We start from the raw sequence: 115,343 nt of genomic DNA, 5'->3' as shown, positions 1-115,343 counted from the left end.
AAACTCACCACAAATCGCTGTTTAGAGTAAATCGCATATTTGTCGCGACATTGGGCAGGCGTAAAGTTAATCGTCAGGACATTAGCCCCTGCATTTAACCCCATTAATTGACCCCCTTTTTGAATTTTTTCTAAAGCACTCACTGTAGGAATTAGACAGGAAGGTAACAAAATTCTATAGAGTGCCATTGTGTTAAGGGTGAGATTGATATCTCCATAGGGCAAATTTTCCAAGGGCGTATCCTGATTAGGAATAAACGGAGATGAGCTAACAAAATCGGGCTGTATTTCCAGTGCTAGTAAGATATCCTCGGCTAAAGAATCTATAGTTTGATTGGGTAAACCGACAATATTACCTGTACCCACTTTAAAGCCGCTTTCCTGTAGAGTGCGAATACATTGTAATCTTCTCAGTAAAGGGGTATGGGCTATATTTTTGTAGAGACTAGGGGAGGAAGTTTCAAACTTAAGAATATAAGAATCTGCCCCCAATTCAGCAAATTTTTGATAGGCTTCTCGCGGTTTTTCTCCTAAGCATAAAAGAACGCTTAAGTTCAATTCTTTTTTCAGCCGGGGAATGACTTCTTCTAAAATGGGATCACAGTGCGGGTCTTGACCCCCTTGAAGAAAAATAATGGGGATATTTGCCTCTTTGATGTGAGTCCCGATGGCAAAAATTTGTTCGACTCCTAAACGATATCTTTCTAACTTTTGGTTAGTGGCCCTCATGGCGCAATAATTACAGTTTTTTTGGCAGTAATTAGAAATTTCTATTACGCCTCGCACCACAACTTGATCGCCATGATATCGCTGTCGAATTTCTCGGGCCTGTCGGAACAATTGCTGTTGCAAAGACCCAGAAGCTTGAAGCAATGTTATCAGTTCGGTTTTAGTAATTTGCCCGTTTTGGATTTGCTCTTGTTGATTAAGAAAATTCATCCGTTTTTCCTGAGTTTGAGGGAGTTATTTTGATTTAATGGGCATCTGAATTAATGGAGTTTACCGTGTTTGTTCACGGTTGACAGTTGACTAAACACTTAGCTTGCAGGTGGTGCTGGCGGCTTAAAGTCAAATTTTTCGCCTTTTAAGCTTTCTAGACTTTTCTTTTGGTCAGGAGTGAGAACCGCTAACACTTCATCGTTGCTTTCTTTGATAATGCCTTCCATTACCTTACGGTTGGTGTCAATCACTTTTTCCTTTTCTTGCTTGTCACTGGGGGGAATTTGCCAGCTAGTCCGCATTTTGCTAATCATCTGAGTTCGAATGGTACCGATCTTTTTCTGCTGTTCATCCGTCAGTTTTAAGTCTTGCGCGTATTGATCGCTGTTGAGAACGCCAAATCCGTAAATTTGTAGGGTAATTTCTTTAAAGCGCTTAACTTGATTTGGGCTTAAAACTTTTCCTATTTCTTGACGGGTTTTATTGATTTCTTCTTGAACGGGTCCGCTAACTTCTTCAAGTTTTTTGCTCTGTTCTGCTGGTGGGAGTCCGTTTAAGTTCACATTGCCGTAAATTTGTTGTAATTTTCCTCTAAAATCTTGGGTAATCTGTTTAATTTTGGTTTCTTGATCTGGGGTGATCTTTAACTCGGTTTTGAGTTGATCACTTTGTAATAATTCTAGAGGATCAGTGTTTTGGCGTTCTGCGCCTGTCATTCCTGCGGTAATGGGATCGACTGTTCCTTCGGATGTGCTAGTAGCAGGTGATGCGGTTCCTGTGTCGGGAGATGTTGCTGTTGTGGGTGCTGGACTGTTGTTATCTGTGGTTGTTTTGTCGCCTCCATTGCAACCCGATAAGAAGATTACGCTGGCAAGCATGATTAGCCAGCAAGCCAATGTGAAAGGGCTTTTTTGATGGGATTTATACATTTGGCTCACCTCATTCTTTCTTAGCAAATTGTATCTATATATTTTCCTTTATACACTTTTTTTATTATAAATCTTTACAGACTTCGGATTTTTCTTTAACTTATTTTAATATTTTGGGAGAACTTTTTATCTATGATAAAATTGCAATAATTTTGCGGAAAGTCATTAAGTTTTAAAAACATCTTTACGTTTTTGCAACCAATAAGTAATCAGCAGGTAAACGGTAATATGCAGCAGGAGAATTCCCCAATTTTTCGCTAAATTATCCCAAGTTACAGCATAAACATCAGAGCGTTCTAGGGGTAACTTATAGCTGCCTCCTACATCGGTGGTTTCGGGATTAGGTGGAATCAGAAAATTGAGGTCAATAATTGTACCATAAGCGCCCACTGACCAACGACCAATCATCAACCAAGACAAAAATTTACTGACTCCTTTCATGCTAAATAATACACCGGCGAAGATAATTTGAGGCAATAATAAAATCGGCAAAGCACTATTAGCTTGGGTAATATTTTTGACACTAGCTGATACCATTAAACCCAGACTAATCGCTGCCATTAAGGTTAAAAATGTTGTGATAAATACTCCCACCGGCCAAGGAACGAGCAGAGTCGGAGACGAGGGAGCTTTAAAACAAATTAAAACCACCAATGTAATCAACACACTTTGCAGGATAGCTAATGCTCCTAAGCTCAAAACTTTAGACCCTAAATAGGCTAATAAGCCTAAATTAACTAGCCGCTCTCTCATATAAATAGCAGCTTCTTTGACGATTTCTTGTAGAGAACTGGCTAATCCAACCCAAATGGCGGCACAAGTAAAAACAAAGAGAACTTTTAAGGCTAAACCCGCCAGAGTCGCATCACTAACGCCTTTAAAAGGTGTTTGTTCTCGAATGGCTAAAGTCATTAAACTAATGCCGATGGGGGCTGTTAATAGGGATAATAATAAATTCACGCGGTCCCGCACCAGTAATTTAACATAGCGTTGAATTAGTACCGATAATTGTCGCCTAAAGGGGGCTTTAACTTGTTGAGGAACTAAATGTTCTTTTTGGGAAGATTGCGCGAGACGATTTTCTATATAGTCTTTGTAATATTCTGATTGATGATATTTTTGCTCGACAGTAGCAACGGCTTCTGGGGTATCTAATTCTATATAAATATCAGCAAAATCTCCACTATCAATCGTAAAAAATTCTAAGGCTTTATCTGGCGTGCCAAAATAACAGAGATTGCCGCCTAAGCCTAAAAATACTAAACGATCACAGAGAGTAATATTATTAGTCGCATGAGTCACTAAGATAACGGTTCTTCCTTCATTGGCTAATCTTCGCAACAATTGCATCATTTTTTTATCCAATCCGGGGTCTAATCCCGATGTGGGTTCATCTAAAAAGAATAATTTCGGATCAGCTAATAATTCTACAGCGATGCTAACCCGTTTTAACTGTCCTCCACTTAAATCTTTAACGAGAGTATCTTTTCGTTGAGACAGTTCCACATCATCGATGGTTTTGGCCAGCAGTTGATTTAAATTCTGGTCTGAAGGAAGTCTTAATTTAGCCGCATAATAAAGCACTTCATAAACCGTTAAATTCGTATGCACGATATCTTGTTGAGGAACATAACCGATTAAGGTTCTATAAATATTAAAATAAAGTCTAATATTATCTCCATTTAAATAAACGGCTCTTTCTATTGGAGTTTGATTATTGTCTTGACTAATGGCTTCTAAACCCAATAAAGTTTTGATTAAAGTAGATTTGCCTGAGCCGCTTCCGCCGACAATAGCCACTAATTGACCCGGTTCTATGACTAATGAAATATTATTTAATAATCTAATCGGTTGTTTTTTTCTATATTTAATTAACAAAATATTTTTAGCATCAATGCGAATTTGATCGCCGGCATCGGCTAAAACTAATTCATCTCTTTGTAATAAAAAAGTATAAGGTCCAATGCGAATACTATCTCCATCTGCAAGGTCAATAGACCCCTTCACCTTTTGATCGTTAACAAATACACCATTCGTGCTATAGTCGGTCAGCGTGTAACGACCGCCGTCTCCCTGATCAATGGTGGCGTGATGACGAGATATGGTGGGTGCATCTAATTCTAAGGTGGCTGTAGGGTCTCGACCGATGACCACAGAACGATTAGCTAAGGGAATAGTCCTAGTTCGTGGAAGAGTTCCCGTGTTGACTTTTTCAGGGTCAATATAAGTAATGGTTACCCATTTTCGTCGATTTTGTCCAATGCTAATCTGGTCCCCATGTTCAAGTTTATAGCCTTCTTTGGGGGGAATCAACCGATTTTTAATAAATAATCCGTTACTACTGGGCTTACTTTCTCCATCTCCATCATAGATATAATAATCTGTGCCTATTTTACGGAAACAAGCTTGGATTCGACTGACCATCGTCCAAGTTTGAGGGAGTGATAACCCGATGGGAGAGGGTTGATGAGGCTCTCTGCCCAAAATATGATAATCTTCACTCAGGTTAAAGGCTCGAATTTCTCCATTTTGATTCAATTCGATGCGAGGTTGATTAGTAACCAGTGTGGCGGGACGAGGATGAGTAGTCATGGGTTATGAGTAGTCGTTGAACATCTCTACCACGAGAGTTTTTTAAGCTAAATTTTCGATGGCTACGGGTTCAAGGGAATCAGCCGGGGTAAAGCCAAAAATGCGGGAATAAAAGTAAAATTCTCCATCTAAAGCGCGTTTGATGTTTTCGGCGCGGCGGAACCCATGTTGTTCTCCTTCAAAGGGAACGTATGCCACCGGTAACCCCTTAGTTTTGATCGCTGCTACCATCATTTCAGCTTGATTAGGGGGAACCACTTTATCTTCTAATCCTTGAAAGAAGATCACAGGACAGTCGAGACGATCCGTAAACATAATAGGTGATCGTTGTTGATAAAGGTCTTTTTCTTGGGGATATTGACCAATTAAGCGGTCTAGATAGCGAGATTCAAATTTATGAGTATCTTTGGCTAACGCTTCTAAATCGCTGACTCCATAATAACTCGCTCCGGCTTGAAAGACATTGCGAAATGTTAAGGCGGCTAAAGTGGTGTAACCGCCGGCACTTCCCCCAGAAATAGCGAGGCGTTTTCCGTCTGCTTTCCCTTGTTGAACTAAATATTTTGCCGCATTAATACAGTCATCCACATCGACAATTCCCCAGTTTTTATCTAAGCGTTGGCGGTATTCTCGGCCAAATCCTGTACTGCCGCCATAATTGACATCTAAGTAAGCAAATCCTCGACTGGTCCAGTATTGCACTCTTAAGCTAAAATTAGCGGTGGCACAGGCGGTCGGCCCTCCATGACTTTTTACCAGTAGAGGGGGTAATTCTCTGTCAGGGGCGATGTAATCTTTATTGGTAGGGGGATAATACCAAGCATAGGCAGTTAATCCGCCTTCGGTGGGGAAAGCGATCACTTCAGGAATAGAAATATATCCTAGGTCGATGTCTAGGTTAGTAGATTGTTTGAGGATGGTGGTTTGTTTGCTGTTTAAGTCTACTTTAATGACTGCGTTGGGTTGGGTGGGGGAACCGCCGATAAAAACTAGGGTGTTTTTGTAGGATTTGAGAGAACCTATTTCTGTGCAGGGGGTGTCGATGGGAGTTAAATTGCCGGTGTTGGGATTTAATTGTGCCAGATACCACCGACCATTTTGAGTGTAGGTACAGTAGATCTCGTCACCGGCAAGGGTATAGGTAGAGATGCCAAATACCCAATGAGGATAAGCAAATTCTGCATTGAGGGGACATAGAGTATCGATGGTTCCGGACTGATGGTAGCGGTAGAGATTCCACCATCCTGTGCGATCACTGGAAAAATATAATTGCCCCTCCTCTGACCATTTGGGTTCACAAATTGATTCATTTTCCCCGCCGGCGATAATTTTCGCTGCTTTGAGGGTACCATCTTCTTGAACAGAGGCGATAGATAATTCAGTTTCATCCCAAGGTAAGTTAGGATGATTCCAACTTAACCAAGCTAATTGTAATCCGTCGGGACTTAGACGAGGTGAGGAGTAAAAGTCACTTCCACTGACTAGAGTTGTTATGTCACCGGTGTTGATATCGATGCTGATAATACTATTTTCGGGTTCTAGGTCCGAGTTAGAGTGATCCTCACAAACGCAGATTAAGCGGCTTCGTTGTGAGTCTACAATTGCATCTGCGTAGCGTCGTTTTGATTCGGCGGTGAGGGGTTGCGGTTCACGGTTGGGGAGTTGTTTATAGAGTCTCCCGTCGACAAAATTGGAAAAATAGACTGTTCCCTCTGCAACGATACAACTACCTCCTCCGTATTCATGCACACGGGTCCGCACATTATAGGGTTGAGGGGTAATATCGCTAGTCGTTCCATCTGAAGCGAGTTTGACTAAGACATTTCTTCCTCCTTCGGTGGGTCTTGCTTCTAACCAGTAAATATCCTCTCCATCGAGGATCACATTACCGAGTCCAATACTTCCAGCAACGATTAAGTCTGAGGTAATGGGAGATTTCCAAGATCCATAAGGGGCGGTTTGGGGGTTAGTCATGATGGTTTTGAGGGGAGTTTGGGAGCGTTTTTTATTTTACTACTTTTTAATGATAATGCGGCTTAATTCTTCTTGATACCCTGATGGTTTTACTCGTAAAATTTGATCTTTGAGAACAATTATTTTGTCTTGAACTTGCTGAGAGCAGTCTGCCAAATTCATTCATTATGCTCCCTCAAATTCTAAATCTAGAAGTTTTTCAAACTCCTCACTAATTTTATTGGAAACTTCGTCAATAATATTAGTATCGATTAACTTGTTTTCTTGATTAATGATGCTTTTCAGTTCACCGTTTTCTAGAGTGTACACGGCAAAATCATTAATATTTAAAACTTCTAATTCAGCAACGACTTTAAAAAGTTTTTGCCGCTTATTTTTTCCATTTAAATTTAAGCTATTTTTTTGAGATTGTAATGTATTACCTGCCTGGATAAATTCAAAAAATTTGATACTATTAGCTTTTCCATTAGGTCAATCAATTCTCATCGCTCTCAATTTCACTATACCGCCGGTAGGGTAATAGCGAAAACCTTCAAGAACAGATTTTACCTCTCAGGGTGTGGCACATTTAAATTTTAGATGATCACGTTAACAAACAAACCCTCAAACCTTTACCTGTTGCAGGAGTGCCTAATCAAAACTTGTAATTCCCTTGCCTGACAGTTAAGGAATTTTTTCGGTTCAGACTGAAAATTTGGGTAACCCGTCCCTAAATAGCTTTCGCCAAAGCAAAATATCCGGTTAATGCTCAGTTTTTCTGGCACAATTGCAGTTTTTTGTCTCTTTGCGCTTGTTGCGCTTGACATAATTCCAGTGTCTTCTGCATTACCTCTCTCGCAAACTCTAGATAGTTCTCTATTTGTTGATGTTGAGTATCCATTGTGCTACTTATCCTTACTGTAATTGGTTCTTGATACAGCTTGTGACAATTTCATCCCCAAAACGGGTGTTTTTACTGATTGAGCTATGGGGAAAGAACGCAAAAGCTATCTCAGTTATAGTCGGTTATCTCCTGCTTGCATAGTGTTGTTTACAAAAAAAAATATCAAACCCAGAAACTCCTGTAGTTTCTAGGTTTGGCGCTTACTAAATACCAGCAATTTATAGGTGAAAGCGCTGGCAATATTTAAATTTTCTTAAGATTTTTAATAGATTAACCTACTCTTAAATCAAACATGAGAGCAATTTCTTTAGACTTTTTTGGGATTTAGTTGGGGAATTAGATTGAGTATTTGTGCTTATTTATATTATTGACCTTCATAGAGGAGAATGGGGCTTTTTGTAACAAAATTTAACAAATTCGCCGAAGTAATTATTTTAAATCCCCCAAGTTCCCGAATCCCAATAAGTCGTTTAAGTCAGTGGATTTAAACGCTTTACATTTTCCCAGAAAACCGAACCTTAGAGAGAACAATCCCTACTGTTTTCTCGAGGGTAAACTCGTAAAAATAAAGATAGAACGAGTATGGATAGGTAGAAATGAACCATATTGTTGAGTCTTTTTATAACTGGTATCGGAGTCAAGTCCGTAATCCTAAGTATCGTTGGGTTATTATTTTAGGCACTTTTCTCTATTTAATAAGTCCCATTGATATTCTGCCTGACTTTATTCCTATCCTGGGATGGATTGACGATGGAGTAGTGCTTACTCTGCTAATGACAGAAATTTCGCGGCTAATCACTGAAAATCGCCAACGTCGGCACGAAATTAATAATCCTGAATCACAACCTCAAGACGCTACTGTAGAAGTTTCCGCTACTTCTGAATAAATTTATCCGAAACATTAAACATAAATTCTCTCAAGCTAAAGCCTGCCTATGCAGGCTTAAATATTTAATATTAACGCGGTTTTTTGTTATCATGAAAAAAATGAACAAAATCCTCTCACCATGAAAAAAAATAATTTTTTTAGACGATTTCAAATTCTTTTTAAGAGAAACGTTAGAAAAGTTACTAATCAAGCCGGCGAAGCCTTAAACCAAGAAATCGAGGGAATTATTGATAAAACCCTTTCTAACCAAGAAATGGAATCTCTTTTAGTGAGAGCCATAGAAAAATTAATTATACGAATGTTTAAAAAATATAGTTTGCTAATTTTTGGGTTTATTATTATTTTATTTGTTATTCAATTAGTGGTTTTAAATTGGAGTATTCAAGCGCTGAAAAGCTGTCCTCTGTCTTATTAAGTATTGACAAAAGAAATAAAATATGGATAAATAGAGCACAGCTAATTAGATAAACTGAAGGAATAACTTGGTGAGGACTAAAAAAAGAGATGGTACAAGCGCCGCCAAAAAAAACCACAGCAGAATTAGCCAATCTAGCCATTGAATTAATCCGTCAAACCGGCTGCGAATATGGAGACATTCGCTTTTGTAGCTACCGTAATCAACGCTACCGCGCCCGCGATCACTCCCTGGCCGACTTAAGAGATGATATTAACTCAGGTTTTGGGGTGCGAGTTCTTTATCAAGGGGCTTGGGGATTTGCGGCTTCACATCGAAAAACCCCCGAAGAAATTAGCCGCATCGTCACTTTAGCCGTAGAAATTGCCAAAGCCAGCCGCCTCACTCAACAACAACCCGTTAAATTAGTTCCGGTTGAAGCCTATCAAGATACTTATATAACTCCCATCGAAATTGATCCTTTTAGCATTCCCATCGAAGAAAAAGCCCAACTGCTATTAACCCTGACTGATGGACTTCTCGCCTATGGTGATCGCGGCGTGAAAAAAGCCGAGGCCTTTCTCAGTTTTACCCAAGAAGAAAAAACCTTCGCCTCCACAGAAGGATCATTGATTACACAAACCATCTATCGCAGTTATGCCGGTTTTGGTTGCACAGCAGTAGCTAATGGAGATGCCCAAACTCGCTATTATGAACGTTATCCCCTCAATTTAGGCTATGAACATATTAATCGGCAAGACCTCTTAAACAATGTAGATCGAGTCGCCCTTGAGGCCATCGAAAAAGTAAACGCCCCTAAAATCCCCTCTACTCAAACAACCCTCATCCTCAAACCAACCAATCTCTGGTTAACCATTCATGAATCTGTTGGGCACCCCACAGAATTAGATCGCGTCTATGGCTATGAGGCTAACTTTGCCGGCACAAGCTTTGCTACTACCGATAAATTAGGAAAACTGCAATATGGGGCCCCTTGGATTAACTTTATCGCGGATCGCACCCAAGCCGCAGGACGAGGAACCGTCGCTTATGATGATGAAGGAGTCAAAGCGCAACAATGGTATGTGATTAAAGAGGGTATTTTAGTAGACTATCTCACCGACCGAGAAACCGCCCATCGATTAGGACGAGAAAGCAGTAACGGAAGCGCTTATGCAGATAGTTGGGGCAGTATTCCTATGGTACGCATTCCCAATTTAGGATTAGAACCGGGGCCTGATGGGGGAAGTCATACTGCCAGCTTAGAGGAGATGATAGCCGATACCGAAGAGGGAATTTTAATTGATGGAATTGGCAGTTATTCTATTGATCAGCAACGGCGTAACTTTCAATTTGGCGGAGATGCCTTTTGGAAAATTGAAAAGGGCAAAATCGTAGGGATGTTAAAAAATGTGACCTATCATTCTATGACCACCGATTTTTGGAATAGTATAGATGCCCTAGGCCCAGCGTCAGAAAGAATCCAATGCGGAACCAATATGTGTGGCAAAGGCGAACCCATGCAAGTGGCCCAAATGACTCATGCTTGTGTACCGGTGCGCGTTAGAAATATTCAAATTGGTTGACCGGGTTAAAGAAAGTCATGAGTCATTGGTCTGTAGCCATTACTAGGAATACACTGTTGACATCCTCGCCGACCTGAAGGGGCGATTCCTCTTTCACAAGCTCAACTGAACCGGTTTAAAGGTGGTGGGCGCTTCAACAGAAATTGCTACCGAGGTAGTCTTACACTTCCTCTTTCTTTTACCTGAAGATGCTTTCACATCGCGATTAAACTAAGCCAGAGGGTCGCCCCCCTGACTCGTCTTCAGAACGGAGCGTGAGACTTTAGTTTCACTCCGCTCCTCAATTACACGGCTCTTATCATGAGTACCCGTCATATCCTGTGCAGTTTTCAGGTCGTGGCAATGTCGATGGAGTAACTGCTTATTTTGTTTTGAGTTTTTACCCCCCTTGAACTTGGGGATAATGTGGTCGGTTTCTATTAAATCTCCATCTCGGAAATGTAATCCACAATATGCACAGCGTCCTCTTTGTTTCTTTAATAGATTTGCTTTTTCTGCTGGCATTTCAGGGTGTTTCCCTAATCGACTACTCCAATAGATCATATCCCCGTCGTAAGGACTTCTTACTCCCTGTACCTTGACGTATTTGACTTTTTCAGTTTCACCGTGTGTATTCAGGGTTAATCCGTCTTTTGTTTTAAACACCCAGTTTCTTGTCTTTTCGGATTGCCAGTATTTTCTGACTATCCAGTGCTTATTTTTTCTTGGGTGTCTGTAATGACTCCACGCTCTAAGTTGTTGATAGGTGATATTATCGCATTTATAAAAGGTGTCTTTACATATTACTGTTTTGTAATAATTAGTCCATCCTTTTATTACCGTATTTAATTGCTTGATTAAGGCACTTTGCGGTTGCGTTTTATGCTTTTGGATTAAATTACCTATCTTATAATTGTGGAGTTTTACTTTTTCTTTGGCGGGTTTGATAAGGGTTTTAAAACCTAGTCTTTTTCCGTTGGTATTTTTTCCGCTATTATGTATTCCCTTGATTGGGTATTGTCGGATATTAAATCCAAGGAAATTGAATCCTAAATTCCCGTTATACTCATAAAGAGTATGGGTAATTTTAGTTTTGCTAGGTTTGAGTTATAGTCCCATTTCTGCTAACCAGTCCCTTATTAGTTCCTGGCATTTTAGAATGACCTCTAGATTTTCATGGATTATTACAAAGTCGTCTGCATATCTAATTAATGATAATGCTTTTCGATTCCTTTGTTTCTTCCCTTTCAAAGTTTCCGCGTATTGCTTAACTTTTATTTCCATTCCGTGCAAGGCTATATTGGCTAATAAAGGGCTAAGAACACCGCCCTGTGGTGTACCTTCGTCGGTTGGAAATAGGGATTTTCCCTCCATTACTCCTGCCTTTAACCAAGCTTTGATTTGTCGTCTTAGCTTTGGGTAAGTTTCTAATTTCGCCAGAAGTCTATCATGATTGATTTTATCAAAGCATTTTGAAATGTCAGCATCTAAGACATATTTTGCCTTATGACTAATTACATTAAATATTGCTTCGATTGCATCATGGGCTGAACGTGCTGGTCGGAAACCATAAGAATTCGGTTCAAACTTTGCCTCCCATTCGGGTTCTAACATTAGTTTTACTACTGCTTGTAAAGCACGTTCATACATTGTTGGAATTCCTAATGGTCGTTTTTCATCTGTTCCAGCTTTTGGAATCCATACTCGACGAGTTGGTTGACTTTTGTGACCCAATTTTAACCCTTCAGCAAGTGCCATTCTTTGTTTAGGAGATAGGGATTTAACTCCGTCAATTCCTGCGGTTTTCTTGCCCGAATTATCTTGAGTAACTCGTCGAACTGCTATTAATTTAGCGTACCAGCTATTTAAGAGTAGCCGTTGTAATTTGTGAACTACTCTGACATTGCCCTGTTGACTGGCTCTATATATTCGTTTTTGGAGTTTAAAGATACATCTTTCGACTTTACGCCAATTGATGTCCTTCCATTCATACATCGGTTTTGTGACCGTGTTCATAACATATTCGCTCCTATTAGCGACTATATATTCCATGTAATCGGGTGTACGTCAGCATATCCTATTTATTACAAACAGGCTTTGGCTTTTTACACCATCTTTCCCTTATAAATCTTGCGTTGGTTACTACTTGGATAAATCGACCTATTTCCAAGAGATTTATAAGGTTTACTTCGTTCCTAATATCCGTTGCTGCTAGCTTTAGGTTCTCTTTCTACGCCGAGTCTATATGGATGTTCCCAGTTCAGAAACGGAAATCTGCTGGCATTTTAGACCTTTAACTTTTGTTTCCAGCCGATAGAACGAGTAGGCTGGGTGACTCTAACGACGTTTCAGGCAAGAGTTCGTATTCCTAACCATGACTAGATGTTAGACAGGATTCACCATCGTTCTTGGTGTTACTGCCTTTTCGCCCCGCTTTAGCCTATAAGTTTACCAGTCTTAAATGACTAGGGGCGATACTGTCACCGTAACATCTACGGGAAAGGACTAGGTATTTAGTGATTCTTTGCAGTTTCAACCATCTTTCTTAGCTTTTGGCTCAGATGGCTACCATCACCTTTACGGATATTAAGTTATCACCTGATGAGGATTTAAGTGCTTGTTCAACCTCATGGTTACTCATCAGATGTCAGTCATCCCTAAGTATTACTGCTTATTTCGACTGAACGAGTCGCACTCCGTTTAAAGTCTCGGATAGTCCACCCGCGACTAAAATGTTTTTAGCTGCATTCACATCCCTGTCATGCCATGTGCCACAGAAAAGACAAAGCCACTCTCTAACATAAAGTTCTTTTTTGCCTCCCTTTTTCCCACAACACGAGCATTTTTGTGATGTTGGCTCCCATCGGTCAATTATCCGTAAATCACGCCCGTATTTTTCCGATTTAGCTGTTAACATATCTCGGAAGGTACACCATCCCAAATCTGATATGGCTCGGGCGAGTTTACGGTTTTTCATTAACCCACTTGTATTTAAATCTTCTAGAGCGATAGTTTGATTTTCACGCACAACTCTAGTGGATAGTTTATGAAGAAAATCTTTTCTAGTGTCAGCTATTTTGGCATGGAGTTTAGCTACTTTTTTACGAGCTACTTCACGCCGTTTACTACCTTTTTTCTTTCTAGAAAATTTCCTTTGTAGCTTCTTGAGCCTCTTTAATCTTTTCTTTAAGGGCTTAGGGGCTTTGACCTTTTCACCATTGCTAAAAGTGGCGAAGTCAATAATACCCAAGTCAATTCCAATAGATTGCTCATTGTCGGGCAACTTTTCAGGATGTATCTCAACTACAAAACTCAAGAAATACCTGTCAGCACTATCTTTAATCAGCGTGACTGATGAGGGGGGAGAAGGCAGGGGTCTAGTCCAAACAATTCGTAGTTTACCTATCTTTGGGAGATAGACATTGTGTTGTCTTACCTTAAACCCGTTATCGGTAAACTTGGCTGACTGTCTCGATTTACGCTTCTTAAATTTAGGAGGCTTTATCTTTTTCCCTTTCCTCTCTCCTTTGCAAGATTTAAAAAAGTTAGAATAAGCTTGTTCTAAATCTTTTAATGATTGCTGCAAGGGGATAGAAGACACTTCCCCTAACCATTCTTTTTCGCTACTCTTCTTAAGTTGAGTTAACCTTTTAGACAGTTCGCCATAGCTGGGTTTTTTCTCTCCTTGCTTATATTTCTCTTGACAAAAACTCAAGGCATCATTCCAGACTACCCGACAACAACCAAACAGTCTAGCGATGGCTATCTGTTGGTCTTTTGTTGGGTAAACGCGAAATTGATACCTGGCTTTCATTGCAATTGTATTATATCCTTATGTAGGAGTATATCACTAATCAAGCCTTATGACAAGAAGAATGAAGAAAATACAGTTCTATATCAATGAGCTAGAATATGAGAAGCTCAAAAACTACGCTCAAAAATTAAATATTACGATGTCGGAGGTTTTGAGAGATTTCATTAAGTCTATAAATTCGCCCTAGAAGGGCGAGGTTTTTACCCGCAATTTTCGATAAAGTGTAGGAAAATGATTCGGTGAGAAATCACTGATGACTACTGACTAATGACTGCTGACTAACCGAAAATGCCTCTGCCACGCCTACTGACTCTAATTATTAGTCTAGGAATCCTTCTGGGACTACTTTTGTGGTTAATTGATTCGATTTACAGACTCTACAGCCAAATAGCCTGGAGTTCCCCTTTATTGGCTCATTTGATGGTTTGGTTGTTGATTGTTGTACTTGGGTGCATTATTTATGGGTTCTTCTATTACTTCAATGTTTTCTCATCCCCAAAACAGTCCAGTAAAAAGGCCCGTTACCGTCGTATAGCCGCTAAACTTCCCCAACAAAAAACCGAGGCCGCCTCAGAAAATCTGAAAGCTGTTAAAAGACAAGTGCAGCAAATTCAGGATAAAGTTTCTCAAAAAGCCTTATTAAGCAGATCGCAAGAAATAGAAGCTAATTTAGCCCGAGGAGAATTGCGAGTAGTGGTATTCGGCACCGGTTCAGCCGGCAAAACTTCTCTGGTTAATGCTTTAATCGGCGAAATGGTGGGTAATGTTGAGGCCACTATGGGAACCACTCAGATAGGCGAAACTTATCGGCTTAAATTAAAAGGGATTTCTCGGGAAATTTTAATTACCGATACTCCAGGAATTTTAGAAGCCGGCATCGCCGGAACACAACGAGAACAATTAGCCAGACAGTTAGCGACTGAGGCAGACCTACTTTTATTTGTAATAGATAATGATTTACGTCAATCTGAATATGAACCCCTGCGAATGTTAGTAGGAATTGGTAAACGATCCCTACTGATTTTTAACAAAACTGATCTGTATTCTGATGAAGATCAAGAAGTCATTTTAAATCAGTTAAAACAACGGGTACAAGACTTTATTAATGCGGCTGATATTGTGGCACTGGCGGCTAACCCTCAACCCGTGCAATTAGAAAATGGAGAACTCATTCAACCTGAACCGGATATTATTCCTTTAATTAAACGGTTAGCGGCTATTTTACGGGCAGAGGGAGAGGATTTAATTGCTGATAATATCTTATTGCAATCGCAACGATTAGGAGAAGAAGCTAGAAAAATTATTGATAGTCAAAGACGAAGACAAGCTGATAAAATTATAGACCGTTATCAATGGATAGGAGCCGGAGTAATTGCCGTTACACCTTTACCGGTTGTGGATATGTTAGCCGCCGCCGCCGTTAACGCCCAAATGGTGATCGAAATTGGTCAGGTTTATAACTGTGAAATTAATAGCGAGAGAGGAAAAGAATTAGCCTTATCTTTAGGCAAAACGTTGGTCAGTTTAGGAGTGGTTAAAGGAGCCGTAGAATTATTAGCAAGAGCCTTACAGTTTCAGGTAGCCACTTATATAGTCGGGAAAGCCATACAAGCAGTAACAGGTGCTTATTTAACCCGTATTGCCGGGAAAAGTTTTGTGGAATATTTCCGCCACGATCAAGACTGGGGAGATGGAGGAATTACCGAAGTTGTGCAGCGACAGTTTCAGTTAAGCCGCAAGGATGAGTTTATCAAAGCCTTTATTTCAGATGCTATTAATAAAGTGGTTAAACCTTTTTCTGATCAATGGCAAGATCCCGAAGAAGAACAAGAAGAAGAAACCGAAGAAGTTTACGTCAGAAGAAATGATGATGATTGGTAAGGGAAAAGATAACTAATAACTAATAACTAACGACTAACTACTAACGACTAATGACTAAAATTGGTGAACTCGGAGAAAAATTAGTTTTAGAATGGTTAAAAGCGCAACAATGGTCTATCCTTCATCATCGCTGGCGTTGTCGTTGGGGAGAAATTGACATCATTGCTCAATGCTTAACTTGTCCAACTTTAGCATTTATAGAGGTTAAAACACGCAGTAGCGGCAATTGGGATGCTGACGGGTTATTAGCAATTAACACGCAAAAACAACTTAAACTTATCCGAAGTGCAGGATTATTTTTAGGTGAATACCCGAATTTAGCTCTTTTACCTTGTCGTTTTGATGTTGCTATAGTGAGTTATAAAAAGAAAAAGTGTGACCTCAATCAACCCATCAAATCAGATATTAGTTTAGGTAAGCCGGTCTTTTGGGAAGGCTATCAATTAACCCTCAGTCAATATCTTGAGGCGGCTTTTGAGTCAGAACTTTAGCGGGATATTTTGTTAAGAATATATCAAACACTAGCAAGAATTTATCATAAATTTATTTTGTAAAAAAATGTTGACAAATGTAAAAATAATTGTTACAAATAGATTTAAGTGGAATCGCTTAAGTTAATTTAACTAATTTAAATCATATAGAGTAATTTAGCTAAAGAAAAACACTGAGTTGATCAGCTATTAAAGAAGGAAAAAGCTATTAATGAAATTTCTCAATCAACCATCGTTTGTTAACATCATTAAACCTGCACTATGGATAGCTGGTGTGGCTTTATCACCTGTACTACTAGCCTGGCAAACTCCTGTACAAGCCGCTTCAATCTCTGTTACAGGGACAGGTACTAACTCAGTTTCTTCCAATTCTTTATCAGCAAAAGCCACCTTTGATGACAGTCTTAACCCAGGAAAGTTAACAATAACCCTGGAAAACTTGAACCCCGTCTCAAAACCGAGTGATGTACTGACAGGGGTTTTTTGGGATCTTACCGGCAATCCTAGCTTATCTTTGTTTTCAGCTACAGCCCCAACGGTCATCAACGGTAATAACACGGCAACCAATGTCAATCTTGCAACCCCCAAGCTATGGGGCTTTTCATCTACTACTGTCTCTACAGGATTGGGTGGCAATGCAAGTCCGCAAGTAACACAGCATTATGGACTAGGAACTGCCGGCTTTGGGATCACTCCAGGGTTTCATCTTTCCGAGGATGGGGGTACTCAGCAATTTAATTACGGCATTATCAAGAGTGTCAATGCTGATGCTAATAACCCAGTGAAAAAAGGAACTTTTGTCAAAGATAGCGTAACCTTCGTTTTATCGAATTTGCCGGCTGACTTTAAACTCAACTCGATTAAAAATGTTCGTTTCCAATATGGAACTGACCTAAGTGAACCGAGTTTATCTAATACTAATGCACCTGCACCCAGCGCGACATCTAGAGAAATTCCTGAACCAAGCACGATAGTAGGTCTAGCCTTGTTTTTAAGTGGATTGATGCTTACCCGTCAACCAAAGTCTCTCTCCTAGAAAAAAAGTAAAATTCTGAGCCTTAGTTTGCTTTGGAGGTTCAGTTTTTTTTATTAGGATAAAAAAGTAGTGGGACAAAGCCCACCGTAATTTTAATCCAAACTTTTAACATCTTGCTCTCGGCGACTTTCGCGTAAAACCGTAGTAGAAACCATCGCCGCCATCAACTCGTCTGGAATCACCGTAAAAGGCAAACGATGAATATCGGACTTAGGATTACAAGCCACCTCAGCCGCATGACGCAACTCAGATAAAGTAATATTTTTTAACCCCAAATCTTCTAAACTTTTTGGTAAACCAATCTGATCATAAAATTTTAATAACTGTTGACGAGCAGAAACAGCCAATTGATTACCCTGTACCATTTCTTCTAGCCGCAATTGTACCAAAATCCCATAAGCCACTTTTTCTCCATGTAAGGCATCATGAGCCGCCGGCAGGTGAGTTAAGCCATTATGGACAGCATGAGCCGCCACAGTACGACAATTTGCTCCTCCCAAACCTCCAATGACTCCAGCTACTAAAACCGTAGCATCTACCACCTCACGCCATTCTTCGCCGCCGGGAGTAGAGAGTGCTTTCTCAGATTTTTGCAAAAGAATATCTCTTAAAATTCTCGCTTGTTGCACCGCAGAAATAATTAAAGTGGCGCTAGAATTCCCACTACTTACTGATGCTTCATACCATTTAGCCAGTGCATCTCCGATTCCGGCTATTAAGGTTCTTTGAGGAGCAGTTTTAATCAAATCATAATCCAAAATCAATAAATCAGGACAGCGAGATAAAGGCACATCATATAAAAAAGCCCCCTGATCTGAATAAACATTAGATAAGGCACTCCAAGCCGCACAAGTTGCCGCAGAAGTGGGAATAGTCACCACAGGCAGTTGACATTGAGCGGCTAATAATTTGCTCATATCTAAGGCTTTACCCCCACCCACCCCAATAATTAAATCAGCTTGATGCTCTTTGACTAAATTCTTAAGAAATTTCCGAGAATTTTCTGAGCAATCAGGGCTATAATTAGCTGTAGAGATACAGAGGTTATGCTGATCAAAAAGCGGTTTTAAACGAGGTTCGACTAAATTTAGGGTGTGATTTCCCCCAACAATCAGAGGACGTTTTCCCAAACGGGTGATCGCTTCCCCAGTCTGCAATAAAATATTTTCCCCTCTTAACACTTGTGTCGGAGCAATCATTAGGGGAGGTAAAATAGTTGCAGTTGAATTTAACAATTGAGGTGTTTTTTGTTTCATGACGGTATTTTTAAATTTTTGGGCAACAGTGAGGCAACTCAAAAACTGAGAAAGGAGTTAACAGTCAACAGAAATGACTAATCATTGAACACTGACAACCCACTAACTGTTAACTGTTAACGATGAACTGTTAACTGTTATTATCTTGAGGTAATTGAGCAAACTTATCAGTAAAAATTGTCACTTGAACTTGCTCATCATCTCGAACTCTTAAGGAACGTTTAACTTCTCCGAGATAGAGGGGAATAGACAGCCCCGGTTCTGGATGGACAAGAGTCCTCAGACGGATAGTCAGCTTACCCTGACCTTCTCGATCGGCTCTACCAAAAGAAAATAAATCATCGGAAGCTTGATATAGAGTCGCTTCCACTTGTGAAGGATTAATTTGATCGGCAACAGAAATCACTGCTTGATTGGCTCCGTTATCATAGACTAAAGCATAACGCACGGAGCCAGGCACTTCGGTACGGGTATATAGTCCTAGTCCGAGAGCAAATAACCCTCCTGTTAGTACCCCCATAAAACCCGTAACGCCCACTAAGCGAAAACGAAATCCCCATTTAAAGATAAACGCAATAATGGTAAAAAGGAGGAAAGCTACAGTCAGATAAGCTGACCACAAAGTATAGGTAGAAAAATCTGTTGGAAACTCCATTTTAGTTGACGTTCGGCCTATTTTATGAAAACTGTTAACCTAACCCATTGTACCTATCCTATTGTAGAAACTTTTCATTCAATTCAGGGTGAAGGAGCTTGGACTGGAGTCAGTGCTTTTTTTATTCGCCTTGGAGGGTGTGATGTTTATTGTCCTTGGTGCGATCAAAAGGAATCTTGGAACCCTAAACGTCATCCCCATCAGTCAGTGGAAAATTTACTCGAGTCAGCTAAAATGGCTAATCCGGCTATAGTGGTGATTACCGGTGGCGAACCTTTAATGCACGATCTAATTCCTCTAACCCGAGAATTACAACTTTTAGGACTACGGGTTCATCTCGAAACCTCTGGGAGCCATCCTTTTAGCGGTAACTTCCACTGGGTCACCTTTTCTCCTAAACCCTATAAGCGACCCCACGAAAGTATCTATGAGCAGGTTAATGAGCTTAAGGTGGTAATTGCCAATGAAGAAGATTTACATTGGGCGCAACGCCAAGCCGCTAAACTGCCCTCAACGGTGGTTAAATATCTTCAACCCGAATGGAATACCCCTAACTCGGGAGCCTTAATTTTTGAATTTGTTTTAAAGCATCCTCAATGGCGTATGAGTTTACAAACTCATAAATTTCTAAATGTTCGTTAATGGTTTGTTACCTTTATTCTAATTATGGCTATTTTACAAAACCCAACTTTTAATTACCCAAGTTCTCTTTATGAACGAGATTTTTATCAATGGTTAATGATCACTATTAAGTTATTACAAGATAGGTCTTTTGAGCAAATTGATCTAGATAATTTAATTAAAGAACTTGAAGGAACTGCCAGAAGAACTCAAAATACCCTTAAAAGTAATCTTCGAGTTCTGTTGATGAATTTACTTCAATATCAATATCAACCCTCTGTGCGTTCTGAAAGCTATCAGTCTATCGTCATTAAACATCGTCTAAGACTACAAGAAATTTTTTCAGATTGTCCTAGTCTAAAATTTTATGTGGCTGAAGTTTTTGATGAGTGTTATGGTCATGGCAGACAATTAGCCGCTAGTCAGACCAATTTACCTCTAGAAATATTTCCTGAAATTTGCCCTTTTACTCAAGAGCAAATCTTAAATATTGATTACTGGCCAGAATAATTAATCATTAACCATGAATCAACCCCTCGCAGTTGTTTTATTATCGGGTGGCTTAGACTCAGCCACTAGCGCCGCGATCGCCCTTGCGGATGGCTATGAGGTGATCGCCCTCTCTTTGTCTTATGGACAACGCCACCAACGAGAACTACAAGCGGCTAAAAAAGTTGTGGCGGCATTGGACATCAAATCTCACTATATTATGGATGTTAATCTGTCTCAATGGGGCGGTTCTTCTCTGACGGATGAGTTGATCGATATGCCTACCGATGGGGTTAAACCTAATCTGATCCCGAATACCTATGTACCGGGTCGCAATACAGTTTTTATTGCTATCGCCCTCTCTCTAGCAGAAGCAAAAGGCGCAGAAGCCATTTATTTAGGTATTAATGCGGTGGACTATTCCGGTTATCCTGACTGTCGTCCTGAATATATTGAGGCTTTTCAAAAATTAGCCAGTTTGTCTTCTAAAGTGGGAGTAGAAGGAAAAGCGATTCAATTAATGGCTCCTTTAGTCAAAGACTCAAAAGCTGATATCGTCCGTCGTGCAATGAGTTTGGAAGTTCCGATTGCCGATACTTGGTCTTGTTATCAAGGGGGAGATGAACCTTGTGGGTTATGTGACTCCTGCCGCATTCGGAACCGCGCTTTAATTGAGGCGGGTTATCCTGAATTGGCAACACCGGTTCTAAAAAGTTAAGAAATATAGCAGGAGTCTCCGACTCAGGAGTTAGAGTCATTGATTGGGGTCTAACTCTTCCAAAATGGTAAACTGTACATGATTAATGGCTAACTCCCCGATAGAAACCTGCTCTTTATTTACGGGAGAACCGTTACTCAATAACCTTTCAAAAGGCACATCTTTGGCCATCTCCGCATGATACCAAGCTAACCCCATAAAAAAGCGCGTCGGATAAGGCCCCCCTTCATTGATATCATCGGGATTAGATTCCATCGGTAACCAGCCAAATCCGGGTATATAAAACTCCATCCAAACATGATTATAATCCGGTTGTAAAGGCAAATTTTTCATTAAAGGATGAGCCGGACATTTATAACGTCCTACTGTACGACAAGCAATTCCATTGAGGCGAGACAAAGCTAATAATACACCTAAATATTCCCCACAAGACCCCACACCTCGTTTTAGGGCTATATCTGGGGAATCAATATGAGGTTTAATGCCATAAGAAAGGCGATCATAAACATAATTTCGGATACTATACATTTTTCGCAATAAGTTTGTTTCTCGTCCGATGGCTTCTTCTGCCGCCCGACGAATAATTTCTGTATCCATTGCTAAATCATCATTATCGATCAGATATCGCGCTTGATATTCCGGCGATAATTCTGGGATATTTTCGCACTCACGCGGCTTGATTTGATATTTAATACTCCAAACTTCTAAAATGGCTTTCCAGCCAAAAACATAGCGAGCATTGTTGGTCAACTGATCAAATTTGAACACAGCTACCCGTTGTCCTTCTTGTACTTCTTCGGTGAAAGGAAGTCCGATGGCTTCGACTTTTCTTACCTTTTGTCGGTCTGTTTCGGCGGGTAAAGCAATGCGCCATTCTACATTGGGTAATAAAAAGGGATCTAACGGTTCTAATTCTTCTACATAAGATACTTCTATTAAATAACCGTTGGAAAGGGCATATTTTTTCTCAGTATCTAACCGGAAATAAAGCGGATGAATGAAGGTGCGGTCACGGTATTGTAGTTCATAATTGGGTTCGGCATTAGGATTATCTCGGATATAAGGTTCCGAATAGGTATAAGCCACATATAAAGTCTCTTTTCCCGTTTTTTGACAACGATGAAAAGCTAAGCCGGTGGGAGACTCAAAGGGTGTTAAGACACTAAAAATCTCTTTCCCCGTTGCTCGATCCAAACAGAAAATTGTTTGTTCTAGGGGATCAGATAACCAGAGTTGTTCTCCCTTAACTGTAATATTTTGCGTGCCGATGCCGGGAGCATATAAACGGGTAATTTCTTTGCCGTTTTCTCGGTTAAAAATATAAATATCTCCACTTTTCTGACAGGTGACATATACAGCCCCTTCCTGTACAGCTACCCCATTGACCGGATAGTTCAGACGAGTAAATAATTGAGCCGGATAAGTCAAGGATATCGTGGTTCCTTGTCGGGAAATCGGACAAAAATAGACATTTTCTCGGGTTGTAAACCAGAGGGTATCATCGGCGATCGCTAACCCTGTAGCCCCAATAAAATCGTCCCAGTTATGAGGATTAATGATGGTAGTATTATTCGTGAAGGGATCTATCTGTAGAAGATAGCCATTTCTCGGATCAACTGCTAGTAATATATCTCCGTCAAACGCAATGCCATAAATTGCACTAGCTGCAATGGGGCGGATCGTTCGTGCTTGAAGTTGGCCTTGATCAACGGGTGTGAGTTCTGTATCAGGAGTCATGGAAAATTATAGATGAATGAATTAAAAATCTATCTGATGATGCCTACAATCTACTAGCCTAGCAAATTTATCATTAAAAGAATGTCAAAACTGAACTTAACAGCTTAAAAATCCTCAAGAGCCGCTTGTCCACTTTTTGCTTGCCCATAGTCTAGCACTCTTTCCCATCCCCAAATCTGAGCAATTTTTAAAGAAAGGGTTTTCCCTGACCTAAATAGAATATACTCATAACCGTCGTCTGTTTCGCTAACATCGGCCACTAATTCATTTCTCTTGTCTTGTCCCCAAACTTCGGCGGCTTTCTCCCACCATAATAAACAAGGACTTTTAAAATTGGGATTATCTAAGTATTCCTGTTGCCAATTTTTCGGAGTCCACCCCTCACTAAGGGCCGTGATCAGACAGGCACTAGGATAGTTCAACTGTTGGTTTTTATGTTGTAGAAAATACCAATACTCGATCACGCTTTGAAGCCTCGCTTCTAGGTCATCATAAGCATACTCTATGGCTTCCTGTACGTCTTCTCGAGAAAAGTCCACACCGATATAAGTCAGTGCTGGTTTATAACAGTGCAAGATTTCTTGAATAGGTGGGTCTAATTCTTTAAAATTCATCAATGATCCTTAATTAAATAGACTTTAAGTGAATAGACTTTAATTTTTATATTCAAACACTGTTTAAGACGAACTCAAATCATTTTTAGGTTTATTCTATATTGATCAGGATTTATTTCCCTAAAAAACCTGAGACAATATCTCTCGCTAATACATTTCTTTTGTCTCAAAAGTCGCCGTTCTACCACTCGGCTTTAAACCCTAAATTTCTGGTAAAATTAAGCTAGATTAACAACTGGACAAATTCTTTTAAGTTGTGACAAAATTTCGTTCTAATTAGCTACAGGTTTATTACTATGTCATCTGATAGCACACCTTTACCCCCTAACCTGGATCGTATTGTACAAAAATTTAAGAGCCGCTCAGACCCCAAAAAACGTTATGAGCAACTCCTCTGGTACGCTAAAAAGTTAGAAGCTATGCCCGAGGAAGGTAAAACACCTGAAAATAAAGTCTCTGGCTGTACCTCCCAAGTTTATATTACCGCCGATCTTAAAGAGGGTAAGGTATGGTATCAAGGGGACTCAGATGCTCAGTTAGTTAAAGGCTTAGTGGCTTTTTTGGTGGAAGGACTCAATGGCTTAACGCCTCAAGAAATTATGGCAGTTACCCCAGATTTTATTGAAGAAACGGGCTTAAAAATGAGTCTCACTCCTTCCCGTGCTAACGGGTTTTACAATATTTTTCAAATGATGAAGAAAAAGGCACTCTTGTTTCAATTAGAAAGCTCTGCTTAATGAGTAAATAGTTAGCAGTTAACAACGATTAATTGACGAATTTTTACGGTTCACTGTTAACTTTTTACTCTTCCCAATCTTCCAAATTGTCATGGTGCTGGTTTCCAGAGATAGCGCGGGTGCAAGACCAATTACTCGGCAGTGCCGAAGGCCATCCCATCCGAATAGCTTCTGGACAAATCGTCATTACTGTTAACTGACAATCAATTAATTGAAAGCCTTCTTTTTCACATTGTTTAAGACTTTGTTTCAAAATTGAATCATTTTTAAATTCAATGGTTTTATTACATTGAATACAAACTAAATGGTGATGATGGTTCGGATAGGGTTGATGAAGTTCATAATGTTTATGACCTTCAGCTAGTTCTAATTCTCGCAGAATTCCCATCCGTGACATTAATTTAACACTACGATAAATAGTCGATAAGCTAATGGCTTCGCCGCGCTGATCTAATAGCTCATGGAGTTCCTCTGCACTAAGATGATTGCCTCTTGGAAGGTTTTGAAAAACGTGCAAAATTTTCTCCCGTTGAGGAGTTAAGCGCCAGCCTCGGGCATTGAGTTCAGCTTTGAGGGAAGTGGCTGTATAAGGAGGCATCTTTAAATTTTCTCTCAAGAAATCCTACTCTCTTGACAATGATAGCGATTATTAGAGACTATTTGCAACAAACTTTTTTTATTGAGAATATTTGTCATCTTAGAGAAAAGGGAACAGTGGAATGGGGATGGCTCAATTAAGATGAGAATGTTAGTGGATTTTTCCACAAAAAAACAGGCTAAAAGCCTGTGTCTTGAGATTATTTGAGGAAGATTGAATCAACGATTAACCCATAAGCGGTTAAGGCTTAATGGTTAAAAATTCATCTCTGCGGCTTGAACTCTTTCTACTTGTTTTTTCTTAATAACTAAGAGAATTTGAGCCAGCATGATAGCGGCTAAGAAAACAAGCAACCAAGTAATACGAGTGGGGCTTTGTAACACCACTTCTGTGTCTTTCTGTCCGAATCCACCCACATTAGGATTATTGGTGAGTGCTTCTCCGGCGGCTACCTGTTGCCCTTGTGAGACAATTAATTCAGGTCCAGCAGGAATAGCCTCTACCGCTTGCCCGTTGTCGCCAGAAATGGTCACTTCATAGCCCCCCTCTTCCAAGGAAACGATGTCGGTGATGGTTCCCGCTACAGAAGCTTTGAAAAGGTTATTATTGCTGGATTGTCCGGTTGGGTAAACTTGGCCCCGTCCTCGGTTAGCCCCTAAGTGAACGGAATATTTACCAAACTCAATATTTTTGTCTTTAGCGGGATCTGGAGAGAGAATGGGGAAAACAATCTCTTCGTATTGATCACCCGGTAGAGGACCAACAATAACAACATTATCTTGGCCTTCTTTATAGGTTTGAAAATATAAATCGCCGACTTTTTCCTGTAATTCTTCAGGAATTCGGTCAGGGGGAGCGATTTTAAAGCCGTCAGGCAACATTAGCACTGCGCCAACGTTTAACCCACCTTTTGAACCATCGCCAAGAACTTGTTGAACACTATGGTCATAGGGGATTTTCACGACGGCTTCAAAAACCGTATCGGGCAATACTGATTGGGGAATTTCTATTTCTGCCGGTTTTTGGGCTAGATGGCAGTTAGCACAGACAATACGCCCAGTAGCTTCTCTAGGCGTTTCTGGAGCGGTTTCTTGTGCCCAAAAGGGATAGGCAGCCGCCGATTGAGGTACGACTAAATCTGTTGTTAAAAACAGGGAAAGAGTAGCGATCGCCAGTAAGAGTGCTTGAAAAATCGTTTGCTTTCCTGTTTGCCAAATTGCTGCGAAATGAGGTGTTCTCATCTAAGTTCGTTAACTCTTTAAAACTCTCTATTCATTAACCCACATTAAGATCAGTAACCAGGAGACAGCCAACACCGAGCCAGAATTGGGAATTTATCAGTCTCTAGCAGGGGATAGCGAAGCGCGAAGTACCGCCGTGTCAACTGTTCACTGTTCTGTTCCGTTCATCATTAAGCCCACCAAGGGTCTTCATTGGTACGAAAATCGGTTTCTGTCCAAGGGGTAAAGACGACTTTATCGTCTTGAGTCACATCCGCATGAACCAACGCCAACGACAGAGGCGCAGGTCCTCGGACCACTTTGCCTTCGGCATTATATTGGGAACCGTGACAAGGACAGATAAATTTTTCTTCGCTGGCATTCCAAGGAACCACACAGCCGAGGTGAGTACAAACCGCGTTGATCCCATAGTCGGCAATGGTTTTTTCTTGGGTTACCACAATATAGGTGGGATCACCTTTGAGTCCTTGGGCCAAAGAGCGCTCGCCTTCTTTATGGGTACTGAGATACTCACTGACAATAATGTCATTACCTAGAGCGTCTTTAGCGGTGAGTCCACCCCCAGCCCCACCACTAGAAGGCGGAATAAAATACTTCACCACAGGATAGAGGGCCCCTGCCGCAATGCCTGTGATGGTACCAAAGGTTAGAAGGTTCATGAATTGGCGACGACCCATATCGGGAACATCAGCCGAGCCGGACATTTGAGCCATAATTACACGTTAATTGTTAACTTTTGTAAATTGTCTGAAAATCCCTGTCTGAGATTTTCTTATTTTTGCTGGCCTCAGAAGGCAAGCATAGTAATATTATCAGCACAATGGTGATGGTCAGTCTTAAAAAAAATTTACGACACCGTTCTAAATTATTACAGAAAGTGACCCCTGATGAGTAAATTCGGTAAGACTATTAGTAACTCTTGTCAATAAAATGGTGCCGGATTGAAGAATATAAGGTCACCCCTCCAGAAGAAAAGCACAGTTAACCGCTAAACTAATTAAGTAGAGTAACTCTAATCGGATAGCAATCAAAATCAAAAAAGAATGCAGGGACTATTCAGGCGGATTTGGCAGTGGATTACAAGCTTCTTTGGGCAACTGTTTGGCTCAAGGTCTATAGGACCTTCTTCTTCTTTGTCTGTAAGGAGAAGAACCGATCAAGGGGAGTCTGCCCCGCCACTGACAGATACCGATTATGAATTTTTGTTCATGCAGCTAATGGAAGGGATCGGTCATGGGTGGCATGAAGGACGAATCGTTAAGTTTTTTAATAATCTGGGGGAACAGGGAAAACAAAAGAAATGGGCCGTCTGGCTAGAACGTTTTGGCGAAAAGGTCTTGTCTTCCTCGGCCCCAAATCAATTATTAGCCGCTCGTATGCTGCGTTTAGGAGAATTAGCGCAGACCATCCCGAAAATACAACTGATCGGGGAAACATCTTATCGCATTGGCAGAGAACTCTATAATAAAAACCAAAAAAATAGCGTCTGGGAATATGATGGCCCAGATACATCTCAAACAGAGATGAAAACTTCTGCCCCTGTGATCTCATTACAACCCCAAATGAGCATAGACGCTTCCGAAGATACTATCCCTAACCCACCACCAGAAGCGTTAACCATAGACGAATTATTAGAACGTTTACAGCATGACTCTAATCTTGCTCAAACCTTGGCTCAACAGTTGGGAATACAGACAAACGACCCTCAAGAAATTGTCAATGTGTTGATCGAGCAATTTCAACAAGTTCAAAATCAGGAATACCCCACTCAAGAACCCTCAAGCGTAGACGAGTGGTTCCAACGAGGAGTACAGCAAGCCGAGATGGCTGACTGGGAAGGGGCGATCGCTTCTTGGGACCAAGCCCTAGCCCTAGACCCGGATTTGGCAGAAGCTTGGCATAATCGGAGTAGTGCTTTGGCTTATTTAGGAAGGTTAGACGAAGCGTTAGAAAGCATCAATAAAGCCCTTGAATTGGATGCCGATGACCCTCAAATCTGGAATTCTCGCGGCAGTGTTTTATTTAGTCTCCAACGTTGGGAAGATTGTCTAGTTTGTTGGGATAAGCTGATCGAATTACAAGAAGATTATTATCAAGGTTGGTATAACCGGGGCTTTACGCTAGAAAATATGGGACGCAATGAAGAAGCCATCGCTTCTTACCATAAAGCGCTAGAAATTGAGCCGAATTTTGAGTTAGCGAAGATTAAGTTACAAGATCTTTTAGGGCAAAATCAGAATGAACAGAATTAATTTTTTAGGGGACGGGCGACAATAATACCGACGGCATGGTTAACATTTTTTATGTATTGCTGTAAATCAGCCGCAATGGTCACTTGGCCGGCAGGAGAAGCATGAATAAAGCCGATTTTTCCATTAGGAAAACGATACACTAAGCCGGTATGAGTGACATCTAAACCACTCAAATTTGTAGCGACTCCGATAATATCTCCGGGTTGGAGTTGGTTATAAATTTGTCGGATTTGAGGTTGAGGAATATAGCGAATTTTTAAACTTTCTAAATTCTTTTCCACTTGGAGAATACATTCATAGTTGGTATGGCTTTTCAGTTGCCGGTAAGCTTGGCGATGGGTACTCATAAAGTTTAGGGTTTTCTTGAGGGGAATTCCGCCTAAAGATGCGGTGATATTTTGAATATTTCCTCGCTTTTGATTGTCTTCTATCCACTCAGAAAAGTAGTGTAAGCGGCTGCAATATCCGTCGAGTTTTCCTTGGCGGTAGCGTGTGTCTTGGATATGATGGGTAAAGGTGGGATAAGTGTAATCTTGTTGGGCAATATTTCGGGAAAGAGCTAGGACTGTTTCCACAAATAATAGACAGTCAAATTGTTTTAGTGATATAAATAAGCTTTCTTCGGGGGTTTGTTCGAGTAAGCCGGCTTTGTATTGTGAACCGAGGAGTTGATGAGCTATTGCTTGCATGATTTGTCCCATCGATTTGTTATTTAGTTGATGGGTTGCTGCATAGTTAATCAGTTGTTGAAAGTCTTTTTGCTGTTCGTTTTGTTGCTGTTGGGTGATGATTGGGGGTTGTTCGGTTGAGGTGGTTTTGGGGGCAATGTTTAGGCTGATGATGAGTGAGAGTGCTAGGAGAAAAGGGGTTTTTATTTCGCGCCAAGCCGCCAAGCGGCAAAGAGAGTGCAAAGAGGGTTTGTTCATGGGGGGATGGGGTTTGAGTTCAAGTTTATATTTTACTGTTTTGGGGCTTTTATTGGTGATTGATTAGCCGCCAAATTAGTTGCAGGAGGAATAAAAATAGGGCGGTTGTGGCAGCTAGTACGAGAAAGATTATTATTATTAATAGGATGATATATAGCCAGTCTGTTGTTTTTCTCGGTTGGGTAAGGTGGAGGTTTTCTTCTAGGAGTTCTAGGTTTTTTGTGTTGGCTTTCCAGGTTACATCAACAAAGTCTCCTAATATGGGTACTGTGCCCACTAAGGTGTCTAAAATTATGTTTAATGCCATTTTGGATAAGGTGGGTTTGGAGGCTCCCATTAAGGCGGCTTGGATGACGATATAAGCGGATAAGGCTGTTCCTAAATAGTCTCCGGCTCCGGGGATTAATCCGATTATGGGATCTATGCCTATACGGTAGGATGTCCCGGGTATGAGAATGGCATTATCTAATAAGTTGCTCAGGTTACGTAGATGAGTTAATTTTTTTGTCAGTTTAGAGATATTTGTATTTTTATCTTGTGGTTTTGTCATGTTTTTTGTTGGGTTTGAGTTATTTTTTTATATAAATATTTTTTAATTTATGTTAATTGTTGTCCTCTCTCTTAAGTATAGTTGAGCTATGATGGATAATGAAGCTCTTTTGATTTTGATTTCGAGGAAATTATGGCAATTGATGTTATTGTTTCAGCACTGATAGCCGGTGCGGCTAAACCGGCGGGAGAAGTAGCTGGCGATCTTTACAAGGCATTAAAAGATTTCATCAAAAAAAAGTTAGAAAGTAAAGGTAAAGCAGATGCGGGTTATTTATTAGACAAATTAGAGAAGAAACCCGAGGCAGTCAAAGAACTTTTGAAAGATGAATTAGTTGAGGCAGAAGTTGATAAAGATGAGGAAATTATCAAAAAAGCACAGGAGTTATTACAGCAGTTAAAACCCCAAGAGACACCAGGAGGTAATATTAATATAGAGGGTGGTGTTAAAGGGGTTGCGGGATACAACATAAGCGGCTCAACTATTAATCAAGGTGATATTAGTTAAATGTTGCCATGAGTAACCCAGGTTCAGAAAATAATGTTAATGTGGGACGGGATGTTACAGGTGTTGGAGCTTATAAAATTCAAGAATCAACCATTCATCAAACTTTTATTTATCAGCAGCCACCAGAAAACATTCATCAACGTCCCCTTATTCTAGGATGTCCCTATTTAGGACTAGAAAAATTCAAACCCGAAGATAAAGATAAATTTTTTGGACGAGATGAATTTATTAAAAAACTCCTGACTCATTTAGAACAGCATAATCTATTGTTATTGTTGGGGCAATCAGGTAGTGGTAAATCTTCCCTAATTCAGGCGGGGGTAATTCCTCAGTTGACGGATAAACCCGGGTTAGAAGGGTTTATTAATTTAACTTTTGTTCCTGATGAAAATCCTTTTGAGTCTCTTTATGGGCGCTTGTTATCCCGTTATCCGCAGTCTCAAGCAAAGTTAGCACGAGAAGAAGCGGCAGAAACATTAATCAAAGTCGTTAATAATTTAAAAAAAGATAGGGGGTGGTTGCTGTTTATCGATCAGTTTGAGGAGTTATTTACCCTTACTCCTGAATTAGTGCGGGATAGATTTGTCAGTAGTTTGGTTCAGTTATTGGGGGAAAAAGGAGAAGATACAACCCTTAAACTAATCATGACGATGCGGTCTGATTTTTATGGCAGACTGAGTAAGTATCCGCTATTGGTTCACTACATTGAAAAGAAGAATATTCTCTTGACGGATATGAGTGACGGAGAGTTGAGGTCAGCTATTGCTGAACCGACGGCACGAAATGGGGTAACGTTTGAGAAAAATTTAGTTGACCAAATTATTGATGATTTTAAACAACAGGCGGGTTGTTTACCTCTGTTGCAATATACCCTTAAGTTGTTGTGGCAACAAGAAAAGATTCAAGAGCAAAATCGAGAGTTAAAATCTAAGACTTATAATGCTATTGATGGGGTAGCAGGCGCTTTACAACAGCAGGCAGATAAAATTTATTCATCAGAACTGACAAAAGAAGAACAAGAAGCGGCAAAACAAATATTTATTGAACTGGTGGATATTGCAGGAAATGAACCCGTAAGTCGCCGCGTGAATTTGTCTAAGTTTCGGGATGGGAAGGAGTTAGAAAGCGCTTTAAATAAGTTGATTGATAATCGCTTGTTGGTGAGTGGGAAAGAACAGGAAACAGTAGAAGTTGCTCACGAAGCGCTGTTAAGAAGTTGGTCTGTGTTACAGGATTTGGTCAAGGAAAAAGAAGATATTATTATCTTGCGGAAGCGCTTGATCGATGATGCTAAACTCTGGTATGAATTACGCAACACCGATAAGGCATCCGATGAACTCTGGAGTGGGTCAAAGTTAGCACGAGTACGGGAGTTTCAACAAGAAGGCGCTTTTAGAGATTTAGGGGTAGAAGTAGATGAGTTTGTGGCGGCGAGTATTGCTGAGAGTGAACGGGTAGTCAGGGAAAAACAAGAGCAAATTGAACGGTTAGATCTTGCTTTAACTGAGTCAAGATTGAGGGAAAAGGCGGCAAGGGTAGAGATTTTGTTGACTTCCCAAACTTTAGCGCCGCTTGTTTTGGCGATTCAAGCCATAGGAGAGAATCTGGATAAAGCACCTCATGAGATTTTTACTCCTGTTCAGAGGAATTTATATTTAGTGATGGAAAGAGTTAAAAAGTCTATTCCCTTTTGCGGACATGAAAGAGGTGTGACTTCAGTAGCCTTTAGTCGTGATGGGGAAATGATTGTCAGTGGGAGTTGGGATAATACAGTGCGGCTGTGGGATAAAAAGGGCAATCCGATAGCTGAACCTTTGAGAGGACATGAAAGCACTGTCGAATCAGTGGCGTTTAGTCGTGATGGGGAAATGATTGTCAGTGGGAGTTGGGATAATACAGTGCGGCTGTGGGATAAAAAGGGCAATCCGATAGCTGAACCTTTGAGAGGACATGAAAGCACTGTCGAATCAGTGGCGTTTAGTCCGGATGGGGAAATGATTGTCAGTGGGAGTGGGGATGATACAGTGCGGCTGTGGGATAAAAAAGGCAGCCCTATTGCTGATCCTTTCAAGGTACATGAAAGTATTGTCAACTCAGTGGCTTTTAGTTCAGATGGGGAAATGATTGTCAGTGGGAGTTGGGATGACACAGTGCGGCTGTGGGATAAACAGGGCAACCTTATAGCTGAACCTTTTCGTGGACATGAAAGTTATGTCACCTCAGTGGCATTTAGTTCAGATGGGGAAATGATTGTCAGTGGGAGTTGGGATAAAACTGTGCGGCTGTGGGATAAACAGGGCAACCTTATAGCTGAACCTTTTCGTGGACATGAAGATTATGTCACCTCAGTGGCTTTTAGTTCAGATGGGGAAATGATTGTCAGTGGGAGTTGGGATAAAACTGTGCGGCTGTGGGATAAACAGGGCAACCTTATAGCTGAACCTTTTATTGGACATGAAAATTGGGTCACCTCAGTGGCTTTTAGTTCAGATGGAGAAATGATTGTCAGTGGGAGTGAAGATGAAACAGTGCGGCTGTGGGATAAACAGGGCAACCCGATAGCTGAACCTTTTCGTGGACATGAAAGTTATGTCACCTCAGTAGCTTTTAGTCCGCTCCCCCAAACCGAAGGGGGGATAATTGTCAGTGGGAGTAGGGATGGAACTGTGCGGCTGTGGGATAAACAGGGCAACCCCTTAGCTGAACCTTTTCGTGGACATAAAAGAATTGTCACCTCAGTAGCTTTTAGTCCAGACGGGGAAATGATTGTCACTGGAAGTCAGGATGATACAGTGCGGTTGTGGGATAAAAAAGGCAACCCTATTGCTGAACCTTTAAGAGGACATGAAAGAGGTGTCACCTCAGTAGCTTTTAGTCCAGACGGGGAAATGATTGTCAGTGCAAGTCAGGATAAAACAGTACGGCTGTGGGATAAAAAAGGCAACCCTATTGCTGAACCTTTTCGTGGACATAAAAGAATTGTCACCTCAGTAGCCTTTAGTCCAGACGGGGAAATGATTACCAGTGGGAGTAAGGATAAAACAGTGTGGCTGTGGGATAAAAAAGGCAACCCCATCGGTGAACCTTTAAGAGGACATGAAAATGGTGTCACCTCAGTGGCCTTTAGTCGTGATGGGGAAATGATTGTCAGTGGGAGTGAGGATAAAACAGTGCGACTATGGGATAAAAAGGGCAACCCTATCGGTGAACCTTTGAGAGGACATGAAAATCCTGTCACCTCAGTGGCCTTTAGTCGTGATGGGGAAATGATTGTCAGTGGGAGTGAGGATAAAACAGTGCGGCTGTGGGATAAACAGGGCAACCCGATAGCTGCTCCTTTTCGTGGACATGAAAATCGGGTCAACTCAGTGGCTTTTAGCCCAGATGGGGAAATTATTGTCAGTGGGAGTGATGATAAAACTGTGCGGCTGTGGCGAGGGAGTTGGCGCAGTTGGCTAGAAGTCTGCTGTCATCAATTACGTTACTATCCTATTTTCAAAAACCCCCAAACCGAAGAAGAAAAACAAGCTTGTGAAACCTGTGATAAATATATCTTTAATCCTCAGATCGGATCTAATGAGTTGTATCAGAAAGCTGTTGAGAAACTTAAAGCCAAAGAATGGAAAACCGGTATTGCTATTTTAACGAGATCCATTCAAATCTATCCTCAAAATTTCAAAGCCTATTATGATAGAGGACTTGCTTTTATTGAACTAAAACAATACTATCGAGCGATTGATGATTTTAACGAAGTTCTTCGCTTTTATCCTAATGCTTATATTTACGACAAACGCGGCGAGTGTTATGGTAAGTTGGGCAATGAGCAACAAGCGGCGGCGGATTTTCAAAAGGCGAGGGAGTTGGGGTATCAAGCGCCCTGAAGATTCTACACCCTCAAGATCCCACACCCTGAAGGGTGGGGCTATACGAACAAAGCCCGCCTGCGCGGGCTAATATTTTAATATTGAAGTATAAGCAGATGAGTTTACATCAGAAAACCATTGCCAAAATTCAGCAATTACCAGAAGCGCTGGTGCAGGAAGTTGATCTATTTGTCGATTTTTTAATTATGCGATCGCTTTCTCAGCCTTCAACATCAACTCATCCAGCAATAAAATCTGAACATCCTTGGTTAAAATTTGCCGGAATGTATGAAAATAATCCTTTATTTGAAGAAGTTTTAAATGAAATAGAAAATTATCGTCAACAACTAGATCAACAAGAGGAAAAATAAAAAACAAATCAGAATTATCTCACACAATTTATTATATAGCCCGCGCAGGCGGGCTTCGTTCGTGTAGCCTCACCCTTCAGGGTGTAGGGCGCTTATAATCTAACTTAATCCAATTACCTAGCCGCCTTCATCGACAAACCAATCCGTTTTAACTTTTCATTCACCTCCATAACCCGCACCTTTACCACCTGTCCCACTTTTACCACCTGATTAGGGTCACTGACAAAATGATCCGCCAATTGGGAAATATGAACCAACCCATCCTGATGTACTCCCACATCCACAAACGCCCCAAAATTCACCACATTCGTAACAATTCCTTCTAACTCCATCCCCTCTTTTAAATCCGAAATCTCCATAATACCCTCTTTAAAAGAAGCATATTGAAACTGTTCTCTAGGGTCCCTTCCCGGTTTTTCTAACTCTTGAATCACATCCTTTAAAGTCGGTATACCAATCGTATCAGTGACAAATTGCTTCAAATCTAAAGACTGTATGCGGGAACTCACCTCAGTAATTTTCTTTAAAGGCACTCCCAAAGAAGCCGCTATCGCTTCCACCACCTTATAACTTTCTGGGTGAACAGCAGTATTATCTAAAGGATTATCCCCTCCCCGAATACGTAAAAAACCCGCCGCTTGTTCAAAGGCTTTCGGCCCGAGTTTAGCCACTTTCAGCAACTCTTTGCGGTTCTTAAACGCCCCATTTTTGTTGCGATATTCGACAATATTATTCGCCACAGAAGGCGTTATCCCCGACACAAAAATCAACAATTGTTTAGAAGCCGTATTTAAATCAACCCCCACATAATTGACACAACTTTCGACGGTTTCCTCTAATTTCTTTTTCAACAACTTTTGCTCTACATCATGCTGATATTGCCCCACGCCTATGGATTTAGGGTCAATTTTTACCAACTCTGCCAGAGGGTCTTGTAATCTTCTTCCTATACTAATGGCTCCCCGTACTGTAACATCTAAATCAGGAAACTCTTCCCTTGCTGTATCCGATGCAGAATAAATAGAAGCGCCTGACTCATTGACAATTACTTTAACCGGTTTTTTGTCTAAACTTTTCAATACTTCAGTAATAAATTGATCCGTTTCTCGGGAGGCTGTACCATTGCCGATAGCGATCAATTCTATCTGATATTTTTCAATTAATTTTTTAACTGTAATAGCCGCTTCAGAACGTCCTCGATCTCCCGTATGAGGAAAGATTGCTTGATAGTCTAAAAATTTGCCGGTTTCTGATAAAATTGCCACCTTACATCCCGTACGAAACCCTGGATCTATTGCCATTGTTGGCTTCATTCCTGCCGGTGGAGAGAGTAACAAGTTTCTTAAATTTGCTTCAAAAGTTTTAATAGACTCTAAATCTGCCCAAGTTTTTCTATCGGATCTCACTTCTCGAATTAAAGAAGATTTAATCAAACGGTTAAAAGCATCCTTGAGCATTTTTTGATAAAACTCTCGCACTTCGGAAATTTTTGTTTTGATTTCCTGTGACTCTAAATAGGATTGAACAAAAGCCTCATCAAAATCCAGATCAACGGCTAAAATTCCTTCGCTTTCTCCGCGAAATAAGGCTAAAATATTATGAGGTGCAATTTTTTTAACGGCGGCTTGAAAGTTTCGATACATTTCATATTTTGTACTGCCTTCTGGGTGTTCATCTTTAATACGAGAAATAAACAGCCCCTCTTTCATCAAATAATCCCGTAAGTAAGCCCGTAGATTCGCTTTTTCGGATACTTCTTCTGCTAAGATATCGGATGCCCCATTTAAAGCCTCTTCTTCTGTTTTAATTCCTTTTTCCTCATTAATATATTTAGCCGCTTCTTCCCTTAAAGAAACAGGTTTAGAGGCAGGATAATTAAGGGATTTAATCAACTCGGCTAAAGGTTCTAACCCTTGTTCTTTAGCAATAGTTGCTCGGGTGCGGCGTTTAGGTTTATAAGGTAAATAGAGGTCTTCTAATTCGTTTTTTTGTAAACAGGATTCAATTTTATTTTTCAGTTCATCAGTCAGTTTATTTTGTGCCGCAATTGCTTCTAAGATAACTTTTTTCCGGTCTTCTAATTCAGTTATATAAGTATAACGTTCCGAGATAGTTCTTAATTGAGTTTCATCGAGTGAGCCGGTTTTTTCCTTGCGATAACGCGCAATAAAAGGAATAGTTGCTCCTTCTGCTAATAATTCAAGAGCATTTGAGACCTGTTGAGGACGTAAAGATAACTCAGTAGCAAGAATTTGAGCAATATTGACCATTGACATTTTTAACGATGAAATTAAAACAAATATTTAACCCTGTTAAGATTTTAAAGGATCAAGCCGCTTTTGTCATTCTTCAAAGTTGATCTAGATTGCCCATCCTAAAATTTTTGTCAGTTATCCACCGCTTATTAAGGGGGGTTGGGGGGGATCATCTTTTAGGAATTATATCTAAATAATTATTTCTTAAGAAAGGTTTACTGTTCAGAAAAGACAAAAAATATTCAATCAAAAGATAGAAGAAACTTTAAAAGATTATTCATTACTCTTGAATTATACTCTAAAAAAAGAGGTGAAAATTATGCCAGGTGGACACGCGAGTCATAAAGGGCATTCTACTAAACCGAATACTAACGCTGAAGGTCAACTTTATTCTGCCGCCGATCCTACCATTGATCCTGAAGAAATTATAGCTGATAAATTTGAATCTGCAAGAGCGCAAGAAGCGCCCAAAAATGAAAAAGCTACACGCCGAGCAGAAAAATAAGCAAAAAATTTCTTCTCCTCTATGAGCAAACGTTAAAACAGTCTTTTTAAAAATCGAGGGCGGGTTACTTGTTATCACCCACCCTGGTTTTTTATATAAATAAAAAAATGTTAAAATTAAATTTTTTGATGATTTTCTAATAAACTATTTTCCTGGGCCTTTTCAAATGTGCTAAAAGATTTGTTATCTAACCCATGAAAACGATAAAACATAACCATTAAAAGAAAACTGCCAAACACCGTGACAAAAAAACCTGTTGATAAAAGATTTTTAACACGTAACCAAAATAAATAGGAGTCGACCTTACGTCCGTTGATATTTTGAGTAGATATACTTAGTTCACCCATAATCTTGTAAAAAAAATTTTGTTCTTAGCTAATCACTATAATAATCTAATGATTGTGTGGATTTTGTGTTGCCGATGTAAATCCAACATTGTCAAATTTACAATCGGGGATGTTAACCTTTATGTACAAGGATATTAAGTTTTACTACAAAATCAAGAGTCGGTTTTACAGAAAAATTTTTAGTTAAGTTAAATGTTTTTTGATTTCGCGCCAAGAAAAAAGGAAAGGGTGAATTTTGTCCACCCTAGAATGTTATAATTTAGGCGATAGTCTCTTGATTGAGTCTTCGAATGGCAACGATAGCCGGACGAGGAGGATCATTGGGTTTTTTAGAGGGCCAATTTGAACCGATGGGTACTGTTCTTTTTTGGGTGAATTCTTGGCCGTTAGTGGTTTGAATGAGAAAGTTTCGAGTTTCAGACTGCATATTTTCACGAATTCCGCCGGCTTCTCCTGGATGTTGAATAGAAATCAATAGGGTTTTTTGGTCCGAAGTGAAAGTCGGCCCTGTCATTTCTGTTTCCATTGGTCCGATGGCAAAAGGATAAGCATTGCCGGCATTTTTGCCGCTTGTAGGTATAAACCAAGCGCTATTATTGCCAAATAACCCGACTAATTCGGTTTGGCTGACGGCTTTACCCTCAATGACTCGCTCAGGGATGGCTTTATTCATGGTTAGGGTGGTCATATCTGTCACCATCCACAAATTGCCTTTGTTATCTAGCTTAAGATTATCAGGGTTAGAAAAACCGAGGCCGCCTTTAGCGGGTTCTCCTCCTGTAGAAAAGAGTTTCCAGCGAAATGTCATGGCGGCTGGATCGTTATTGTCTTCTTTTAGACTCATGATCCAACCAAATTCATAGGCGGTTTCTCCATTGGGGCCCTTAAAAATCTGTGGATCGGGACCGCCGCTACTGTCAGGTGTACCCGAGGTGTAGGTCATATAAAGTGTGCCATCTGGACTCATTTCAGTGTCTTCTGGCCGCGCGGTACAAGTCACACCGGCAGCATTAGCGGCATAATGAGCATCAATTAAGATAGCACCCTGTTTTTCGCTGGGGTTCCCTGGGTAAAGATCGCTGAGGGTTTTAAATTGTTGTTTATAGCTGGTAATATCCTCATCGCGGCTTATTTTTATGATGCCGCCTTCTGTGCGCTTGGGGTTCGGTAGGCCCACAATTCCCTGACCCTCTTTTCCTTGGACTTGAGAGGGTAAAACGGGATCTACAGGGGTATCAGGACGTAATGCTATCCAGCGCCCGGTTCCATCGGGGTTAAATTTTGCTCCGTATAGCATCCCATCTTCCATTAAACGGGAATTGCTTTTGTCTTTGGGGTCTTTGATGTTAGCTTTGGAGACGAACTTATATAAGTGTCCTCCTCGGCGATCACATCCTGAATAAACAGCTAAAGGTTTATCGGCCACTGTATGAAAGGCCACTGCTTCGTGACGATAGCGCCCTAACCAAGTGTGTTTGGTTCCGTAGTCATTGGGGTTAGCAGGGTCTATTTCTACCATCCAACCGTATTTATTGCCGGCTAAACCAAATACATTAGCCCAACCGGTGATATTAACTTCATTTTTGCCGCCAGTTTTGCTGACAATTATTTTAAAAGGAGTTTGAGAGGGTTTTAAAGATGAACCATCGGCCATTACTGCTTCAGGAACTTGGTCTTGAAAGTTTTCTTCAGCACTAAAGACTGTTCCCCAAGGTGTGGTTCCTCCTGCACAGTTTTGAAAAGTCCCGATAATTTTTTCGCCGAGTTGATCATCATAACCTTGCTTATTGGTTTTAGTGAAAACTGCCACAGCAGGACCGGTTGCTTTTAAGTAGCGTCCGTCTTTGAGTCCGGATATGCCGGTAATACGTCTATCGGTTTTAGCATAAGTTCTTTCCCATTGACCGTTGGAATTACGGCGAATAGAAATAACCCCTATTCCTAAATCAATGAGTGCTTGCTCACAAGTGGCTTTTACTTGTGTTTTTAAAGGGTCATTTTCGGGTAATTCAAAGGCTTGGATTTCTTCTTCATAACCTGTAGGGATTTCTTTGATTTCGAGAGGTAAAGATTGCCCGATTACCTTAGAGAAAGTTTGTAACCAGGTGTTGCTACTAATATATTCAAAATTAACGGTTAATAACCCCTCGTTGGGCGCTGTTTCCAGCAAGGAAAGGTAATCATTATTGTAGCCAAAGCGAGAATCTCCCACTGGATCGCCCCAAGCGGCAATGACATCATAGGTAAAACCCGAAGGCAGTACCAAATCATCTACCACTTCATAAGTGCTGTAGGCGGATTTTTGCTCATCTGCTGTTAGATTATCAATATCGAGGGGGATAGGAAGTTGAATGGAAAAAAGGTTGGGGTTTGATAGTTCTTTTGCTAGAGTATTGGGAATAGTAGCGGCTATGCTTTTTTCAGTTGCAGGAAATTTGGCCAAGGGATTTAGTGTAACTGTTCCGGCACTGATGCCTAAAAAAGCTAAGAATTCTCGACGTTTGATAGTCATAGATGAGTCTTGAGGTTAAAAAGATTTGTCCAGAATTTAATCTAGAGGATTTTACCAAATTATGATTTTAGAGCCTTCTGTTTATAAGGAGGTTAAGATACAGTAGGATTAAAGTAGCACAGCATTTTTAAGATTAATACCAGAAAAATCCCATCAACAGCACTGTCTAGTTAACTCAATCTCAAGTTCTCGGTGAAAATGAACAATTCTTAAAAAGCCGCTCTTTTTTAGGTATTATAAAACTCCAACAGGACAACGAACAATTCAAATTATGCCGCAACTGGTTCAAGAATCTGTGCAGCATATTAATCAGTTAATGCTCCCTAAAATTTAGTCACTGGAATGAGTTGACTCTTATATTTGATCATTCCCTCTTTTAAACTGAGTACATTCAGGTTTGTTATAAACCATTTCTCGTGCCCAATGTTCACAATTATAGGTGAACTTACTCCATACTCGTTTATCGAGTTTTCTTGATTCTTTTATCCGTTGCTCAACTTGGCTATAGGGAATTTCTGTGGGTAAATGTTCTTTGACTATCCAGTCAGGTGAATAAAATGTCTCATGCACATAGCCAAATCCTTTTTCTGCCAGACTATTTTGAGCTTTTACTGTAGCACCTGTAAAAAAATGAGCAACTCTGTAGCCTTTGGGACTTGAAATTAAAACCCCATAATGATCATACTCTTGATCTTTCTCATCTTTGCATCTGACGGCAACAAGATCTCCTATTTTAACTACCTCATCGTTTTTATCTGTAATATCAGGAATTTTATCAAGTAATGTATAACAATTAGAAAGCTCTATTAGTTGAATCTCGGTAGCTTTAAAAATACTTTCTGTCCATTTCGGATTACATTCATCCCTTAATTTAAGGATTTCATCAAACTTGTTTTTTGCCCATGCGAGATGATTAACAAGAGTTTTAAGAGAATGAGAATGTTGCTCAGTATCAAGTTTATTAAACTTGTCATCAATTTCTATTTCTAAGCAATCTGCCGCACGCCGACAAATGTCAATAATTTCAGCGTCTTTACTATGCCTCACTATTTGGCTTAATTGATGGCGAATCGTTCCGTTACCTAGATGATTGTGAAGTTCTGCAAATAAATATAAAATTTTTGCAGGGCTTGGATTTTTTGGCTTTTTCATAATTATTAATAAAGATTAAAATGATTTATATTTTTTAGATTTAATTCTTTCTTTTTGCTCTTTTTCCATTTCTTCAATTACATCTTCTGAAACACTAGGAGCCAAATTACTAATCTTTTGAGAACTGATAAATGTCACTTTAGAAAATTCTGACTTTGGAGTAGACATAAGTGTTTTCTACTATTAATTGATGATCGATTAAGCTCAACAATTCTATAATATTGCTTTAATAGTCAACAGTTTGTGATCTCGATATGATAACGAAGTGATTTAGATCACAAGTAAGGGTAAGTAAACTTCGGAAATGATAGGCAAGGTCGATAATAATTACTCGCTCCAGCAATATATTACTTTTTCTTAACCTATAATTAAATCAAGAAAATATCTTTGATGGCAATCTCAACATCAGGAAAAGCTAAAGGAGATATTTTCGCCTCTGATAATAATTCTCTTGTCTCTTGATAATCACCTGACTGGGGAAAACGATAAACAATTAATTTTCTCGCCTTGACATCGACGACCCAATATTCAAAAATATTCGCTTGAGCCTAGTTACTTTTAATAATAAAACATTTCTTAACCTATCAATTAATTGAGATTGTAAGACATCCAAACGTTAGGCTCTATGTAACTCCCTTGATCGTTGGCATAGTCAATCTTGATGGGTACTAAAGCACCGGGGATAATGTAATCACCAGACTCGGGAAAACGCATATTCGCCCTAGCTTCCCAATTAGAAACAGTATCAATAATACTAAAAGATTGAGAGCAAACTTTAATCAGTTTAGCTCCTTGTTTAGCATGAATACGCAACCAAGGATCAAAAGGGAGTTTATTTTCATTTTGCCAAGTGATATAACGCTCTATCGGTGTGAGAGGGTAAAGATGTTTGAGAGATGGACGCACAGGAATAATTAGCGAACTAAACTGATGAGCTTGAGCGATTTTTTTCATCTCTTGAATGAGCAAACTGCTCAGATGTTTATTGCGATATTCGGGTATAACAGCAATGCTTCTAGCGCATAATAGGGTAGGCTGACGACCTTGTAAATGGTCTTCTGTCCCCTGATCTATTGCCCAGTCTAAACCTCGATCTGGCAACTGGTCAAAGTCTCCTTCCCACGCCAAAGGAATACCGATTCCTCTTGCTATTAACCGTCCTGTCCCTGATTCGACTACTATGATACTAAAATCGGAATAAATCTGCTTTTTTGAACTAGCTTTTTGCCTTTCTTGTGGCTCAGGGCAATATGACATAAAGGAAGGCCATACTTGGATTGTAAAATTTTTATTCGGTTTTCTGTTAAATAAGTGGGGAGCTTCTTGTACAGTAAAAATCTCATATCCTAGATCCGATGTCATGAATTTTTTTCCGATTTTTAAGTAACAATAACCAATAACTATCTAAACATTGCTCAACTCAAATGCCACTATTATCTGTCTCGGTCAGAGCATGACAAGAAAAATTAAGAAAAATTTAACTGTTTGATGGCTTTATTAATTAATTCATAACCTTCTTGTAAACTATTAATTCTAGATACTTCATCCCGTAACAAAGATGCACCCGCAAACCCTTTACAATACCAAGTTAAATGTTTACGAGATTGATAGATTCCTCGTTGTCCTTTATATTCCCATAAACCCTTTAAATGTTCTTTGGCACATTCAAGACGTTGTAAAGGAGTAGGTGTAGCTAATTCTTTTCCTGTCTTCAAAAAATAATCTATTTCTCCCACTAAAAACGGATAACCCAATGTTCCCCGAGAACACATGACCCCATCTGCGCCAGTTTCTTCTAAACACCTAAGCGCCGCTTCAACAGAAAATATATCCCCATTAGCAATAACTGGGATAGAGAGTATTTCTTTGACTCGTCTAATCCATTCCCATCTTGCCGTCCCATTATACCCCTGAGCGCGAGTCCGAGCGTGTAAGGTTAACATTGCCGCGCCGGCATCTTCCATCCGTTTAGCAAAGTCGAGAATGGTAATTTCTTCATCATTCCAACCAATACGAGTTTTAACGGTAACAGGAACCTCTACCGCAGATACAACGGTTTTGACAATTTCTTGGGCAATTTCCGGCTGACGTAATAGCGATGAACCCCCGCCTTTTTTGGTGATTTTATTGACCGGACAACCCATATTAATATCTACGGTTTTTGCTCCTTCTGCTACCGCTTTTGTTGCCGCTTCGGCCATAAAATCCGGACGACAGTCAAATAGTTGAATACTGATGGGATGTTCTTGAGGGTCTATCTCCATGATTTTTGGTAGTTGTTGCAGATGATGTATTTCTGTGGCGCTAACCATTTCGGTGTACATCATCGAGGTGGGTGCATAACGTCTCACTAAGCGACGAAAGATTAAGTCTGTTACTCCCGATAAGGGTGACTGTAAAACGCGGCTTTTGATTTCTACTGAACCGATTTTTAAAGGAGTTGCTAGTTTTTCAAGGACAGTGGGAGCAAGAGAGGTCATGATTAGTTTTTGGGTTTATCCATCTCCTTTAATTTTATAAGTAATCTGGATTAAGCCGCTTTCAAAGGATTGATGTTTAATTAATTGCAATTTCTTTTCTTGAGGATTTCCGGCAAAAAGCGGTATTCCTTCTCCCAAAATGACAGGATGAATAGAAATAATGATTTCGTCGAGCAAATTGGCATTGAGAAATAGGGTATTCATTTGCCCACCTCCAACTAACCAAAGGTTTTTCCCGGACGCTTGTTTCAGTTGTTTGACAAATTCTACTGGATCAGTTGAAATAAAAGTGACTAAATTATGGTCTTGGTTCTTGTGATGGCGGCTAAATACATAGTTGATTTTGTCTGGATAAGGGAATTCCTCAAAAGTTAACAGTTGTTGGTAAGTCTTGTAACCGATTAACGTAATATCAATGCTCTGGTAAAATTCCTCATAACCATAGTCCTGGTCCGTAAATAGCCAGTCAATCTCTCCATTTTTCCTAGCTATGTATCCGTCTAAACTGGTGGCAATAAATAAAATTCCTTTTTTCATCTAAAATCCGCTCAAAATTTGTTGATTCACACTTTTGCGTCCTAGAGAGCTTCTCCCCAACTTCTCTACTCGGGTGATGCTATTGTGAAAAGCGGCTAGGGCTGGATCATTTACTCGCTCTATATTATATCTTTAACCCCTCTGCCTTTAGATGATCTGCCTCTTCAGATTGATCCCTATGGCATTCTTTGTTATTTTCCTTACTATCTGCTCAATATCTGATCGGCTATAGATAACAACAATTCTTTACAAAAACAGCCGGTAAAATCTTACTTATGGTGTATTAGATCACCAAAAAAGGATTTTATTCTGTTATGATAGAGGAATTAATTGTTTTTTTAAGAATCTCCTCTTGAAAAAATTTAGAGGAGAGGATAAAAACTGTTGTTAAAATCCTGTCGTGGCAAAAAGCTTTTTACTCAAAGGAAGAGTGCCTAAAGGGGATTCACAGCATTACTGGTTCATATCTTGTCGTTTTTGTTATTAGAGATTGTCAAACCCATGAATAAAAATCACTTATACATTCTCCAAAAAGGTACGAATATTTGGAATAGTTGGATCGAAGAAAATCCTCAGTTAGAGATTGACTTGAGAGGAATTTACGGTTTAAACCTAGACCTACAAGGAATCAACTTAGAAAAAGCCGACCTCAGAGGTTCTTATTTAGTGGGGGCTTTTCTTGAAGGCGCTAATCTTGTGGGTGCTAACCTTTCTGGCGTTGATTTGAAGGGAGCTAATTTAAACAATGCTAACCTCACAGACGCTCATCTTGTGGGGTCAAATCTGAGGGAAGTCAATTTAAAGGGAGCTTTGCTCACAAGAGCGTTTCTCAATGGAGTGTATCTTAATGCGGCTAACCTAGATGAGTCTGACTTGAGACAAGCCGATCTTAGGGGTGCTATCCTAGAGGGAGCCTCGATGACTAATGCCAATCTACGGGAAGCCGACCTGAGAAGATGTCAATTTGAGGGGGCAAATTTAGAGGGAAGCTTGTTAATAGATGCAATTTTACAAGACCAAGGCCAAGACCATCTAATCATTTGGGAAAACTTTTACAACAACTCGAATACAGTCGAATCTAAACCCGAAGAAAATTTGGTTGCTCAAAACCTATCTCATCTCAAAACACTAGCTCAAAATGCTTGCTGAGTCATAACTTTTTAACAGCTTATACCATTTTTCCCTATAGCATACACTTAATTTTCTTTTACTCTCTTAGGACTTACGCACCATAACCAAATCACAAGGGTTTGAGATGGTTTGAGATGGTTCGCACAGCGAGGGATGACATAAAATTGTTGTTTTTCATCAGGAGTGCGTAACTCCTATCTCTTTTTAATAAGGGGGGTTGGGGGGGGAATCTATTAGACACGCTTCAGGGAAAATTGGTATTACTAAGCGGCTAAATTTTTAAGGGGTTTTAATAGTAGGATGAATTCAGGAAACATCCTACTTATCTTAGTATTTTGGCTATAATTAATCTGGAGCCTCAATAACAGATCCAACTTTTACTTCTTACCTGTTTTCTGTTCCCTTATCACAGAGTTAACTTTAGTTTTGTCCACCTACTTAGACTCTATTGTCGGTTGTTTGTTGGGTACTGCTGTGGGAGATGCTCTAGGACTTCCTTATGAGGGGTTATCTCGACAAAGACAGCGTGCTATTATGCCGAATTTAAACGCACATCATCTATTTTTTGGCAAAGGTATGGTGTCTGATGATACCGAACATACTTGTATGGTGGCACAATCTTTAATCGTATCGGCAGGAAACAAACCAGTATTTATTAAAGCTCTGGCGTGGCGCTTACGTTGGTGGTTATTAGGTTTACCAGCAGGCATCGGTTTTGCGACTCTCAGGGCAATTTTAAAGTTATGGTTAGGGTTTTCTCCTGATAGCAGTGGGGTATTTTCTGCGGGCAATGGGGCAGCGATGCGAAGCGCAATTATAGGAGTTTGTTATGGCAATAATCGGCATCAACTTTGTGATTTAGTCAAAGCTTCAACTCGTATTACTCATAGCGACCCTAAAGCCGAATATGGTGCTTTAGCCGTAGCACTTGCCGCTTATTTAGCTTCTTTGAAGTCGGAAATTGAGCCGCATTTTTATTACCAAAATTTACAAGACTTATTAACTCCAGATGCCCAAGATTTTTTGAGTTTAATATATCAGGCTTGTGAGAGTGCAAAGAGAAGAGAAACCGCCGAAAATTTTGCTAATCAATTAGGCTTTTTTCGCGGAGTGAGTGGTTATGTTTATCAGACTGTACCGATGGTCATGCAGGTTTGGTTGAGACATCAAACAGATTATCAAAACGGGATCAGAGAAATTATTCAACAGGGAGGAGATACAGATACGACAGCAGCGATTTTAGGAGGAATTATTGGGGCAGCCGTTGGGCCACAAGGAATCCCTTCACCTTGGCTTCAAAACATCTGGGAATATCCTAGAACTATTAGATGGATAGAAATTTTAGGGAAAAAATTAGCTCAAGTTTGTTCGGAAAACAAGCCCCAAAAACCCTTGTCTTTATCGGTTTATTTTTTAATAATAAGAAATGGTTTTTTTACGAGTATAATTATTTGGCATGGTTTTCGGCGTTTATTGCCTCCCTATTAAGTAGATAAGTCTTTTTTCGGCCAAGTAAAGCGGAAAGTGGCCCCTTGTTCTGCTTCAGAATCTAGCCAGATCTCTCCCCCCTCACTTTCAACAATTTTTTTAACAATAGATAAGCCTATACCGGTATTTTCTTGCTCATCCCGAGATTTTAAAGTTTGGAAAATTTGAAAGATTTTTTGATGATATTGTGAGCTAATTCCTGGACCATCATCACTGACAGCAAACTCGTAAAAATCTTTTCTTTCCTGAACTAAAATTTTCACTCTTCCATCTGGGCGATGATGATGTTTGATGGCATTGCTAATCAAATTAGAGAAGATTTGACTTAGAAGTATTCGTTTGGTTTTAAGAGTGGGCATTCCTGACGCTATATCAATCCTAAAGGTATCCGGAGGAGCCAAAGAATCAATAATATCTTTGAGGAGGTCCTCCACCACAACAGTTTGCACAGACACTTCACTACGTCCAACTCGGGAATAATCTAGTAATCCATTAATCAGGGCTTCTAGGCGATAGACTCGTCGGCGAAGGAGATCAAATTGATTGCGAGTAGTTGGGGTAAGTTCTATTTCTAAATCTTCTTCTATCCATTCTGAAAGATGAGCGATCGCTCGTAAGGGCGCTTTTAAATCATGAGAAACCACATAAGCGAACTGATCTAATTCTTGATTTTGTTGTTTTAGCAAAGTCATCGTTTGAGCGAGAGTGGCATTGAGGCAAGTTAACTCTTGTGTGCGTTTTTTAAGTTCTTTTTCGGCTATTTTTCGCTCAGTAATTTCTTGTGCTGTAATGTTAATCGCTTGTACTTGACCCTCGGGTGCTTTCAAAGGATAGTAATTAACAATCCAATCTCGTTCTATTTCAGGTTGTGCAGGGGTGACACCATGTACTTCAACATTCAACACAGGTTGACCAGACTGTATCACCTGTTCAAAAATTGGTTCTTGAAATTCTCCGAGTTCGGGTAAAATTTCTCGTACTGTACGCCCTAAATGCTCACTCACAGAAATACCATTAATTTGTGCTAAAGATTCATTGACCCGAATATATCGATATTGAAGGTCTAAAACACATAGACCAATCGGAGCAGAGGTATAAATTGCTTCAATTTCTATGAGTTGTCGTCTCGCCGTTTCTTCACTTTCCCTGAGTGTTTCTTCGGCTAATCTACGGTCTGTAATATCAATAACCACTCCGATCATTTGGTTAGGATAACCCTCCCCACTATAACTGAGACGACCTACACCATTAACCCAACGCACTTGTCCGTCTGGTAAGAGAAGACGATATTCACAGTCATAGTCTTTGTGGTCCCTGATCGCTTCTGCAATAATCCTTTCAACCTTGGCTAAATCTTCTGGATGTACTCGCTGTCGCCAGTCTGTATAGTTTCGCTGGGAAGTACCCGGTTCATAGCCAAATATTAGTTCATGGTAACGGCTCCAATATACTTCATTATTCTCTAAATTCCAATCCCAAGACCCCATTTTAGCCACTTCTAGGGCTAGGGTGAGGCGTTCTGTATAGCGTTGAATTTCGGCTTTAGCCGCTTCGGCTTGTTCCCGGGCTTGTTGCTCAGAGCAGAGCAGTTCTTGTATATGAGCGTTAGAGGCTTCTAGTTGAGCGGTGCGTTCTGCCACTCGTTGCTCAAGCTGATTCTGGTATTGCTTTAATTGCTCCTCGATTTTTAGACGTTCTGTGATCTCAATTTGAAGTTGTTGGTTAGCCTGTTCTAATTGAGCCGGAGAAGGAAGGGCTAAGGCTTTAGGAACGATGGGAATTAACTCTATGGCAGTTAACACCGAAACCCCCGCCGTAGCGGCTTTAATCATTCCCGATAGCCAATAGGTAGAATGCCAGAGTGTCCAAACGGCCATGAGGTGGGTTGTCCCACAAGCGACAATAAAGGCACAAAATAGTAAAAAAATCCAGTTAAACGGCAAATCTTGGCGTTTTTTAACTAAATAAAACAATGTCAAAGGGATAGAATAATAGGCTAAGGCAATCAGAGAGTCTGAGGTCAGGTGTAACCAAACTAGGGAAGGTTTCCACAGATAACAGTGTCCATGTGGAATAAATTGTCCAGCACCAAAAAGAGTCTTCCAAAATCCTGACATTGTTTTCGTTGTGGTTGCCTAACAAGACTTTATAAATGACTATTCTCATTTTGACAGTTATTTTAGCTTTAAGGTGATTTTATTTTCCGATTAATTTTTCTTAACCGATTGAATTTAAGGGTCAAAAGATGTGGCTTGCTAAAAAATAGCTACTCTCTTGACAAATGAGCAAAAACTTGATTTTTAAACCCTGCCCTTTAAGGGGGGGGGCTGATTATTTATGCTTAATCAATTTTTTTCTTAATGATTTTAGATGGTTTCGGAGTAAATTTTATCTCTTGAGGCTGTTGACTTTTATTTTCTGGGTAACTTCTAGTTAGAGAACGAGAATTATTAAAAGGTTTTCTTGAGCGGCTGTTGGTTAAAGTTTTTTTGCGGTTGTTGAAAGACTTTTTATTTTTAATAAAGCCTAAATCGGTGGCTTCTTGAATAACGAGATCATTACCTTGTAACTCTACTTTTAAATCCCAAAATCGGCTGACAGGTCGCGCCGGCAGGGTTCCTCTCAAGATTAATTTAAAAAATTTCGGCTTTTCTTGCTCTTGTTTGGGAGCTTGTCTAATTTTAACAATGACCATTTGTTTTTCCGCAGAAGCGAAGATGACCTCACCTCGAACCGAAAAATAGCCATGCTTGATTAAGGTTTGATCGTCAGAGTTAGCTAAGGGTTGCGGCTCGTCTTTACACAGCGTTTCAGGCTCCCAAACCCCGACAATTTGCACGTGTAATTGTTGCTCGTCGTCCCTTGTTCGGGGATAAACGACCCATAAATGAGGTTCTTCGAGGTCTATCAGTTTTTTGAATAAGCCGATCACTCGGCCTAGCATCACAGCATTAATCAAAGTTCCGTCAGCAGTCAAAAGATTACCTCGGTTAAGTTGGTCTGATGAGCGTTGATAGTGACCTTGTATTAAACCAATGGCTCGATACTGCTCTGGCTGCGAAGGAGCAGGGATAGGTAGTTGTCGCTGGCTGGGGTGCGGAACTCGTTCCGCACTAGTCATTTTTAATTCTTCTGGTTCCACTTTTAAAGCGGATGTCTGCTGACTCATCACCGTCTGAGATTTTGTCGATAGTACAGACTCCGGCAGCGAAGTTTCTGACTTCTGTGATGTCGTTTTGCCCTGACGGGGTGATTCAAAAGACGGATTCGCAAAAGAATTCATAGCACACTCCTAGCGGCACAGACAAATTTCCGACTTGATCCTGTGCGATTCGCTGTACTCTAAAATAGATTTTAGGATTAGCATAGTTAAGTACAATCAACAAATCCCTGTTTGCTTATTGTACTCAATAATCCATGAGCAAAAAGTAATTTGTAATAAATTTTCCTGTTATTGTTATTTCATCTGAAGATTTATGAAAATTGTTTCAAAGCGTAGTCGCTGGGCTTACATCGGTTTAATATTAATGCTGTTTGCCTTGGTGTGTTTTTCCTTGGCTCCTTTGGTCGGTAGTGTATTGCAAGCGAGAAACGCCAAATCAGGACAGTCGGTTCTTTCAGTCTCTAATCAGTTAGATTCTCAGGTTTTAGGCTATCAAATGGTGCTAGAACGAGAACCCGAAAATCAAACAGCCCTACAAGGACTTTTAGAAGCTCGATTAAAGCAAGGTGATATTAAAGCCGCCATCGAGCCTTTAGAAAGATTAGCGCTACTTAATCCCCAACAAAGCGAATATACGTTTTTACTGGCTCAGGCTAAAGAGCGAGTAGAAGATTTTGAAGGGGCCAGCGCCGCCTATCGAGCAATTTTAGCGGCTTATCCGGGGCAGATGATGGCGCTTAAAGGTTTAGTGGATTTACTATCGGCTCAAAATCGTTTTTCTGATGCGGTTGGGGAAGTGCAAGCGGCTCTTTCTAAGGCTATTTCTCTTCAGTCTGATGAGGCAGAAACTCCCTCTAATGTCGATCTTACTGCCTTACAGTTGTTATTAGGTGAAATCTATGTCAAGCAAAAGAAATATCCAGAAGCACTGGCCGTTTATCAAGAAGCCAGCAAGTTTGATCCTAAAGATTTTCGTCCGGTCTTGGCTCAGGCATTCGTGTTAAAAGAACAAGGAAAAACCACAGAATCTCAACCTTTGTTTGAGCAAGCGGTTACCCTTGCTCCTGTTCAGTATAAAGACCAAGTCAAAGAGATTGCGGCTCAAAATTCTGAAACTATTGTTTCTCCTCCAGAGGATAAAACTCCCACTTCTACAGAACAGTAAAACTTGGCTGACTGCTATTGATCTTTTTCTTGAGTTTTAGACTCAATGGTCATGGCCGGATCAGGGGGTGGGATAACTTCGAGATATTGACTTTCTACGAGGAAAGCTCCTCGATTAAAACGAACACCCCAATAGCCGCCAGGACGACGATCAATGACAATTCCTGCCTCACCAATGCTTAGAATATCGGCAGGACGAAGCATGGGCATAGGTTCAGCCGTCTTGAAATAAGCGGGTAAAGCGATTAGTTTGACTTGGCTACCAACAGTTATTTTTAAGTTAGTCATTGGTCATTAGTTATTAGTTATTAGTTATTAGTCATTAGTTATTAGTCATTAGTTATTAATCATTAGTTATTAGTTATTAATTATTAGTTATTAATTATTAGTTATGGGTCATTGGTCAGGGTTAAATGTTATTAGGCTCTTTCGGCATCGTGGGGAAAAATGTTTATGTTGATAAAAAATACACAGTGGTGGGTTACGGAGCGGATCAAAACTTATCCGTTTCTTATAAAAATTATCCCCGCACCTAACCCACCCTACAATTCTAACGACTAATGACTAACGACTAATAACTATTATGGCGTTTGCCAGATTCTACCGTGATATTGCTCAAGATTAGCATAGGGATCGGGCACCGCCTGATCGTGATGATGGTGATGATTATGATCGTGATGATGGTGACTATGAGCGTTGTTTTTGTCAAGAGCCGCTAGACGGAACTTACACATCTCACAGTTCATTTGTACGCTTCCGAGTTGGGTTTCTATTTCCCGTTGGCGGACTAATTCTAGCAGTTGGGGTTGAATGCCCATTTCCGGTAAGCAATTAATTAAAACTTCTGGATACTGCTGTTGTTGTTGATGAGAAATAGCAAAAATCTTCTTAACTAGAGCGCCAGTAAATAAAAAGTAGGGTAAGACAATAATCCGTTTGGGTGCATACAAACGAGCGCGACGGAAACCTTCTTCTAGTCGAGGGTGGGTAATGCCAATAAAACAAGTTTCTACGGTTAGATAGCCGCTTCCTTCCCAAAGCACTCTCGCTAATTTATAGACATCTCCATTGGCATCCGGATCGCTCGAACCTCTTCCGACTAATAACAAAACGGTTTCCGAACGGGGGATATTATGAGGATTATATTCCGGTTGGTCGAGTTGGTCTAATCGTTGTTGCCACAAGTCTAAAATACTAGGGGTAATGCCAAAATGCCGCCCATAGTGAAAATTGATCTGAGGATAGAGTTGTTTAGTGCGATCTAATTCGTTGGTGACATCAAATTTATTATGACGTGCGGCAAACAGAAGAATCGGTAAAGCTGATATTTCTGTGTAACCTTGGGAGACACAAGACGCTACTCCCTCAGCAATGGTCGGGGTAGTCAGTTCAAGAAAACAGGGAATGACAGGACGAGAACTATCTAAATCTTGGTAAACTTGGACAAAATCTAAAAAAGTCTGACGGCCTTCTGCGTCTCTTGTACCATGACCGATCATTAACAAGGGACGTTTAAGGGGTAAGGGTGATAATTGAAGTGAAGTGGAATAGTTAATCAGGGTTTGCATTCAGTCAAAAAGCTCCTTTTCGGGATCAGGCATTTAACTTTAAAAGTAAATGCTCTGATATGGTAACTGATTTTTCCGACTCGTGAAATGCAGGGGAGGGGGAGGGACACTGAACTATTATTTCAAGGCTTGTATAATCAGATTTTCTAATTCTGCTTGATTTAAATCTGTAACAATAAAAACCTCTTGAACAGTTTTTCCTTGCCTAGCAATCAGTTTATAACCGCCCCGAATTGGCACAGAAACCCTTAATTTTAGGTCTGGAGAATGGGCCCTAGCGCGGCTGATGACACCCGGAGTAACTGTAGTAATACCAGTTTGAGTAATGAGCTTTTCTAAAACGGGAATCAAATCTCGAATATGAGTAGAATGATTCCAAACCAATCTCCCATTAGAAGGATTTTTCATGATTTTATGCCGCCTCCAAGGGTGCCAGCGTCAGTCCCTCGCGGCGGAGTTGCTGATGGTATAATTCTGCTTGTTCTTGAGGACCTACCCAAACGATCGCCTGTCCTTCAAAATGAACTTGGTTAGTTAACTCCCAGGCGCGATCACTGGTCATCCCTGGAATATACTTCATCAAACATTTGGCCACATGTTCAAAGGTGTTGAAATCATCATTGAGAACAATCACCTTATAGTTAGGATAGGTCTTCTTAACAACCTGCGTTGTTTTATCGGGTGCTACCGTTGGCGCAGTGGCCATTGCCTTTACTACTGCTGCAACGTTTGTACTCATGATTAATATATTTAAATAAATTTAAACTTAATTTTGCTTTCCAATTGTTGCTTAGTTTAAGCCTTTTTTCAAGGGCAGAAAACCGTATTGTCTCAGGAGGTCGGAACGTTTATGTCTCAATACTTAATCATCGGTTATGGAAATACCTTGCGGGGTGATGATGGGGTGGGGGTACGGGTTGCCGAAACCATTGCGACACAACAATGGCCGGCGGTGCAAGTGCTGGCAGTTCATCAATTAACCCCTGAGTTAGCCGAAAATATAGCGAGTGCTAAAGGTGTAATTTTCGTGGATGCTGTGCCCAGTGATGCCGCCACCGTAGAAGTTCAACCCCTCCAACCTATTGAGATAGAAGAAACCCTAGGCCATACTGGAGACCCTAGAGCGATTTTATCCTTGGTGAAGGTGCTTTATGGCTGTTGTCCTGCGGCTTGGTGGGTTCTCATACCGGGTAGGAATTTTGAATTTGGAGAAGAATTATCCCCTGTTACCGAAAAATGTCTTCAAGAAGCCATCAGTATTATCAAAAAATTCACCATAAATTAATTTTTTAGGGAGTCTTAGTCAAATTTTGTAAAGCTTGCTGGACTTTTTCATACATTTGTGTATTGCCTTGTTCTTGATAGAGTTGGGCGGCTTTTTGTAAATCTCCTTGAGCTTTTTGTGCCTCTTGCAAAACTAGATAAACTGCACCGCGTGCCATATAAGCATCAGCATAATTCGAGTTTAGTTCAACGGCTTTAGATAAATCTGTAATAGCTTTTGGGTAGTCTTTAAGATAAATATAAGCGGCTCCTCGTTCGGCGTACGCTTCAGCATTATTCTGTTGTATTTCAAGTGCTTTTGAATAATCAGTAATGGCTTTTTGATACTGTTCTAAACCGACATAAATTTTCCCTCGAATCACATAAGCTTCTGCATAATCTGGCTTTAACTCAAGCGTTTTTGACAAATAATCCATGCCTTTTTCATAGTTTTTTTGAGCGATATAGAAAATTCCTAACCCGAGATAAGCATCAGGATTATTTTGTTTAATTTCAAGAGATTTAGAAAAATCTGTAAAAGCTTTTTGGGGTTCTTGTAAAACGATATAAGCGCTACCTCGTCCATTATAAGCCTCTACCCAGTCCGGTTGAATTTCAATCGCTTTATTGTAATCTGTAATGGCTTTTTGATAATCTTGTAACTCTCGATAAACTCCCCCTCTTATCCCATAAGCTTCTGCATAATTCGGGTTAATTTCAATCGCTTTTGACAAATCTTTAAGGGAATTTTGATAGTCTTTTTGTTGAAAATATATCAAGCCGCGCCAAAAATAGCCATTAGGATTATTTTCTTTAAGCGCCAGCATTTGGGTAACGGTTTTTAAGGCTTCTGAGTAATTTTCTAAATTAAACAGAACAAAAAGTCTAAATTGATACAGCAATATATCTTTAGGGCGTAATTTAATTGATTGATCAATAGCCGCTAAAGATTCGGAATGTCTATCTAAATTAGCAAGAGAAATGCTTTTCCAACGCCAAGCTTGCTCTAATTGGGGGTTGAGTTGAGTGGCTTTATCAAACTGAACTAAAGCTTGTTCAAATTTTTGTTCTGTAAAGGCCAAAGCCAAGCCCTTTGCATAGTAAGCTAAATCAAAATCTGGCTTTAAACTAATAGCTTTATCAATGGCTTTTAAAGCCTCTTGGGGTTTATTTAAGCGCAAAACTTCCAAACCATAAATAAGCCAATCTAATGAGTTAGCCTTAGCGGGCGGAGAATTTAAAATAAATTGACTATAAAAAGCGTCTTGTTCTGATTGCGTTAGAGTGGGAGGAGGAGAGGTTTTTACTTGTAAACTTGCGGGGTTTATAGGGGTTTTATTAACCAAACTCAAAAAGGTATTAATAGAAATTCCTAAACTAAATCCGAGAGGAATTTCTACCACTTCACCCGACTCATCATTTCTATATTCACTATCCGACGCGGTATTAATTCCTATAACTTGCCCCGAGAGATCAAAGACTGGGCCGCCGCTCATTCCTCCATAGGAAAGATTGGTATAAATCATATTATAGCCATTCTCAAAAGAATAGACATCTCTTCCTAAAAGACTGCCCAATAAATCGGCACGAACAAATTGACCATAACTCAACAATCGTTTAACTATTCCCGTTTTTGAGGCGGGAAACCCACAAACAAAAACGCGGGCGATGTCTTCTTCTTCAAATTTAAACAAACTGATTTGATAATTTCCTAATGTAGCAACTTGATAATTTTGTTGGGATTGAAACTGAACGACAGCTAAATCCACTCCTTCTATAATCTGAATGGCATTGGTTGTAATAGGATATCCTTTAGCATCAGGAGTAATGACTTGATAATTATCCGGATTTTGTACCACATGAGCCGCCGTTAAAACCGAATAAGTATTCCCTTCTTTAGCAATTATTACCCCAGAACCATTACCGCTTTTTAGAGAATCTATCCTGACGGTAACTTGTTGAGCAATTTTATCAATTTCGGCAACTTTTCCGCTATAGTTAGCGGCTTTATTGTCCTCCATGTCGGCTAAGTTAGCAATAGGAACTGCAAAACTTAATTGCCGCATCTGGGTGACAATGGCTTCATCTGGGGTCGTTCCATCTTTATAAGTATAGGCACGGTCTAAAATCGCTAAATTTCCCATACCAATCACCCCTATCACTTTGCCCTCTGTATTTAATAAAGCTCCTCCACTCATTCCCTGAAGCGTTTGAGCATTAAATCCGATTTGATATCCTCCAGCTAAGGGTTTTTCTGATACTAAAGCAATATTCCCTTTAATGACAGTTAACTGATTACTTTCCACAGGAAACCCAACCGCGAATACTTCTTGATTATTTTTGAGGTTACCTGAATTATCGATGGCCGCTACGGGATAATTCTTGCTACTTTGAAATTCAAGGACTGCCAAATCATAGCCTTTAAATGAATCTCCTTGAGTTTTTAGGGTAGCTTGATAGATTTGACCATCCGAGGTTTGAATCCGATAAGGTTGACCTCTGCTAACCACATGAGCATTGGTAACAACCGTATAGGTATTATCTTTTTTGGCGACAATAAAGCCTGTCCCTCGAGTATCTTTGACTAAGACTTGAACGGTAATTTCTTGGGCGATTTTTTGCAGGGATTCGGAGGAGAGTTGGGCAATTTTTCCTCTCATTTCGGCTATCGGAGTTAATGCTAAAACCACAGGAGTAGGAAGCAGAATTAAGCCCGTTAAGGTGGCAATGAGAGGGAGTTTAATAGGCTTAGTTAGGAAATTCATGATCAATATAAAATGTGCAGCCTAAGAGAATTAATCTTGAGAAACTGGGGCTTTGTTAAGGGCTTCTTGGAGGTTAATTTCATAGTAGCGTTGAGGAGTCCCACTGCTATGACGGACAGGACCTACCCCACGACCACTTAACGCATCGGCTAAACTGTTGAGGATGTCTAATGAATTGTCTTGAGGACGTAGAGTCATCAATAGAGTAATGCAATTTCCGCCATATTCTTTAGCCGTGCAAATGACCGGTTGATTGTTCATGATGCCATTGGTCAAAAAGCTTAAGGAACCGTTATTATAAGCTTCTTGAAAGCGTTGTGTAATAGCCGTGCAGCGTTCTAGGGGTGTTTTTCCTCCTAGTTGCTTTTCCCAACGAATTAAGGCTCGTTTTTGCCCCTCATACCAGACAAAAGTTGTCGGTAAAGGTTGATTCGTTTGCTGATCGTAGCTTGCTTTACAGATAAACTCTACTTTATCAGTTTGTGCGATTCCCATAGGAGCGAATAGGACAGAGGTAAGCATTGCTCCACTAATAGCCATTAGAGTTAAAGTGTTGTTATTCATCTTTTTCTTTCTCCTCATTTGGTTAGGGCTTTATTTAACTACACCTTCAGTTTTGCTTTTTACCTATTGATGTTAAAACTTTTTACAGAAGCGTCTACAAAGTTGAGCAAAAATTCACCCTAAGCAATAGGGGAGCATCCCCCACCACTGATTAAAGATTTTCAAATACCGGAGTTTCTATGACGCGATTATTATAAAGACTCATGGCTTTTTCGATGCCTTCTTTCATACTGGTTTTAACGGTCTGTTCTACCAACTGAAGGATTTTAGCGATTACTTCGGTTTCATCAGCAGAAAAACGCCCTAATACATGAGAAATTGTCTCTTTTTTGCCATTAGATTTCCCAATGCCTATGCGTAGTCGAGGAAAGTCTTGACTACCCACATGAGAGATAATGGATTTTATACCATTATGCCCACCCGCAGAACCCGAAAGACGTAATCGAATTCGCCCTAAAGGTAAATCCATATCATCATAAATAACTAATATTGACTCAGGGGGTAATTTATACCAATCTAGGACGGCCCGTACAGATTCCCCTGACCGATTCATATAAGTTAAAGGTTTAAGTAAACGAATTTTTTTGTCACTTGCCCCCATGCCCTCGGTAAATAAGCCCTGAAAACGTTTGTTTTGCTGCCAAGATAATTGCCAGGATTTCGCTAAAACATCAACAGCTTCAAAACCAATATTATGCCGAGTTTTTTCGTATTTTTGTTCAGGATTGCCTAATCCTATAATCAGTTGGGGAATAATTATTTCGCTTGAATTGCCTTTGGCCATAATTAGGGAGTAGGGAACAGGGAACAACTGAATAATGACTAAGGACTGGAAAAGGTTACAACTAAGCTGAGCAATTGATAACACTCTCCCTACTATTAATCACTGTGGGAGCAGGAGGTCTTTCAACCCTCGTCAGTTTGTTGAAACAAAGTTTCTAAATAAACCCTAGCACAGGCGCGATAAAAATAGGACGATTGAGGAGTCTTCTGACTTTCATTTTGCAGCAAAAATAAGGATAAGGCCGCAGCAAAAACTCGGTCTTGATCCCAATTGGGGTGAGTTTCTAAGTAGTGTTTGAGTGATTCGTGTATTTCTTCAGGGATTTCTGCCAAAATGCTGACTGATGTGTTCATAATTACCTCGATATAGTTCAAGAAACCCCTTGCTGGTTTTTTATTCCTATTTATGTAGGTCCAGCTTTAGGCAAGATCTAGCAATGTGATGACTATTGTCTGCTATCAGGGGGGAGGGTTGTCAATGCTACGGAATGTTACAAATTTCTTTAGCTAATTTCAAGATTTACGGACGCATCAGCATTATAACCTTATTTTTGTTACATATCTTTACCTAAACTCAGTGTTGATGATCTCCTGAGCAAATTCCACAAAATTGTCTCAGAGGTCGTCAAAAGTGCTATTGAGAGTCTTTGCCTGTGGAAAAGTCTGGGTAAATTGTGGAAAACTAAGGTAAAGTTTGTGGAAACTATGGGAGGCTATTGGGGAAAACATCCACTAAAAATAAGATTTACAAATTTTTTGCGGAGTCTATAGGGGAATAGCGGCGAGTCGACTTTAGCCGCCAATAACTTTCCCTCTAAAAGAAGGCTGCAAAAGATCACGATCACGATGACAACATGAGTTAAAAGCTTCCATAGGGATGCTCCCTTGCTATAAGCTTATAAAAAAAGAAAGAAAGCCCGGAGGCTTCCCTATCTTTTTAAATAGCAAAGGGATCTAAAACAATTAAATTATAGCATGAAACTAATTAATTGCTTGCTTGATTTCATCTTTTAAATTTTCTACTGAATGCTGGATTTCAGCTTCCATTTGTTTAGCCTTTCCTTCAGTTTTCGCTTTTGGGTCGCCTGTGATTTCTCCTAATGCTTCTTGCAGTTTCCCATCAATATTTTTAACAGTTGCATCTACTCTGTCTTCAATACTCATGTTTTTTTCTCCTAACTCTTAAAAAAAATTATCCGTTGGCTAGTTAACTAAAAATGGGATTAAGTTATGAAAAAATATTTTAGGCAAAGTTTAAAACCAATGAAACCTAAAATCATCATGATTGTGAGTTTCACTAATAGGCAATATAGATTGTCTGTTTAGCTTGGTTTAACTTCTTAATAGTATTCGGCTTTTTAGATTTTTGCTTCTATCTAGAGAAATAATTAAGCTGATGAAGCCTGAAAAGTCGATGATCGCAAACCCGACAGTCTAGGCAGTGGTATGATGGAAGGTCCGACAGTATGACTATTTAAACTTGACTATGGTTGCTAATGCTCCCTCTCCTGATGAGATTGTTGCGGCTTTTGAAACACCTGCCGATTTTTCCTTCCAACTGCCCGATCCAGAGGATGAGGAGATTCAAGACAGTGAATTTCAACAACAACTCGATGCCGTGTGGAAAGTCTGCGATCGCTACGATCTGCAAACCGATATTTGGCGAGGGCGCGTTTTAAGAGCCATCCGGGACCGAGAAAAACAAGGAGGAGATGGACGAGGAAGCGGCTTTCTCAATTGGTTAAAGCTACGAGAAATTACCAAAAGTCAAGCTTATGCCTTAATTGGACTGGCTAATAGTGCAGATACTCTTCTAGCAGAAGGACAACTGAGTGCAGAAGCGATCAACAATTTTAGTAAACGCGCCTTTGTAGAAACCGCTAAAGCTGTGCCAGAAGTGCAAAAATTAGTCAGTGAAGCTGCCCAACAGGGAGATCGCATTACGCGGCGGGAAGTCAAGCAAATTGCTGATGAGTGGACAGCGATGAGTTCAGACCTCTTACCCGAAGAAGTAAAAGAGAAAGCACAGTCCGGGCTTTTGCCGCCCCGTCATCTTGCTCCCTTAGTTAAAGAAATGGAGAAATTACCCGATTCTCATCTAGAACCGCTCCAAAAAGAAATTTCTGAAAAACCCGATGTTGATACCGTCAAACTGTTAACCTCTTCGGCCAGAAGTTTATCAAAATATTTAGATGCCGCCGCGCAAGTGCAAACCCTTAAAAAGGGCGCTGTTGATGTGGAAATGGCTTTAGAAGAAGCCTTACGCCTGGACTGTTTAAGTACGGCCGCAGATTTAGTTAAAGTTGCGACCCAATTAGAACAAACTGTCGGCAAACTCTACACCACGTGGAAACGTTTGGGAAGTCTTGCTGATCGATTATATGTAGATACAGGGGCCAGTAACCCTCATTTACGGTCTTTATTATCTTGTCTTGAACTCCTCACCAGTGAAGTGATTGAGGTTAATTTGGATGAAGCCGGTGAACGGATAGTCCGATTGAGGGTGATGACGCAAGAGGAAGGTTAATTGTTTTAATCGGGCAATTTTCTCATTTTTTCTGCTTCAAATAACTGAATTATTCCCCAATTGCCATTAGTCAACCAATGGGGATCTTCTTCACTAGCGGCTTGTATTTGTTCATGAGATAGGCCAACAATTACCTCTGATTTAAGCGTTCGTAAACTCACTAAAGCAGTAGGAAAATAACAGACAATATCATTAAATGAACTGGTTTTATTCCAATGGCAATCTCCCACTAAGCGGCGATAATTCGCGTCACCTTTAATAAACACTAAATCGGATTGAGCTAAATTTTCTCGCAATGGCTCAGGCATATCCCAAAAAAACCGGGGAGATGTCCAGAAAAAATCGTCAAAAAGCTGTAACCTTTGATTCTCTTTATAGGCTTGCAGACGATGAGCCAATTTTTTAACATCCTGATTAGGATAGTCCGCTAGAAAATCCAAGGTTAATTGTACATCTTTTACCGTTGCATCTGATACAAAAGTCGGATAAGCTTTAAGATGAATATAAACTTTTTGGGTGATTTTATAATCGAGCAGGAAATCCATTAAAAACAAATCAGAAATTAATTCCAAACCCGCATTATCAACAATAAAATCAAGCCGCTCAAATTTAGCGTTATTTAACTTATCAGCTATTTCCCGAGAATCATTTAATAAAATACGATGAAACGCTTGATTAGTTTCCTGATGTTCAAATTGTCCGGCTTCAGTAGGTCGCAGACTTAAATCAGCACGATTTCCCCATAAATTAAAAACGAGTAAATTAATAATAAATTGCCATTGATTCTCCCTTTTAGCAGAAACTTTGAACTCATTAACTTGTTGAGCCATGCGAGAAACCTCATTCATGGCCGACCCTAAACTGCCATATTTTTGCGGATAAAAAGGATCAATTTTGTCAGATTCAGGACTCAAAAAATACTCAGTTGCTTCCAAAATGCGGCGATAAAAATAGGCTTCAGCAAAATAAAAAGGAGTATCAATAAACCTCTTTCCTAAATAAGGTTTAACATACTCATACCAAGCCGAAACATCCGCGCCCTGATCATTCTTAATCTCACGAATTAACCCCGTTAAAATCTCCTCAGATAACCCCTCCAACCTTTCTACAACCGAATCGTAAAAACGATTTTCTGCAATAACCCTTTCAATAATAGTTGGTAATCGGTGAGTAAAAGTATAATAAGCAAAAGAGCCTTTTTCAGATACATAAAGCGGCTCAGGAATAGTCAGTAATGGTAGCATAAAAAATCCCGATTCCTAACAGACAACCTCTTAGGGGTCTTTTGCGTCTTAGCGCGGCATCAAACCTAACGAGCACGGAGGGATTTGAACCCCCGACACCCAGAACCGGAATCTGGTGCTCTATCCCCTGAGCTACGTGCCCTTATCCCCATCTAGCATAACATAAGCCTGTGAAAAATTGAGTAAGGGTTGTTACAAACCTCATCAAGTGTGGGAGAAAAGGCGGTTAGTCAAGAGCGATGAGTTAGGAGATAATAGCCCCTCTAGCTAGTAAACTTTCTTTCATTTCTTCAGTCATGCCTAAATTTTCAGCAAACAAAGCCGCTTCTACCTTGGCCCCGCTTAAATTAGCTTGAGAGAGGTTAGCTTCTTTTAAATTAGCTCCTCGTAGGTCAGCCCCGATCAAGTTAGCTAGGGCTAAACTAGATTTATGAAGGTTGCTATAACTTAAATTAGCATTACCTAAATAAGCGCCGCTTAAATCAACACCCGTGAGTTTAGCATGATTAAGGTCTGCCTCTCCAAAGTCAGCATCCGTTAAAACGGCACCCCGTAAGTTGATATGGTATAGGTTAGCCCCACCCAATTGAACGCCGCTTAACTCTCCGGCCAGTAAATTGCCGCCAGCAAAATCTTGTAAAGGATGTAATCCGGCTATTTGGGCTAATTCGCGTAAATCGTTGGTTTTTGCCTCATAAACTAGGCGGATAATCTCTTGTAGTTCAGCAAGACTTTCTGGGGTAATGGCGTTTTCATTCCTCTGAGCAATTTCTTTTTCTATTTGCTTTTCATCAGAGGCCAATTGAACCCAACTCATATAGGGAGTAAATCTTCTCTCCCACAAAAATAAGGCGAGTTTTCTTTCTAATACCCCGTGTTTATTGGGGCTAATATCATGTTTCCATAGTCCCTCTGCATCAGTAATGGAAATATCCGAAGGGTAAACCTCAAAAAGGGCTGTCAGATGAGAGGGCAATTCACTCACGGTGATAGTTCCCAATTTAACTTGTGAGAGGGAGCCTTTAAAAACCCATTGACTGGTTTTGAGTGTCAGGGTCCAACTAGAATGATTGGGGGTAAATTGGGAAGTAACCGTAAAAGCCTCACCAAAATTAGCGTCACTAATTGCCATCGCGGTGTCATCTAGTTTTAAGCTCAGTTTACCGCCCTTTAATCCAAACTTGATTTGACCGTTTAATAAAGACTTCCACTGCTCATTAAAGTCGAGACTCGCATAGAGGTCAAACTGGTGTTGTCCTTTAGGTATGGCTTCTAAGTTTAGAAAGATACACTCAGGATATAAATTTTGCGCGGCTAATCGGTACATAATCTATAATTTTAAACTATAATTACAGCAAGAATAATAAAATAACCTTTTTGATGGGGCAAGCCCGCATAGACGGGCTTAGTTAGTATACTGCCAAGTTTTCCGAGGACACAAGAAAATTAATCTTGCTCTTGTAGCCAGCGAGCCGCATCTTTGGCATGATAAGTCAAGATTAAATCAGCCCCGGCTCGTTTGAAACTGGTTAAGGTTTCTAAAGTAACCCGTTTTTCATCAATCCAGCCATTCAGGGCAGCCGCTTTAATCATGGCATATTCTCCAGAGACGTTGTAAGCGGCAACGGGTAAATCAGTAATTTCTTTCACCCGCCAGATAATATCCATATAAGACAAGGCCGGTTTAACCATCAACATATCCGCCCCTTCTTCCACGTCTAACTGTACCTCTTTGAGGGCCTCTCTGGCATTGCCGGGGTCCATTTGGTAGGTGCGGCGGTCACCAAATTGAGGGGAAGACTCAGCCGCATCTCGGAAGGGTCCATAATAGGCAGAGGCATATTTAGCCGCATAGGAAAGAATCGGAGTATCTTCAAAACCCGCCTCATCTAAACCTTGACGAATAGCACTCACAAAACCATCCATCATTCCCGAAGGCGCAATAATATCAGCCCCGGCTTTAGCTTGAGAGACGGCGGTTTTTTTGAGTAACTCTAGGGTAGGGTCATTGAGTACCCGCCCGGTTAAGTCTCCTACTTCTAAATAACCACAGTGACCATGACTGGTATATTCACACAGACAGGTATCAGCAATCACAATTAAATCCGGGACAGCCTCTTTTACGGCGGTGGCTGCCTTTTGTACAATGCCGCAGTCGTGCCAGGCACCGGTTGCATCAGTATCTTTCGTGTCAGGAATACCAAAAAGAATAATAGAAGGTATCCCTAAGTCATAAACTTCTTTCGCGTCTTCTACAATTTTATCCACCGAGAGTTGAAACACTCCGGGCATTGATTTTACTTCTGTAGCGACTCCCTCTCCGGGTACGGCAAACAAAGGATAAATTAAATCATTCGTCGTTAAAACCGTTTCCCGCACCATACGGCGCAGTTGAGAGGTTTGACGCAAGCGGCGAGGGCGAGTAATGGGAAACATAGGCTTAGTGTTATGGATGCTGATCAAGTTTCAATACCTCAACTTAGTTTAAGGCGATCGCGGTAACTCCATTGACTAACTCTCCAATATCTCAATCTTTTGTAACGTTTTTTCCTGAGTCAATGCTAAGTTGTCATTCTCTCAAACTACAACTATAATAAGAATATAACCACTCGGGGCCGTAACGGTTTCGACAGGTTGGCGAAAGCTTTTCTGTGATTCAGGACGAGAGTGAGTCTTCTCTCGATAATACCGGGCTCAAACAAAAAGTAACTGCGAACAACATTGTTCCTTTCGCTCGTAAGTCTGCTCTTGTAGCTGCTTAATAGTCCTTAACAAAGACCGAGCACTTGTAGTCTGACTCCGTTAAGGGCTACGGGTAAACCCCAACGGATGCTCCCTTTAGCTGCGTCTGGTCGGCTATTGGGCTAAGAGTTACCAGAAATTCCTTGGTCATTCAGGATAAGTAATGATCCCCGCTCTGAGGGTTAAAAGAGCTAAGCCTGTGAATGAGCGGACGGTTAATACCCAGTCTGGACAGCAGTTCGACTCTGCTCGGCTCCATGACCCAACTCTAGATTAGTTTCTCAGAGAAATTTGCTCTAAGATGCGAGTAAAATGCCATCTGAAAAACTGTTTGCATTTGACGGTTAATTTAAAAAACCAAGACTGTAAAACCTGCCGGCGATGACGCATAGTCGGTAAACGAAGAATATAAACTAATCTTCTGAGAATATCGGCTAGTCTACCGTTCACGTTTAGCAAAAAACTAGAGATGATAGCTGACTTTCTTCCTAGAGTCAACATATCTCCTAAATGATGATAATGAAAGGCTTTTAAAGGTTTATTTTCTATCATTGCCGCTATATTTTTAGCCAGACAACTAGCTTGTTGAAAAGCCGCCTGTGCTGTAGCCGGGTGAGATTTTTTTCCCTCACGACTATCGGCAAGGTCTCCTAAAGCAAAAACTTCTGGGTAATCAATTAGTTGTAAAGTCGGATAAATTAACAATTTTCCCTGAGCATTTTTTTGACAGTCTAAATGACGAACCCATTCACTTACCTGAGTTCCGGCTGCCCAAATCACTAAATCCCGTTGCAGTTGAACTTTTTGGTCATTTTTAAGTAACGTAAGCGAATCTGCCGCTATAGCTTCAACAGTGGTATTTAATTCAACTTTAACCCGTTTGAGGACAAGAGAACGCCAAGCCGCCTTTCTTACCCCTTGAGAAAACCCTTTAAGAATGTTTTCTCCTCTTTCAATTAAACTAACTTGCCCTCGTTTTCCTAATCGATCAGCCAATTTACAGGCTAATTCTACGCCATTAGGGCCCCCACCAATCACCGTAGCGCGAATTAAAGGTTTTTGTGATGCCTCTAGTAGATGAATTTCTCCTTGAAGACGTTCTACATCTTCCAAGGTTCTAAAGGTTAAGGCGTGAGTGGATAACCCCGGAACATCTAAAAAGCGGTTTTGACTCCCTGCCGCCAACACTAAATAATCATAAGATAACTGTTGCTCATTTTCCAGTTGCACCACTCGAGTTTTAAAATCCACGCTTTTTACAGCTTGTTGACACCATTGAATCTGCGTAAAAGCCAATAATTTTTGATAAGAGGGAGCAATTTCCCACCTTTGTAATTCGCCAGTAATCAATTCATAAAGTAACGGAGTAAAAAGAAAGTGATCTTTCGGTTCCACTAAAATAATTTGGCATAGACCCGCTTTAAAAACTCGAAATCGACTCAAATAGAGAGCCGTATATAAGCCGCCAAATCCTCCCCCAATCAGACAAATTTTATAGCATTTAGTCATCGTTCTTTGGCTGTATAATACTACATTAAATCCCGCTTGAGTATAGCGATTTAATTCCTGATTATATCGGGTAAAAACCTAGGTTTGTAAATGTCTAAAGACACAAAAAATTTATGGTTCTCCACTTTCTAGTATGCTAGATTTTGCTTAAAAGCTTGACGGCGCAAGGATTATAACTTATTACTATCAGTTTAAGTCGGATTGTTCCCAGATCCGGTGTTCCCTGTTCCCTTTTTCAAACAGCATTCTATACCTTGTAGAACCAAATTTATTAATATAGTTTAACTCATCCAAAGTTAAAAGATGAAAAAAACGATAATTGGTATTATGGGGCCCGGAAAACAGGCCACACCTACCGACTTAACTTATGCTTACCAACTCGGGCAATTAATTGCTCAACAAGGATGGGTATTGCTAACCGGTGGGAGAAATGTAGGAGTCATGGATGCCGCCAGTCGTGGGGCAAAATCAGCAGGCGGCTTGACAGTGGGAATTCTCCCAGATGATCATCCTCAAGGCGTATCACCTGGGGTAGATCTTGTCATCATCACCGATATGGGGAATGCTCGCAATAATATCAATGTTCTCTCCTCTGATGTAGTGATTGCCTGTGGTATGGGAAGCGGCACAGCATCAGAAATTGCCCTCGCCCTCAAAAATCATAAATCGGTCATTCTTTTAACTCAGCATCAAGAAGCCATACAGTTTTTTACCAATTTGTCAAGAGATAAAGTGTTTCTGGCCACCAATCCTAAAGAAGTTATCGAGTTAGTCAAAGTAATTTTAAGCAACTCTGCCTAAAGAGGGATAATTTGGGGAAGCGTACCCTTTTACGATAAGATGATCCTGTTAAGTTTTATTTCAGCTTGCTAATTTTCTTGGCGCAAGAAGCTGAAGAATTTCCCTTAAAGCTAAATTTTGCTTTGACTTAGCAATCTCCAGAGGAAGAACACAAATGGCATACGAATTACCTGTATTACCTTATGATTACACGGCTCTAGAGCCTTATATTTCCAAATCAACCCTTGAGTTTCACCACGACAAGCACCACGCGGCTTATGTCAATAACTTTAATAAAGCTGTGGCGGGAACTGAATTAGACTCATTACCCATTGAAGAAGTAATCAAAAAGATAGCCGGTGATTCTTCCAAGACAGGTGTTTTCAACAATGCGGCTCAAGCGTGGAATCACACCTTTTATTGGAATTCCCTAAAACCCAATGGCGGCGGGACTCCTAGCGGTGCTATCGCTGATAAAATCAATGCTGATTTCGGTAGCTTTGAGAAATTTGTTGAAGAATTTAAAAATGCTGGTGCTACTCAATTTGGTAGCGGCTGGGCTTGGTTAGTGCTGGACAATGGAACCTTAAAAGTTACCAAAACCCCGAACGCTGACAACCCCTTAACGGCAGGTCAAGTTCCCCTACTAACTATGGATGTATGGGAACACGCTTACTACTTAGATTATCAAAACAAGCGTCCTGACTACATCGAGACATTTATCAGCAAACTTATCAATTGGGAATTCGTTAACCAAAACTTAGCCCACGCTTAGTACATTAATTAACTAATGGGGAGTTTGAGGGGCTATAAGTCCCGCGCTGTACCGGAACGCTCAGCGTCGGGACGGGGCTTATAAATGTCTGGGGTTTCCCCAGGCAACAGCCCCTCATCCATGGACCCCTCAAGCCCAACGAGGGGGTTCGATGCCCCTGATTTGGGCAATGATCTAACGAGTTCGCCAATAACATCTGTCTTTGTCCTTTTTGTTCTCTTGCAGTAACGCTCAAGTTTTTTCATCTCCGAGACGGAAATTCTTACGTGTAAATCTTTTTCGGTCATCTGATCTACCAGTATGGTACAATCATTCTATCAGCTAACCTCTGACCAGATTGAGAGTAAAAGGTAGGCATTGATTCGGAACCTCCAAACTCTGGGGACGGTACAGCACCTTGACAACTCAAGTTATGGGGTTCCAGACAGGAATTAGAGTCATCGGTTGACTCTCGGTGTCTGGGTAAAAACTTGACCGTAAGTAGGTCACGCTTTCCGCAAAAATCTTTGCAGAAACTACCCAGGGACTCTGGGGAAGGAAAAAGTCTATGCAGTCGGGCTATCGGGGAACCAACGGTGGGAGTAGTCATACGTTTATACCAACGAGTTCTAGATAAGTGGCGAAAGCCCAGCAATGGGAGTAACTAGAAATGCCTAATCGTGAGGTTAGGAAGCCCGCTCCGTACCGCAGGTCGGAGTCGGGAGAATGTCACAGTTGCCGCTAACTTAATCGCTTCTATCATACTTGCCGCCTTAGCAACCCCCAAACCGGCAATATCAAAAGCCGTTCCATGATCTGGAGAAGTTCTCACAAACGGCAACCCGATGGTAGTATTAATGGCCTGATCAAAAGCCATCAACTTCACCGGTATTAAACCTTGATCATGATATAACGCCAAATAACCATCCGCCGCCGCCGCATTAACCCCCTGAGTATACCAAGCTTGACCCGGCGTTACCCACATCGTATCCGGAGGAACAGGCCCCACCAACTTAACCTCTCGACGTTGAATTTTTTCAGCTTCTAACCAAGCAATTAACCACTCTTTCTCCTCAGTTCCCAACTGTCCCCCCTCACCACTATGGGGGTTAAGTCCAGCTATGACAATTTTCGGTTCACTCAGTCCAAAATCTGTCCTTAAACACTCCACCAATAAATCTAATTTCCGAGTCATTAACTCAGGGTTAAGAACGCGAGGAACTTCAGATAAAGGTATATGAGTCGTGGCTAATAACGTCCTCAATACCCAACCTGTATAAGGGGACCTCGCCACAAACAACATCCCATATTTGTCTACTCCCGCCGCTTGAGCTAAAACTTCCGTTTGTCCGGGATAATCATAACCCGCCGCTTTCCAACAATATTTAGCAATGGGAGCGGTGACAATTGCGTCAAACTGAGCGTTTAAGGTGCCGGCAAGTGCCGCGTTTAAATAAGCAAAACTCGCCTCACCACTAGCGGCATTTCCTTCTCCCAAGCGAATCTGACTCAAGAGAGTTTTTTCTAAAGGCAGATCCAAAATAGATAAACTATCCGGCTCAGCAAGGTCTTCAGGTTTGAGATGAGACAGCGAGCGCAGACGCTCATAAGTAGAGATCAGTAGCGCACGACTGCCTACCACAGTAATCTGATAATTTTCTGCCACTGAAGGATCAGCCAAGGCTTTAAGAACCACTTCTGGACCAATGCCGGCCGGATCGCCTAATGTGACTGCTAGATGTAGGGATTTCATTGTCAAGTTCCCTTGTAATGTGGCTCAACTGCTTTAAAATAACAATAATGTATGTTTGAGATTAAAAGGATAAAAACCAATGACTGCTGAAAGTATGCTATTCAATGGAGCCATCTTATCTATTGTACTGGTTTTAGTGGGACTGGCTTGGGGTTTTTTACTGCTTAAAATTCAAGGCGGGGAAGCCGAATAGGATTTTAACAGAGAATTGACAATTGATCATTGATAATTTTCAATTGTCAATGATTAACTCTTTTTTATAAAAATTTAAACATAAATTTATCATGACATCTGCAACGCCTTCTATAGAATTTTTTGACGGGCTTTCAGAAGAATTAGCCAATGTAAGTTTACGACGCAGTAAAGAAACAGGTATTCGCAGCGTTTTAATGATTTTTAAAACCTTAAAAGCCATCGAAAAATTTCAAAGTTTTACCAAAAGAAGCTACGGAGATTTACGTTTAATCGACTCTGAAGGAATCATTAGCGTTCAACCCTCATCCGTTAAATTTATCTTTGGGGGGGATGAAGGAGACGACATAAAACGGGTAGAATGTACATTTGAAATTCCCCAAGATGATCACTGGGAACGATTCATGCGCTTTATGCAGCGATATGCAGAGGCCAATGGGATGGGATACAGTGACCAAGGCAAAAATACACAGCAAAACTCCTAACTAACAACAAGTAAAGTAACAATGAAAATAGCCATTACCGGAGCCACAGGATTTGTTGGCACTCGCTTAGTCGAAAAATTAAATGCCCAAGGTGATCAAATCTTAGTGTTAACTCGTAACCCCGAAAAAGCGAAACGAGTTTTTCCGGCAGTCGCATTTTCTAATCTTGAGGTGGTAAAGTATCAAGCGACAGAATCCGGAGAGTGGCAAAAGGCGATTTCTGGCTGTGATGCTGTGGTTAACTTAGCCGGAGAACCCATTTCAGAGCGTTGGACACCGGCTCATAAACAAGCCATTTTAGACAGCCGCCAACTGGGAACCCAAAAAATCGTCGAAGCGATCATCAAAGCTAATGCCAAACCGTCAGTATTAATTAATCCTTCCGCCATTGGTTATTATGGCACCAGCGAAACAGCCACCTTTGATGAAAATAGCCCTTCAGGAACAGATTTTTTAGCCGAAGTTTGTCAAAAATGGGAAGCCGAAGCCGCAAAAGTTAAAGAAGCCGGCGTGCGCTTAGTGATTATTCGTTTTGGAATTGTTTTAGGTGATGGGGGAGCATTAGCAAAAATGATTCCTCCCTTTAAGATGTTTGCTGGTGGACCCATTGGAGAAGGCCGTCAGTGGTTTTCTTGGATACATCGAGATGATTTAGTTTCTCTGATTCTAGAAGCCTTAAAACGACCTGATCTAGAAGGCACCTTTAATGGGACAGCCCCCAATCCAGTACAAATGAATCAGTTTTGTCAAATCCTAGGAGAAGTGATCAAGCGCCCCTCCTGGTTACCGGTGCCCGGTTTTGCCCTAGAAGTGCTGTTAGGAGAGGGAGCAAAAGTGGTTTTAGAAGGTCAACAAGTTCTGCCAAAAGCAACACAAAAGATCGGTTTTCAGTATCAATATCCAACGCTAAAACCGGCTTTGCAAGAGATTATATCTAAAATGTAATCCTTCCACTAACTATATGAATAGCTCTTTCACCGCAAAAACTTTTTGTTTTTGTACTTTAGCTCTGGGTAAGAAATACCAATTATTGGCTAGAGAACTTGCCCTAGGTCTTAAAAGATATGCTCCTAAAGCTAAAATTGTAGTCGGTACAGATAATCCTAAACAATTCAAAAATTGTGAGAATGTCATCTCATTTCAACAGAAGCAAACAGGGGTTTTACACTGTTATAATGATAAAAGATTCGTGATTGAAAAATGTTTATTAAATGCTGATGCCGCGATATATTTAGATGCTGATACAAAAATTATTAGTGAAATTGATATCTCTGTTGAAATTCTAGGCGGCATAAGAGGATTTTCTGAAAATTTATTATATCATGTTAGTAAATATAGGCCAGAAGACCTAGAAAAATTCCAGAAATTATCATCAAAATTAAAAATTCCAATAGAAGAAGTTGATTGGATCGGAGACTCATTATTTATAGTAGCCAAAGACGGGGGAAAAGAAAAAGAGTTTCTAGAAATATGGGGTTTAATTGCTCGTTATTTAGAATTGAAAGGGATTCATAGTGGTCAAGGTAATGTCATGGGTTTAGCCGCCACTAAAGTAGGCTGGAAAGTACGAAACAGCGACAGTTTAAGGGCTATTGCTCGAGCTACAAAACATTTAGATGCTTCTCATGACGTAAAAAAAATCAGTTTTTGGCAAAGGTTGCAGAAAAAATCCACCTATCATTATCGATTAAATAAAGCCCGTTTAATCGCTTTGAAAGATTTTGATTTTTATTATCGTTAAAAAAATATATAGCATCTCTCATTTTAGTGAGGTACATAGTTTTTCGATTTTAGGGAACAGGGAACAGGTAATAAAAAATAAAATTGAGGTGTACCTCATTGATTTGAGAAACGCTATAAGTACCTGGACATAAATAAAGCACTTTGTATAAAGAATTGTAAAACGCCCACAATTCCCCCACACCCTAACCTCACAGTTAACTTTAATGAGTGTCCGACTACTTAGCAACAGGCGCTGTTGCAAAAGGTACTCTTGATAGGGTATGTCGTGAGAATTTTTTTTGAGGAATTTTTAAAGAATTAATGAATTATTAAGATTTGATTAAGAAAGATTTACAGTAAGTTATACATCTATATAGTGATAGATTACATTAAATCTAATAGCATTTTGGTAACATTGAATACAGCAAGAGAAAACAAGTATATACATAAAAATACAAGTCTCATTGCTAATCTGTTCAAACAAAAATTAAAAAAACACAACTATGATCAAGCTAAAAATTTTCCAACAACCCATGCTACTTGGTGTTTCCTTGATAGTACCTGCTGTTATGGCCCTCACTTCTACACCTGTCAAAGCACTAACAGATGTTGAATGTGCATTAGATAAAGCTTGTTCCTTATCAAGAGGCGGCGTATCGGATTTAGTTAATGTATATTTAAATGGTGTCCTTAATCAGCGATTCATCATTTTTGGTAATGACGAAGGACAACCATTTGTTGTCCCTGGAGTAGGTGATCCTAGTATCCCCATTAATTACCCTGGTACTCCTTTCACATTGACTGTGCTGACAGAACAAGGTACAGGCACTGGAAGTAATGCAATAGTTAGTGACGTTTTTGGGATCATTCATAATGATGAAAACTCCGCCAGTTTGTTTGCATGGTCTGATCTAGAGGATAATTTTGGAACTGTTGGTGACCTATTGAATGTAGGTTTCACAGGCCCTATTTTTGAAGAGAAACCTCTTGGTAATCCTTATGGATATTTTTTAGAACCTGGTTCTTCTGTGTTTACCATAGAATATGATTTGACACAATACTTACATCCAAACCTAGTTGCTGCTGGATACAAAGTAACCTACCAGTCTGATGCGGTTCCTGAACCTTTTACCATTCTTGGTGTAGGTACAGCATTAGGTTTCGGTACTTTGTTTAAAAGTAAGCTCAAGAAAAAAGCTGAATAATGACTATTGTCTAAAATAACTGAAAATTAAGTGAAGTTTAAGTAATATAAGCACTTTTTATGATATTCTGGGAATTGATCGTAGCTTGATAGAGTCTCTCCCGTACTTCTAAAAGAAGGCGCAAGGCTTGCTCCCCAAATGTAACAGTACCCAACATTTTAGCGGAAACGTTATATTTAGCGAGGTTGCCAAACCACTAAAATGACACCACAGACAATAAATCCTAAACCAAATAAACGATAAACTGGAATAGACTCTTTAAAGAAAAAATAACCCATTAAAACCGAAAAAATGTAAATTAATGAAGCCGAAGGCCCGACAACACTGAGTTTAACACGGGTTAATAATAAAATATAAGCTACAGCCCCTAATCCATAACAAAATAAACCCAATAATAACTCGGGTGTAGAGATAATATTCAAAACATGGCTAATCAGGTTCCCAGCATTGACTTTTCCTAATTTTCCCGCCCCCAGTTTGAGAAAAAATTGCCCAGTTACACTAACCAAAACTGAAAAAAATAATAAACACAATTCTTTAGGGGTCACAACCTTTTTCCTTAATCTAAGAGAGACGGTTAATAATTTACCTTATTTTTAGGTGTTTTAAACCGATCTAAAATTTCTCCTATGGCAAGAGTGCCTATCAACGCCCTAACTTATTAGGAATTCCCTCACATCCCCCAGGAATCGTCCCGCGAGTTTGTTCTCCTCCCCAAGCACAACAATAATAACGCTGTTCTTCATTAAGATTTTTCACGCCAATTAAATTAGTATTTTCAACCACTGCGCCGGTATGGGCACCCGTTTGATAATCGGGAGGAATATGCTGACTGCGGGGACTGGCGTATTCTACAGAACCATAAAACAATCGAACGCCTTTCAAATCAGCCTGTGCTAAATTAGCTTCAAATAACACAGTACGAGACAAATTAGCCTTAACCAAATCACAGCCGCTTAAATTGGCCCGTACCATATTAGCTTCACTTAAATCAGTCCAACGTAAATCTGTACCGGATAAATCAGCACCCGCTAACATGACTCCTAAATTAATCACCCTAACTCCATAGGCGCGATCTTCAGCATAACCCCCTAAACCATCAAAAATCGGTCGTCCTAAATGGCTATCGCGGGCTAAAGGGGCTAAAAGTTTTGACTGAGAAAGAAAACGCAAAACTTTGGCTTTACCTTCAGCATTTAAACTTCCCAAAATTGCCGCCGTGCGACCTTCTGCCAAAGCCCTTTCTTGAGGCCAATCTTCTAACATCCCTTGTCCATCCAGAACCAGATCTGATACACCTTGAAAATAAGCATCAATGGTTTGTTGTTGAGTAATGCGATTTTGCTGAATGGTTAAATCTCGAGAAATAACATATTGCTGCCAAGCCACATAAACCGCCAACACAGCAATCATAATTTGCCCTAAAGCCCCCACCCAGTCAGCCCAAGAGCCAAATTCATCATATTTAAAATTATTGAGCCAAATAGCAATGGTTTCATATAGCCTAAAATATTTGGCCATTCCCGCAACAGATAAAGTAAAAACCACAGAGGCGAGTAACGTCTTTCTCTCTTGAAGGGTTAAATATTGACGAACCCAATCTTTGATCGAGGGGAAAATTACCCTTAAAGAGAGAAACAAAGCCGTCAACCCCCCAGAAAAACCCACCCAAGGCAGATTAAACCATAAACCTAAGCCGAGGATCGCCACCGCACCCAGTAATAAACGGGGATCTGATGAACTAATTTCTTTCTGAGATAGGGAAAGTTGAGAAGATTGGCGAGGGGGCGGAATCAACAGATTAAGCGATTTTTTTGGCGACGAAGGGGTCTTTCCATTCCCATTCGTAGAGGTTGACTGAACAGCAGAAGTGCTTTGCGAGTCGTGATTTGAGGTTGTATTAGATTCGGGTTGGTTGGTCATGGATCGTTAAATTCACCGTTCAATGAAAATCAGCTTCCCAAATACCAATGTAAATGCGATCAAACTGATTGCGTTGAATCGTTCCTTTTAGATTACCAACTAAAAATGAATGTTGGTTACTTTGGCGTAGATAGATTTGTTCTAAAGCTTGTTTAACTGAAGGCGGCGCATTCCCCCTTAATAATTGATTTAAGGTGGTTTTGATGGTGGCTAAACCCACCGACTGAGCAACAGAAACCTCGCTTTGTCTCACTCTTCCGCTTTCAGGCTCAAATAAATAACCGATATCAACTTTACTGGGAACCACGTTTTTGTATAATACCGCCTGAGTATTTCCCCAGAGTCCCTTATTAATGGTGGTGGGTTGTCCTAATTTTCGTCGGATTAATTCTTCTTTAGTGCCAGTAGCGACCACAGGGATTTTCAAAACACGACTTTGATGATCCCCCGAGGTGGATTTTTCCTGTTCAGGGGTTGCTGATGGTGACGGTTGTGGAGTCGGTTGACTTGGGGCCGAAGAAGCGGCAGGACTGGGTTGAACAGTTGGCGAGGGGGTTGGTGACGGGGAGGTTGGGGCAGTTTCTCCAGAAGGAGAGGCGGCAGGATTTTCAGGCGTAGTTGGAGGCGTTTGTCCAGCCGGAGAGGCGGCAGGGTTTTCAGACGGGGTTGGGGTCGTTTCTCCCGATGGAGAAGAGGTCGGTGACTCAAGCGGCGTTGGTGTGATTTCGCCTTCTGGAGAGGGAACAATAGTTTCAAGCGGACTTGGAGAAGTTTCTGGTGGAGGAACCGGCGTAAAGGTGTTGGAAGGGATAGGTTGTCTGCTGGGTCTTCTTCTTGGAACGATCTCGGGTGCTACTGGAGAGGGAGTTACTGAGATTTGCGGTTCTGGCGTTGCTTCTATGGGAGTAGGCTTGGGAGTATGATCGGAGCGTTGTTGCGCCAGAAAAATACTCAACCCCAAGATAAACCCTCCGATCATTAAACCCCCCACGCTTAAAAAGAAAGTTATCCCACTCCAAGCAGATTTTTTCTCTTCGGGTTCCCATTCTACTGCCGGTAGAATCATCTCTGGATCGGGTTGTGTGGCAATGGGTTGTTGTGCGAGAATTTTTCCGGGTTTTAGAGACCCCGGTGAAACCGCCACTGTAGCCACCGTCTTAGTTTCAGGAGGATGTTGCAGGGCGGCTAACATCTCTTGGGCAGAACTAAAGCGATCACGCGGATGAAAGCGAATAGCACGGTCGATGACGGCGGCTAAGTTAGAATGAAGGTTCGGGACGGAGTTACGCCAAAGAATTTCTCCGCTACGGGGATCGGTTTCTAGATATTGGGGGGTTTTGCCGCTCAGTAAAAACACGGCGGTTAGCCCTAAACTGTAGAGATCACTAGAAAAAACTGGGCGGCCTGCGGCTTGTTCAGAGGCCATATAGCCAGGAGTTCCCAAGGCGATAGAATAGGCACTCACCCCATCAGGTTGAACGAGTGTGGCCATGGCTTCTTTCATGATGCCAAAGTCGATCAACACAGGTAACCTATCTGAGGACCTTATAATAATGTTATCGGGCTTAACGTCTCGGTGAATAATGCGACGATGGTGGATGTAGTCTAATACTGGCAGAATTTGCACCAGGATGTCTGTGACTTCTTCTGAGGTAAAATTCCCTTCGAGTTGATGTTTCTGCGTCAGAGTCAGCCCTTCTATCCATTCTTGTACTAGATAAAAGTTATCTTCTTCGGCAAAGTAAGCATATAGTTGAGGAATTTGCGCGTTTTTGTCGCCTAAGTCCTCTAAAATTGTTGCTTCTCGCTGAAATCTTTCTTTTAGCCATTGCGGGAGTGAAGGGCTTTGAATGATCGGTTTAAGCTGCTTGATCACGCATTTGCGAGCCGAGGGCAGATGGGTATCGATCGCTAAAAAGGTTTCCCCAAAGCCTCCTCTAGCCAGGCTTTCTAGTATTTGATAACGATTGTTTAGTAAGGCTGTGGTCATCTGACGAAAAAACTCTCAGTATTGGTAACCAACAACTATCTTGTCTAATTTATCCATAATAGCTTGCTTGTTGATTTTACGAGAGAACGAGCAGTCAATCCTGAAAGCGGCTACTGCTATTTTTTTCCTATTTTTACTTTAGGTCTAACAATCCTTGTTCTTTTAGTTTAGGATTAAAACGCATATCCATCTGTACTCCTCGGGTTTTCAATTTTTCTTGAATGGCTTCTTCAACTCGCCGAGAAACTTTTTTAAGGAGCTTTATTTTTCCTAGGTCATCAGTGCTTTGATACTCTTGTTTTTCGGCTTCTGTCATCGCTAATTTAGCATCAATGGGTTCAGTCCATTTTCCTTGTTCTGAGTCATTTCCTAAAGGAGTTTTTCCATTTTCTTTAATCCAAGCTAAACGGATTTCTTCTAATTGGGTACGACTCGGACGAGTAATGGTTTGTATTTTCAGCCAATAACAATTATCCGGCTGACGGACTAAATGCTGTTTTAAACTTAAATAAATATCCCGTGAATAACCGACAAATTGTAATTCTTGCTCTTGATTGAAAATGGCATACACGCCAATTTTACTCTGAAAATCTTCGGATATTAAGCCGTTATCTAGATAAGGGAAATAATTTAGCGTTTTTAAGTCTGCGATTTCTGTTCCAGTAGTCATGAGATTTTTTCTGAGTTGAAGATGGATTTTTTGATAAGATAAAATCACTACTAACCATTATTTTTGTTTTCGATAAATGGCACAGAGGCGACTGGGGTTAAAAACTTTAGCTTTAAACATAAAATTAGGAGGGACATTAATAATTACGTAATCTTCTGAATTGAAATAACTTTCCAACTCAGGAGGCATTCCTTTAGGTGTTTCTTGACTATAAGGAACCGGTTGAAATAATAATTCAGTAAACTCTATTTTGGCTCCCTGTAATTGTTGGCTAATTTGCCCAAGAAAATCGGCGCTTTGTAGTAACTCAAATAACCGTGTTTTGGCTTCTTGGCTTAGCGTAAAACTCGCCTCAAAATTTTTAACGATTTTTAAACCCATATATTGATTAACGCTACTGATAGACCTAACTCACTCATGATACCGACAATCTTTACATTGCTCGGGCTAAAAATTTACAATTCTTAACAAAATTTCTGCAAATTGATTATTCTAAAGATTTTATTAACTAGCGGCTACCTGAGAGCCTCGCTGCCTAAAATCCACTAGCGGCTACATATCAGCAGACATCCGTTTTGACAATGTAAAAAATTTATAAAAAATAAATCAAAAATTGATGAAGAATTGATAAAGAATTGATAAAGTTTCTATCTTAAGACAGATAACAGCCTTGGGTTTCCGTACCATATTTTAAGGCTTTAAACAAGTATCCGAGGTTATATTTTAATAGATATTAGTTTTCACCCTGTTAAGAATTGGTGAACTTCACCTACCTTAATACCTGTGATTATTTTTAGTCACATAGCATAATATATAGAGAATATAAGCATAAATCTTGCCTACCCTCGTACAAAAATACTCAGAGACAAAATAAAGATTAGATAAGTAAAACTATGTTTTTAGGCTCTTTTACTTTATTCATGCTGGCCATAGGGCTGTTAGCACCTATTTTTGTGTTTGTAGTGGAGTGTGGGTTAGCTGTTGTCAAGCCAGCAGAAAAAAAACCCAACCCAGAAAAAACACAGAGGCCAACCCTGGCAATTTTAATTCCAGCCCACAATGAGGCTTTAGTGATTGGTGATACCTTAGCCGCACTTTTACCCCAATTGACCCCGAAAGACGAAATTGTGGTCATAGCAGACAACTGTACTGATAATACAGTCGCCATCGCTGCTAATCGGGGGGTACAAGTCTTAGAAAGAACAGATGATACAAGGCGCGGCAAAGGATATGCATTAGATTATGGAATGCAATATCTCAATAAGAATCCTCCAGAAGTAGTAATTATTCTCGATGCTGACTGTAAAGTATCTGCCAATACAATTACTGAAATTGCCTGCAAAGTCAAAAAAACCCAGCGGCCCGTACAAGCGACCTATCTAATGGAACAAAGCTTAAATCCCACCGCAAAAGATACCATATCCAGATTAGCTCTACTGATTAAAAATTTTGTTCGTCCTTTGGGGTTAGCGAGTTTAGGATTACCTTGTTTACTCACCGGTAGTGGAATGGGATTTCCTTGGACTGTACTGGCACAAGTTTCTTTGGCTGGCAATAAAACGGCTGATGATATGCAGCTTACAGTGGACTTGGCATTGGCAGGATTTTGTCCCATCTATTGCCACCAAGCCAGAGTGATTGGGCGCTTAATGGAAAATCAAGCCGCCATCAGCCAGAGAAAACGATGGGAACATGGTCACCTAGAAATGATCCTGACTCACTCTTGGGTTTTATTTAAACAAGCCTTTGTCCAACGACGGCTAGATTTACTCGCTCTTGCCTTAGAATTGTTTGTCCCCCCGTTATCGTTGTTGGTTCTATTCTGGTTAACCGTTAGCCTAGCGGGATTGGGTGTGGCAATGGTAGAAAATATTTGGATTCCCTTATGGATTTTAGGGATTGAAGGACTGTTAATTGTCAGTGCTGTCTTGTTAGCTTGGGCTAAATTTGGGCGCGATCATATATCTGCCAAAAATCTTTTAGCCATTCCGATGTATATATTCTGGAAAATTCCTATTTATTTAGGATTTATTCTCAAACCCCAAACACAATGGCTAACCACTGAGCGAGATGAACCCCTTTCTTAAATTGTGAAAATCTTTACATTCGACTCGGGTGAATTAAGTCTTAATATGAAAAAGGATAAATCTATTGAGACTGATTAAGCTACAGTGACATCCTCCTACTCCTCCCACACTCTACCAGACCAGCATCAAGCATGGCACACTTATTCAGGAGAAGATATCCTCAATATTTTAGGAACTGATGCTAGTAACGGATTAACAGCCAGTGAAGTTGAACAACGCCTAAAACACTACGGACCTAATGAAATAGAAGAAGCGGCAGGCCGAACCGCCTGGGAAATACTGCTCGATCAGTTCAAAAATGTGATGTTAATTATGCTGATCGTTGTAGCTCTGGTCTCAGGCGTTTTAGATCTGGTTCAACTATATCAAAAAGAACCGGCCGGTGTTCCTTTTAAAGATACCATCGCCATCTTATTAATTGTCATTCTGAATGGAATTTTAGGCTACCTTCAAGAAAGCCGGGCCGAAAAAGCCTTAGCCGCCTTAAAACGACTTTCTTCTCCTAAAATAGGCGTGATTCGAGAGGGCACAAGACTAGAAGTCGATGCTTCTAGCTTAGTTCCGGGAGATATTATTCTTTTAGAAGCCGGCTCTCAATTGTGTGCTGATGGGCAAATCTTAGAAGCGGCAACCTTTCAAGTTCGAGAATCTGCCCTCACCGGCGAACCGCATGGAGTCAATAAACAACCCGCCCTAACAGGATTAACAGAAGATACCCCTTTAGGTGATCGCTTCAATCGAGTATTTACAGGAACCGAAGTCATTCAAGGACGAGCAAAAGTGGTGGTTACCAATACAGGGATGGCCACAGAATTGGGAAAAATTGCTCAGATGCTTCAATCTGTAGAAAATGAACCCACTCCCCTACAACAGCGCATGAATCAATTAGGCAATGTCTTGGTGAGCGGCTCACTTATTTTAGTAGCTTTAGTGGTGATTGGGGGGGTAATTAAAGCCGGTTGGGGTTTTCTACAAGACTTAATCGAAATCTCTTTAAGTATGGCGGTTGCCGTCGTCCCCGAAGGGTTACCCGCCGTCATTACAGTTACCTTGGCCATTGGCACACAGCGCATGGTGAGACGTAATGCCTTAATTCGCAAACTCCCGGCAGTAGAAACATTAGGCTCTGTGAATGTGATTTGTTCGGATAAAACCGGCACCCTGACTCAAAATAAAATGGTAGTTCAGGAAGTGGAAACCCTAGAAAACAATTTTCTCGTTACAGGCGTTGGATATATCCCTCTAGGAGAATTTCTCAATGGAGATGAACAACCTATCTCCACCACCAACTATCTAGAATTACAAGCACTCTTATTGGGCTGTGTCTTGTGTAATGATGCAACTTTAAGCCAACAACCCGCTCAAGAATGGATTATTTTAGGAGACCCCACCGAAGGAGCATTACTCACCTTAGCCGGCAAAGCCGGATTAGAACAACAACCCCTTAACCAACAGTTACCTCGCCTTGCTGAAATTCCTTTTTCTTCTGAAAGAAAACGAATGTCGGTCATCTGTGAGTGGTCAGGGAGCCTAATCAGAACACCAGAACTACTCCCCCTGGCTGACCCAGAACAAACTTCTTATATGCTGTTTATCAAGGGTTCTCCTGAGTTAATTTTAGAACGATGTCAAACCTATCAAGTGGGTTCTGTTGCTCAACCCTTGGACGAACAACAGCGTTATCAGGTCCTTCAAGGAAATAACGCGATGGCACAACGCGGCTTAAGGGTGCTAGGTTTTGCCTGTAAACCCCTCTATGCACTTCCCCCAACCGAGGCACTTAATGAGGATGTAGAGCAAGGCTTAATTTGGTTAGGATTAGTGGGAATGCTCGATGCGCCGCGACCTGAAGTTAAGGCGGCGGTGACTAAGTGTCGAGAAGCCGGTATTCGCGTGGTGATGATTACAGGGGACCATCCCTTAACCGCAACCGCCATCGCTCATCAATTGGGAATTGCACAGCCCGGCGATCACGTGCTGATAGGACAAGAATTACAAAAACTTTCCCAACCCGAACTCGAGCAAGAAGTTGACCAAGTGAGTATTTATGCTAGAGTTTCCCCAGAACATAAACTGCGTATTGTTCAAGCTTTGCAAAAACAAGGTAAATTCGTCGCCATGACCGGGGATGGTGTTAATGATGCTCCTGCCCTCAAACAAGCTGATATTGGTATTGCGATGGGGATTACAGGAACCGATGTCAGTAAAGAAGCTAGTGATATGGTGTTGCTCGATGATAACTTCGCCACCATCGTCGCAGCAACCGAAGAAGGACGGGTGGTTTATAGCAATATTCGTCACTTTATTAAATATATTCTCGGTAGTAATGTCGGAGAAGTGATTACCATTGGTGCGGCTCCCTTAATTGGGCTTTCAGGGGTTCCTCTAACGCCTTTACAAATTCTCTGGATGAATTTAGTCACCGATGGGTTACCGGCTTTGGCTTTAGCGGTAGAACCGGCAGACCCTAATATTATGCGCCGTCGGCCTTATAGTCCTTCTGAAAGTATTTTTGCTCGAGGGTTAGGCTCGTATATTATTCGTATTGGTCTGATTTTTTCGATTATTAGTATTTCCTTAATGGTCTGGGCTTTTAATGAAGCTAATCAACCGGGGCATAATGTAGAAAGTTGGAAAACGATGGTTTTTACAACCCTTTGTATTGCTCAGATGGGCCATGCGATCGCGGTTCGTTCTAATGAGCGCCTCACCCTAGAAATGAATCCTTTGGGCAATCCCTATTTACTGGTGGCTGTGGTTTTTACCACGATTTTACAACTGATGTTGATTTATGTTGAACCCTTACGTAAATTTTTTGATACTGAAGTTTTGAGTGTTCAACAACTGGTTATTTGTTTATTGTTTAGTTCGTTGATGTTTGTTTGGGTTGAACTCGAAAAGGTGGCTGTTCGGGTGTATCGTAAACTTAAACGTCATTAAAGTTTAAGCCGCTCTTGCGTTCTGGCAACAGGTTTATTAGTAAGGACAAAGAAGAATAAGAATGTACTTAAAGACTGTACAGCTTCGCTCTTTTCGAAATTATCGAGAGCAACGGGTTAATTTTGATTCGCAAAAAACCATTATTGTTGGGAATAATGCTCAGGGAAAATCGAATTTACTCGAAGCTGTAGAACTGTTGGCGACGTTGAAAAGTCATCGAGTCAGTCGGGACCGAGATTTAGTATTAGAGGGAGCGGCTAGCGGACAAATTTTAGCCGCCCTCGAACGGGCTTACGGTCAAGCGGAATTAGCGTTAATTTTGCGAATTTCCGGCAGAAGAACCGTTATTTTGAATCAAGAACCTCTGCGTCGTCAAATGGATTTTTTAGGGGTTCTCAATGCGGTGCAGTTTTCCAGTTTAGACTTAGATTTAGTGCGAGGAGCGCCTGATGCTCGCCGCAGTTGGATCGATACTCTGTTGATACAATTAGAACCGATTTATGCTCATATTTTAAGCCAATATTATCAAGTTTTAAAACAACGGAATGCCCTCTTAAAAAAATTTCGTCAAAGAGAAGAAGATAATTTAAATCCGGAAATTATTGTCGAACAATTACCCAGTGATATCTCTCAATTAAAACTTTGGGATGTTCAATTAGCAGAAGCGGGTTCTCGGGTAACCAGAAGACGAGCAAGAGTCTTAGAAAGATTGACCCCTCTGGCTCAACAATGGCACAGTAATATTAGTGGAAAAACAGAAGTTTTAGAGATTAAATATATTCCTAATGTGAGTTGGACAGAAGATGACCCTCTGGAAGTTAAACAGGCTTTTTTAGAAAAAATTGAAAAGCGCCGTATGGCCGAACAACAATTAGGCACCACTGTAGTTGGGCCACATCGGGATGATATTGAGTTTATTATTAATCATACACCAGCAAAATATTATGGCTCGCAAGGACAACAAAGAACCCTAGTGTTAGCTTTAAAATTGGCTGAATTACAACTAATAGAAGAGGTAGTCGGAGAGCCGCCTCTTTTGCTTTTAGATGATGTTTTAGCTGAGTTAGACCCCAACCGTCAAAATCAGTTACTTGAGGCTATTCAAGACCGTTTTCAAACGCTTATTACTACCACTCATCTACATTCTTTTGATAGCGGCTGGTTGAAGTCTTCCCAAATTCTCTCGGTAGAAGCCGGAGAAATTAGGGATTTTTAAATTGTTAGTGCTTGAGTTAGTAATTGGGCTTTTTGCCGCAAAAACTCTTCTAATTGCTTTTCAATTTCTTCGCGCACAACTTGGCGATATTCCAGGAAATGTTCATTATGGGCACAAACGGTTAAATAATGCTCCCATACCGAGGGATTATATCTGAGAATATTCCAGAAATAAAGCCAAAATTTAGCACGAGTTTTGCGTTTAACGCCTTGCCGCCACACCACGATTAATAAGGCTCTAACATCAATCCAGTGAGGCCATTTAAAAGGAACTTTCGCTCGGGGTGCGCCGAGTTTCAGAAAACACCGATAAGTCCGTTCTAAAAAATTTTCTTCATCATATAATTCCCAAAAAGCTTCTATATATTCCGAAGCAATTTCTTCAATCGGACGAGTAGGAATAAAATTCATTAAGGTACTTTGATTAATATCTTGTTTATTATTAACCAGTAATCGATTTTCTTTTTCTAAACGCTCCCACAAGGCTGTATTCGGTAGTGCTTGTAGCATTCCAAACATAGCAGTAGGAATGGCTCCTTGTTCAACAAAATCAATAATTCTTGTAGCGGCTCCTTTTTTTTCTCCATCAAAACCAATAATAAACCCTGCCATTGGCCTTAATCCAATACGGATCATTTTATCGACTGTTTCTAAGAGAGGATCGCGGACATTTTGGTATTTTTTAGTCAATATTAGACTGTCTTCATCGGGGGTTTCAATCCCTAAAAATACCGCATCAAAGTTGCACTCTACCATTAAATTCATTAATTCATCATCTTGTGCTAAATCTACAGAAGCTTCTGTATTGAAACGGAAGGGAAACTGATGTTCAGTTTGCCAAACTTTTAACTCATGGAGTAATTTTTTCACATTGCGCTTATTGCCGATAAAATTATCATCCACCATAAAAACACCTCGCCGCCATCCCAATTCGTAGAGATAATCGAGTTCTTTTAATAATTGATGAGGAGCTTTCGTTCGAGGTTTGCGGCCATAAAGAACGATGATGTCACAAAATTCACATTGAAAAGGACAACCTCGAGAAAACTGAATTGACATCGAATCGTAAGCATCTAATTCTAATAAATCATAACGGGGAATAGGCGTGAGACTAACATCGGGTTTTTCCGAACTGCGAAAAATGCCTTCGGTTTCTCCTCGTTTTAATGCTTCTACGAATTGAGGTAGGGTATTTTCTCCTTCATCTAAGACTAAAAAATTTACTCCGGCTTGTTGCATATCAAGAGGCACTGATGTAGGATAAGCCCCCCCAACTGCCACTAATTTACCTCTTCGTTTGGCTTCTGCAATTTGTTCGAGTAAATCTTGTTTTTGAACAATCATTGCTGAAAAAATGACTAATTGGGCCCAATCCCATTCCGCTTCAGTTACCTCTCGGATATTGCGATCACATAATTTAAATTCCCATTCTTGCGGTAAGATAGCCGCTACAGTAATTAAACCGAGAGGAGGTAATAAAACCTTTCGATTGACTAATTGCAAACTTTTTTCATAAGACCAAAAAGTAGGGGGGAAAACAGGATAAATGAGTAAAGTACGCATCGTTTTTTCTTATTCTTAAATTATTCTCGAATGTGGATTTGAAAAAAATCAAAAAAAAGAGTTTTTTGAGGAGTTAATCAGTATTTTTATTCAATAATTAAGGCGATCACTATCCCCTTTTGAAGGAACCCGCACCGGCAAGGGGTACGGCGGAGCAGATCGCTCTTAGAATGTGTGCTGATTGTGTTACAACTTGAAGTGTGGAAGATGGGTTAACAGGGAACAGCAGGGACGGGTTTGGTAGATAACTTATCTTCTCCTACAGATATAACCGTCTCAATCGTCCCCTACCAATGGACTAATACAAAGCTAACATCAATTCTTGCTGATACTGCTTAGTTAAAGGATGACTTAATCCTAACAAATTAAAAATAGCGATCATCGCTTTCCTTGCGCCATCGTCCCGATATTTTCGACTACTTTGAACCACTTGTAGAAATAAAGGTAATGCGTTCTCGTAGTCTTCAGCTAGTGTTAAACGAGCGGCTTGACCAAATAAGCGATCTAATTCGCTGTCTCCTAGATCATTAACCCCTCGCTGGAGTTCTATTAAAGTTTGAAAAGCCTGAGCTTTTGGGTAAAATTCTCGTTGATCTGCTCCAATAGTTTTGACAATTTTTTCAGCATCATCAAGACGATTAAAGCGGATTAAAAAACGAGCCGCTTCAAGGGCAATTTGAGGATTATGGGGATACTTAGCAAATAATTGATCTAAAATTTGTTTAGCCTGTTGAGGGTTTTGAACGGCGATAGCATCTCGAACAGCTTCTAAGCCTATTTCTAAGTCAGATTTAAGGTTTAACTGGGTTAACAAAGCCCGAATTTGAGGTTCTGACATAACCCCCACAAAACCCGGATACATCTGACCTTCTACTACCACCCTGACATCAGGGACTCCTTCTATACCATATCGGGTAGCTAAATCTTGATTTTTGTCGATATCGACTTTAGCTAAAATAAAATCATACTCTAGAACCAACTTTTCTAAAATCGGTTTCAGGAGTTTACAAGGGCCGCACCAAGTGGCATAAAAATCAACGATTACTGTTTTACTATAGGAAGCTTGAACCACTTCGCTATTGTAAGTATCGCTCTCTACCTCTACTGAATATCCCATTGCTTTACCTCTAAATTTTCAAGCCAAACACTAAGTAAAGAAAGCTTGTTTATTGAGTATTTCAGGCTAAAATTTATCCTGAGCCTTTTTCCTACTCAAATCAGTCGCTCATAAAGTTTAACGCCAAATCATTGAACCGTTATTTCGCTAAAGGCAAAGGCCAGTATATTTTTGAGCTAAAAATTTTGTTGTACCTGTTAAGGATAATTTAACAGGGCCCCATTCTCAATAATTTTCGCCTCCTGCTGCTGGGATCGATCAGATCAGGCCATAGCATCGGTCTTATGCTTTGGGTTCCCCGTCGGTGCATAATAAGTTATTAGAGTGTTATAAGGTCATTGAGCAATGCCAAAAGCAATTTGGAATGGTGCAGTTTTAGCAGAAAGCGATAATTGTGAAGTGGTAGAAGGTAACTATTACTTTCCTCACGATTCCATTAATAAAGCCTATTTTAAGAACAGTGATACTCATACCACTTGTCCTTGGAAAGGCTTAGCCAGTTACTACACTATCGTAGTCGATGGACAAGAAAATAAAGATGCCGCTTGGTATTACCCCGAAACAAAAGAAAAAGCTAATCATATTAAAAATTACGTAGCTTTCTGGAAAGGGGTAAAAGTACAAGCCTAAATTAACTCAATTGCCTTTTTTTGTTGCCTCTCCTCCTTCTTTTGTGGCCCTAGACAGCCGCTTCTAAATTGGGCGCGGTTTCTTGAACGAGAAGTTGCCAAAGAGGGGCATTTTCTGATGACCAACGTTAGATAACCCAATCCACAATTTTTCTTGTTGACAAAATTACTAATATGTGTATATAAAAACCCCAGAAAGAATACCCCAACTTGAGAACAGGAAGTATTCTTTTTTCTCGGCGAGTTTTTTTAGTATTGTAAAGTTATTAGTATAAAAAAAAATCAAGCTAGACCAAATCAACCAATAGACAAGTCAGGAGCAAACGGCCATGAACCAAGACAAGTATTTAATATCTTTAGGATTAATTGCTATCACCCTCTCTCCTAGCTTGATGGGATTTTCTAGCTTACCCAACAACCTTTCTAGACCTTCTAATGACAGACAAATTAGTCTTAACTTTCCTCCCACAGGAGATAGAAAAGCTCCCAAAACCACCGCAGGGGGAGGAACACGTAGCGATGATATTGCCTGTATCAGTGCTAAAGAAGGAGATATTCCCCTAGTTGCCTTGATGCCTAACCGAGAAAATATAGGGAAAACGGCAACCCCTACACCAACTTTTTATTGGTATGTTCCCAAAACCCAAGCCAAAAGCGGCGAATTTGTCATGACTGATCAGCAAGGGAATGAAGTTTACTATACTAACTTTGCTCTCCCCAATCAACCGGGAATTATAAAATTAACAGTTCCTCAAAAAGCCAATCTTCAACCCGATCAAACTTATTCTTGGTCTTTTATGGTGGTTTGCGATCCCCAATACCGCAATCGAGATAAGTTTGTAGAAGGGAAAATACAATATATTGCTGAGGATAATAACTTACAAAATCAATTAAAACAGCTACCAGACCTAGAAAAAGCAGAATTATTGGCTCAAAAAAGTATTTGGTTTGATACGCTAGATGTCATGGCTAAAATTCATGCCGAAAAAACAACAGAATGGCAACAGCTTTTACAATCTGTCGGATTAGAAGACCTAGCCAATCAGCCTTTTATTCCCTGCTGTCAGGCCCAACCTTAAAATTGAAGTTTAATTTTCTCGGTAGCAATTCAATTCTATGTGGAATCGGTTAAAACAGTTTCTTTGGCAAAACCGGGGGGTATTGGTGGCTACCCCAAGCGTAACTTTATTAGTGATCATTATTCGCGCGGCAGGACTGTTACAATCTTGGGAATGGGAAGCTTACGATTTATTTATGCGTTTGCGACCTCAACAACCCCAAGACCAACGAGTCGTCATCGTCGGAATTGATGAAAACGATCTTCATGACCGTAATGAGTCAATCATGACCGATAGTAGTTTGGCTTATCTGTTAGAAAAGCTAAAAACCCACAAACCTAGGGCCATAGGATTAGATATTTATCGAGATTTGAGTGTGCCTCCAGGATATGAAGCCTTAGCTAAAGTATTTGAAACTACCCCTCATCTCATTGGCATTCAAAAAATCGTCGGTCAAATGGGACGCGAAACAGTAGCCCCTCCCCCCATCCTGAAAGCCAAAGACCAAGTCGGTGCCAATGACCTCATTTTTGACCCAGATAATACCGTCCGTCGCGGTTTGGTTCAGCTATCGGCCAATAATGAAACGATCTACAGTTTTAGTTTTCGTTTAGCCTACTTATATCTGGAAAAGGAAAAAGACGTTTCTTTAACCGTGATTAAAGACCCTGATATCTGGAAATTAGGGAAAACGGTTTTTAGACCCTTAGAAGCTAATGATGGGGGTTATGTCCGCACCGATGCCGGCGGCTATCAAATTTTAATTAATTATCGAGGCGGTGATCGGCATTTTGAAACCGTCTCTATGACAGATATTCTCGAAGATCGAGTCCCTCCTGACTGGGGACGTGATCGCGTCATTCTCGTCGGTAAGGTGGGAGAAAGTTTTAAAGACCTTTTCTTTACCCCTTATAGTAATGGAGTATTTAAACTGCCTAAACCGGTTTCAGGAGTCGAAATTCACGCTAATCTTACCAGCGAGATTATTAGTGCGGCTTTAGACGGTCGTCCTCTGATTAAAACTTGGCCCGAACCTGTAGAATGGCTGTGGATTTTATTTTGGTCTGGGGTCGGTTCTGTATTATGTTGGCAACTGCGCTACACAGATGGGATCAAAAGCTTTTCCTGGCAAAAATGGGGCAGTTTTACCCTTGCCGGTGGGATTTTATTCTGTGGTAGTTTCGCCGCCTTTGTACAAGGGTGGTGGATACCCCTGATTCCTCCTATGCTAAGTTTAAGCGGCTCAGCCGTCGCCATTACCGCATATATCGCACGCACCGCCTTAGAAGTTCGCAAAACCTTTGGACGTTACCTGACTGATGAAGTGGTGGCGATGCTTCTCGAACATCCTGAAGCCTCAAAACTCGGAGGAGAAAGAAGAACACTGACGATTTTGACCTCAGATTTAAGAGGTTTTACCGCTACTTCCGAACGCATTAGTCCTGAAGAAGTGATTAAAATCATTAATCTTTATTTGGGACACATGGCTGATGTGATTACTAAATATCAGGGTACGATCGATGAATTTATGGGCGATGGAATTTTAGTGTTGTTTGGCGCACCCACCGTTAAGGGAGATGATGCTAGACGAGCGATCGCCTGTGCCATTGATATGCAGTTAGCCATGAAAACCGTTAACGAACAGATGAAGGCCTGGGAACTTCCTCCCTTAGAAATGGGTATTGGTATTCACACCGGCGAGGTGGTTGTCGGCAATATTGGCTCAGAAAAGCGCACTAAATACGGTGTCATCGGTTCTCAAGTTAACCTTACCTATCGCATTGAATCCTATACCACCGGCGGACAAATTTTGATTTCTCAGCAGGCCTTAGACGCGGCTGGACAGGAAATACTCATCATTGAATCTGAAAAAGAAGTACGACCCAAAGGGGTTAAAGAAGCTATTACCATTTACGGTGTTATTGGTATTGCCGGAGAATTCAATTTAATCTTACCCAAGGAAGAAGACATCTTTTGTCCTCTTCCCGAAAAGATCCCCATTCAATACCAAATTCTCTCAGGAAAACACGTTGGAGATTTTTTGATTAACGGAAAAATTGTTTTTTTATCGGCTAAGAGAGCTTTAATCAAAATTGATAATAATTCTCAAGAAATTCCCGAGGGACTGACAAATATTAAACTAAATTTACTGTTTGAGCAGCAATTTTCTGAATTAAGAGAAGATGTTTATGCTAAAGTTTTAGACCAAGCCGCAGAGCCAGGAAGCTTCTATATTCAGTTTACGGCAAAACCCCCAGCCATCGCCGCCAAGTTAGAATCTATATATCAGTCAATTTTGACTACATCAACCTCAGCAATAACTCATTAATTATGTCAAATTCGATGAAGCTACTTTTTTTAGGGTCCGGTTCAGCTTTTACTGTGGGAAGTAATAATTTTCAATCTAATATGCTTTTGATCACAGAAGAAGATAAAAAACTGCTGATTGATTGCGGCTCAGATATTCGATTCTCTCTTCATGAAGTAGGCTTGTCCTATGCCAATATAACAGATATATATATTAGCCATTTACATTCCGATCATGTGGGCGGATTGGAATATATTGGTTTAGCGAGTAAGTTTGACCCCAGATGTCAAAAACCAAATCTTTATTTGAGTAAAGATATCGCTAGTGAAATTTGGGATAGAACCTTAGCCGGAGGAATGCGCTTTGTGGAAGGAGACCTTAAAACCCTGAACAGTTTTTTTGAAATCTATCCCATTAAACCCAACGGCTATTTTATTTGGGAAAATCTTCAATTTAATTTAGTTAAAGTTCTTCATGTTAATAGCAACTATTGTCTGATGCCAACTTACGGCTTATTTTTTGAAGTCAATCAAACTCGGATTTTTATTACCTCAGATACTCAATTTTGTTTAGATATTCTAAAGCCTTATTATCAAGAAGCCGACCTAATTTTTCAGGATTGTGAAACCTCAAAATTTCCCACTCCTGTCCATGCTCATTATGAAGAATTAGTGACTTTACCAAAAGATATCAAACAAAAAATGTGGCTTTATGGCTATCAACCCGGGCAATTACCGGCTGCTGAAACAGATGGTTTTTGTGGGTTTGTTAAAAGAGGGCAAATTTTTGAGCTATAATAGAAAGTTAAAAGATTTTTGTCCCTGTGCCGCTAACGAGTTGCTAATAAGAAACTGATATGCTACTCAACTATAATCCCCGTGATTGTCTACCCTCCCAGATACGGTGTTCCCTGTTCCCTTGCCAAACAGTTAACTTTAATGAGTGTCCAGGTACTTACTTTAGGAATAAGAAAAAATACTCCCCCTGACAGAAGTAAAAGAGTTTTGAATTTTTTACACTTGATTAGATTCATTTTGAATTTTGAATGAAAACATTTTGAATTCAAAACAAGTCAAAGAGGAGTAAATCGTGAATTTAAAAAGATTGAAGATTCAGTTTGCCTCTGTAATAATCGCAGGGGTGATATTAGTAACTGGCTTCTTCTTAGTCGCTCCAGTATTTTCGCAGATTCCCATTCCCTTGAATAATATCACTAAACCCACACCCAACAATCAAAAACCCGATGCCGAAAAAACAATTATCTCTCAATGTGTGGAATTACAAGGGCGCTGTCTATTTAAAATCGCCGGAGAAAAAGCAGACTTATCTTCCAGAGTCGAAGAAATTGAACAGCGCTTACAAGACCTAAATCAAACCTATGCCCATGACGAAAAAGCTCAATTAAAAATTAATCAAGAACAAGTCGGAAACTTAAGAGATATTTACGCTTCTATTGGTTACAAAGAGTTTCGCTTGATGACTGTTACCAATTTAGATGCCAATTTAGAAAAAGTTGATATTGCCAAAAGAGCAGACCAAATTGTCGAACAATTAAAACAAGGATTAGAACGAGCGAAACTCGAGCAACAGGCTTCCTTTATATATCGTCAAGCGATAATTGCCTTGGGGATAGGTGCAGCCATGATAATTTCTAGTTTCATGCTTGCTCGTTGGAAACAAAAATTAAAACGCTCTCTTGCCAAGGTTGAACCTTCTAAATCCTTACAGTCTGGGGCGGTAAAAACTGAACTAGACCGGCGGCAAAAATGGCATATAAAAGAAGTTCAGTATCGTTTAGTACAACTAACGAGCGGCGCAATTTGGAGCGGAGGGATTTTATTGATTTTGGGCTTATTTCCCCAGACTCGAGCCACACAAGGATTACTCATTGCCGGTTTAAAAATTCCCATTAGAGTGACCATCATTGCTTTAATAACCTATTTAGCTATCCGCTTAAGTTATGCTTTGATTGCGCGTTTTACCAAGGTCATTACTAATCACTCTCTCATCTATCCAGAAAACCGCCGCTTAGAATTGCGAGTAAAGACAATTTCTAGTATTACTAAAAGCGTTATTACAATTATCTGCATCGGCATAGGAATATTAATAACCCTTTCAGCAGTAGGATTAGATATAGGCCCCGTTTTAGCCGGAGCAGGAATTATCGGATTAGCTGTCTCTTTTGCCTCCCAAAACTTAATTAAAGATGCTCTCAATGGCTTTTTAATTATTTTTGAAGACCAGTATGCCGTTGGCGATGTGATCGCCGTAGGAAATTTTAGCGGCTTAGTAGAAAACATCAACCTCCGCATTACTCAGTTACGAGATTCTGAAGGACGCTTAATTACCATTCCCAACAGTGAAATTAAAGCAGTAGCTAACCTGTCTAGTCAATGGTCCCGTGCGGATTTGGCTATTCCTGTGGCCTATAAAGCTGACCTGAATAAAGCTTTAGATTTGATTAGTAAAACCGCTCAACAGATGAATCAGGAACCCTCATGGAAGAAGTATATTTTAGAACCGCCTGAAGTGTTAGGCGTGGATAATTTTGATGATCGCGGTGTCATTATTCGCGTGTGGATTAAAACCCAACCCCTCAAACAGTGGGAGGTATCGCGAGAATTTCGCCGCCGCTTGAAAACCACCTTTGATCAGGCCGGCATTCCCATTCCGCCGCCTCAGCAAGAACTGTGGTTTGATAGTTCTGTTTGGGCAAATATTGAAGAAAGCGCGAATAAGGTCTAGGGTTGCTTGGGAAGGTCTTGCTGAAGAATCGTGTTAGCGATCGCTCCTAATTGTAAATAAGCCGGATAAGTTCTTTCTGTCTTAATGCGCTTGATTTCGGTTTCAGAAATCGATAAGTGATTTTTGAGGGCGATCGCTTTGACCACATCGGCGCGATCAATGACTCCGGCGACTGCACCGGCCGGAGATAATACCGTAATGGCCGGCTCTCTAATTTTTTCGAGTTCCTTAACCACTTGAACTAAAGGCGTTTTTTCTTGTACAGAAGGAATTTCCGTTAAGGGATGAACAATATCAATTAATCGCTGATTAGACCATTGACTGCGCTCAATTAATTGTAGTTGTGAAACTCTCAATAAACCTCGATAACGTCCTTCAGAGGCGGCATAATAAGTATAAGTATAAGTATTCGATGTGCCCAAACCCAGTTGAGAAACCACATACTCTTCTATAAATTCTCGTAGGGTTAAATTAGCATTAACGACGCGAAATTCTCGGGTCATGACATCGGCGGCGACTAATTCTAATAAACTTTGTTGCAGGAGGGTCAAATCGTCATAAGCCTTAGCATTTTTCAGGACAAACCAACCAATTAACGATAACCAAATGGCCCCAAGTTCTCCGCTTGCTAAAACGAGAAACAAGCCAAAAACGATGCCCAACCCGCCGATTAATTTACCACTGGCTGAAGCCCAACGAACACCCGTAAAGCGATCACCCGTCATTTTCCAGACAATGGCCTTTAACACCTGACCTCCATCGAGAGGTAAACCGGGGATCAAGTTAAAAATAACTAACACTAAGTTAATTCTGGCAAGATCTGAAGTGATTAACTCGAGTATGGGCGATGACTCCCAAACCTTCGTCAAGCCAAAAAACAGTGCAAATAAGACTAAACTCACCATTGGGCCGGCAATGGCAACCCAAAAAGCTTCTGTGGGAGTATAAGATTCCCGTTCAATAGAGGCAATACCCCCAAATAAAAATAAAGTAATGGATTTAACGCTAATCCCTTGAGAGCGGGCAACTAAGCTATGGCCAAGTTCATGAAGGAGTACAGAAGCAAATAACAACAAAGCCATCATTAACCCGGTCAGCCAGCCAAGGGCGGGAGATACCTGGGATAATTCCATCGCATTGACATCACCCGCATTAATGATGGTGATCAACAGAAGAATAAGAAACCATGAGGAATCAATATAGATAGGGATTCCAAATAATGAGCCAATTCGCCAATTTGCTGCCCGCATTTTTCGATCTTCCAAGGGTAAATAAGTTTACGACAGTTGAAAAATAAAGGTCAGTTTGTCCCCTTTTCCCAGAGCAATGCGATCTCCTGAGCGTAAACGATGGCGATCTCCCGGTGAGAGGGGAATGTGATTGATGTAAGTTCCATTAGAACTGCCGGTATCTTCAATATAGTAAAGATCGCCTTCTACACGAATATCTGCATGGACTCGAGAGACAATATCCGAATCTGGGAAACCAGAGACATCAATATCCGGAGGAATACGTTCATTCGGTTTGCCAATATGAATGATCGATAATCCTTGAGGAACTTCTACGGTTTGGTTGGTTTGTAAATGTAGTAAACTCGCTTTTTGGATTTGTAGGCGAGTCATACCAGCTATTTCCCACTCGTTTTGATCTAAAGCTGTCTCGTCACTTTTCGGTGAGGGAATAACCGGCGGACTACTAGGCTTAGGCTTGAGCAATTCAGGGGGGAGAGACTGAACCGTGACCGCAGGCGAGGAAGTGTCAGGGGGAGAGGTACTTTTACTGGGGTGCGGAATGCGTTCCGCACTTTTAGTCGTTGAAGGACTAGATAAAATTTCTGGCGTTGATGGTTCAGCAGGAATCCCTGGGGGTTGGAGATTGTAGCCGCACTGTCCACAAAAGGTAGCATTGGCTTGAACCCCAGCGCCACAATTAGGACAAAAACTCATAACAGGTAACGGGGTGTAACAGGCTTCACATTGAGCCGCCCCGTCAGGATTTTGGTGATCGCAGTTAGGACAAACAATCATAGTCAGTCATTAGTCATTGGTCGTTAGTCTTTAGTTATTATCCCCTTCCCCCTACTCCGGATTAACGCTTTAACTTTTCTCCGGCTGCCGCATCGAGGAGCCACCAGAGTTCGCCTTGAGGTTGAATTAAGCGAGACGGGTAATCTAGCTCCTCTGCTGAAGCCGCAAAAATTTGAGCTAAGGCCGGCTGTTTGCTGGCACCTGAGACAAGAAACATCACACAGCGAGCTTGATTAATCAAGGGAACCGTAAAAGTAATACGGGGTTGACCATCTTTATTCCCTACGGTGATAGAGCGATCGCGGACTTTTAGCGCTTCGGTTTGGGGAAATAGGGAGGCGGTGTGTCCATCATCTCCCATCCCCAATAAAATCAGATCAAAGACGGGAAATTCCGATTCAGGGACTTGAAAGACTTTGCCTAATTCAGAGTGATATTTTTTAGCATCGGAGTCGGGATCATTTCCATCGGTAGGCATAGGATGAATATTGGCGTCCGGGATCGGCACATGATCTAACCAAGCTTTACGAGCCATCAGTTGATTGCTATCTGGATGGTTTGGCGGCACATAGCGCTCATCTCCCCAAAATACCTCGAGTTTATCCCAAGGAAGTGCTTGAGTGGATAAAGCTTCATATAACGGTTTTGGCGTACTTCCTCCTGCTAAAGCAATGGTACATCGTCCTCTTGTCCCTATGGCGGCTTCAATTTTTTCGACGACTAAGGTTAAGGTTCGCTCAATGAGAGCTTGCTTATCAGCTAAAATTTCTACGAATTTTTCCATTTGTCTTTGCCTATTGAACTGAGAAGTTATCGAAGCACTACAGGAACTTGAAAGGAAAAAATTTGATCTTTGGTGTCCGTAAGGTTACATACTATTATATGGGAGGAATTATCCGGCATGGCTAGAGAATTAGCCATCCTAACTAAGTTTTAAGTATGTTAGAGTAGTTGCTCCATTTAAGTTATATAGACAACGATAACAATGATTAGTTCAGCCTATACTTCCTTATGTCTTAAGTTAATCGGGGTGATCTTCATTCTCTCCTTTTTACTAGATGTCATTACCTTTGCGGTTCCTTTTAATTGGCAGAATTCTACCTGGCAGATTAATTTTGTCACCACTGTGGTTGATCGAGGGGTTGTTCCTCTGGTAGGTATCGGGATGATTCTGATCGGCTATTGGATTGATAGTCTGAGTGGTTCGGCTACTAAAAAATCTCCTGTAGACCTCAAATTACCCATATTTATTTTAGCTAGTCTCTTAGGTTTGATTTTCTTACTCTTAGTGCCTGTACATTTAAATAATCTCAATCAAGCCAAAACAAGTGCTTTAGAACAAATTCAACAAGGGGTTGGACAAGGAGAACAGCAAATCCAAGCTTTTCTATCTCAGTTAAATAGTATTTCTCAAAATCCCCAACAACTTAATGGTCAAATTCAACAGTTTCAACAAATTCTTCAAACTGGTACCTTTCAAGGTCAACAATTAACCGCCCAACAATTAGAGCAACTGAAACGACAAACTGAACAACTTCAAGGTTTACGAGATTTAGCTCAAAAACCTGAAGACTTTAAAAAGAAAGTTCAAGAAATTAAAAACCAACTCCAAACCCAACTCGCAGATCGACAACGAGATGCCGAAAGTCGAGCTAAAACCGAGGCTCTCAAGCAAGGGTTACGTATTGGGTTGAGTAGCTTATTGTTGGCGATCGTTTATAGCGCTGTAGGTTGGTTAGGCATACGAGGTCTAGGCGGTGGCGTACCCAAAGAAGCAAGACGCTAAACCCATACAGTGATCCTTTTAACTGACCAAGGGTTTTATTTTATAAAAAGTTTGCTCATGCTGTGCCCGTTTTTTGATTTTTGATAATCCTTTTTTTGCGCTCATCTACTATTTATATGTTTCCGACCATACTTAATTCGGGTTATTCTTAAGGTTAAACCTCAACAGACTTGGGAATAACCCATATTTTTGCCCAAAATAGGCTTTTACGCCTTTTAGAACCTCTATGATCCCTGATGAATCCTGTGGCATATGCTAAAATTAGAGGGTGAAATTTCTCGGCTAAACTTTAAAAGTTATTGTCGCTCTTTTTAAAACTCGTTTAGTATCAACCCTTTCTAAACAAACTATTTAATTATATGGCGAGTGTTAGCTCATTTTTACAACGTTTAAAACAAGATTTAAAAAATGACTTAATCGCTGGTCTATTAGTGATTATTCCCTTGGCAACCACAATTTGGTTAAGTATAACCATTGCTAGTTGGGTCATTGATTTACTGACTCGTATTCCTAAACAGCTAAACCCTTTTCATAATCTTGACCCAATTTTAAGCAATTTTATCAATTTAGCAGTGGGCTTGACCGTGCCTTTGCTGGCCATTTTGTTAATTGGGTTAATGGCGCGTAATATTGTCGGAAGATGGCTGCTTGACGTAGGAGAAAAAATTCTACAATCCATTCCTTTAGCTGGCTCCGTTTATAAAACTCTTCAACAAATTTTAGAAACCCTTTTTAAAGATTCTAAGACAAAATTTCGTCGAGTCGTTATGGTAGAATATCCTAGGCAGGGAGTTTGGAGCCTGGGTTTTGTGACTGGAACTCTAAGCAGTCAACTGCAATCAGAATTAGCAAAACCTATGCTAAATATATTCATTCCTACAACCCCTAATCCTACCTCCGGCTGGTATGCCATTGTACCAGAAGACGAGGTTATAGATGTATCAATGTCCATTGAAGATGCTTTTAAAATTTTAATTTCTGGAGGAATTGTTAATCCCAACCCACCGCCATCTATTCCCCTGACTTTACCCAAATTCTATACAAATAACTCCTTAACAAAATCTTTATCAGAAGAGAAACATCAATCGATTGAAGAACCTGTTCTTAACAAAGAAGATTAATTTCCGTTTCTCAAACCTCACACCCTACCATTTAACTATGCCTCCTCGTCAACAACCTCGTCGTATTGCCAGAGAATTAGCTCTGTTGAGTTTAAGTCAAATCAAAGGTGCTTCCGAAAAACTCGAAGCAGTAGAGTTAAATCAACTGGTTTTAGCCGCTATTCGCACTCTAGCCGGAGAAGTTCAAGAAACCTTAGAAACAGCAGCCGCAGAAGTGAGCCGCTCCCAAGAACGTTTATTAGCCAGTGAAACCCGGGCCACCAATCTTAAAAGTGCCCAAACTATGGTTAATGAAGCTTTAGAATTAACTCAAAATGCCATTAATCGACTGGCGGCGATGATAGAAATCCCCGAAATTGTTCAACTCTCAAGTCAGTATGAAGTGCGAGAATATGCTGTAGAAATTATTGGGACGGTTTTCCGCCGGCAAAAAGAAATAGAACAACAATTAGCAACGGGAATGGTAGACTGGCAGTTAAGCCGCTTACCGAAAATTGACCGCGATATTTTAAGAATTGCCGTCGCTGAAATGTTATTTCTGGAAGTCCCTCAAAAAGTCGCTATTAATGAAGCCGTAGAAATTGCTAAACGTTACTCAGATGAAGAGGGATATCGATTTATTAATGGCGTTTTGCGACGGGTAACAGAACAATTGAAACTAGAAGCTAAAAGTTAAAACTATAGGGGATGGTGGGCCTTTTTTCGCACTAATGGCCCCTACCTAATTAGCATCGAGAAAAGCTGAAAATGTCTATGAATCTAGTAAGCTAATTTCGTCGCAAATCTGAGTTTTTAGTCTATATATTATAGTAGGAGTTGCCCTCAGCCCTGAGCCTTTAGCCCTAAGCTTGTAGAAGGGGATAGCGAAGGATAAGGTTCAGAATAACAAAAATGGGATGATCCCGATTTAATTAAAGGACTTACTTGAGAAAATAATTGAAAAGTTTCTACGCCGCAGCAAGCAGCATCCCCATTTGACCAGGTCATGGTAACAGCCGGTAGATATCCATCAGGACCATAGGTAAAATCTTTTAATTGAGAATATTTTATCCATATATTATTCGCCTGCCAACCAACTTTTTTAGCCCATTGTTCATAAAGTTCAAACTCAAAAAAATCTAATCTTCCGCCTAATTGCTGCCAAATTTCTCCTTGAACAGAAAAGCCAAAATGCCCCTCACTAAAATGAAGCCACAATCGATCAATTTTTCTCAATTCTAGAGCCGGTAAATAGGACAAATTTGGCCAATCGCCGCCAAATTTTTGAATGTTTTCGCAAATTTTTAAGATAAGGTGAGCGGTTTCTTCATTAGCTTCTTTCCAATTTTTGGTAGCAAGAAACTGATAAAGTCTACAATAGCCAATCTCTAGCGTGGGATGAGAGGATAAATACTTATCTACAGGGAAAAATCTTTGACTCAATCCTCTAGGTCTGACTTTTAATAACAGAGATGAGCCACATTTAAAGCACAATTGGTTAGTATCCAGATTATGGTAAAGACAATTAGGATTAAGACATTGACTCATGTTAACCTCTAGCTTGACAAAATGCCTACAGTTCTAGAGTTCCCCAAAGTCTGGCTAAACTCACAGCCGAACACAGGTGTGTAAATCTCTCCCTTTCCCACCTTTCCCATTAACGTTAAGATTAATTTACACGCCCGTTTAACACTGTATTCTGATGTTTAATTGGTTTCGCCGTCAAAAAGAAACTACTGCTAAAACCGAACCGGAAAAGCCTGTATCTGAGCCGCTCACCCCTGAAGCTCAACCTGTGCAAGCTGAACCCGAACCCGAAAAAGCCGCATCGGGTCAAGAAGAGTATCTCAATTGGGCTAAAACGGCCTTTAAGAATATTCAGCAGCGAAAAAGCGAAGAAACTGTCGAACTGACTCCCAGTGCAGAAACTCCTGCTCAAGAATTGACCACTACATCCTTAGAAGAGATCAAAACACCAGAACCCACAGTAGGAGTTAGCGACACCCCCTCAGAGGCTAAACTCGCTCTTAGCGAACCCTCTCAAGCGGTTCCGGCTTGGATGAAAAAATCAGACCGTTTAGACATCCTCAAAGAAACCGCCACAGACACCCCACTGGTGCAAGAGCAATTCAAATCTCTCAGCTTTGATGATGATTTTGTCTGGTCAGCACAGGTTTTAGCCAAACAAGGACGCGCCGCCGAGGACGTAACCGAAGAAGAAATTAATTGGTTAAAGCGGCTTCGAGAAGGTCTCGGTAAAACTCGCCGCAGTTTGGTTAACCAGCTTAAAGCTATTGTGGGTCAAGGGCCTCTTAATCAAGATGCAGTAACAGAAATAGAAGCACTCTTATTACAGGCAGATGTAGGGATTGAAGCCACCGATTATATTATTGAAGCACTACAGGAAAAATTGCGGGAGGAATCTTTACCCCCAGAACAAGCCATTGAGTATCTTAAGGAAATTATACGAGAAATTCTCGATCGCCCTTTCAAACATTTTGAGGATACCGCCTTTGAGCCAGAAAAAGACGTTCTCAATATTTGGCTTTTAACTGGGGTAAATGGAGCAGGAAAAACCACAACCATTGGAAAATTGGCTCACATGGCCAATAAATCTGGTTATAGCTGTCTGATTGTGGCGGCTGATACTTTTCGCGCGGCAGCCGTCGAACAGGTGAAAATTTGGGGCGAACGCAGTGGAACAGAAGTGATTGCTAACCCCGGCAAAAATACTGACCCGGCGGCGGTAGTATTTGATGGGATTAATGCGGCACAGTCGCGCAATGTCAATTTATTATTAGTGGATACGGCGGGACGTTTACAAAATAAGAAAAATTTGATGGATGAATTGGCAAAAATTCGTCGCATTATTGATAAAAAAGCCCCCAAGGCTAAAGTAGAATCTTTACTCGTTTTAGATGCCACTTTAGGACAAAACGGCCTGCGTCAAGCTCAAGTGTTTTCAGAAGCGGCTAAATTAAGTGGGGTTGTCTTGACTAAGTTAGATGGGACAGCTAAAGGAGGTGTCGCTTTAGCAGTAGCACAGCAATTAGATTTACCCATTCGGTTTATTGGTGCGGGTGAAGGAATTGAGGATTTACGTCCGTTTTCGAGTTATGAGTTTGTAGAAGCTTTATTAAATGGTTGAGCGGCTTGTTATTATTAACCTCGCACGGGATGAGTATCTATTTCCCATCTATCGCTACTCACTGGACAATCAGTACCCAAATTATTGATTAACCATTGTAGATGAGCCTGATTATTTTCATACCAAGTGACTGTTATTTGACCTGTGCAGTAATTTCCCTGACTAGAAAGTTCAAAAGTTCCTGTTAAAGTGTCTCCCGGAAAACAGCCGCCTGTTTTTGGATTATTAAAGCGTAAACTCCCTTGATAAGGAGGACTACTAAAAACAGTTTGTGCTGAGTTAATTTGATTATTCCCCCAACAGATACTATCTAGTTGAGGAATAGTGGTCTTACCACTAGCAGAAAGCCAAGTAGCAGGATTTAATGATACTGAGGGAGAGGCATCAGGAGTAGGAGAAGGGGTTAAAGTGGTTGGCGGCGGTTCTGAGGCAGAGGCATCAGGAGTAGGATAAGGAGTTAAGGTGGTTGGCGGCGGTTCTGAGGTAGAGGCATCAGGAGCAACAGAAGGGGTGAAAGTGGTTGGCGGCGGTTCTGAGGCAGAGGCATCAGGAGTAGGAGAAACCGTTACCACTGTAGAGGAATTAGAGATAAAACGATTAAAAATAATAGTTCCTGTTGCCGCTAAAACTAATCCCCCCATTAGCCCGAAAACCCAAGGGAAAATTTTAGGGGAATTTAATGTCCTTGGAGAATTATCATTAGATCCAGGAGAAACCACTAGAGTAGGATTTGAACTGTTAGCCTCTGTAGAATAAACAGTAGGGTTGGAAAAATTCAACGAGTTTAAATCTTCTAAGGCCTCCCTGGCATTTTGATAGCGTAAGCGATGATATTCATGAATCATCTTATTTAAAATTGTTGCAAATTGATCGCTAACCCTAGCATGGTCACGCCAAATAATTTCGCCAGTTTGCGGTTCAGTAGGAAGTAAAGAGGGATTAACGCCGGTTAAAGCTTGAATTGCTATCATTCCTACTGCATAGATATCACTGGCTAATGTGGGCTTTCCGTGCGCTTGTTCAGGAGGCATATAACCAGGAGTCCCTATGGCAACTGTCAAACTGGTTTGTCCTCCAGAAGTAACGGTTAATGAGCTAAATTCTTTAACTGCGCCAAAATCAATTAAGACTAATTTTCCATCTGCTTTGCGGCGCATAATATTAGAGGGTTTAATGTCTCGATGAATGACATTTTTTTGATGAACAACGGCTAACACTTCTAAAATGGACCGTAAAAGCTCAATGGTTTTTGATTCACTCCAAAGTTGTCCTTCTATTAATTCTTGAGTGAGTTCATTTCCCTCAATAAATTCCTGCACTAAATAAAATTCTCCCTCTTGTTGGAAATGAGCATATAGACGGGGAATTTGAGAATGTTCACCCAATTGGTACAGGTATTCTGCTTCTCGCTCGAACAGAGTTTTCGCAATGGGTAACGCTTGAGAACTGAGAACTTTAGGTTTTAAATGTTTGACCACACATAAAGGGTTGCCCGGTAAAGCCAGGTCTTGAGCTAAATAAGTATCTCCAAAACCTCCACTGGCCAGGCTTCGGTTGATTTTGTAGCGGCTAAGTAAAATATCTGACACCCTTCCTAAACCTCTTTTCAAAATACAAATATTTTTTCTATTTTTTTATCGATTTCTGTCTTAACTTTGTAAAGAAAAAAATATGGCTAGATGAATTGATTAAATTTTAGCAAAATATTATTATTGTAAGCAGAAAACTCATTAAATCTTTAACCTTGCAACACTACTGGTTACTTGACAAAAATATTTATTTCCTCAATCATGGCTCTTATGGAGCCGCACCTATACCCGTTTTAGAATACCAACAGTCTCTAAGAGAAAGATTAGAACGGCAACCCCTGGAATTTGTAGCTAGAGATTTAGAAGGGCTAAATAAGGCGGCTAGAGTAGAATTAGCGGCTTTTATAGGTGCTGATGCTGAGGATTTGGCTTTTATTCCTAATGCCACTTTTGGAGTCAATACTATTTTACGTTCTCTTACCTTTAAACCCGGCGAGGAAATCTTAATTACCAATCATACTTATAACGCCTGTCGCAATGCGGTAGAATTCATCGCTAACCGAACTGGTGCTAAAGTAGTTGTGGCTGAGGTTCCTTTTCCGGTTGAGTCTTTTGAACAGGTAACAGAGGCAATTTTAGCCAGGGTTTCTCCTCAAACTAAATTGGCACTTTTAGATCATGTTACCAGTGCGACGGCTTTAATTTTTCCCATTGAAACGTTAGTAAAAGAATTAGCTAACCGAGGCGTAGATACTCTAGTAGATGGCGCTCATGCTCCTGGGTTTATTCCTTTAAATATTAATAAGATTGGAGCCGCTTACTACACAGGGAATTGTCATAAATGGTTATTCGCTCCCAAGGGGGCGGGTTTTCTTCAGGTTAGGCCAGATAAACAAGCTCAAATTCGCCCTTTAGTCATTAGTCATGGGGCTAATTCTCCTCGAACGGATCAATCACGTTTTCGTTTAGAATTTGATTGGATGGGCACTGATGACCCAACAGCTTATTTATCGGTTCCTAAAGCGATTCAATTTATAGAATCATTATTGCCTGGCGGTTGGGCAGAGTTATGGGAACACAATCATCAACGGGTTTTAGAAGCTAGAAAAATAGTTGCTCAAGCTTTAGAAGTCCCGCTTCCTTGTCCAGATGAGATGATCGGCGCAATGGCTTGCATTAGTTTAGAAAATCTCTCTTTATTGGGTCAAGATTTGTATAATAAATTACTGAAAGAATTTAACATAGAAGTGCCGATTATTCCTTGGTTTTCCGGGCAGCAATATGTCAGAATTTCCGCCCAAGTTTACAATACTATTGAACAATATCAATATTTAGCTGAAGTTTTATCTAATTATTTGAAAAAAACAAGAACGAGAAAGAGTAGTTAAAAGCAATGGCTCTCCTTGCATCTTGGGGAGAATTGTATAGTGTGTTACAAAAGTATTTTTGGTGGGTTACGGCGTGGATCAAATATTATCGGTTTTTTATCAAAATGATCCCCACGCCTAACCCACCCTACGATTGATAATTTTTTCTGATCACCCTAAGTACAGGAGAGCCAAAGCAATCATTCTCGTATAACTGAATCTATCTTAAATATTGCAATTGATCACAAGGTTTAAGAGCCTAGTATTTTTTTGTCAAATCCTTTCCATTCTTTTTGCCGTAAAAGATACTTTTGAATCTTACCGGTGCTAGTTTTCGGTAAAACAATAAATTCAATAGCCGTAGGGCATTTATAATGAGCAATCTTAGAGCGGCAAAACTCAATTAAATCTTGTTCGGTGACAGTAAAATCTTCTTTTAAAGTTACAAAAGCTTTGGGTGTTTCTCCCCATTTTTCATGAGGAACTCCGATCACAGCACACTCTAACACACCTTCATGAGCATACAAGCATTGTTCTACTTCGATACTCGATACTGTCTCGCCGCCAGTAATAATAATATCCTTAATGCGATCACGTAATTCCATATAACCATCCGGATACATAACCCCGATATCGCCACTATGAAACCAGCCGCCACTAAACGCATTTTCTGTCGCTTGGGGGTCATTATAATAGCCTTTCATCACCATATTGCCACGCATAATCACTTCCCCTATGGTTTCTCCATCTGCGGGAACATCCTGCATTTGCTCATCCACTACCCGCAAACCCTCGGCACCAATATAGGGTACTCCCTGACGCGCTAAGCGTTTTGCTCGTTCTGGTAAGTTCAATTCTTGCCATTGCGGTTGTTCCTCACAGACACTATAAGGTCCGTAGACTTCAGTTAACCCATAGACATGAGTAATTTTTGCCCCAATGGCGGTAATTTTTTCAATTAAGGTGGGAGAAGGAGGCGCGCCGGCGGTGGTTATCCGTAGTGGAACCTCTAATTTTTGAGGGCAATTAGCATCATTTAATAAAGAAATTAAGACAATGGGAGCGGCACATAAATGACTCACTTTTTGCTCATGAATCAGTTGCCAAATAAGAGCCGCATTAAATTTTCTCAAACAGAGATGAGTTGCTCCAATAGCTGTTACTGCCCAAGGAAAGCACCAGCCATTACAATGAAACATGGGCAGAGTCCACAAATAAACTGATTCTGGAGTTAAACGGGTTTCAAGAATTTCTCCTAAGCTATTAAGATAAGCTCCCCGATGGGAATACATTACCCCTTTAGGCTTGCCGGTTGTTCCACTGGTATAATTGATAGAAATGGTTTCCATCTCATCAGAAATTAACCAAGGGACAGATTTTGAATTGGCCTTATCTAAAAACCCTTGATACTCTTCCCCCTCAAGAGGTGCCAAATTTTCTTGATCGGAAATATGAATAATTTTTTCTACCGTTTCCAGTTGGGATTGTATTTGTTTGATGTTATTTGTCCATTCTGTATCGACAAAGAGAAATTTCGCACCACTGTGATTAAGAATATAAAGGATTTCTTGAGGAGAAAGACGAATATTAATACAGACTAATATACCACCAGCTAAGGGAACCCCAAAATGAGCCTCTAACATGGGTGGAATATTGGGACACAAAAAAGCTACCCGGTCTCCTTTTTGAAGTCCTTCTTGTCGAAGGCGATGCGCTAATTGATTAACTCGTTGGGCAAACTGTGCATAAGTCCAGCTTGTTGAGTCATAGATGAGGGCTGTTTTATGCGGGTAAACTTTGTGGGTGCGTTCCAACAAAGATAGGGGTGTTAAAATTGAGGTACAAACTGCTAGGGGATCGACGCTCATTTTTGATTATGATTAGAATGATTGTTTGATAGACTCTGATTGGTGCTATCTTACCGATCAATTATAGTCGGGTTAATTATAGTCGTCATTAAGTAAGAATGATTATTTAATCAGGAAAATCTCAGTTAAGGTCGTCAATCAATCAGAGTTATCATTCAAGGATTCTAATCCGAGTTTAGAAGAGTTTAATTAGAGTTAGAAAACCAACCCATATCAATATAATTAATTCGAGCATAAGGTTCAAGAGCCGCTAAAATTTGAGTGCCATAACTTCGAGAATTAACCCGATTATCTAATAAAGCGACTACGCCCTGAGCTTCTCGTAAAGGCATAACTGCCCGTTGAATTTCTTTTAAAGCGGTAGGTAATAAATAAACGCGAAACCAATCTTGTTTTTTCTGTTTATAATAAGCCACTTGTGCGGCTACTAAAGGATTTTCTAAAGAGGGAATCGGCAAAGTCGCTATAATTAATAATTGAGGGGTCGGAAATAACTCTTGATTTTGATGCCAAAAATCCCAACCACAAACTAAAATTATATCCTCAGATAATTCGGGTTTTTCTACCACAACTCTCGAGCCAAATTCGGCGGCTAAAATTGTCCCAACTTGTGCTTTTAAAGGGACATCTTCTACCAAAATAACCACAGGCTTTTCTACCTGACTACAGAGACTTACTAAGTTATAAGCTTGTTTCATTAATACAGCTTGAAATTCAGGCGTATTGGGCAACGGCAGACGGTCCGGCAAATATAAATTAATAAATTCACTGCTGCGGTTAGGATGAAATTTAAGAGACAGTAATTCTCCTAATCCTAATTTTTGACGATAAATAGTAGCCTCTTTATCATTATCTAAAAATCCTCCCATTAAGACAATGGGCTGTTGCTGCCATATTGAACTTAAATTAGGAGCGACTTGAATGGGACTACTATGTAAAGTAAATTGTCCTCGCTCTCGATCAATAGATGTCCAGAGGATCTGAGCTTCTAGAGCCATTTGACGGCAAAATCGGCTCAAAGGAGAATTCTCATCAAGATCAGCCGCCAGCAGTTGGCAAAGATTTTGTAAGTCGTCTTGTTCTGGTTGTTCAATTAAATAACATTCATAGGGATTTTTAGGATGATTGAAAATTTCTTTAGTGAGTTTAACTCGTAGATTGCGAATTAACTCAGCTTGATGAGAACATTGCGCTAAAAGACAATCCCAGTCTTGGGGAGTAATAGACACTGTTAAATAATCTCTTGCCCATTCTTCTAATTCGTTTGCTCCTTCGATGAGAGTGGGAATATTAGGGGGAAAAACCCCTTTTTGCTCAAGACGATCCCCTAACCAAGCTTGAGGAGAAGTTAGCAGCAGTCCGCAAAATTCCGAGTTAGGCCAGCATTCACCAATGTCAATTTCTTTATCCGATTCTAACCATTGCTGGAGTTGGGGAATTTCTACCTTTAATAATCTCTCTCGCATTTTGTGAGAAACCACCAAAATTACAGGATCACGAGTTAATAAGGCCGGAGTGAGATAACTTACACTGTAACGTGATGCTGTACTGCCCGTTTGAATCAGGGCACTCCGTTGAGTGCGTATAGCACGCGAAACCATTCGCGCCATCGTCAGATGATGAATCCAACTTGGGCGCTGATGCTTCCTTAAATAACCAAGCAGTGAAGAATGAACTTCGGCTTCCAGTAATATCATTGTACTGGTTTCTCCAAGACATACTACTCAATTCTGACACTCCCCGAGATAAATTTCCGATGCCGGGCTATTCAGGTATAAATTTTTTATGAGATGATTAAGAAATATGTATTAAATTGATAAGGAAACAGAATGGCACAAATCCAATTTGCAAGAGGTTTAAAAGAAGACGCAGTTCCCACCATTAAAGTAACGCGGTCACGTACTGGAGATAGTGCTACAGCGACATTTTATTTTGACTCCCCCAACATTTTTGCTGACGATCAGACACAAGAAGTTACGGGAATGTATTTAATTGACTCCGAAGGAGAAATCGTTACCCGCGAAGTAAAAGGGAAATTTATCAACGGTAAACCCCAGGCGATCGAAGCTTTACTGATTATGAATTCTGCGAGTGAGTGGGAGCGTTTTATGCGTTTTATGGAACGCTACGGTAAAGAAAACGGATTAGAATTTACCAAAGCCAAATAAAGCCTAAAGGGTTTTTGGGGCGAACTGGTGTTCGCCCGTACAGACGGCAGCTAATGACTAATGACTAATGACTCGAATTCCCCATCAAGACCAAGAGAAGGTATCGCTTAAATGTGCTGTAATTACAGTTAGTGATACTCGTACCCGCGAGAGCGATCGTAGTGGACAACTGATCGAGCAATTACTACAACAAGCGGGACATCAGATCGAATTTTATAGTTTAATTCCCGATGAACCTCAACAAATTCAGGCACAGTTAACACTTTTAAGCACTCGTCCTGAAATAGAAGTGGTTATTTTTAACGGAGGAACCGGAATTGCGCCAAGGGATACCACCTATGATGCACTGGTTCAATTATTAGAGAAAACTTTACCCGGATTTGGAGAACTATTTCGTTGGCTGAGTTATCAAGAAATTGGCTCAAGAGCCATAGCGTCTAGGGCAATTGCTGGCATTTATCGTCAAAAACTGATTTTTTCTCTGCCGGGTTCTACCAACGCAGTTAAATTAGCTTTAGAAAAACTAATCATCCCTGAAGTTGTCCATCTCACGGGGCAATTACGACAAGGATTAAAAGATTAATAAGTAATAGACAACTAATGACCAACGACTAATGACTAATGACTAAATAACTAATGACTAATCTCCTAGACAAATTCCTAAACCTCTGGCAGTTTTGACCATTGTTCCTTGGGGATCAACATTTCTATAATTTTGAATCGCTTCAGCAATAGGAACACTAACCACTTGACGCTTTTGCCAAGTGACCATCTGATCAAATTTTTCTTGAGCAATTAAATCCACTGCCGCTACTCCAAAAGCTGAGGCTAATAGGCGATCGCCTGGCGAAGGTATCCCCCCTCGTTGTAGGTGTCCTAATACGGTTACTCGGGTTTCTGCCCCTGTATACTCAGCAATTTGACTGGCAATATATTGACCAATACCGCCGAAACGACATTCGCCAAATTGTTGCATCTGGGTGACTTGTTCTCCCCCTTCAGTACAAACGGCTTCTGACACCATGACTAAACAGAAATGTTTGCCTCTATCTTGACGTTTCTTAATTTGGGCACAAACATTTTCTAATTTATAGGGAATTTCTGGTATTAAAATAATATCTGCTCCGCCAGCAATACCGGCATTAAGCGCAATATGTCCAGCATCACGCCCCATGACTTCTAAAATCAGCACTCGATTATGACTGGCTGCGGTAAAATGAAGTCGATCTAAGGCTTCTGTGGCGATATTAACGGCAGTATCAAACCCGATAGAACGTTCTGTTAGTCCCACATCATTATCAATGGTTTTGGGAATACCCACTAGATTCATGCCGCCTTGTTGGGCCAAGCGCCGCAAAATGGCTAAACTTCCATCACCCCCAATGCCTATTAGGGCATCTAATCCTAAACTATGATACCCTTCTATAATTTCATTGGAGCGGTCTAGGACGGTTCCATCACCCATCGGGAAAGCAAAGGGATCACCTTTGTTGGTTGTCCCTAACATCGTTCCTCCAAGGGTTAAAAGGCGATCAACCTCATTCAAGTCTAGATGAATCGCTTGGGGAGGACGACTCATCAACCCGTTGGTTGCTTGACAAATTCCTAAGACATCCCAACCATAATTACCATTAGCATGATGCACAACAGCACGAATGACAGGATTTAAACCAGCACAGTCACCCCCACTGGTGAGAATTCCAATTCTTTTGGTAGCGCCCATACAATTTGATCTAATATACAGACGAATCTATTGTTAGGCATTCTTGCTCTGATTGCTTGCTTGTTAAGGAATTCTCTAGAAAGTACCGTAAAGGGTAACAGGGAAAGGATAAAGGGTAAAGGTAAAAAACCAATAACTAATAACTAATGACTAATTTATAAAATATCTTTACGTTTTTGTAACCAGAATGTAACCGATAAATAAATAATAGTATGGAGTAATAACATTCCCCAATTTAAGCTTAAATTTTCCCAAGTTTCCCGATAAACATTATTAGGGTCTTCAAAAGGTAAGGCCATTTTCAAGACTTTTACTTCATCACTTTCTTGGGCGGTTTTAATCATTCCTTGAATTTCTACTAAGACCCCATAAGCCCCAATTGACCAACGGCTTAACATTAACCAAGAAACTAACTTAGTCAGAGTTCCTTTAATTTCAAATAAGACCCCTGAAAAAATAATTTGAGGTAAGAGTAAAATCGGTAAAGCATTATTCGCTTGGGTACTATTTTTGACTCCCGCCGATATCATTAAACCTAAACTCATAGAAGCTAATAAGGTCAAATAAGTGGTAATTCCCATACCGACAACCCAAGGAATTGTATCGGGTTCTGGGTCTTTAAACCCGATTAAAATCACCAGAGCAATTAATAAAGTTTGCAGCAAAGCTAATCCGCCTAAAATCAATAATTTAGAGCCTAAATAAGCCACTAATCTTAAATTAACTAGCCGCTCTCTAGTATAAATTTCCGCTTCTTTGACGATTTCTTGTAAAGAACTGGAGAGTCCTACCCATAAAGAAGCACAGGTAAAAACAAATAGCACTTTTAAAGCTAAAGGAGCCGCTTTTGAAACTAGCTCAAATTCTTTAGGATTAGTAATAATTAGAGGGTCTTGATTGCGAATGGCTAAGGTAATTAAACCAATGCCTATGGGAGCGGTTAATAAAGATAAAATCAAACTTAATCTATCTCTAGTAATTAGCTTAAAATAGCGTTCAGTTAAAATGAATAGTTGTTGGAAAAATGGATGAATAACTTTAGCTGGCTTAGAGGCAATCTGAGGCGTAGCTTGACTGAGACGTTTTTCAATATATTCCTGATAAAATTGAGATTGACGAAATCGCTGTGCCTCTTGCTCCACTGAGTCTTTGTTTTCTAATTTAATATAAATATCAGCAAAACCATCAGTATTAACCCTAAAAAACCGAATGGCATCTTCAGGAGTGCCAAAGTAACAAAGGTTCCCTCCTTTGCCGAGGAAAACTAACCGCTCACATAAAGTAATATTCGCTGTGGCATGAGTAACAAGAATAACAGTTCGTCCTTCTTTTGCCAATTTAGCCAACAATTCCATCATCTTTTTATCTAACCCCGGATCGAGTCCCGAGGTAGGTTCATCCAAGAAGAATAATTTCGGATCAGCTAATAACTCTACTGCTATACTCACTCGTTTTAACTGTCCGCCACTGAGGTCTTTAACCAGAGTATCCCGTCGCTCAGAAAGTTCAACTTGTTTTAAAGTTTTTTCAATAACTTCTTCTACATAAATATCAGGAGGAAGACGTAATTTAGCCGCATAAAAAAGAACTTCAGCCACCGTTAAATCTTTATGGACAATATCGAATTGCGGAACATAGCCGATTTGAGTCCGATAAATATTGAAATTATTTCTTAAATTTTCCCCATTCAAATAAACCGTTCCTGACGTAGTGGGTTCGATGCCCAACAATGTTTTTAATAAAGTCGATTTACCGGCACCACTTCCCCCGACTAAGGTGACAAATTGTCCAGGCTCAATGGGAAGAGAAATATCATTTAAAATAGTAATTTTTCGCTTTTTCTTATCTTGTACAACTCTCACCAGATTTTCAGCATCAAGCCGAATATTGTCCCCTTGATCGACTAAAACTAAATCATCCCCTTGTAACACTAAAGTATAAGGCCCAATTCGCACGGTAGCCCCTGGAGGTAAAAAAGCCGCTCCGTTGACTTTTTGCCCATTAACAAATACACCATTAGTGCTATAGTCATGGATGATATATTTTCCCTGAGCATCCTGATCGATGGTAGCGTGTTGACGAGACACAGTAGGCGCATCAAGCTGTAGAGTAGCACTGGGTTCTCGTCCTAAAACCACAGAACGATTTTTAAGGGAAATAGAATATTGAGTTGGCTGTTTAGCCGGCTGGGCACTATTGGGATCAAAATAAGTAATGATGACCCAATTTTGAGGGTTTTGCCCCACCTTAATTTCATCTCCATTTTGTAAATGATAGCCTTCAGTAGGAGTAATAACAGTATTATTGATAAATAACTTGTTAGCACTGGCTTTACTTCCATCACCATCATAAATATAATAATGGTTTCCTATCTTGCGAAAGCAGGCTTGAAAACGACTCACCACAGTCCAAGAAGGAGGAACAAGGAGGTCCACTTGCTGAGGATCTCTCCCTAAGCTATGATAGGGACGAGTCAAATTTAGAGAGGGTAAAATTTCTCCTTGATTGTTGAGAATAATATATGGATTGCTACTGAGAACTGTTTTGCTACCTGATGGGTTACTCATGTTAAAAAAGAAGCCAACTGCACGTTTAAAAATTGCTTATTATGTATAATAGTGAACTTGATATTCTCTTAAAGGGTAGAATATTTTTCTGTAGAGTAACGAGGCTGTCACAATTTTTAAAGAATCGAAGCAGATTATTAACGCTAAGATGGAAATAATGGCAAAATCGTCATTTGTTTATTGTCCTTGGGTCTTCATAAGCTGAATTAACATTCAACAAAAACATCAGCCAGACACCCCTCCAGTTTGATAATCGGGGTTATAAAGGACGAAGCACTAGCGAAGATGAAAATCGAGCATATTTACCCTTTATACAAAGTTAGTAAGAGCGATTAATTTCTAAATTCCAATGGTCAAAACACCAATTCCCTCAACCGGTAAATTGTCTAAAGTAGAAGGCTTAAAAGAAAAAAGTAACTACTTACGAGAACCTCTGGCAACTGAAGTCTTAGAAGATACCACTCATTTTAGTAATGATGCAGTGCAACTTCTTAAGTATCATGGTTCATACCAACAGGATAATCGGGATAACCGGGCTAAAGGACAAGAAAAAGATTATCAGATGATGTTGCGTACCCGCAACCCCGGGGGATTTATTCCAGCCCAATTGTATCTTACCTTAGATCGCCTCAGTGACGAATACGGCAATAAAACTCTCAGAGTGACCACTCGTCAAGGGTTTCAACTTCATGGAGTTCTCAAAAAAAATCTAAAAGCCGCCATTTCAGCCATTGTCAAAAATATGGGTTCTACCTTGGGAGCTTGTGGAGACCTCAACCGCAATGTCATGGCCCCGCCTGCTCCGTTTAAAAACCGCCCAGAATATCTATATGCTTGGGAATATGCCAATAAGATAGCTGATCTGCTCAAACCTCAAACCGGCGCTTACTACGAAATTTGGTTAGATGGCGAAAAAGTGATCAGCGCAGAAGTTGCACCCGAAGTAAAAGCGGCTAGACAAAACAATCACAATGGGACGATTTTTGTCGATAAAGAAGAACCCATTTATGGGGAACATTATATGCCCCGTAAATTCAAATGTGCTGTCACGGTTCCGGGTGATAACTGTCTCGATATTTATACCAATGATGTCGGTTTAGTGGTAATGACCAATGAGTCCGGAGACTTAGAAGGGTTTAATATCCTCGCCGGCGGAGGGTTAGGCCGTACCCACAACAAAGAAGAAACCTTTCCCAGAATGGCCGATCCTATTGGTTATGTAGACAAAGACGATATCTATGAGTTAATGAAAGCCATCGTCGCCACTCAAAGAGACTACGGTGACCGCACGGACCGTCGTCATGCGAGAATGAAGTATCTTGTGGAAGATTGGGGAGTCGAAAAATTCCGCGCTAAAGTAGAGGAGTATTTTGGCAAGTCGATACAACCATTTAAACCCTTACCCGACTGGAAATATCAAGACTTTCTGGGATGGTGTGAACAAGGAGACGGAAAGCTATTTTTAGGCATCTCCGTTGAAAATGGCCGGGTTAAAGATGAGGGAAGTTTTCAACTAAAAACCGCTTTAAAAAAAGTGGTGGAACAGTTCGACTTACCCATGCGGCTAACCCCCAACCACAATATTATTTTGTATGAAATTGACCCCGCTCACCAAGAAGCGATTAACAGCATTCTACATGAGCATGGCATCATCACTAATCCCGAAGAAATTGACCCTTTAATACGTTATTCAATGGCCTGTCCCGCCTTTCCTACCTGTGGGTTAGCCATTACCGAGTCCGAAAGAGCATTACCTGGCATTATTGATCGTATTCGCACTCTTCTAGAACAGTTGGGAATGGCGGACGAACAATTTGTCATTCGTATGACTGGGTGTCCTAATGGCTGTGCTAGACCTTATATGGCAGAATTAGGCTTTGTGGGCAGTAATCCGGGGACTTATCAAATTTGGTTAGGAGGAGATCCCAATCAAACCGTACTCGCTCAAACTTATATTGATAAGTTGCCTTTTGACCAAATTGAAACTTTTTTAGAACCGATTTTTGTTTATTTTAAAGAAAATAAAACTAGCGGCGAAAGTTTTGGTACATTCTGTAGACGGGTAGGGTTTGATGCTTTAAGAGAGTTTTCTGAATCTTATCAGTTAGGAAGCTATCAAAAGATGAATAAAAAGACTACAAAACCTCGGCGTGTTCGGAAAAATCAAAATCGGGTTAGTGTCCCAGATGATATGTTTATTCGTCTTAAACAGGCTTCTCAAGATGAGGGACGACCGATGAATCAAATTGTTACTGAAGCTTTGGAGGCTTATTTGTCTGGGAAGTCTTAGTTAATTTGATGATTGATAGTTGAGGGGGTTTAATTTGATTAAACCCTTTTTATTTGGCACAGAGAGGAGGGGTAAGGGTTTGACTCGGCAATTTCATGACCAGTTTGCGAAACAGTATTTAGAGGAGTTACTTTCGCCTTTAGGTACGGTTGAAATTAGTAAGGAGGTGAGTGATGAAACTCGCCAAGTTGATGTGTTTTTTTCGCCGAGTTCTGGGTCTAATGAGATTTCAGAAAGGTTGGGGTTATTGGGGAGAATGGCGGCGACTACTGTGTTAATTGAGCCTTTTCGGAATGCTCCTACAAGAACCGAAATCCGTAATTGTGTGTTAAAGTTATTGTCTGTCTGTGCTGATTTAGGGCGCAAAGGGAAGCGGGAAAATAAAAGTTTATCTGAAGATGATTTACCTCGTTT

104 protein-coding genes, 1 tRNA gene, 1 other RNA gene and 1 pseudogene (2 of these 107 running past the window's edge) are annotated in these 115,343 nt (G+C 40.5%); 47 read left to right on the top strand and 60 right to left on the bottom strand.

Going from position 1 to position 115,343, the window contains the following annotated elements:
• From hydE to CYAN7822_RS40090, 7 genes are all read right to left on the bottom strand, one after another.
• A protein-coding gene (gene hydE / locus CYAN7822_RS01240) for a [FeFe] hydrogenase H-cluster radical SAM maturase HydE (protein WP_013320418.1) crosses the window boundary here: on the bottom strand, positions 1 to 938 show its 5' portion. 88 nt of this gene lie to the left of the window's left edge; only the first 938 of its 1,026 coding nucleotides appear in the window; its start codon is at positions 936 to 938; the stop codon falls past the left edge of the window.
• A 98-nt stretch (positions 939 to 1,036) separates the two neighbouring features.
• Positions 1,037 to 1,816, bottom strand: coding sequence for a hypothetical protein (locus CYAN7822_RS01235; RefSeq protein ID WP_041933089.1), 780 nt, complete (start codon positions 1,814 to 1,816; stop codon positions 1,037 to 1,039).
• A gap of 216 nt (positions 1,817 to 2,032) precedes the next feature.
• Positions 2,033 to 4,459 carry an FHA domain-containing protein gene (locus CYAN7822_RS01230; protein WP_013320416.1) on the bottom strand — a complete coding sequence of 809 codons (2,427 nt, stop codon included), beginning with the start codon at positions 4,457 to 4,459 and terminating at the stop codon, positions 2,033 to 2,035.
• Positions 4,460 to 4,501: 42 nt separating this feature from the next.
• Positions 4,502 to 6,433 carry a S9 family peptidase gene (locus CYAN7822_RS01225; protein ID WP_013320415.1) on the bottom strand — a complete coding sequence of 644 codons (1,932 nt, stop codon included), beginning with the start codon at positions 6,431 to 6,433 and terminating at the stop codon, positions 4,502 to 4,504.
• A 39-nt stretch (positions 6,434 to 6,472) separates the two neighbouring features.
• A complete protein-coding gene (locus CYAN7822_RS40095; protein ID WP_013320414.1) occupies positions 6,473 to 6,595 on the bottom strand; it encodes a hypothetical protein in 123 nt (40 codons plus the stop codon).
• A gap of 3 nt (positions 6,596 to 6,598) precedes the next feature.
• The gene (locus CYAN7822_RS37365) at positions 6,599 to 6,742 is read right to left on the bottom strand and encodes a hypothetical protein (protein ID WP_157871760.1); all 144 of its coding nucleotides are present in this window, start codon (positions 6,740 to 6,742) and stop codon (positions 6,599 to 6,601) included.
• 439 nt (positions 6,743 to 7,181) lie between these two features.
• On the bottom strand, positions 7,182 to 7,313 hold the full coding sequence (locus CYAN7822_RS40090; RefSeq protein WP_013320413.1) for a hypothetical protein: 132 nt from the start codon (positions 7,311 to 7,313) through the stop codon (positions 7,182 to 7,184).
• Between the two features lie 599 nt (positions 7,314 to 7,912).
• Between CYAN7822_RS40090 and CYAN7822_RS01220 the strand changes: the two genes are divergently transcribed.
• From CYAN7822_RS01220 to CYAN7822_RS01210, 3 genes are all read left to right on the top strand, one after another.
• Positions 7,913 to 8,203 (top strand): YkvA family protein, encoded by a 291-nt coding sequence (locus CYAN7822_RS01220; protein ID WP_013320412.1) that lies wholly within the window; start codon positions 7,913 to 7,915, stop codon positions 8,201 to 8,203.
• Between the two features lie 120 nt (positions 8,204 to 8,323).
• Positions 8,324 to 8,620 (top strand): hypothetical protein, encoded by a 297-nt coding sequence (locus CYAN7822_RS01215; protein WP_013320411.1) that lies wholly within the window; start codon positions 8,324 to 8,326, stop codon positions 8,618 to 8,620.
• Between the two features lie 89 nt (positions 8,621 to 8,709).
• Entirely contained in the window at positions 8,710 to 10,185 is a 1,476-nt protein-coding gene (locus tag CYAN7822_RS01210; RefSeq protein ID WP_013320410.1) for a TldD/PmbA family protein, read from the top strand.
• A gap of 210 nt (positions 10,186 to 10,395) precedes the next feature.
• Here CYAN7822_RS01210 and ltrA read toward each other — a convergent pair.
• Positions 10,396 to 12,180: pseudogene (ltrA, locus tag CYAN7822_RS01205) on the bottom strand (group II intron reverse transcriptase/maturase).
• 655 nt (positions 12,181 to 12,835) lie between these two features.
• The gene (locus CYAN7822_RS01200) at positions 12,836 to 13,978 is read right to left on the bottom strand and encodes an RNA-guided endonuclease InsQ/TnpB family protein (protein ID WP_013320409.1); all 1,143 of its coding nucleotides are present in this window, start codon (positions 13,976 to 13,978) and stop codon (positions 12,836 to 12,838) included.
• Positions 13,979 to 14,266: 288 nt separating this feature from the next.
• On the opposite strand from CYAN7822_RS01200, the gene CYAN7822_RS01195 reads away from it, so the two are divergent.
• The 3 genes from CYAN7822_RS01195 to CYAN7822_RS01185 all read left to right on the top strand — a co-directional run bounded on the left by CYAN7822_RS01195 (position 14,267) and on the right by CYAN7822_RS01185 (position 17,386).
• Entirely contained in the window at positions 14,267 to 15,859 is a 1,593-nt protein-coding gene (locus CYAN7822_RS01195) for a GTP-binding protein (RefSeq protein ID WP_013320408.1), read from the top strand.
• Between the two features lie 50 nt (positions 15,860 to 15,909).
• Entirely contained in the window at positions 15,910 to 16,350 is a 441-nt protein-coding gene (locus CYAN7822_RS01190; RefSeq protein ID WP_013320407.1) for a YraN family protein, read from the top strand.
• Between the two features lie 211 nt (positions 16,351 to 16,561).
• Positions 16,562 to 17,386 carry an XDD4 family exosortase-dependent surface protein gene (locus tag CYAN7822_RS01185; protein WP_013320406.1) on the top strand — a complete coding sequence of 275 codons (825 nt, stop codon included), beginning with the start codon at positions 16,562 to 16,564 and terminating at the stop codon, positions 17,384 to 17,386.
• Between the two features lie 92 nt (positions 17,387 to 17,478).
• Here the strand turns inward: CYAN7822_RS01185 and CYAN7822_RS01180 are convergent, their stop codons facing one another.
• Positions 17,479 to 18,642: an iron-containing alcohol dehydrogenase family protein gene (locus CYAN7822_RS01180; RefSeq protein WP_013320405.1), complete on the bottom strand. Its 1,164-nt coding sequence runs from the start codon at positions 18,640 to 18,642 to the stop codon at positions 17,479 to 17,481.
• A gap of 130 nt (positions 18,643 to 18,772) precedes the next feature.
• Positions 18,773 to 19,297, bottom strand: a complete 525-nt coding sequence (locus CYAN7822_RS01175; RefSeq protein WP_013320404.1) for a Ycf51 family protein — start codon at positions 19,295 to 19,297, stop codon at positions 18,773 to 18,775.
• A 24-nt stretch (positions 19,298 to 19,321) separates the two neighbouring features.
• Between CYAN7822_RS01175 and CYAN7822_RS01170 the strand changes: the two genes are divergently transcribed.
• The 3 genes from CYAN7822_RS01170 to queC are packed head-to-tail and all read left to right on the top strand — an operon-like array spanning position 19,322 to position 21,125.
• Positions 19,322 to 19,939, top strand: a complete 618-nt coding sequence (locus CYAN7822_RS01170; protein ID WP_013320403.1) for a 7-carboxy-7-deazaguanine synthase QueE — start codon at positions 19,322 to 19,324, stop codon at positions 19,937 to 19,939.
• Between the two features lie 24 nt (positions 19,940 to 19,963).
• Positions 19,964 to 20,428, top strand: coding sequence for a DUF29 domain-containing protein (locus CYAN7822_RS01165; protein ID WP_013320402.1), 465 nt, complete (start codon positions 19,964 to 19,966; stop codon positions 20,426 to 20,428).
• A gap of 13 nt (positions 20,429 to 20,441) precedes the next feature.
• Positions 20,442 to 21,125 carry a 7-cyano-7-deazaguanine synthase QueC gene (queC, locus tag CYAN7822_RS01160; RefSeq protein ID WP_013320401.1) on the top strand — a complete coding sequence of 228 codons (684 nt, stop codon included), beginning with the start codon at positions 20,442 to 20,444 and terminating at the stop codon, positions 21,123 to 21,125.
• Positions 21,126 to 21,161: 36 nt separating this feature from the next.
• Here queC and CYAN7822_RS01155 read toward each other — a convergent pair whose 3' ends face one another.
• Both CYAN7822_RS01155 and CYAN7822_RS01150 read right to left on the bottom strand, forming a co-directional pair.
• The gene (locus CYAN7822_RS01155; protein ID WP_013320400.1) at positions 21,162 to 22,862 is read right to left on the bottom strand and encodes a transglutaminase domain-containing protein; all 1,701 of its coding nucleotides are present in this window, start codon (positions 22,860 to 22,862) and stop codon (positions 21,162 to 21,164) included.
• Between the two features lie 104 nt (positions 22,863 to 22,966).
• Positions 22,967 to 23,476: a hypothetical protein gene (locus CYAN7822_RS01150; protein WP_013320399.1), complete on the bottom strand. Its 510-nt coding sequence runs from the start codon at positions 23,474 to 23,476 to the stop codon at positions 22,967 to 22,969.
• A gap of 296 nt (positions 23,477 to 23,772) precedes the next feature.
• Here CYAN7822_RS01150 and CYAN7822_RS01145 point away from each other — a divergent pair, with 296 nt between their 5' ends.
• Positions 23,773 to 24,213 carry a SufE family protein gene (locus tag CYAN7822_RS01145; protein ID WP_013320398.1) on the top strand — a complete coding sequence of 147 codons (441 nt, stop codon included), beginning with the start codon at positions 23,773 to 23,775 and terminating at the stop codon, positions 24,211 to 24,213.
• Between the two features lie 64 nt (positions 24,214 to 24,277).
• On the opposite strand, the gene CYAN7822_RS01140 is transcribed toward CYAN7822_RS01145, so the two are convergent.
• The 3 genes from CYAN7822_RS01140 to petC all read right to left on the bottom strand — a co-directional run bounded on the left by CYAN7822_RS01140 (position 24,278) and on the right by petC (position 26,765).
• Positions 24,278 to 24,811, bottom strand: coding sequence for a ferric uptake regulation protein (locus CYAN7822_RS01140; RefSeq protein ID WP_013320397.1), 534 nt, complete (start codon positions 24,809 to 24,811; stop codon positions 24,278 to 24,280).
• 254 nt (positions 24,812 to 25,065) lie between these two features.
• The gene (gene petA / locus CYAN7822_RS01135; RefSeq protein ID WP_013320396.1) at positions 25,066 to 26,052 is read right to left on the bottom strand and encodes a cytochrome f; all 987 of its coding nucleotides are present in this window, start codon (positions 26,050 to 26,052) and stop codon (positions 25,066 to 25,068) included.
• A gap of 170 nt (positions 26,053 to 26,222) precedes the next feature.
• Positions 26,223 to 26,765 (bottom strand): cytochrome b6-f complex iron-sulfur subunit, encoded by a 543-nt coding sequence (gene petC / locus CYAN7822_RS01130; RefSeq protein WP_013320395.1) that lies wholly within the window; start codon positions 26,763 to 26,765, stop codon positions 26,223 to 26,225.
• A 330-nt stretch (positions 26,766 to 27,095) separates the two neighbouring features.
• Between petC and CYAN7822_RS01125 the strand changes: the two genes are divergently transcribed.
• Complete coding sequence (locus tag CYAN7822_RS01125; protein WP_013320394.1) at positions 27,096 to 28,304, top strand: tetratricopeptide repeat protein; 1,209 nt, start codon at positions 27,096 to 27,098, stop codon at positions 28,302 to 28,304.
• On the opposite strand, the gene CYAN7822_RS01120 is transcribed toward CYAN7822_RS01125, so the two are convergent.
• Together CYAN7822_RS01120 and CYAN7822_RS01115 are read right to left on the bottom strand one after the other, a co-directional pair.
• Positions 28,301 to 29,230 (bottom strand): N-acetylmuramoyl-L-alanine amidase-like domain-containing protein, encoded by a 930-nt coding sequence (locus CYAN7822_RS01120; RefSeq protein WP_013320393.1) that lies wholly within the window; start codon positions 29,228 to 29,230, stop codon positions 28,301 to 28,303. The genes CYAN7822_RS01125 and CYAN7822_RS01120 overlap by 4 nt on opposite strands.
• 49 nt (positions 29,231 to 29,279) lie before the next feature.
• Positions 29,280 to 29,780, bottom strand: coding sequence for a DUF4112 domain-containing protein (locus CYAN7822_RS01115; protein ID WP_013320392.1), 501 nt, complete (start codon positions 29,778 to 29,780; stop codon positions 29,280 to 29,282).
• 132 nt (positions 29,781 to 29,912) lie between these two features.
• Here CYAN7822_RS01115 and CYAN7822_RS01110 point away from each other — a divergent pair, with 132 nt between their 5' ends.
• From CYAN7822_RS01110 to CYAN7822_RS01100, 3 genes are all read left to right on the top strand, one after another.
• The gene (locus tag CYAN7822_RS01110) at positions 29,913 to 30,287 is read left to right on the top strand and encodes a hypothetical protein (protein ID WP_013320391.1); all 375 of its coding nucleotides are present in this window, start codon (positions 29,913 to 29,915) and stop codon (positions 30,285 to 30,287) included.
• 8 nt (positions 30,288 to 30,295) lie between these two features.
• Positions 30,296 to 34,168: an nSTAND1 domain-containing NTPase gene (locus CYAN7822_RS34285; protein WP_013320390.1), complete on the top strand. Its 3,873-nt coding sequence runs from the start codon at positions 30,296 to 30,298 to the stop codon at positions 34,166 to 34,168.
• 98 nt (positions 34,169 to 34,266) lie between these two features.
• Complete coding sequence (locus CYAN7822_RS01100) at positions 34,267 to 34,521, top strand: DUF2281 domain-containing protein (protein WP_013320389.1); 255 nt, start codon at positions 34,267 to 34,269, stop codon at positions 34,519 to 34,521.
• A gap of 113 nt (positions 34,522 to 34,634) precedes the next feature.
• On the opposite strand, the gene CYAN7822_RS01095 is transcribed toward CYAN7822_RS01100, so the two are convergent.
• Positions 34,635 to 36,791 carry a Tex family protein gene (locus CYAN7822_RS01095; RefSeq protein WP_013320388.1) on the bottom strand — a complete coding sequence of 719 codons (2,157 nt, stop codon included), beginning with the start codon at positions 36,789 to 36,791 and terminating at the stop codon, positions 34,635 to 34,637.
• 304 nt (positions 36,792 to 37,095) lie between these two features.
• Between CYAN7822_RS01095 and CYAN7822_RS01090 the strand changes: the two genes are divergently transcribed.
• On the top strand, positions 37,096 to 37,281 hold the full coding sequence (locus CYAN7822_RS01090) for a hypothetical protein (RefSeq protein ID WP_013320387.1): 186 nt from the start codon (positions 37,096 to 37,098) through the stop codon (positions 37,279 to 37,281).
• 116 nt (positions 37,282 to 37,397) lie between these two features.
• On the opposite strand, the gene CYAN7822_RS01085 is transcribed toward CYAN7822_RS01090, so the two are convergent.
• Both CYAN7822_RS01085 and CYAN7822_RS01080 read right to left on the bottom strand, forming a co-directional pair.
• Positions 37,398 to 37,628, bottom strand: coding sequence for a hypothetical protein (locus CYAN7822_RS01085; RefSeq protein WP_013320386.1), 231 nt, complete (start codon positions 37,626 to 37,628; stop codon positions 37,398 to 37,400).
• A 259-nt stretch (positions 37,629 to 37,887) separates the two neighbouring features.
• Positions 37,888 to 40,140, bottom strand: a complete 2,253-nt coding sequence (locus CYAN7822_RS01080) for a PhoX family protein (RefSeq protein ID WP_013320385.1) — start codon at positions 40,138 to 40,140, stop codon at positions 37,888 to 37,890.
• 205 nt (positions 40,141 to 40,345) lie between these two features.
• Here CYAN7822_RS01080 and CYAN7822_RS40450 point away from each other — a divergent pair, with 205 nt between their 5' ends.
• On the top strand, positions 40,346 to 40,474 hold the full coding sequence (locus CYAN7822_RS40450; RefSeq protein WP_157871863.1) for a DUF2059 domain-containing protein: 129 nt from the start codon (positions 40,346 to 40,348) through the stop codon (positions 40,472 to 40,474).
• Between the two features lie 20 nt (positions 40,475 to 40,494).
• Here the strand turns inward: CYAN7822_RS40450 and CYAN7822_RS01075 are convergent, their stop codons facing one another.
• The 6 genes from CYAN7822_RS01075 to CYAN7822_RS01060 form a co-directional block, all read right to left on the bottom strand.
• Positions 40,495 to 41,292, bottom strand: a complete 798-nt coding sequence (locus tag CYAN7822_RS01075) for a hypothetical protein (protein WP_013320384.1) — start codon at positions 41,290 to 41,292, stop codon at positions 40,495 to 40,497.
• 15 nt (positions 41,293 to 41,307) lie between these two features.
• A complete protein-coding gene (locus tag CYAN7822_RS37355) occupies positions 41,308 to 41,460 on the bottom strand; it encodes a hypothetical protein (RefSeq protein ID WP_013320383.1) in 153 nt (50 codons plus the stop codon).
• Positions 41,461 to 41,660: 200 nt separating this feature from the next.
• Entirely contained in the window at positions 41,661 to 41,828 is a 168-nt protein-coding gene (locus CYAN7822_RS40445) for a Uma2 family endonuclease (RefSeq protein ID WP_083786914.1), read from the bottom strand.
• Positions 41,829 to 41,880: 52 nt separating this feature from the next.
• Positions 41,881 to 42,654, bottom strand: coding sequence for a GNAT family N-acetyltransferase (locus CYAN7822_RS01070; protein WP_013320382.1), 774 nt, complete (start codon positions 42,652 to 42,654; stop codon positions 41,881 to 41,883).
• Positions 42,655 to 42,758: 104 nt separating this feature from the next.
• Positions 42,759 to 43,772: a tRNA dihydrouridine synthase DusB gene (gene dusB, locus CYAN7822_RS01065; RefSeq protein WP_013320381.1), complete on the bottom strand. Its 1,014-nt coding sequence runs from the start codon at positions 43,770 to 43,772 to the stop codon at positions 42,759 to 42,761.
• Positions 43,773 to 43,787: 15 nt separating this feature from the next.
• Positions 43,788 to 44,309 (bottom strand): dihydrofolate reductase family protein, encoded by a 522-nt coding sequence (locus CYAN7822_RS01060; protein WP_013320380.1) that lies wholly within the window; start codon positions 44,307 to 44,309, stop codon positions 43,788 to 43,790.
• A gap of 501 nt (positions 44,310 to 44,810) precedes the next feature.
• Between CYAN7822_RS01060 and CYAN7822_RS01055 the strand changes: the two genes are divergently transcribed.
• Both CYAN7822_RS01055 and CYAN7822_RS01050 read left to right on the top strand, forming a co-directional pair.
• Entirely contained in the window at positions 44,811 to 45,458 is a 648-nt protein-coding gene (locus CYAN7822_RS01055; protein WP_013320379.1) for a pentapeptide repeat-containing protein, read from the top strand.
• 408 nt (positions 45,459 to 45,866) lie between these two features.
• A complete protein-coding gene (locus CYAN7822_RS01050) occupies positions 45,867 to 46,928 on the top strand; it encodes an ADP-ribosylglycohydrolase family protein (protein WP_013320378.1) in 1,062 nt (353 codons plus the stop codon).
• Here CYAN7822_RS01050 and CYAN7822_RS01045 read toward each other — a convergent pair.
• Together CYAN7822_RS01045 and CYAN7822_RS01040 are read right to left on the bottom strand one after the other, a co-directional pair.
• Entirely contained in the window at positions 46,925 to 49,045 is a 2,121-nt protein-coding gene (locus tag CYAN7822_RS01045) for a sensor histidine kinase (protein WP_013320377.1), read from the bottom strand. The genes CYAN7822_RS01050 and CYAN7822_RS01045 overlap by 4 nt on opposite strands.
• A 224-nt stretch (positions 49,046 to 49,269) precedes the next feature.
• Positions 49,270 to 50,211 carry a hypothetical protein gene (locus CYAN7822_RS01040; RefSeq protein ID WP_013320376.1) on the bottom strand — a complete coding sequence of 314 codons (942 nt, stop codon included), beginning with the start codon at positions 50,209 to 50,211 and terminating at the stop codon, positions 49,270 to 49,272.
• Between the two features lie 193 nt (positions 50,212 to 50,404).
• Between CYAN7822_RS01040 and CYAN7822_RS01035 the strand changes: the two genes are divergently transcribed.
• Entirely contained in the window at positions 50,405 to 51,256 is an 852-nt protein-coding gene (locus CYAN7822_RS01035) for a tetratricopeptide repeat protein (RefSeq protein ID WP_013320375.1), read from the top strand.
• A gap of 14 nt (positions 51,257 to 51,270) precedes the next feature.
• On the opposite strand, the gene sipA is transcribed toward CYAN7822_RS01035, so the two are convergent.
• Positions 51,271 to 51,543 carry a regulatory protein SipA gene (gene sipA / locus CYAN7822_RS01030; protein ID WP_013320374.1) on the bottom strand — a complete coding sequence of 91 codons (273 nt, stop codon included), beginning with the start codon at positions 51,541 to 51,543 and terminating at the stop codon, positions 51,271 to 51,273.
• A 125-nt stretch (positions 51,544 to 51,668) separates the two neighbouring features.
• Between sipA and CYAN7822_RS40085 the strand changes: the two genes are divergently transcribed.
• Positions 51,669 to 51,791, top strand: coding sequence for a hypothetical protein (locus tag CYAN7822_RS40085; protein ID WP_280989391.1), 123 nt, complete (start codon positions 51,669 to 51,671; stop codon positions 51,789 to 51,791).
• A 45-nt stretch (positions 51,792 to 51,836) separates the two neighbouring features.
• Here the strand turns inward: CYAN7822_RS40085 and CYAN7822_RS01025 are convergent, their stop codons facing one another.
• The 3 genes from CYAN7822_RS01025 to clpS form a co-directional block, all read right to left on the bottom strand.
• Positions 51,837 to 52,823, bottom strand: a complete 987-nt coding sequence (locus tag CYAN7822_RS01025) for a sirohydrochlorin chelatase (RefSeq protein WP_013320373.1) — start codon at positions 52,821 to 52,823, stop codon at positions 51,837 to 51,839.
• A 117-nt stretch (positions 52,824 to 52,940) separates the two neighbouring features.
• Positions 52,941 to 53,231, bottom strand: coding sequence for a DUF2103 domain-containing protein (locus CYAN7822_RS01020; protein WP_013320372.1), 291 nt, complete (start codon positions 53,229 to 53,231; stop codon positions 52,941 to 52,943).
• Positions 53,232 to 53,235: 4 nt separating this feature from the next.
• A complete protein-coding gene (gene clpS / locus CYAN7822_RS01015; RefSeq protein WP_216701579.1) occupies positions 53,236 to 53,529 on the bottom strand; it encodes an ATP-dependent Clp protease adapter ClpS in 294 nt (97 codons plus the stop codon).
• Positions 53,530 to 53,673: 144 nt separating this feature from the next.
• Here clpS and CYAN7822_RS01010 point away from each other — a divergent pair, with 144 nt between their 5' ends.
• Positions 53,674 to 54,108: a hydrogenase maturation protease gene (locus CYAN7822_RS01010; RefSeq protein ID WP_013320370.1), complete on the top strand. Its 435-nt coding sequence runs from the start codon at positions 53,674 to 53,676 to the stop codon at positions 54,106 to 54,108.
• Between the two features lie 4 nt (positions 54,109 to 54,112).
• Here CYAN7822_RS01010 and CYAN7822_RS01005 read toward each other — a convergent pair whose 3' ends face one another.
• The 5 genes from CYAN7822_RS01005 to CYAN7822_RS00985 all read right to left on the bottom strand — a co-directional run bounded on the left by CYAN7822_RS01005 (position 54,113) and on the right by CYAN7822_RS00985 (position 59,362).
• Positions 54,113 to 56,851, bottom strand: a complete 2,739-nt coding sequence (locus CYAN7822_RS01005) for a serine protease (protein WP_013320369.1) — start codon at positions 56,849 to 56,851, stop codon at positions 54,113 to 54,115.
• A gap of 30 nt (positions 56,852 to 56,881) precedes the next feature.
• On the bottom strand, positions 56,882 to 57,415 hold the full coding sequence (locus CYAN7822_RS01000) for a COP23 domain-containing protein (RefSeq protein ID WP_013320368.1): 534 nt from the start codon (positions 57,413 to 57,415) through the stop codon (positions 56,882 to 56,884).
• Positions 57,416 to 57,566: 151 nt separating this feature from the next.
• Positions 57,567 to 58,199 (bottom strand): aminoacyl-tRNA hydrolase, encoded by a 633-nt coding sequence (gene pth / locus CYAN7822_RS00995; protein WP_013320367.1) that lies wholly within the window; start codon positions 58,197 to 58,199, stop codon positions 57,567 to 57,569.
• A gap of 122 nt (positions 58,200 to 58,321) precedes the next feature.
• Positions 58,322 to 58,552 (bottom strand): DUF2811 domain-containing protein, encoded by a 231-nt coding sequence (locus CYAN7822_RS00990; protein WP_013320366.1) that lies wholly within the window; start codon positions 58,550 to 58,552, stop codon positions 58,322 to 58,324.
• Positions 58,553 to 59,179: 627 nt separating this feature from the next.
• A complete protein-coding gene (locus CYAN7822_RS00985; protein WP_013320365.1) occupies positions 59,180 to 59,362 on the bottom strand; it encodes a CsbD family protein in 183 nt (60 codons plus the stop codon).
• A gap of 322 nt (positions 59,363 to 59,684) precedes the next feature.
• On the opposite strand from CYAN7822_RS00985, the gene CYAN7822_RS00980 reads away from it, so the two are divergent.
• The gene (locus CYAN7822_RS00980; RefSeq protein ID WP_013320364.1) at positions 59,685 to 60,725 is read left to right on the top strand and encodes a hypothetical protein; all 1,041 of its coding nucleotides are present in this window, start codon (positions 59,685 to 59,687) and stop codon (positions 60,723 to 60,725) included.
• Between the two features lie 5 nt (positions 60,726 to 60,730).
• On the opposite strand, the gene CYAN7822_RS00975 is transcribed toward CYAN7822_RS00980, so the two are convergent.
• From CYAN7822_RS00975 to hemB, 4 genes are all read right to left on the bottom strand, one after another.
• Complete coding sequence (locus CYAN7822_RS00975; protein WP_013320363.1) at positions 60,731 to 61,969, bottom strand: damage-control phosphatase ARMT1 family protein; 1,239 nt, start codon at positions 61,967 to 61,969, stop codon at positions 60,731 to 60,733.
• A gap of 69 nt (positions 61,970 to 62,038) precedes the next feature.
• A tRNA-Arg gene (locus CYAN7822_RS00970) sits at positions 62,039 to 62,111 on the bottom strand.
• A gap of 102 nt (positions 62,112 to 62,213) precedes the next feature.
• Positions 62,214 to 63,296 (bottom strand): pentapeptide repeat-containing protein, encoded by a 1,083-nt coding sequence (locus tag CYAN7822_RS00965; protein ID WP_013320362.1) that lies wholly within the window; start codon positions 63,294 to 63,296, stop codon positions 62,214 to 62,216.
• Between the two features lie 119 nt (positions 63,297 to 63,415).
• Positions 63,416 to 64,405: a porphobilinogen synthase gene (gene hemB, locus CYAN7822_RS00960; RefSeq protein WP_013320361.1), complete on the bottom strand. Its 990-nt coding sequence runs from the start codon at positions 64,403 to 64,405 to the stop codon at positions 63,416 to 63,418.
• A 175-nt stretch (positions 64,406 to 64,580) separates the two neighbouring features.
• Between hemB and ssrA the strand changes: the two genes are divergently transcribed.
• Positions 64,581 to 64,972: a transfer-messenger RNA gene (ssrA, locus tag CYAN7822_RS35245) on the top strand.
• A gap of 12 nt (positions 64,973 to 64,984) precedes the next feature.
• Here the strand turns inward: ssrA and CYAN7822_RS00955 are convergent.
• Positions 64,985 to 66,220 carry an NAD(P)/FAD-dependent oxidoreductase gene (locus CYAN7822_RS00955; RefSeq protein WP_013320360.1) on the bottom strand — a complete coding sequence of 412 codons (1,236 nt, stop codon included), beginning with the start codon at positions 66,218 to 66,220 and terminating at the stop codon, positions 64,985 to 64,987.
• Between the two features lie 303 nt (positions 66,221 to 66,523).
• On the opposite strand from CYAN7822_RS00955, the gene CYAN7822_RS00950 reads away from it, so the two are divergent.
• Positions 66,524 to 67,021: a TIGR00725 family protein gene (locus CYAN7822_RS00950; protein ID WP_013320359.1), complete on the top strand. Its 498-nt coding sequence runs from the start codon at positions 66,524 to 66,526 to the stop codon at positions 67,019 to 67,021.
• Positions 67,022 to 67,175: 154 nt separating this feature from the next.
• Entirely contained in the window at positions 67,176 to 67,775 is a 600-nt protein-coding gene (locus CYAN7822_RS00945; protein ID WP_013320358.1) for a superoxide dismutase, read from the top strand.
• Between the two features lie 643 nt (positions 67,776 to 68,418).
• Here the strand turns inward: CYAN7822_RS00945 and pdxA are convergent.
• Positions 68,419 to 69,507, bottom strand: a complete 1,089-nt coding sequence (pdxA, locus tag CYAN7822_RS00935) for a 4-hydroxythreonine-4-phosphate dehydrogenase PdxA (protein WP_013320356.1) — start codon at positions 69,505 to 69,507, stop codon at positions 68,419 to 68,421.
• A gap of 79 nt (positions 69,508 to 69,586) precedes the next feature.
• Here pdxA and petM point away from each other — a divergent pair, with 79 nt between their 5' ends.
• From petM to CYAN7822_RS39290, 5 genes are all read left to right on the top strand, one after another.
• The gene (petM, locus tag CYAN7822_RS00930) at positions 69,587 to 69,700 is read left to right on the top strand and encodes a cytochrome b6-f complex subunit PetM (protein ID WP_013320355.1); all 114 of its coding nucleotides are present in this window, start codon (positions 69,587 to 69,589) and stop codon (positions 69,698 to 69,700) included.
• Positions 69,701 to 69,791: 91 nt separating this feature from the next.
• Positions 69,792 to 70,184 carry a photosystem II reaction center protein Psb28 gene (gene psb28, locus CYAN7822_RS00925; protein WP_013320354.1) on the top strand — a complete coding sequence of 131 codons (393 nt, stop codon included), beginning with the start codon at positions 69,792 to 69,794 and terminating at the stop codon, positions 70,182 to 70,184.
• 21 nt (positions 70,185 to 70,205) lie between these two features.
• Entirely contained in the window at positions 70,206 to 71,129 is a 924-nt protein-coding gene (thyD, locus tag CYAN7822_RS00920) for a thylakoid membrane protein ThyD (RefSeq protein WP_013320353.1), read from the top strand.
• A 16-nt stretch (positions 71,130 to 71,145) separates the two neighbouring features.
• Positions 71,146 to 71,925 (top strand): hypothetical protein, encoded by a 780-nt coding sequence (locus CYAN7822_RS00915; protein ID WP_013320352.1) that lies wholly within the window; start codon positions 71,146 to 71,148, stop codon positions 71,923 to 71,925.
• Positions 71,926 to 72,409: 484 nt separating this feature from the next.
• Positions 72,410 to 73,111 carry a PEP-CTERM sorting domain-containing protein gene (locus CYAN7822_RS39290; protein ID WP_013320351.1) on the top strand — a complete coding sequence of 234 codons (702 nt, stop codon included), beginning with the start codon at positions 72,410 to 72,412 and terminating at the stop codon, positions 73,109 to 73,111.
• Between the two features lie 176 nt (positions 73,112 to 73,287).
• Here CYAN7822_RS39290 and CYAN7822_RS00905 read toward each other — a convergent pair whose 3' ends face one another.
• The 5 genes from CYAN7822_RS00905 to CYAN7822_RS00885 form a co-directional block, all read right to left on the bottom strand.
• Complete coding sequence (locus tag CYAN7822_RS00905) at positions 73,288 to 73,659, bottom strand: EamA family transporter (RefSeq protein WP_013320350.1); 372 nt, start codon at positions 73,657 to 73,659, stop codon at positions 73,288 to 73,290.
• 97 nt (positions 73,660 to 73,756) lie between these two features.
• Positions 73,757 to 75,034 (bottom strand): pentapeptide repeat-containing protein, encoded by a 1,278-nt coding sequence (locus tag CYAN7822_RS00900; protein ID WP_013320349.1) that lies wholly within the window; start codon positions 75,032 to 75,034, stop codon positions 73,757 to 73,759.
• A gap of 19 nt (positions 75,035 to 75,053) precedes the next feature.
• A complete protein-coding gene (locus CYAN7822_RS00895; RefSeq protein WP_013320348.1) occupies positions 75,054 to 77,024 on the bottom strand; it encodes a serine/threonine-protein kinase in 1,971 nt (656 codons plus the stop codon).
• Between the two features lie 133 nt (positions 77,025 to 77,157).
• Positions 77,158 to 77,694, bottom strand: a complete 537-nt coding sequence (locus CYAN7822_RS00890) for a GIY-YIG nuclease family protein (protein ID WP_013320347.1) — start codon at positions 77,692 to 77,694, stop codon at positions 77,158 to 77,160.
• 57 nt (positions 77,695 to 77,751) lie between these two features.
• Complete coding sequence (locus CYAN7822_RS00885) at positions 77,752 to 78,075, bottom strand: hypothetical protein (RefSeq protein WP_013320346.1); 324 nt, start codon at positions 78,073 to 78,075, stop codon at positions 77,752 to 77,754.
• Positions 78,076 to 78,587: 512 nt separating this feature from the next.
• On the opposite strand from CYAN7822_RS00885, the gene CYAN7822_RS00880 reads away from it, so the two are divergent.
• From CYAN7822_RS00880 to recF, 3 genes are all read left to right on the top strand, one after another.
• Positions 78,588 to 79,781, top strand: a complete 1,194-nt coding sequence (locus CYAN7822_RS00880; protein ID WP_013320345.1) for a glycosyltransferase family 2 protein — start codon at positions 78,588 to 78,590, stop codon at positions 79,779 to 79,781.
• Between the two features lie 84 nt (positions 79,782 to 79,865).
• On the top strand, positions 79,866 to 82,721 hold the full coding sequence (locus CYAN7822_RS00875) for a cation-translocating P-type ATPase (protein WP_013320344.1): 2,856 nt from the start codon (positions 79,866 to 79,868) through the stop codon (positions 82,719 to 82,721).
• A 61-nt stretch (positions 82,722 to 82,782) separates the two neighbouring features.
• Positions 82,783 to 83,937: a DNA replication/repair protein RecF gene (gene recF, locus CYAN7822_RS00870; protein ID WP_013320343.1), complete on the top strand. Its 1,155-nt coding sequence runs from the start codon at positions 82,783 to 82,785 to the stop codon at positions 83,935 to 83,937.
• Here the strand turns inward: recF and CYAN7822_RS00865 are convergent.
• A complete protein-coding gene (locus CYAN7822_RS00865; RefSeq protein WP_013320342.1) occupies positions 83,934 to 85,499 on the bottom strand; it encodes a B12-binding domain-containing radical SAM protein in 1,566 nt (521 codons plus the stop codon). The two genes, recF and CYAN7822_RS00865, sit on opposite strands and share 4 nt — an antisense overlap.
• 298 nt (positions 85,500 to 85,797) lie before the next feature.
• On the bottom strand, positions 85,798 to 86,616 hold the full coding sequence (locus tag CYAN7822_RS00860; RefSeq protein ID WP_013320341.1) for a tetratricopeptide repeat protein: 819 nt from the start codon (positions 86,614 to 86,616) through the stop codon (positions 85,798 to 85,800).
• A gap of 345 nt (positions 86,617 to 86,961) precedes the next feature.
• Here CYAN7822_RS00860 and CYAN7822_RS00855 point away from each other — a divergent pair, with 345 nt between their 5' ends.
• From CYAN7822_RS00855 to CYAN7822_RS00835, 5 genes are all read left to right on the top strand, one after another.
• The gene (locus CYAN7822_RS00855; RefSeq protein WP_013320340.1) at positions 86,962 to 87,246 is read left to right on the top strand and encodes a DUF427 domain-containing protein; all 285 of its coding nucleotides are present in this window, start codon (positions 86,962 to 86,964) and stop codon (positions 87,244 to 87,246) included.
• A 328-nt stretch (positions 87,247 to 87,574) separates the two neighbouring features.
• On the top strand, positions 87,575 to 88,324 hold the full coding sequence (locus tag CYAN7822_RS00850) for a DUF928 domain-containing protein (protein WP_013320339.1): 750 nt from the start codon (positions 87,575 to 87,577) through the stop codon (positions 88,322 to 88,324).
• Between the two features lie 37 nt (positions 88,325 to 88,361).
• Positions 88,362 to 90,632, top strand: coding sequence for a CHASE2 domain-containing protein (locus CYAN7822_RS00845; RefSeq protein ID WP_013320338.1), 2,271 nt, complete (start codon positions 88,362 to 88,364; stop codon positions 90,630 to 90,632).
• 14 nt (positions 90,633 to 90,646) lie between these two features.
• Positions 90,647 to 91,408, top strand: coding sequence for an MBL fold metallo-hydrolase (locus CYAN7822_RS00840; protein WP_013320337.1), 762 nt, complete (start codon positions 90,647 to 90,649; stop codon positions 91,406 to 91,408).
• Between the two features lie 292 nt (positions 91,409 to 91,700).
• Complete coding sequence (locus CYAN7822_RS00835; RefSeq protein ID WP_013320336.1) at positions 91,701 to 93,356, top strand: mechanosensitive ion channel family protein; 1,656 nt, start codon at positions 91,701 to 91,703, stop codon at positions 93,354 to 93,356.
• On the opposite strand, the gene CYAN7822_RS00830 is transcribed toward CYAN7822_RS00835, so the two are convergent.
• The 3 genes from CYAN7822_RS00830 to pgl form a co-directional block, all read right to left on the bottom strand.
• Positions 93,353 to 94,606 carry a site-2 protease family protein gene (locus CYAN7822_RS00830; protein ID WP_013320335.1) on the bottom strand — a complete coding sequence of 418 codons (1,254 nt, stop codon included), beginning with the start codon at positions 94,604 to 94,606 and terminating at the stop codon, positions 93,353 to 93,355. The genes CYAN7822_RS00835 and CYAN7822_RS00830 overlap by 4 nt on opposite strands.
• A gap of 27 nt (positions 94,607 to 94,633) precedes the next feature.
• The gene (locus CYAN7822_RS00825) at positions 94,634 to 95,383 is read right to left on the bottom strand and encodes a double zinc ribbon and FHA domain-containing protein (protein ID WP_013320334.1); all 750 of its coding nucleotides are present in this window, start codon (positions 95,381 to 95,383) and stop codon (positions 94,634 to 94,636) included.
• 61 nt (positions 95,384 to 95,444) lie between these two features.
• Complete coding sequence (pgl, locus tag CYAN7822_RS00820; RefSeq protein WP_013320333.1) at positions 95,445 to 96,167, bottom strand: 6-phosphogluconolactonase; 723 nt, start codon at positions 96,165 to 96,167, stop codon at positions 95,445 to 95,447.
• Between the two features lie 201 nt (positions 96,168 to 96,368).
• On the opposite strand from pgl, the gene hpsJ-B reads away from it, so the two are divergent.
• The 3 genes from hpsJ-B (at position 96,369) to nusB (ending at position 98,966) form a co-directional block, all read left to right on the top strand.
• Complete coding sequence (gene hpsJ-B / locus CYAN7822_RS00815) at positions 96,369 to 97,169, top strand: hormogonium polysaccharide biosynthesis protein HpsJ (protein ID WP_013320332.1); 801 nt, start codon at positions 96,369 to 96,371, stop codon at positions 97,167 to 97,169.
• A gap of 359 nt (positions 97,170 to 97,528) precedes the next feature.
• Positions 97,529 to 98,290: a DUF502 domain-containing protein gene (locus CYAN7822_RS00810; RefSeq protein ID WP_013320331.1), complete on the top strand. Its 762-nt coding sequence runs from the start codon at positions 97,529 to 97,531 to the stop codon at positions 98,288 to 98,290.
• Between the two features lie 37 nt (positions 98,291 to 98,327).
• Positions 98,328 to 98,966 (top strand): transcription antitermination factor NusB, encoded by a 639-nt coding sequence (gene nusB, locus CYAN7822_RS00805; protein ID WP_013320330.1) that lies wholly within the window; start codon positions 98,328 to 98,330, stop codon positions 98,964 to 98,966.
• 146 nt (positions 98,967 to 99,112) lie between these two features.
• On the opposite strand, the gene CYAN7822_RS00800 is transcribed toward nusB, so the two are convergent.
• Positions 99,113 to 99,817: a GUN4 domain-containing protein gene (locus tag CYAN7822_RS00800; RefSeq protein WP_013320329.1), complete on the bottom strand. Its 705-nt coding sequence runs from the start codon at positions 99,815 to 99,817 to the stop codon at positions 99,113 to 99,115.
• Positions 99,818 to 99,971: 154 nt separating this feature from the next.
• Between CYAN7822_RS00800 and ftsY the strand changes: the two genes are divergently transcribed.
• Positions 99,972 to 101,417 (top strand): signal recognition particle-docking protein FtsY, encoded by a 1,446-nt coding sequence (gene ftsY / locus CYAN7822_RS00795; RefSeq protein ID WP_013320328.1) that lies wholly within the window; start codon positions 99,972 to 99,974, stop codon positions 101,415 to 101,417.
• A 14-nt stretch (positions 101,418 to 101,431) separates the two neighbouring features.
• Here the strand turns inward: ftsY and CYAN7822_RS34280 are convergent, their stop codons facing one another.
• Positions 101,432 to 103,006: a serine/threonine-protein kinase gene (locus CYAN7822_RS34280; RefSeq protein WP_013320327.1), complete on the bottom strand. Its 1,575-nt coding sequence runs from the start codon at positions 103,004 to 103,006 to the stop codon at positions 101,432 to 101,434.
• A 155-nt stretch (positions 103,007 to 103,161) separates the two neighbouring features.
• Here CYAN7822_RS34280 and CYAN7822_RS00785 point away from each other — a divergent pair, with 155 nt between their 5' ends.
• The gene (locus tag CYAN7822_RS00785) at positions 103,162 to 104,334 is read left to right on the top strand and encodes an aminotransferase class V-fold PLP-dependent enzyme (RefSeq protein ID WP_013320326.1); all 1,173 of its coding nucleotides are present in this window, start codon (positions 103,162 to 103,164) and stop codon (positions 104,332 to 104,334) included.
• 230 nt (positions 104,335 to 104,564) lie between these two features.
• Here the strand turns inward: CYAN7822_RS00785 and CYAN7822_RS00780 are convergent, their stop codons facing one another.
• Both CYAN7822_RS00780 and CYAN7822_RS00775 read right to left on the bottom strand, forming a co-directional pair.
• A complete protein-coding gene (locus tag CYAN7822_RS00780) occupies positions 104,565 to 106,181 on the bottom strand; it encodes an acyl--CoA ligase family protein (RefSeq protein WP_013320324.1) in 1,617 nt (538 codons plus the stop codon).
• Positions 106,182 to 106,366: 185 nt separating this feature from the next.
• On the bottom strand, positions 106,367 to 107,878 hold the full coding sequence (locus CYAN7822_RS00775; RefSeq protein ID WP_013320323.1) for a helicase C-terminal domain-containing protein: 1,512 nt from the start codon (positions 107,876 to 107,878) through the stop codon (positions 106,367 to 106,369).
• Between the two features lie 132 nt (positions 107,879 to 108,010).
• On the opposite strand from CYAN7822_RS00775, the gene psb28 (CYAN7822_RS00770) reads away from it, so the two are divergent.
• Entirely contained in the window at positions 108,011 to 108,349 is a 339-nt protein-coding gene (gene psb28 / locus CYAN7822_RS00770; RefSeq protein WP_013320322.1) for a photosystem II reaction center protein Psb28, read from the top strand.
• Positions 108,350 to 108,416: 67 nt separating this feature from the next.
• On the top strand, positions 108,417 to 108,932 hold the full coding sequence (locus CYAN7822_RS00765) for a MogA/MoaB family molybdenum cofactor biosynthesis protein (RefSeq protein ID WP_013320321.1): 516 nt from the start codon (positions 108,417 to 108,419) through the stop codon (positions 108,930 to 108,932).
• Between the two features lie 57 nt (positions 108,933 to 108,989).
• On the opposite strand, the gene CYAN7822_RS00760 is transcribed toward CYAN7822_RS00765, so the two are convergent.
• Together CYAN7822_RS00760 and CYAN7822_RS00755 are read right to left on the bottom strand one after the other, a co-directional pair.
• Positions 108,990 to 110,072, bottom strand: a complete 1,083-nt coding sequence (locus CYAN7822_RS00760) for an ATP-dependent 6-phosphofructokinase (RefSeq protein WP_013320320.1) — start codon at positions 110,070 to 110,072, stop codon at positions 108,990 to 108,992.
• A 155-nt stretch (positions 110,073 to 110,227) separates the two neighbouring features.
• Positions 110,228 to 112,639 carry an ATP-binding cassette domain-containing protein gene (locus CYAN7822_RS00755; RefSeq protein ID WP_013320319.1) on the bottom strand — a complete coding sequence of 804 codons (2,412 nt, stop codon included), beginning with the start codon at positions 112,637 to 112,639 and terminating at the stop codon, positions 110,228 to 110,230.
• Between the two features lie 349 nt (positions 112,640 to 112,988).
• Between CYAN7822_RS00755 and sir the strand changes: the two genes are divergently transcribed.
• Positions 112,989 to 114,929 carry a sulfite reductase, ferredoxin dependent gene (gene sir, locus CYAN7822_RS00750; RefSeq protein ID WP_013320318.1) on the top strand — a complete coding sequence of 647 codons (1,941 nt, stop codon included), beginning with the start codon at positions 112,989 to 112,991 and terminating at the stop codon, positions 114,927 to 114,929.
• A 79-nt stretch (positions 114,930 to 115,008) separates the two neighbouring features.
• Positions 115,009 to 115,343 carry the beginning of a hypothetical protein gene (locus tag CYAN7822_RS00745; RefSeq protein ID WP_013320317.1) on the top strand. 622 nt of this gene lie beyond the right edge of the window, so only the first 335 of its 957 coding nucleotides appear in the window; its start codon is at positions 115,009 to 115,011; the stop codon falls past the right edge of the window.

Source organism: Gloeothece verrucosa PCC 7822 (assembly GCF_000147335.1).
In the GTDB taxonomy this organism is placed as follows: Bacteria; Cyanobacteriota; Cyanobacteriia; order Cyanobacteriales; family Microcystaceae; genus Gloeothece; species Gloeothece verrucosa.
This window is presented reverse-complemented; position numbering and strand designations above follow the sequence as displayed.

Bases quoted from the DNA above. Each gene is read 5' to 3' on its own strand.
- CYAN7822_RS01150 (WP_013320399.1), bottom strand. From the start codon at position 23,476: ATGAATTTTAAAGAATTAGACCCACCTATTCAAGAAATCTTGCACTGT.
- CYAN7822_RS01165 (WP_013320402.1), top strand. From the start codon at position 19,964: ATGGCTATTTTACAAAACCCAACTTTTAATTACCCAAGTTCTCTTTAT.
- sir (WP_013320318.1), top strand. From the start codon at position 112,989: ATGGTCAAAACACCAATTCCCTCAACCGGTAAATTGTCTAAAGTAGAA.
- CYAN7822_RS00865 (WP_013320342.1), bottom strand. From the start codon at position 85,499: ATGCGTACTTTACTCATTTATCCTGTTTTCCCCCCTACTTTTTGGTCT.
- CYAN7822_RS00950 (WP_013320359.1), top strand. From the start codon at position 66,524: ATGAAAAAAACGATAATTGGTATTATGGGGCCCGGAAAACAGGCCACA.
- psb28 (WP_013320322.1), top strand. From the start codon at position 108,011: ATGGCACAAATCCAATTTGCAAGAGGTTTAAAAGAAGACGCAGTTCCC.
- pth (WP_013320367.1), bottom strand. From the start codon at position 58,199: ATGGCCAAAGGCAATTCAAGCGAAATAATTATTCCCCAACTGATTATA.
- CYAN7822_RS01080 (WP_013320385.1), bottom strand. From the start codon at position 40,140: ATGACTATCAAACGTCGAGAATTCTTAGCTTTTTTAGGCATCAGTGCC.
- CYAN7822_RS00775 (WP_013320323.1), bottom strand. From the start codon at position 107,878: ATGATATTACTGGAAGCCGAAGTTCATTCTTCACTGCTTGGTTATTTA.
- CYAN7822_RS40095 (WP_013320414.1), bottom strand. From the start codon at position 6,595: ATGAATTTGGCAGACTGCTCTCAGCAAGTTCAAGACAAAATAATTGTT.
- CYAN7822_RS00825 (WP_013320334.1), bottom strand. From the start codon at position 95,383: ATGATTGTTTGTCCTAACTGCGATCACCAAAATCCTGACGGGGCGGCT.
- CYAN7822_RS01155 (WP_013320400.1), bottom strand. From the start codon at position 22,862: ATGACTCCTGATACAGAACTCACACCCGTTGATCAAGGCCAACTTCAA.
- CYAN7822_RS01075 (WP_013320384.1), bottom strand. From the start codon at position 41,292: ATGAAAAAGCCAAAAAATCCAAGCCCTGCAAAAATTTTATATTTATTT.
- CYAN7822_RS01145 (WP_013320398.1), top strand. From the start codon at position 23,773: ATGTCATCTGATAGCACACCTTTACCCCCTAACCTGGATCGTATTGTA.
- CYAN7822_RS01000 (WP_013320368.1), bottom strand. From the start codon at position 57,415: ATGAATAACAACACTTTAACTCTAATGGCTATTAGTGGAGCAATGCTT.
- CYAN7822_RS01200 (WP_013320409.1), bottom strand. From the start codon at position 13,978: ATGAAAGCCAGGTATCAATTTCGCGTTTACCCAACAAAAGACCAACAG.
- CYAN7822_RS01090 (WP_013320387.1), top strand. From the start codon at position 37,096: ATGCCAGGTGGACACGCGAGTCATAAAGGGCATTCTACTAAACCGAAT.
- CYAN7822_RS01115 (WP_013320392.1), bottom strand. From the start codon at position 29,780: ATGACAAAACCACAAGATAAAAATACAAATATCTCTAAACTGACAAAA.
- CYAN7822_RS37355 (WP_013320383.1), bottom strand. From the start codon at position 41,460: ATGTCTACTCCAAAGTCAGAATTTTCTAAAGTGACATTTATCAGTTCT.
- CYAN7822_RS00895 (WP_013320348.1), bottom strand. From the start codon at position 77,024: ATGACCACAGCCTTACTAAACAATCGTTATCAAATACTAGAAAGCCTG.
- pgl (WP_013320333.1), bottom strand. From the start codon at position 96,167: ATGGAAAAATTCGTAGAAATTTTAGCTGATAAGCAAGCTCTCATTGAG.
- petM (WP_013320355.1), top strand. From the start codon at position 69,587: ATGACTGCTGAAAGTATGCTATTCAATGGAGCCATCTTATCTATTGTA.
- CYAN7822_RS00860 (WP_013320341.1), bottom strand. From the start codon at position 86,616: ATGGGATATTCAGTAGAGGTAGAGAGCGATACTTACAATAGCGAAGTG.
- CYAN7822_RS00780 (WP_013320324.1), bottom strand. From the start codon at position 106,181: ATGAGCGTCGATCCCCTAGCAGTTTGTACCTCAATTTTAACACCCCTA.
- CYAN7822_RS01125 (WP_013320394.1), top strand. From the start codon at position 27,096: ATGCAGGGACTATTCAGGCGGATTTGGCAGTGGATTACAAGCTTCTTT.
- CYAN7822_RS40090 (WP_013320413.1), bottom strand. From the start codon at position 7,313: ATGGATACTCAACATCAACAAATAGAGAACTATCTAGAGTTTGCGAGA.
- CYAN7822_RS01140 (WP_013320397.1), bottom strand. From the start codon at position 24,811: ATGCCTCCTTATACAGCCACTTCCCTCAAAGCTGAACTCAATGCCCGA.
- petA (WP_013320396.1), bottom strand. From the start codon at position 26,052: ATGAGAACACCTCATTTCGCAGCAATTTGGCAAACAGGAAAGCAAACG.
- CYAN7822_RS00800 (WP_013320329.1), bottom strand. From the start codon at position 99,817: ATGAGTCAATGTCTTAATCCTAATTGTCTTTACCATAATCTGGATACT.
- psb28 (WP_013320354.1), top strand. From the start codon at position 69,792: ATGACATCTGCAACGCCTTCTATAGAATTTTTTGACGGGCTTTCAGAA.
- CYAN7822_RS01060 (WP_013320380.1), bottom strand. From the start codon at position 44,309: ATGAAAAAAGGAATTTTATTTATTGCCACCAGTTTAGACGGATACATA.
- CYAN7822_RS00830 (WP_013320335.1), bottom strand. From the start codon at position 94,606: ATGCGGGCAGCAAATTGGCGAATTGGCTCATTATTTGGAATCCCTATC.
- CYAN7822_RS01025 (WP_013320373.1), bottom strand. From the start codon at position 52,823: ATGCAAACCCTGATTAACTATTCCACTTCACTTCAATTATCACCCTTA.
- CYAN7822_RS01170 (WP_013320403.1), top strand. From the start codon at position 19,322: ATGAAAACTGTTAACCTAACCCATTGTACCTATCCTATTGTAGAAACT.
- CYAN7822_RS00985 (WP_013320365.1), bottom strand. From the start codon at position 59,362: ATGAGTATTGAAGACAGAGTAGATGCAACTGTTAAAAATATTGATGGG.
- CYAN7822_RS01045 (WP_013320377.1), bottom strand. From the start codon at position 49,045: ATGTCAGGATTTTGGAAGACTCTTTTTGGTGCTGGACAATTTATTCCA.
- thyD (WP_013320353.1), top strand. From the start codon at position 70,206: ATGAAAATAGCCATTACCGGAGCCACAGGATTTGTTGGCACTCGCTTA.
- CYAN7822_RS00900 (WP_013320349.1), bottom strand. From the start codon at position 75,034: ATGACCAACCAACCCGAATCTAATACAACCTCAAATCACGACTCGCAA.
- ftsY (WP_013320328.1), top strand. From the start codon at position 99,972: ATGTTTAATTGGTTTCGCCGTCAAAAAGAAACTACTGCTAAAACCGAA.
- recF (WP_013320343.1), top strand. From the start codon at position 82,783: ATGTACTTAAAGACTGTACAGCTTCGCTCTTTTCGAAATTATCGAGAG.
- CYAN7822_RS01010 (WP_013320370.1), top strand. From the start codon at position 53,674: ATGTCTCAATACTTAATCATCGGTTATGGAAATACCTTGCGGGGTGAT.
- CYAN7822_RS01100 (WP_013320389.1), top strand. From the start codon at position 34,267: ATGAGTTTACATCAGAAAACCATTGCCAAAATTCAGCAATTACCAGAA.
- CYAN7822_RS01180 (WP_013320405.1), bottom strand. From the start codon at position 18,642: ATGAAACAAAAAACACCTCAATTGTTAAATTCAACTGCAACTATTTTA.
- CYAN7822_RS01070 (WP_013320382.1), bottom strand. From the start codon at position 42,654: ATGACATCGGATCTAGGATATGAGATTTTTACTGTACAAGAAGCTCCC.
- CYAN7822_RS01020 (WP_013320372.1), bottom strand. From the start codon at position 53,231: ATGAAAAATCCTTCTAATGGGAGATTGGTTTGGAATCATTCTACTCAT.
- CYAN7822_RS34285 (WP_013320390.1), top strand. From the start codon at position 30,296: ATGAGTAACCCAGGTTCAGAAAATAATGTTAATGTGGGACGGGATGTT.
- CYAN7822_RS00850 (WP_013320339.1), top strand. From the start codon at position 87,575: ATGAACCAAGACAAGTATTTAATATCTTTAGGATTAATTGCTATCACC.
- CYAN7822_RS01225 (WP_013320415.1), bottom strand. From the start codon at position 6,433: ATGACTAACCCCCAAACCGCCCCTTATGGATCTTGGAAATCTCCCATT.
- CYAN7822_RS01120 (WP_013320393.1), bottom strand. From the start codon at position 29,230: ATGAACAAACCCTCTTTGCACTCTCTTTGCCGCTTGGCGGCTTGGCGC.
- CYAN7822_RS00760 (WP_013320320.1), bottom strand. From the start codon at position 110,072: ATGGGCGCTACCAAAAGAATTGGAATTCTCACCAGTGGGGGTGACTGT.
- CYAN7822_RS00855 (WP_013320340.1), top strand. From the start codon at position 86,962: ATGCCAAAAGCAATTTGGAATGGTGCAGTTTTAGCAGAAAGCGATAAT.
- dusB (WP_013320381.1), bottom strand. From the start codon at position 43,772: ATGACCTCTCTTGCTCCCACTGTCCTTGAAAAACTAGCAACTCCTTTA.
- CYAN7822_RS00990 (WP_013320366.1), bottom strand. From the start codon at position 58,552: ATGAACACATCAGTCAGCATTTTGGCAGAAATCCCTGAAGAAATACAC.
- CYAN7822_RS01005 (WP_013320369.1), bottom strand. From the start codon at position 56,851: ATGAATTTCCTAACTAAGCCTATTAAACTCCCTCTCATTGCCACCTTA.
- CYAN7822_RS01040 (WP_013320376.1), bottom strand. From the start codon at position 50,211: ATGAATTCTTTTGCGAATCCGTCTTTTGAATCACCCCGTCAGGGCAAA.
- CYAN7822_RS00765 (WP_013320321.1), top strand. From the start codon at position 108,417: ATGACTCGAATTCCCCATCAAGACCAAGAGAAGGTATCGCTTAAATGT.
- CYAN7822_RS01085 (WP_013320386.1), bottom strand. From the start codon at position 37,628: ATGGGTGAACTAAGTATATCTACTCAAAATATCAACGGACGTAAGGTC.
- CYAN7822_RS01235 (WP_041933089.1), bottom strand. From the start codon at position 1,816: ATGCTTGCCAGCGTAATCTTCTTATCGGGTTGCAATGGAGGCGACAAA.
- CYAN7822_RS00955 (WP_013320360.1), bottom strand. From the start codon at position 66,220: ATGACTAAATGCTATAAAATTTGTCTGATTGGGGGAGGATTTGGCGGC.
- CYAN7822_RS01220 (WP_013320412.1), top strand. From the start codon at position 7,913: ATGAACCATATTGTTGAGTCTTTTTATAACTGGTATCGGAGTCAAGTC.
- queC (WP_013320401.1), top strand. From the start codon at position 20,442: ATGAATCAACCCCTCGCAGTTGTTTTATTATCGGGTGGCTTAGACTCA.
- hpsJ-B (WP_013320332.1), top strand. From the start codon at position 96,369: ATGATTAGTTCAGCCTATACTTCCTTATGTCTTAAGTTAATCGGGGTG.
- CYAN7822_RS00810 (WP_013320331.1), top strand. From the start codon at position 97,529: ATGGCGAGTGTTAGCTCATTTTTACAACGTTTAAAACAAGATTTAAAA.
- CYAN7822_RS01055 (WP_013320379.1), top strand. From the start codon at position 44,811: ATGAATAAAAATCACTTATACATTCTCCAAAAAGGTACGAATATTTGG.
- CYAN7822_RS00845 (WP_013320338.1), top strand. From the start codon at position 88,362: ATGTGGAATCGGTTAAAACAGTTTCTTTGGCAAAACCGGGGGGTATTG.
- CYAN7822_RS00880 (WP_013320345.1), top strand. From the start codon at position 78,588: ATGTTTTTAGGCTCTTTTACTTTATTCATGCTGGCCATAGGGCTGTTA.
- CYAN7822_RS01230 (WP_013320416.1), bottom strand. From the start codon at position 4,459: ATGACTACTCATCCTCGTCCCGCCACACTGGTTACTAATCAACCTCGC.
- CYAN7822_RS01185 (WP_013320406.1), top strand. From the start codon at position 16,562: ATGAAATTTCTCAATCAACCATCGTTTGTTAACATCATTAAACCTGCA.
- CYAN7822_RS01175 (WP_013320404.1), bottom strand. From the start codon at position 19,297: ATGGAGTTTCCAACAGATTTTTCTACCTATACTTTGTGGTCAGCTTAT.
- CYAN7822_RS01110 (WP_013320391.1), top strand. From the start codon at position 29,913: ATGGCAATTGATGTTATTGTTTCAGCACTGATAGCCGGTGCGGCTAAA.
- CYAN7822_RS00885 (WP_013320346.1), bottom strand. From the start codon at position 78,075: ATGGGTTTAAAAATCGTTAAAAATTTTGAGGCGAGTTTTACGCTAAGC.
- pdxA (WP_013320356.1), bottom strand. From the start codon at position 69,507: ATGAAATCCCTACATCTAGCAGTCACATTAGGCGATCCGGCCGGCATT.
- CYAN7822_RS00975 (WP_013320363.1), bottom strand. From the start codon at position 61,969: ATGCTACCATTACTGACTATTCCTGAGCCGCTTTATGTATCTGAAAAA.
- CYAN7822_RS00840 (WP_013320337.1), top strand. From the start codon at position 90,647: ATGAAGCTACTTTTTTTAGGGTCCGGTTCAGCTTTTACTGTGGGAAGT.
- hemB (WP_013320361.1), bottom strand. From the start codon at position 64,405: ATGTTTCCCATTACTCGCCCTCGCCGCTTGCGTCAAACCTCTCAACTG.
- CYAN7822_RS39290 (WP_013320351.1), top strand. From the start codon at position 72,410: ATGATCAAGCTAAAAATTTTCCAACAACCCATGCTACTTGGTGTTTCC.
- CYAN7822_RS00915 (WP_013320352.1), top strand. From the start codon at position 71,146: ATGAATAGCTCTTTCACCGCAAAAACTTTTTGTTTTTGTACTTTAGCT.
- CYAN7822_RS00755 (WP_013320319.1), bottom strand. From the start codon at position 112,639: ATGAGTAACCCATCAGGTAGCAAAACAGTTCTCAGTAGCAATCCATAT.
- CYAN7822_RS00945 (WP_013320358.1), top strand. From the start codon at position 67,176: ATGGCATACGAATTACCTGTATTACCTTATGATTACACGGCTCTAGAG.
- CYAN7822_RS00890 (WP_013320347.1), bottom strand. From the start codon at position 77,694: ATGACTACTGGAACAGAAATCGCAGACTTAAAAACGCTAAATTATTTC.
- sipA (WP_013320374.1), bottom strand. From the start codon at position 51,543: ATGACTAACTTAAAAATAACTGTTGGTAGCCAAGTCAAACTAATCGCT.
- petC (WP_013320395.1), bottom strand. From the start codon at position 26,765: ATGGCTCAAATGTCCGGCTCGGCTGATGTTCCCGATATGGGTCGTCGC.
- clpS (WP_216701579.1), bottom strand. From the start codon at position 53,529: ATGGCCACTGCGCCAACGGTAGCACCCGATAAAACAACGCAGGTTGTT.
- CYAN7822_RS00980 (WP_013320364.1), top strand. From the start codon at position 59,685: ATGGTTGCTAATGCTCCCTCTCCTGATGAGATTGTTGCGGCTTTTGAA.
- CYAN7822_RS01095 (WP_013320388.1), bottom strand. From the start codon at position 36,791: ATGGTCAATATTGCTCAAATTCTTGCTACTGAGTTATCTTTACGTCCT.
- CYAN7822_RS40085 (WP_280989391.1), top strand. From the start codon at position 51,669: ATGTTATTAGGCTCTTTCGGCATCGTGGGGAAAAATGTTTATGTTGAT.
- CYAN7822_RS01035 (WP_013320375.1), top strand. From the start codon at position 50,405: ATGAAAATTGTTTCAAAGCGTAGTCGCTGGGCTTACATCGGTTTAATA.
- CYAN7822_RS00965 (WP_013320362.1), bottom strand. From the start codon at position 63,296: ATGTACCGATTAGCCGCGCAAAATTTATATCCTGAGTGTATCTTTCTA.
- CYAN7822_RS01190 (WP_013320407.1), top strand. From the start codon at position 15,910: ATGACTAAAATTGGTGAACTCGGAGAAAAATTAGTTTTAGAATGGTTA.
- CYAN7822_RS01195 (WP_013320408.1), top strand. From the start codon at position 14,267: ATGCCTCTGCCACGCCTACTGACTCTAATTATTAGTCTAGGAATCCTT.
- CYAN7822_RS01210 (WP_013320410.1), top strand. From the start codon at position 8,710: ATGGTACAAGCGCCGCCAAAAAAAACCACAGCAGAATTAGCCAATCTA.
- CYAN7822_RS01215 (WP_013320411.1), top strand. From the start codon at position 8,324: ATGAAAAAAAATAATTTTTTTAGACGATTTCAAATTCTTTTTAAGAGA.
- nusB (WP_013320330.1), top strand. From the start codon at position 98,328: ATGCCTCCTCGTCAACAACCTCGTCGTATTGCCAGAGAATTAGCTCTG.